89 protein-coding genes, 1 tRNA gene and 1 pseudogene are annotated in these 112,577 nt (G+C 34.0%); 46 read left to right on the top strand and 45 right to left on the bottom strand.

Translation table 11 applies throughout. From position 1 onward, the window contains the following. The 3 genes from N3F66_01090 to N3F66_01080 all read right to left on the bottom strand — a co-directional run. Positions 1-702: FAD-binding protein (locus N3F66_01090; protein ID MCX8122742.1), on the bottom strand; the 702-nt coding region annotated here is incomplete at its 3' end. Between the two features lie 11 nt (positions 703-713). Further along, a complete protein-coding gene (locus N3F66_01085; protein MCX8122741.1) occupies positions 714-1,502 on the bottom strand; it encodes an electron transfer flavoprotein subunit beta/FixA family protein in 789 nt (262 codons plus the stop codon). Positions 1,503-1,707: 205 nt separating this feature from the next. Further along, on the bottom strand, positions 1,708-3,702 hold the full coding sequence (locus N3F66_01080) for a tetratricopeptide repeat protein (GenBank protein MCX8122740.1): 1,995 nt from the start codon (positions 3,700-3,702) through the stop codon (positions 1,708-1,710). A 114-nt stretch (positions 3,703-3,816) separates the two neighbouring features. On the opposite strand from N3F66_01080, the gene mltG reads away from it, so the two are divergent. The 4 genes from mltG (at position 3,817) to N3F66_01060 (ending at position 9,667) form a co-directional block, all read left to right on the top strand. Further along, positions 3,817-4,827 (top strand): endolytic transglycosylase MltG, encoded by a 1,011-nt coding sequence (gene mltG, locus N3F66_01075; GenBank protein MCX8122739.1) that lies wholly within the window; start codon positions 3,817-3,819, stop codon positions 4,825-4,827. Next, positions 4,799-6,013: a U32 family peptidase gene (locus N3F66_01070; protein ID MCX8122738.1), complete on the top strand. Its 1,215-nt coding sequence runs from the start codon at positions 4,799-4,801 to the stop codon at positions 6,011-6,013. The genes mltG and N3F66_01070 overlap by 29 nt, the downstream gene beginning before the upstream one ends. 381 nt (positions 6,014-6,394) lie before the next feature. Then, positions 6,395-7,558 carry a histidine--tRNA ligase gene (hisS, locus tag N3F66_01065; GenBank protein ID MCX8122737.1) on the top strand — a complete coding sequence of 388 codons (1,164 nt, stop codon included), beginning with the start codon at positions 6,395-6,397 and terminating at the stop codon, positions 7,556-7,558. Positions 7,559-7,834: 276 nt separating this feature from the next. Continuing rightward, positions 7,835-9,667 carry a hypothetical protein gene (locus tag N3F66_01060; GenBank protein MCX8122736.1) on the top strand — a complete coding sequence of 611 codons (1,833 nt, stop codon included), beginning with the start codon at positions 7,835-7,837 and terminating at the stop codon, positions 9,665-9,667. Here N3F66_01060 and N3F66_01055 read toward each other — a convergent pair whose 3' ends face one another. Continuing rightward, positions 9,668-9,937 (bottom strand): zinc ribbon domain-containing protein, encoded by a 270-nt coding sequence (locus N3F66_01055; protein ID MCX8122735.1) that lies wholly within the window; start codon positions 9,935-9,937, stop codon positions 9,668-9,670. It abuts the gene before it with no gap. Positions 9,938-10,082: 145 nt separating this feature from the next. Beyond that, on the bottom strand, positions 10,083-12,737 hold the full coding sequence (locus N3F66_01050; protein MCX8122734.1) for a methyl-accepting chemotaxis protein: 2,655 nt from the start codon (positions 12,735-12,737) through the stop codon (positions 10,083-10,085). A 241-nt stretch (positions 12,738-12,978) separates the two neighbouring features. Between N3F66_01050 and N3F66_01045 the strand changes: the two genes are divergently transcribed. The 3 genes from N3F66_01045 to rsmG all read left to right on the top strand — a co-directional run bounded on the left by N3F66_01045 (position 12,979) and on the right by rsmG (position 15,649). Then, positions 12,979-13,051: transfer RNA gene (locus tag N3F66_01045), tRNA-Thr, on the top strand. Between the two features lie 212 nt (positions 13,052-13,263). After that, entirely contained in the window at positions 13,264-14,205 is a 942-nt protein-coding gene (locus N3F66_01040) for a M23 family metallopeptidase (GenBank protein MCX8122733.1), read from the top strand. A gap of 10 nt (positions 14,206-14,215) precedes the next feature. Then, entirely contained in the window at positions 14,216-15,649 is a 1,434-nt protein-coding gene (gene rsmG, locus N3F66_01035) for a 16S rRNA (guanine(527)-N(7))-methyltransferase RsmG (GenBank protein ID MCX8122732.1), read from the top strand. Here rsmG and N3F66_01030 read toward each other — a convergent pair whose 3' ends face one another. Both N3F66_01030 and N3F66_01025 read right to left on the bottom strand, forming a co-directional pair. Further along, on the bottom strand, positions 15,650-17,083 hold the full coding sequence (locus N3F66_01030) for an aspartate aminotransferase family protein (protein ID MCX8122731.1): 1,434 nt from the start codon (positions 17,081-17,083) through the stop codon (positions 15,650-15,652). 25 nt (positions 17,084-17,108) lie between these two features. Continuing rightward, entirely contained in the window at positions 17,109-18,263 is a 1,155-nt protein-coding gene (locus N3F66_01025; GenBank protein ID MCX8122730.1) for a DUF819 family protein, read from the bottom strand. A 251-nt stretch (positions 18,264-18,514) separates the two neighbouring features. Between N3F66_01025 and N3F66_01020 the strand changes: the two genes are divergently transcribed. Beyond that, the gene (locus tag N3F66_01020; protein ID MCX8122729.1) at positions 18,515-19,174 is read left to right on the top strand and encodes a TetR/AcrR family transcriptional regulator; all 660 of its coding nucleotides are present in this window, start codon (positions 18,515-18,517) and stop codon (positions 19,172-19,174) included. 65 nt (positions 19,175-19,239) lie between these two features. On the opposite strand, the gene N3F66_01015 is transcribed toward N3F66_01020, so the two are convergent. After that, on the bottom strand, positions 19,240-19,440 hold the full coding sequence (locus tag N3F66_01015; protein ID MCX8122728.1) for a cold-shock protein: 201 nt from the start codon (positions 19,438-19,440) through the stop codon (positions 19,240-19,242). Between the two features lie 217 nt (positions 19,441-19,657). Beyond that, a complete protein-coding gene (locus N3F66_01010) occupies positions 19,658-20,959 on the bottom strand; it encodes an MFS transporter (GenBank protein ID MCX8122727.1) in 1,302 nt (433 codons plus the stop codon). 134 nt (positions 20,960-21,093) lie between these two features. Between N3F66_01010 and N3F66_01005 the strand changes: the two genes are divergently transcribed. Continuing rightward, positions 21,094-21,843 (top strand): ParA family protein, encoded by a 750-nt coding sequence (locus tag N3F66_01005; protein MCX8122726.1) that lies wholly within the window; start codon positions 21,094-21,096, stop codon positions 21,841-21,843. Here the strand turns inward: N3F66_01005 and N3F66_01000 are convergent. Genes N3F66_01000 through N3F66_00985 form a run of 4 tightly spaced genes read right to left on the bottom strand, consistent with a single transcriptional unit; the run spans position 21,840 to position 25,587 of the window. Then, entirely contained in the window at positions 21,840-22,910 is a 1,071-nt protein-coding gene (locus tag N3F66_01000) for a phosphotransferase family protein (protein MCX8122725.1), read from the bottom strand. The genes N3F66_01005 and N3F66_01000 overlap by 4 nt on opposite strands. Before the next feature lie 23 nt (positions 22,911-22,933). Then, positions 22,934-23,659, bottom strand: a complete 726-nt coding sequence (locus N3F66_00995) for a TetR/AcrR family transcriptional regulator (protein ID MCX8122724.1) — start codon at positions 23,657-23,659, stop codon at positions 22,934-22,936. Then, the gene (locus tag N3F66_00990) at positions 23,637-24,845 is read right to left on the bottom strand and encodes an acyl-CoA dehydrogenase family protein (GenBank protein ID MCX8122723.1); all 1,209 of its coding nucleotides are present in this window, start codon (positions 24,843-24,845) and stop codon (positions 23,637-23,639) included. Before N3F66_00990 ends, N3F66_00995 begins: the two co-directional genes overlap by 23 nt. Positions 24,846-24,867: 22 nt before the next feature. Further along, entirely contained in the window at positions 24,868-25,587 is a 720-nt protein-coding gene (locus N3F66_00985) for a histidine phosphatase family protein (GenBank protein ID MCX8122722.1), read from the bottom strand. A 251-nt stretch (positions 25,588-25,838) separates the two neighbouring features. Here N3F66_00985 and N3F66_00980 point away from each other — a divergent pair, with 251 nt between their 5' ends. The 4 genes from N3F66_00980 (at position 25,839) to N3F66_00965 (ending at position 29,567) form a co-directional block, all read left to right on the top strand. Further along, positions 25,839-26,606 carry an electron transfer flavoprotein subunit beta/FixA family protein gene (locus N3F66_00980; protein ID MCX8122721.1) on the top strand — a complete coding sequence of 256 codons (768 nt, stop codon included), beginning with the start codon at positions 25,839-25,841 and terminating at the stop codon, positions 26,604-26,606. Between the two features lie 6 nt (positions 26,607-26,612). Beyond that, positions 26,613-27,566, top strand: coding sequence for an electron transfer flavoprotein subunit alpha/FixB family protein (locus N3F66_00975; protein ID MCX8122720.1), 954 nt, complete (start codon positions 26,613-26,615; stop codon positions 27,564-27,566). A 287-nt stretch (positions 27,567-27,853) separates the two neighbouring features. Then, complete coding sequence (locus N3F66_00970) at positions 27,854-28,636, top strand: 1-acyl-sn-glycerol-3-phosphate acyltransferase (GenBank protein MCX8122719.1); 783 nt, start codon at positions 27,854-27,856, stop codon at positions 28,634-28,636. 79 nt (positions 28,637-28,715) lie between these two features. Continuing rightward, on the top strand, positions 28,716-29,567 hold the full coding sequence (locus N3F66_00965) for a hypothetical protein (protein ID MCX8122718.1): 852 nt from the start codon (positions 28,716-28,718) through the stop codon (positions 29,565-29,567). A gap of 41 nt (positions 29,568-29,608) precedes the next feature. Here N3F66_00965 and hemW read toward each other — a convergent pair whose 3' ends face one another. After that, positions 29,609-30,754 (bottom strand): radical SAM family heme chaperone HemW, encoded by a 1,146-nt coding sequence (hemW, locus tag N3F66_00960; protein ID MCX8122717.1) that lies wholly within the window; start codon positions 30,752-30,754, stop codon positions 29,609-29,611. Next, positions 30,751-32,367, bottom strand: coding sequence for a beta-N-acetylhexosaminidase (gene nagZ / locus N3F66_00955; GenBank protein ID MCX8122716.1), 1,617 nt, complete (start codon positions 32,365-32,367; stop codon positions 30,751-30,753). Before nagZ ends, hemW begins: the two co-directional genes overlap by 4 nt. 349 nt (positions 32,368-32,716) lie before the next feature. On the opposite strand from nagZ, the gene N3F66_00950 reads away from it, so the two are divergent. The 9 genes from N3F66_00950 to N3F66_00910 all read left to right on the top strand — a co-directional run bounded on the left by N3F66_00950 (position 32,717) and on the right by N3F66_00910 (position 41,524). Then, positions 32,717-33,307 carry an ATP-binding protein gene (locus tag N3F66_00950; protein ID MCX8122715.1) on the top strand — a complete coding sequence of 197 codons (591 nt, stop codon included), beginning with the start codon at positions 32,717-32,719 and terminating at the stop codon, positions 33,305-33,307. After that, positions 33,307-34,050 carry a TIGR00730 family Rossman fold protein gene (locus N3F66_00945; protein MCX8122714.1) on the top strand — a complete coding sequence of 248 codons (744 nt, stop codon included), beginning with the start codon at positions 33,307-33,309 and terminating at the stop codon, positions 34,048-34,050. Before N3F66_00950 ends, N3F66_00945 begins: the two co-directional genes overlap by 1 nt. A 41-nt stretch (positions 34,051-34,091) precedes the next feature. Beyond that, positions 34,092-35,288 (top strand): bifunctional glutamate N-acetyltransferase/amino-acid acetyltransferase ArgJ, encoded by a 1,197-nt coding sequence (gene argJ, locus N3F66_00940; protein ID MCX8122713.1) that lies wholly within the window; start codon positions 34,092-34,094, stop codon positions 35,286-35,288. A gap of 1,169 nt (positions 35,289-36,457) precedes the next feature. Then, positions 36,458-36,961 carry a hypothetical protein gene (locus N3F66_00935; protein ID MCX8122712.1) on the top strand — a complete coding sequence of 168 codons (504 nt, stop codon included), beginning with the start codon at positions 36,458-36,460 and terminating at the stop codon, positions 36,959-36,961. Positions 36,962-36,982: 21 nt separating this feature from the next. Then, positions 36,983-37,321, top strand: a complete 339-nt coding sequence (locus tag N3F66_00930) for a phage holin family protein (protein ID MCX8122711.1) — start codon at positions 36,983-36,985, stop codon at positions 37,319-37,321. Between the two features lie 33 nt (positions 37,322-37,354). Then, positions 37,355-38,512, top strand: coding sequence for an ATP-grasp domain-containing protein (locus N3F66_00925; protein ID MCX8122710.1), 1,158 nt, complete (start codon positions 37,355-37,357; stop codon positions 38,510-38,512). Positions 38,513-38,514: 2 nt separating this feature from the next. Continuing rightward, a complete protein-coding gene (locus tag N3F66_00920) occupies positions 38,515-39,150 on the top strand; it encodes a class I SAM-dependent methyltransferase (GenBank protein ID MCX8122709.1) in 636 nt (211 codons plus the stop codon). Between the two features lie 137 nt (positions 39,151-39,287). Next, a complete protein-coding gene (locus tag N3F66_00915) occupies positions 39,288-40,046 on the top strand; it encodes a class I SAM-dependent methyltransferase (GenBank protein ID MCX8122708.1) in 759 nt (252 codons plus the stop codon). A gap of 176 nt (positions 40,047-40,222) precedes the next feature. Further along, positions 40,223-41,524 (top strand): outer membrane protein assembly factor, encoded by a 1,302-nt coding sequence (locus N3F66_00910; protein MCX8122707.1) that lies wholly within the window; start codon positions 40,223-40,225, stop codon positions 41,522-41,524. 48 nt (positions 41,525-41,572) lie between these two features. Here N3F66_00910 and N3F66_00905 read toward each other — a convergent pair whose 3' ends face one another. Next, on the bottom strand, positions 41,573-43,288 hold the full coding sequence (locus N3F66_00905; protein ID MCX8122706.1) for an FAD-binding oxidoreductase: 1,716 nt from the start codon (positions 43,286-43,288) through the stop codon (positions 41,573-41,575). Between the two features lie 298 nt (positions 43,289-43,586). On the opposite strand from N3F66_00905, the gene N3F66_00900 reads away from it, so the two are divergent. The 4 genes from N3F66_00900 to N3F66_00885 are packed head-to-tail and all read left to right on the top strand — an operon-like array spanning position 43,587 to position 45,981. Beyond that, entirely contained in the window at positions 43,587-44,006 is a 420-nt protein-coding gene (locus N3F66_00900; protein ID MCX8122705.1) for a hypothetical protein, read from the top strand. Continuing rightward, positions 43,996-44,616, top strand: coding sequence for a methyltransferase domain-containing protein (locus N3F66_00895; GenBank protein ID MCX8122704.1), 621 nt, complete (start codon positions 43,996-43,998; stop codon positions 44,614-44,616). Before N3F66_00900 ends, N3F66_00895 begins: the two co-directional genes overlap by 11 nt. Further along, complete coding sequence (locus N3F66_00890; protein MCX8122703.1) at positions 44,616-45,272, top strand: hypothetical protein; 657 nt, start codon at positions 44,616-44,618, stop codon at positions 45,270-45,272. Before N3F66_00895 ends, N3F66_00890 begins: the two co-directional genes overlap by 1 nt. A gap of 16 nt (positions 45,273-45,288) precedes the next feature. After that, entirely contained in the window at positions 45,289-45,981 is a 693-nt protein-coding gene (locus N3F66_00885) for an energy-coupling factor ABC transporter ATP-binding protein (protein MCX8122702.1), read from the top strand. 63 nt (positions 45,982-46,044) lie between these two features. Here N3F66_00885 and N3F66_00880 read toward each other — a convergent pair whose 3' ends face one another. Genes N3F66_00880 through N3F66_00865 form a run of 4 tightly spaced genes read right to left on the bottom strand, consistent with a single transcriptional unit; the run spans position 46,045 to position 49,739 of the window. Beyond that, entirely contained in the window at positions 46,045-46,713 is a 669-nt protein-coding gene (locus tag N3F66_00880; GenBank protein MCX8122701.1) for a phosphopantothenoylcysteine decarboxylase, read from the bottom strand. Further along, a complete protein-coding gene (locus N3F66_00875; GenBank protein ID MCX8122700.1) occupies positions 46,697-47,233 on the bottom strand; it encodes a phosphopantothenoylcysteine decarboxylase in 537 nt (178 codons plus the stop codon). The genes N3F66_00880 and N3F66_00875 overlap by 17 nt, the downstream gene beginning before the upstream one ends. After that, the gene (mutL, locus tag N3F66_00870; GenBank protein MCX8122699.1) at positions 47,230-48,984 is read right to left on the bottom strand and encodes a DNA mismatch repair endonuclease MutL; all 1,755 of its coding nucleotides are present in this window, start codon (positions 48,982-48,984) and stop codon (positions 47,230-47,232) included. Before mutL ends, N3F66_00875 begins: the two co-directional genes overlap by 4 nt. Positions 48,985-48,995: 11 nt before the next feature. Then, entirely contained in the window at positions 48,996-49,739 is a 744-nt protein-coding gene (locus N3F66_00865; GenBank protein MCX8122698.1) for an NAD-dependent deacylase, read from the bottom strand. A gap of 274 nt (positions 49,740-50,013) precedes the next feature. Here N3F66_00865 and N3F66_00860 point away from each other — a divergent pair, with 274 nt between their 5' ends. From N3F66_00860 to N3F66_00835, 6 genes are read left to right on the top strand one after another with little or no spacing between them, the layout of a single operon-like run. Next, entirely contained in the window at positions 50,014-50,691 is a 678-nt protein-coding gene (locus tag N3F66_00860; protein MCX8122697.1) for a hypothetical protein, read from the top strand. Continuing rightward, complete coding sequence (locus N3F66_00855) at positions 50,688-51,029, top strand: STAS domain-containing protein (protein MCX8122696.1); 342 nt, start codon at positions 50,688-50,690, stop codon at positions 51,027-51,029. The genes N3F66_00860 and N3F66_00855 overlap by 4 nt, the downstream gene beginning before the upstream one ends. An 11-nt stretch (positions 51,030-51,040) precedes the next feature. After that, complete coding sequence (locus tag N3F66_00850; GenBank protein MCX8122695.1) at positions 51,041-51,343, top strand: STAS domain-containing protein; 303 nt, start codon at positions 51,041-51,043, stop codon at positions 51,341-51,343. Beyond that, the gene (gene gpmI / locus N3F66_00845; GenBank protein MCX8122694.1) at positions 51,344-52,993 is read left to right on the top strand and encodes a 2,3-bisphosphoglycerate-independent phosphoglycerate mutase; all 1,650 of its coding nucleotides are present in this window, start codon (positions 51,344-51,346) and stop codon (positions 52,991-52,993) included. It begins immediately after the preceding gene. Between the two features lies 1 nt (position 52,994). Next, positions 52,995-54,455, top strand: a complete 1,461-nt coding sequence (locus N3F66_00840) for a glycogen synthase (GenBank protein MCX8122693.1) — start codon at positions 52,995-52,997, stop codon at positions 54,453-54,455. After that, positions 54,415-55,080, top strand: coding sequence for a lytic transglycosylase domain-containing protein (locus tag N3F66_00835; GenBank protein ID MCX8122692.1), 666 nt, complete (start codon positions 54,415-54,417; stop codon positions 55,078-55,080). The genes N3F66_00840 and N3F66_00835 overlap by 41 nt, the downstream gene beginning before the upstream one ends. A 67-nt stretch (positions 55,081-55,147) precedes the next feature. Here the strand turns inward: N3F66_00835 and N3F66_00830 are convergent, their stop codons facing one another. From N3F66_00830 to N3F66_00800, 7 genes are all read right to left on the bottom strand, one after another. Further along, positions 55,148-57,370, bottom strand: coding sequence for a SpoIIE family protein phosphatase (locus N3F66_00830; GenBank protein ID MCX8122691.1), 2,223 nt, complete (start codon positions 57,368-57,370; stop codon positions 55,148-55,150). 170 nt (positions 57,371-57,540) lie between these two features. After that, positions 57,541-58,194, bottom strand: coding sequence for a serine/threonine protein phosphatase (locus tag N3F66_00825; GenBank protein ID MCX8122690.1), 654 nt, complete (start codon positions 58,192-58,194; stop codon positions 57,541-57,543). Continuing rightward, positions 58,195-59,088: a hypothetical protein gene (locus tag N3F66_00820; protein ID MCX8122689.1), complete on the bottom strand. Its 894-nt coding sequence runs from the start codon at positions 59,086-59,088 to the stop codon at positions 58,195-58,197. It abuts the gene before it with no gap. Beyond that, on the bottom strand, positions 59,060-60,025 hold the full coding sequence (locus N3F66_00815) for an ABC transporter permease (GenBank protein MCX8122688.1): 966 nt from the start codon (positions 60,023-60,025) through the stop codon (positions 59,060-59,062). Before N3F66_00815 ends, N3F66_00820 begins: the two co-directional genes overlap by 29 nt. Next, positions 60,022-61,023: an ABC transporter permease gene (locus tag N3F66_00810; GenBank protein ID MCX8122687.1), complete on the bottom strand. Its 1,002-nt coding sequence runs from the start codon at positions 61,021-61,023 to the stop codon at positions 60,022-60,024. Before N3F66_00810 ends, N3F66_00815 begins: the two co-directional genes overlap by 4 nt. Next, entirely contained in the window at positions 61,020-62,606 is a 1,587-nt protein-coding gene (locus N3F66_00805) for a peptide-binding protein (GenBank protein ID MCX8122686.1), read from the bottom strand. Before N3F66_00805 ends, N3F66_00810 begins: the two co-directional genes overlap by 4 nt. A gap of 69 nt (positions 62,607-62,675) precedes the next feature. Next, on the bottom strand, positions 62,676-64,013 hold the full coding sequence (locus tag N3F66_00800; GenBank protein MCX8122685.1) for a sodium:alanine symporter family protein: 1,338 nt from the start codon (positions 64,011-64,013) through the stop codon (positions 62,676-62,678). A 190-nt stretch (positions 64,014-64,203) separates the two neighbouring features. Here N3F66_00800 and purB point away from each other — a divergent pair, with 190 nt between their 5' ends. Continuing rightward, positions 64,204-65,499, top strand: coding sequence for an adenylosuccinate lyase (gene purB, locus N3F66_00795; GenBank protein ID MCX8122684.1), 1,296 nt, complete (start codon positions 64,204-64,206; stop codon positions 65,497-65,499). On the opposite strand, the gene N3F66_00790 is transcribed toward purB, so the two are convergent. The 6 genes from N3F66_00790 to N3F66_00765 form a co-directional block, all read right to left on the bottom strand. Further along, positions 65,500-67,626: a methyl-accepting chemotaxis protein gene (locus N3F66_00790; protein MCX8122683.1), complete on the bottom strand. Its 2,127-nt coding sequence runs from the start codon at positions 67,624-67,626 to the stop codon at positions 65,500-65,502. 246 nt (positions 67,627-67,872) lie between these two features. After that, positions 67,873-69,375: a hypothetical protein gene (locus N3F66_00785; protein ID MCX8122682.1), complete on the bottom strand. Its 1,503-nt coding sequence runs from the start codon at positions 69,373-69,375 to the stop codon at positions 67,873-67,875. 45 nt (positions 69,376-69,420) lie between these two features. Further along, positions 69,421-70,047, bottom strand: a complete 627-nt coding sequence (locus tag N3F66_00780; GenBank protein MCX8122681.1) for a hypothetical protein — start codon at positions 70,045-70,047, stop codon at positions 69,421-69,423. 238 nt (positions 70,048-70,285) lie between these two features. After that, positions 70,286-75,499 (bottom strand): carboxypeptidase-like regulatory domain-containing protein, encoded by a 5,214-nt coding sequence (locus tag N3F66_00775; GenBank protein ID MCX8122680.1) that lies wholly within the window; start codon positions 75,497-75,499, stop codon positions 70,286-70,288. A gap of 90 nt (positions 75,500-75,589) precedes the next feature. Further along, on the bottom strand, positions 75,590-80,518 hold the full coding sequence (locus tag N3F66_00770) for an Ig-like domain-containing protein (GenBank protein MCX8122679.1): 4,929 nt from the start codon (positions 80,516-80,518) through the stop codon (positions 75,590-75,592). A 31-nt stretch (positions 80,519-80,549) separates the two neighbouring features. Then, a complete protein-coding gene (locus N3F66_00765) occupies positions 80,550-81,428 on the bottom strand; it encodes a hypothetical protein (GenBank protein MCX8122678.1) in 879 nt (292 codons plus the stop codon). Positions 81,429-81,748: 320 nt separating this feature from the next. Between N3F66_00765 and N3F66_00760 the strand changes: the two genes are divergently transcribed. From N3F66_00760 to mutS, 4 genes are read left to right on the top strand one after another with little or no spacing between them, the layout of a single operon-like run. After that, the gene (locus N3F66_00760) at positions 81,749-82,933 is read left to right on the top strand and encodes a CoA transferase (GenBank protein MCX8122677.1); all 1,185 of its coding nucleotides are present in this window, start codon (positions 81,749-81,751) and stop codon (positions 82,931-82,933) included. Positions 82,934-82,943: 10 nt separating this feature from the next. After that, positions 82,944-84,263, top strand: coding sequence for a tRNA (N6-isopentenyl adenosine(37)-C2)-methylthiotransferase MiaB (miaB, locus tag N3F66_00755; protein MCX8122676.1), 1,320 nt, complete (start codon positions 82,944-82,946; stop codon positions 84,261-84,263). After that, positions 84,244-85,368 carry a hypothetical protein gene (locus N3F66_00750; protein ID MCX8122675.1) on the top strand — a complete coding sequence of 375 codons (1,125 nt, stop codon included), beginning with the start codon at positions 84,244-84,246 and terminating at the stop codon, positions 85,366-85,368. Before miaB ends, N3F66_00750 begins: the two co-directional genes overlap by 20 nt. Continuing rightward, entirely contained in the window at positions 85,340-87,919 is a 2,580-nt protein-coding gene (gene mutS, locus N3F66_00745) for a DNA mismatch repair protein MutS (GenBank protein ID MCX8122674.1), read from the top strand. The genes N3F66_00750 and mutS overlap by 29 nt, the downstream gene beginning before the upstream one ends. A gap of 1 nt (position 87,920) precedes the next feature. Here mutS and N3F66_00740 read toward each other — a convergent pair whose 3' ends face one another. After that, on the bottom strand, positions 87,921-88,682 hold the full coding sequence (locus N3F66_00740; protein ID MCX8122673.1) for a slipin family protein: 762 nt from the start codon (positions 88,680-88,682) through the stop codon (positions 87,921-87,923). A 75-nt stretch (positions 88,683-88,757) separates the two neighbouring features. Then, positions 88,758-90,062, bottom strand: coding sequence for a nodulation protein NfeD (locus tag N3F66_00735; GenBank protein ID MCX8122672.1), 1,305 nt, complete (start codon positions 90,060-90,062; stop codon positions 88,758-88,760). A 211-nt stretch (positions 90,063-90,273) separates the two neighbouring features. On the opposite strand from N3F66_00735, the gene N3F66_00730 reads away from it, so the two are divergent. Both N3F66_00730 and N3F66_00725 read left to right on the top strand, forming a co-directional pair. Next, positions 90,274-91,467 (top strand): HEAT repeat domain-containing protein, encoded by a 1,194-nt coding sequence (locus tag N3F66_00730; GenBank protein ID MCX8122671.1) that lies wholly within the window; start codon positions 90,274-90,276, stop codon positions 91,465-91,467. Positions 91,468-91,867: 400 nt separating this feature from the next. After that, the gene (locus N3F66_00725) at positions 91,868-92,803 is read left to right on the top strand and encodes an acetylxylan esterase (protein MCX8122670.1); all 936 of its coding nucleotides are present in this window, start codon (positions 91,868-91,870) and stop codon (positions 92,801-92,803) included. Between the two features lie 44 nt (positions 92,804-92,847). Here N3F66_00725 and murJ read toward each other — a convergent pair whose 3' ends face one another. Then, the gene (gene murJ / locus N3F66_00720; protein ID MCX8122669.1) at positions 92,848-94,422 is read right to left on the bottom strand and encodes a murein biosynthesis integral membrane protein MurJ; all 1,575 of its coding nucleotides are present in this window, start codon (positions 94,420-94,422) and stop codon (positions 92,848-92,850) included. A gap of 330 nt (positions 94,423-94,752) precedes the next feature. Between murJ and N3F66_00715 the strand changes: the two genes are divergently transcribed. Then, complete coding sequence (locus tag N3F66_00715; protein ID MCX8122668.1) at positions 94,753-96,729, top strand: PQQ-binding-like beta-propeller repeat protein; 1,977 nt, start codon at positions 94,753-94,755, stop codon at positions 96,727-96,729. Here N3F66_00715 and recJ read toward each other — a convergent pair. The 6 genes and pseudogenes from recJ to thiD all read right to left on the bottom strand — a co-directional run bounded on the left by recJ (position 96,714) and on the right by thiD (position 102,348). Next, complete coding sequence (gene recJ / locus N3F66_00710; GenBank protein MCX8122667.1) at positions 96,714-98,711, bottom strand: single-stranded-DNA-specific exonuclease RecJ; 1,998 nt, start codon at positions 98,709-98,711, stop codon at positions 96,714-96,716. The genes N3F66_00715 and recJ overlap by 16 nt on opposite strands. 11 nt (positions 98,712-98,722) lie before the next feature. Next, positions 98,723-99,403: a ribonuclease HI family protein gene (locus N3F66_00705; GenBank protein ID MCX8122666.1), complete on the bottom strand. Its 681-nt coding sequence runs from the start codon at positions 99,401-99,403 to the stop codon at positions 98,723-98,725. Between the two features lie 144 nt (positions 99,404-99,547). Further along, on the bottom strand, positions 99,548-100,246 hold the full coding sequence (locus tag N3F66_00700) for a hypothetical protein (GenBank protein MCX8122665.1): 699 nt from the start codon (positions 100,244-100,246) through the stop codon (positions 99,548-99,550). Next, positions 100,236-101,054 carry a Nif3-like dinuclear metal center hexameric protein gene (locus tag N3F66_00695; GenBank protein ID MCX8122664.1) on the bottom strand — a complete coding sequence of 273 codons (819 nt, stop codon included), beginning with the start codon at positions 101,052-101,054 and terminating at the stop codon, positions 100,236-100,238. The genes N3F66_00700 and N3F66_00695 overlap by 11 nt, the downstream gene beginning before the upstream one ends. Continuing rightward, on the bottom strand, positions 101,038-101,526 hold the full coding sequence (locus N3F66_00690) for a hypothetical protein (GenBank protein ID MCX8122663.1): 489 nt from the start codon (positions 101,524-101,526) through the stop codon (positions 101,038-101,040). The genes N3F66_00695 and N3F66_00690 overlap by 17 nt, the downstream gene beginning before the upstream one ends. A 39-nt stretch (positions 101,527-101,565) precedes the next feature. Beyond that, positions 101,566-102,348, bottom strand: a pseudogene (gene thiD, locus N3F66_00685) (bifunctional hydroxymethylpyrimidine kinase/phosphomethylpyrimidine kinase). 302 nt (positions 102,349-102,650) lie between these two features. Here thiD and N3F66_00680 point away from each other — a divergent pair. The 4 genes from N3F66_00680 to N3F66_00665 all read left to right on the top strand — a co-directional run bounded on the left by N3F66_00680 (position 102,651) and on the right by N3F66_00665 (position 106,107). Then, on the top strand, positions 102,651-103,013 hold the full coding sequence (locus tag N3F66_00680; GenBank protein MCX8122662.1) for a hypothetical protein: 363 nt from the start codon (positions 102,651-102,653) through the stop codon (positions 103,011-103,013). Next, positions 103,010-103,849: a shikimate dehydrogenase gene (gene aroE / locus N3F66_00675; protein ID MCX8122661.1), complete on the top strand. Its 840-nt coding sequence runs from the start codon at positions 103,010-103,012 to the stop codon at positions 103,847-103,849. Before N3F66_00680 ends, aroE begins: the two co-directional genes overlap by 4 nt. A 3-nt stretch (positions 103,850-103,852) precedes the next feature. Continuing rightward, positions 103,853-105,142 (top strand): bifunctional folylpolyglutamate synthase/dihydrofolate synthase, encoded by a 1,290-nt coding sequence (locus tag N3F66_00670; protein ID MCX8122660.1) that lies wholly within the window; start codon positions 103,853-103,855, stop codon positions 105,140-105,142. Positions 105,143-105,291: 149 nt separating this feature from the next. Then, positions 105,292-106,107, top strand: a complete 816-nt coding sequence (locus N3F66_00665) for a PTS sugar transporter subunit IIA (GenBank protein MCX8122659.1) — start codon at positions 105,292-105,294, stop codon at positions 106,105-106,107. 13 nt (positions 106,108-106,120) lie between these two features. Here N3F66_00665 and N3F66_00660 read toward each other — a convergent pair whose 3' ends face one another. The 3 genes from N3F66_00660 to N3F66_00650 are packed head-to-tail and all read right to left on the bottom strand — an operon-like array spanning position 106,121 to position 110,177. Further along, on the bottom strand, positions 106,121-108,586 hold the full coding sequence (locus tag N3F66_00660) for an ATP-dependent Clp protease ATP-binding subunit (GenBank protein MCX8122658.1): 2,466 nt from the start codon (positions 108,584-108,586) through the stop codon (positions 106,121-106,123). Between the two features lie 5 nt (positions 108,587-108,591). After that, the gene (locus N3F66_00655; GenBank protein MCX8122657.1) at positions 108,592-109,641 is read right to left on the bottom strand and encodes an ATP--guanido phosphotransferase; all 1,050 of its coding nucleotides are present in this window, start codon (positions 109,639-109,641) and stop codon (positions 108,592-108,594) included. 11 nt (positions 109,642-109,652) lie between these two features. Then, positions 109,653-110,177, bottom strand: coding sequence for a UvrB/UvrC motif-containing protein (locus N3F66_00650; GenBank protein MCX8122656.1), 525 nt, complete (start codon positions 110,175-110,177; stop codon positions 109,653-109,655). A gap of 241 nt (positions 110,178-110,418) precedes the next feature. Between N3F66_00650 and N3F66_00645 the strand changes: the two genes are divergently transcribed. Both N3F66_00645 and argF read left to right on the top strand, forming a co-directional pair. Then, entirely contained in the window at positions 110,419-111,639 is a 1,221-nt protein-coding gene (locus N3F66_00645; GenBank protein MCX8122655.1) for an aspartate aminotransferase family protein, read from the top strand. After that, positions 111,636-112,577 (top strand): ornithine carbamoyltransferase, encoded by a 942-nt coding sequence (argF, locus tag N3F66_00640; protein MCX8122654.1) that lies wholly within the window; start codon positions 111,636-111,638, stop codon positions 112,575-112,577. Before N3F66_00645 ends, argF begins: the two co-directional genes overlap by 4 nt.

Genomic DNA, 112,577 nt, shown 5'->3' with positions numbered 1-112,577 from the left:
GGAAGCAGCGTACTCGCCACCTAACTTCTTGGCAAAATTGACGATAATATCGTTGTATTTATCCTTTTCTTTTGTTCCTCTACCACCAGCAACAATAATCTTGGCCTGTGTAATGTCCACCGAGCCAGCCATTGTTTCAACAAATTGTTTAAATTTTCTACGAGGTTCTGGAATTGAAGCAGATACTGCTGTAACTGAACCTGCACCACCAGCAGCTTCTTTTTCAAATGCACCTTTTTCAAAGGTTGCTACAAACTTATCAGTTTTTACTGAACGCTGTTCCTGAATCTTGCCATTATACGTATTGCGTGTAAATACAATTGTACCGCCCTGCATTTCAAATTTATTGCAGTTAGTAACTATTCCACAGCCTAGGTTCATTGCCAATTTGGCAGCATAATCAGTTCCATCATAGGTGTGAGGTACTAACACGCCTTTAACATCTTGAGATTCAACAACTGCTTTTGCAGCTGCAACATACGTATCAGCGCTGTACACTTCTAATTTAGGATCTACTACTGCAAATACTTCTGGTATATACTGTGCAACTTCTTTTGCTAAACTATCGTCTTTATAGAATACAGCAGCAGCAGGGGATGCACCCATTGCAGATGCTATCGCTTTTGCGGCTTTACAAAGTTCTAATGTAGCATCGCTTATTTTTCCATTCCTTTGTTCTGCTATTACTAATATACGTGCCATTGTGTACCCCCTTATATCACTTTAGCTTCATTGCGTAATTTTTCAACAAGTTTGGCTGCAGCGGTTTTTGGATCGCCTTCAATAATTTCAGCTTTGTGGTCTGAAACTGGGAAGAACATCTTGACAAATTTTGTCTTTGAACCTGCCTCACCAACAGCAGCAACACCTAAATCAGCAGCTTTCTTAACATCAAGTCTTTTCTTCTTGGCTTTCATAATCCCTGGAAGGGTTGGATACCGTGGCTGGTTAATACCTGACTGAATTGTAAGAACTGCCGGCATTGCCATTTCCAGCACTTCATTCAATCCGCCTTCAAGCTCACGGTTAACTGTCATTGATTTGCCATCACCACCAACTTCAATTTTAACAACGTTTGTACAATGTGGCATACCAAGCATATCAGCTATCATAACACCTGTAACTGCTGCCTGGTCATCCTCTGCCTGAACACCCGTTAGTACCAGGTCAACGCCACCCAGGCTTTCTACAGCCTTGCAGAGGGCAGATGCAACAACGAAATTATCGCCTGCATCAACCTGCTCGTCCTGAATCTGAATACCCCAGTCGCCACCCATTGCAAAAGCCTGACGAATTTCCTTTGATGCTCGCTCAGGGCCTGCTGAAATAATGATAACTTCACCACCAAACTTCTCTTTCAATTGCAGCGCAGCCTCCACAGCATATTCATCAAAATCATTCATTTTGAAAGCAATCTGGGATTCGTCGATCTTACTGTCACCAATAATTTTGAATTTTGATTCCATATCTGGAACCTGCTTAACTAAGACAGCTATCTTCATAGTCCCACTCCCTTTTATAAAATTTTATGCAAAAAAATTAGAATAAGCCCATTTGTGCACAATGGTATAAATTGCTTTTTATATGTCAAGATTTATTAGTATATTTCATTTTATTAATTTTATGTACACTAAATTATATAGTATTTTTAGTAAAAATGATAAGCAATAGTTTATTGAATGATTATGATAAGCCGTACTACAAATATTATTTTATCTTTTTTGCACGGCGCTTTTCAATAGGATATACTTCCTGGCCTTTTGACAGTAAATCAATATCCTTTGAGTTAAGAGGTTTAGCTAAAAGTACTCTTGTGTCTACCTCTTTAACCTGCAATACCACTTTTTTACGTGGTTTTTCTGTATCAATCGTATCATCGTTATCGACAAAGGTTTCAAGCATGCTATCTATTTCAATGCCGTCTATGCTGCCTAAGTTAACTACAACCGTTTCATCGGAATAGGATAAGATTTTACCCCAATACGGTATGGTAGAATATAATTTTTTTGCAATATCTAGTGAAATTGTCTGTAACGAATACTTGCTATTATCTGATGCAGTATATTGAGCAACTACCACCCCAGTTTTTATATCCATAAGTTTTGCATGAACTTCAATATATCTACCTGAAATAGTATATTCTCCATATAAGAGATAGGATATGAAAGGAATTTCGTTTGAATTAATCTTACTATTAAGAGTATCAAGTATATCGTCTAAATTATTAGATGGAAATTTTGCAACAATTTCTTGGCGCTGCGATAAAGGGAAATTTCTATATCTTCCAAATTGTCCCATTGCAAAGTTTATTGAATTAGCAATAACAGTACCTGCATCGGCAAATACCGGCACTGCAACATCTGGGTTAAAATTGAGAACTAACACCATAGGCACATCACGTGGTAATTCTTCTTTATCATAGCCCAGCCGGAAAAATAATTTGTCCCTTCGTTTCATTACTGCAATACTCATCATATCCTGCGTTTTTTGTGTAGGATTCAGAGTGTGCATTTTTTTGATTTCATCATAGTACAGTTCAAAATATCCTAGTNTTTCATAAATGCGCATAAGCTCCTGACGAGCGATGGTATTATTAGGATTCAATGCCAATGACAATCGCACAAAATACTGAGATAAATCAGGGAATCCCTTTTTTCTCAGTTCCTGGGAGGAATTAAAATCATCGTTACTGCTCTGTATACGCACAGGATGGCCTGTTTTTATGTGTTCAAGTAAACTTAGCTGCCGCATCTTCAAACCAATAAGGCTGTTAAGGTTGTCTTTTGCTAACGCTTTTTCGTAATATTTCAGTGCTTGATTGATATCGCCTTTATACTCATACATTAAACCAAGATTATAAAAGATTTCATTGCTGGCAATGTGTGAATAATTAGTAACTATCGCCTCATAGTATGATATTGCATTTTGATAATCCCCCTGAACATACAATAAATATCCCATATCGCGATTTGCCTGAAGATGCGTTTTGTTTATTATTAATGCTTTCTGTAATTCGTCAATGGCCTGATTGAGATAGGCTCTGTCACCAGAATAAAAATATTTGAGATACAATAATTCAGCAAGCTTAACAAAGGCATCAGGATATGTTTCTTTTGCATCAATAGCTTTTTTTACAAAAACCATTGCATCATCAATACGTTTGTCTTTTGCCTTTATTTCAGCATATAATAACAGCGCATCATAATAATACGGATCATTTTGCAAAATGCGATCAAGAAGGCGCTTTGCCCAGAGCATTTTGCCCATTTTGTAATATAGATATGCCATACCAAAGCGTGATTCATTATTTGTGTACGATAGCTCATTTAATGTATCGTACAGTTTCATAGCTTCACGGTAACGACCTAAACCAGTATACGCCTTTGCAATTCCAAGTAGCGCTTGCTCATTATTAGGATAAAGTTTTAGCACCGCTTCAAATAGTTTCACTGATTCATTGTAGCCTTCAGTTTGCAGGTATGAATATCCTAGCCCTAGCAGTGCTTCTTTATATTTTGGATTTTGTGCAAGGGCATTCTGAAATGCAACTATTGCGGAATATGCATTGCCTGATTGCAGGCTTTCCCAGCCCTTTTTATTATAATAAATAGCATTTTTCTGCTGTTGTTTTACCGGTTCCTGTCCATAAAGAAAAACCGTACAGAAAAGAAAAAGTAGTATAGCGATATTTTTTCTGCTCATTTGTTTTTTTATTGATAAAATTATAGTATTGAAAGCCAAAGTTATTACATAGCAGCCTTGTGTGTAAAGTCAACAAAATATTTTTATCAGTACATGTAAAGAAATAGTTCTACAATGAAAGAAATCAAATCAATAATAGTATCAGTATTTACACTTTTTGTAATTTTTGCAATAGTTTTCTGGTTTTTCAACAGTGCCCCACGGCATATGCAGGGTGATACAATCACCATACGAACAGGTATGAATCTTTACCAGACAGCATATTTTCTTAAATCTAAAAATTTTATTACGAGCGCATCGTTTTTTTACATAATGGGAAGAATACTCAATGCTACAGATGTAAAAGCGGGTAACTATCGTATATATAATGGAGAATCAAGCTTTTCAATATTGATGAAAATAACTAGAGGTAAATTTATAACTAAAAAAATTACTATCCCTGAAGGTTTTACCATATACGACATTGCAAAAGTACTTGAGGAAAATGAAATATGCTCAGAAGGTGAATTCCTTTATTGGGCTCAATCACCATCGTTTTTATCTACTATAGGAATACACGCGGCAAGTGCCGAAGGTTATTTATTCCCTGATACATATATAATGCCTGTTAATACTGATCCTCGTGATATTCTTGTCAGGCTTGTCAACCAGACAAAAAAGGTAGTACATGATATTCAGGAATCAATAGAGGTTCAATACTCTAATCTTCATCAAATACTGACAATTGCTTCTTTAGTTGAAAAAGAGGCAAAGATTCATACCGAACGACCTCTCATTGCTGCAGTATTTTACAACAGATTAAAATTAAAAATGAAATTAGATTGTGATTCCACAATACAGTACGGCCTCAAAAAATTTGGCAAACGGCTCACGTATGATGATTTGGACTCGGATACTCCGTACAATACATACAAATATACTGGCTTGCCACCAACACCAATATGTAATCCTGGAAAACGTTCCATACTTGCAGCTTGTAACCCTGCAAATGTTGCATACCTTTTTTTTGTTTCACGCAATGATGGTTCACATTATTTCTCAAAAACATTGAGTGAACATAACAAAGCTGTTGATTATTATCAAAAAGGGATTCAAAATGGCTTTAAGGATAGACAAAAAAATTGAACTGGTTGCCCCTGCCGGCAATCTTGAAAAATTACAGGCAGCTGTTCACTATGGAGCTGATGCAGTATATTTTGGTGGACAACAATTTAACCTGCGGGCAACCACAAAAAATTTTAATATAGAAGAAATACATAAAGCAGTAGAGTATGCCCATAATCACAATGTTAAAGTAATTTTTCTTTTAAATGCATTTTTGCATGAAAGTGATATTCAGCCAGCAAAAGACTACATACAACAAATCAAGCATATACCATTTGATGCAATAATGATATCTGATCCTGGGATGGCTCTTCTTTTGGAGAAAGTTGATGTACCGCTTCACCTTTCAACACAGATGTCAACACTCAATCATTTGGCTGTTAAATTTTGGTCCAACAATGGGATATCACGGATTGTTCTTGCACGTGAAACAACACTACAAGAAATCAAAAAAATTCGTGAACACACCAACATTGAGCTAGAAATATTCTGCCACGGTGCACTGTGCATTTCGTATTCCGGAAGGTGTTTACTCAGCCGCTATCTCACAGGTCGTGACGCAAACCAGGGGAATTGCTCTCATCCCTGCCGATGGAAATATTCACTCATTGAAGAAAAACGCCCGGGCAATCATCTTGACATTGTTGAATATGCTCACGGCACCGAGATACTTTCTTCAAAGGATTTATGTTTAATTAACAAAATTCCTGATTATATTAACGCAGGAGTCAATGCGTTTAAAATCGAAGGAAGGATGAAATCATTATATTATACCGCCAACGTAACTCGTATCTATCGCCACGCAATTGATACATTTTTAAATGGTGGCGATAGTAACCTGTATAATGACTTCTGGAAAAAGGAACTTGACCTTGTAAGCCACAGGCCCTATACTGATGACCTTTTCAATGAGTTTGCTGAACAATCGTTTAATGGCGTACCATACATCAAAAAAGCATTATTTATGGGATACTGTGTTGACACTGAAAATAAACTAATTAAAGTATTCAATCCCATATACAGGGGCGACACTTTAGATGTAATTTATCCTATAGTTAATAATCAGATATATGATAGTACGGTAACTGTGACAAATATATTAGTTGAAGGTACTGACGTTGAAATGGCACAGCCCAATTCAACTGCAACAATTATATTAGACAAGCCCATACAGAAATGGGCAATCTTACGCAAGAAACTTGAATAAATTATACTTAAATCAAAAAGAATTGTTTTTTGTAGCAAAGAATATGAATGTCTGAATAAAAGAAGAGATTTTTTAATGAATATTTATCGATGCAGATAATATTCTGTTAAATTCACTCATCCTAAAGTTTTGTGATGAATTAAAAGGACAGGTTGAAAGTTATAAAGATAACGATACAAAGTTTTGCCTTGCATGGTTGCAAGGCAAATTGAGATGCGGACGAGGACCTGAACTGATGCTATTCCGCAGCCCGCAGTGGAATGATTGATCTTTTTTAAAAGGTAAAAGATATTTTTCTTTGGCACTTTCTTTTGTTGCAGTATTTGCAAAAGAAATTGCAATAAGATTTCTTGCAAAAATTTATTTTCAATGGAGGAACTGATGATTCAAAAGCCACCTGGAGTTGAAGACATATTCCCTGATAGATCTCCAAAATTTAATTATATCATTAATACGGCCAAACAAGTCTTTAAATTATACAATTATCGAGAGGTCATTCTTCCAATAATGGAATATACAGAAGTATTTGCTCGTGGAATTGGTGATTCATCAGATATTGTGACCAAAGAAATGTTCACTTTTGAAGACCGCGGTGGCAGGAGCTTAACGCTGAGGCCCGAAGGTACTGCCTCAATGGTGCGTGCTTATGTTGAAAATGGTGAATACAACAGATTGGCATTATGCAAGTTTTTCTACTGTGGACCAATGTTTAGAGCTGAACGGCCTCAAAAGGGACGATTACGCCAATTTAATCAGTTTGGGGCAGAAACATTTGGCAGTGATGATCCCTGGTATGATTTTGAAATCATATCAATAATGAATGAAATAGCAATTCGTTTGAAAATTACAGATTATAATTTGTTGATAAATTCTATTGGTTGCCCTGATTGTCGCAAACCGTATATTGGACAATTGTTTAACTATTATTCACAGCACCAAAAAGAGCTTTGTGAAGACTGCCAAAAGCGGTTGTATACAAATCCTCTAAGGTTACTTGATTGTAAGGTAGAAAGCTGTATAGCATTGAAACAAAATGCGCCAAAAATTAATCACTTTCTTTGTTCATCATGTAGCCAACATTTTATGCAAACAAAAGATTTACTGGAAAAACATGCTATTATGTATCACCATGACCCATTGTTGGTTCGTGGCCTTGATTATTACACTAAAACAACATTTGAATTTGTTACTGCTAAATTGGGTGGACAAAATGCGTTTGCTGCTGGAGGAAGATATAATAATCTTGTTGAACTTTTTGGTGGCAAGCCTACCCCCGCCATTGGTTTTGCAGCGGGGGTTGAACGAATAGAATTGTTATTGGAACAGATATCAATAGAAGAATATCTTGATGTATATATTGTGTATTCTAGTGAAAATGCATTGCCTGTTGTTTTTAAAATTGCAGAAGAGCTACGTAATAATAATATTTCATGTGATTTTGAACCGGGATCAAAGGGTTTTAAAACACAATTTAAACGAGCTGATCGAGAAAAAGCAAAGTTTTCATTGATTTTTGGAAATGATGAAATTACACACAATCTGTAACAGTAAAAGATATGGTTTCTGGAAATCAGGTAAATATCCCAATGGACACAATTATTAATTATTTAAAAGAAAAACTGACATATTGACATAAATTCAAAAGAAGGTAAAAGACATTAACTCTATTAAATAATAGGTTTTAAATCTATTATTTATTAAATTAAATTTATGGACAATTATTAATAATAAAATACTTTACTTAATTTATTATATAATCTATTTTTAGATAGCATTTTCTATCAACTATTATTTTAACATAAGGCTGTAAAAAGATGTATCATGAGTATTGAAAATAAAACACAGCGTTTCCCTTTTGTTCAGGGGTTATTGGCTAAAGAATCATATGTATATGATATTTTAGCTGAAATAGTGCGTATGCAAGAGCTATCGCTACCCGATGGCAAAAGAGAAATGGCTACCCTACCCTCATTACAAGCTTCACGAAATATACCAATTCCTTTTACTACGTCACGTAATAACCAAATTAATTATTTGATTACACAGTTGTTGAACTCTTATCCCGATCATGTAAAAAAACTCATAACATTTAGTTTTACAGTTGATGAAAAAACAAAAAAATTAGATATCTATGAAAAAGAAGAATATTGTGTAGATATTCATGAAGAGGAATTTAACAGAATACAATTAATGCGTGATGAGATATCAAAACAAAATTTGTTAACGCTATTGAAACAATATCGCTTATTTAATCTTTCAAAGCTGATAAAAAAATCAATAAATAAAAATGACTTAAACAGGATAATTAAATCTGAACTGGGAAATACAATTTTTACATTCAAACATTTCACAATAGACAAAAATCACATTGAACTGGCAGAAGATTATTGTTTTCATGCCGACAATTACCAGGCAGTAAAATCAACAATAAATTTTAAGGCATTAAAAAACATTATTACACAGCACGCTGATATGATTTTACGCAGATTAAAAAAATTTGGTATTATATCGTACGATTTCAGCGATTATAGAGATGCTAAATTGGATTATATTTTTACTGTTCTTCTTGATGATATGGCGTCGTTATTGCCAGAAAGTGATTTGGCCGAAGTAAAAAATTTACAGGCCTTCAGAAATTGTCTTCTGAAAGTTGATTCATTGCTTGATCCTGTAGATGCTTATAATAATGATATTGTATCATTTATACGGGAACACAAATTGTGCTCGCAAGATGACATTATAAATACAATACCTGAAATAGATGAATCGCTTATGGAAAAATGGCGTGAATCTAACTATAAAAAAAATGCTAAAATTTTAGTGTTTAATGATTCTGAAAATAATAAATGGTATTATATAGATGGGCCTGTTTTTATTAATTATATTTCTGATTGCAACCAATTGCTTTTTTATCAAAATGAAAGATATGAAAAACTAAGCTATATAGAAAAAGAAAAGCTAAAGAATAATTATGAAATTCTTATAAAAATTGCTGAAACATTAATTACCGAAAATAATGACGAATTTGCTTTAAATCATGAACAAAAAGAAATTTTACAGAAAATACTTGACGATTATAACTTAAAAAAGAAACCAGAAAAATCTGCTGCTCAAATACCAGCAAGTAAGGAAATAAAACAAAAAAAATCTTTGCTTGCCCGCATAATAGAAGTCATATTTTCGTTATTCAAACGAAAAAAGATTATAAAGCCAATTACTCAAACTCATGTCTATTCATCACCGGTTCATCAGCTAAGTAAGCAAGCCCGAAATCTATATGATACTATCAGTTCTATTAACAAGAATATTATTGCACTTTCGGAAGTTATGGACATTACTGATGAGAATGAATCAGAAGTAAGTGAAATAATTGATGAACTAAGGGATACTGGTCTAAAAATAGTTATACCAATTTACAATGCGCGAAAAGTTCTGTATCCACGTCGCAGTCAGAAGTTGTTGATACCAGATATTGAATATATTTTAGTTTCACCGGTAGTCATTCGGTCATATGATGCTATTAAAGAATTTTGCGATTCATTGATTGGAAAAAAATTAAATGGTGAGATTATACCCTCATCAGGGATTATTGCGATAGAGAAGTATCTGCATACTCTCTATCGCCAAAAAAGAAATATAATGATGAAAAAGTAATTAATCTAATTCTGCACTGCATGAATCTGATGTACATGAGGCACACGAAGGTTCTTTTGTAGAAGAATTTCCTTTTTTGCCATTCCCATTATTCTTATAGTCTGTTACATAAAATCCAGAGCCTTTAAATATTATACCTGCACCAGATCCTATTAAACGTTTGACTTCACTACCACATTTTGAACAGGTTTTTAATGGCTCATCTTTTATAGACTGGAAAATTTCAAATTTATTATCACAAGAGGTACAAACATACTCATAGGTAGGCATTGTTATCCTCCTTACTTCTATCCATTTTAAAGTGCTGAATTTATATAATTTTTGAAAATTATATATTTGATATTAAATATAATGAATTTTTATTATTTTAGCAACATCCCAAATATTTTTCTGTAAAAATTTATATAGATTTTTGTTAATCTTTTTCTACATCAGAAGCTTTTATCCCATTTGTTGCATATCCAATACTTTCACTTAGTTCCTTGGCACTTAAGTCAAGAATACGTGAAAATCCCTGAACAAATTCTGCACTTTCTAACGCTTGTTGACTGATTTCAATTATTGAATTAACAGCTTTTGTCAATTCCTCAAGGGTAACCTTCTGTTCCATAGAAAAATTATATACTGTACCTGATAATTCTTTAAATGACTCCAACTTTGATTTGATGTCTTTATTTTTTGTATTAAGTTCATTGGTAAAATCAATAGTGTCTTTTAATACATTAAAGGTTTCAGTTATACCTTTTCGTATGGCTTTAATTGCTTCAGTAGCTTTACTAATATATTGAATTTCATTAGTTATCATTCTTGCCTGTTCTGCAATTGTTGAATGTATACCTTTCACAATATCTGCTGTCTGGTCAGCTAATTTGTTAACCTCATCTGCAACAACGGAAAATCCTTTACCTGATTCACCTGCACGCGCAGCTTCTATTGCAGCATTTAGAGCCAGTAAATTAATTTTATCAGCTATTTCATTAATATTTACTATTGTCTGCTCTACCTCTTTTAAATATTCTGCAATGGATTCTATTGCATTAATTGATTTTGTAATTGTTACTTCGCCATCTTCAGATTGTTTTACAGCCTGTTCAATAGAATGTGATAATCGTGTTATTCGTTGTGAGATCTGAATACTGCTTGCATCTATCCCCTCAATATCATTTTTGATTACATCCATACTGTCAGCTTGTTGCTTAATAGCATTAAGATTTGATTCAAATGAGGAAGACATCTCTTCATAGGCACTTGATGTCTCTTCAACTATTGTCGACAGCTCCCGCGCTATATCATATAATTTGGTGGCTGACACATTAAGGTCCGAACTAAGACGTTTAACCTCTTCTGATTTTGTGTGAGTTGATTGAAATAGATTTCGAAGAGATTCAACCATTTTATTAAAAGCTGAGGTAATGTACCCAAATTCATCACCGGATTGAACAGGTATATGAACATTTAAATTGCCCTTATCTACTTCTCGTAATCCTTCAGTAAGTGTTCGTATTGGTTTTATAAGAATTCCTGCAAAAAACAGACGTAAAACAAAACGAACAAAAACATATACAACGAAAACTATTAAAAGTAACCTTAAAACAGTCTCATGCATATATTTACGATATTCAATATAAGGAAAACCAACTTCATATATAATATTATCTTTTATATAACGATATGCAAAGACATGAGTTGATGAATCATTTGATGTATGATATACTCGTGAACCGATAAATTGAATTGGTATGAGATATTGATTTAATGCAGATTTTAATTCTTTACCTTGTAATGTTGTAGTATTTAAAAAATCTGTCAAAACCTTCTTAAAACCAGATAAAATAGGATCTTGTTTTGATAATAATATTTTTAATTTATTTTTATAATCTAAATCATGTAACTGTAAAATTTTATTATGTAGATAGTATACTTTAGCATCCAATTTTTTACAAAAATCTATGAAGTCTTCCTTTTTGTTTATTCTATTTTTTTGAATAAATTCAAGAAGAGTTACCCTGTACCCTTCAAATGACTTAGGCGAATTATTTATTATATTAATAACTTGATCATCAAATGATTGATCTAAAACAGTAAATAAATTTAGCCATATATAAGCATGTTGAAGTTCCAGAGCTATACTTTCCTGATTAAAATTTGTAGGTATAGTGTTTACCCATGAATTACTCTTAATATCATACGATGATATATATGCATATTTATTCAAATGGATATCATCTGACTCAGATAATAATGCAGATCGGTAATATATATCATCAAAATTTTTCTCATTGCTTTTGATAACAATGAATCCAATAATTTGAAGTAAACAAAGGACCGTAACTAAAATTATACCAATAAGTTTGCCTAAGAAGGAAAATCTATCTTTAGAATTATTTATATATACTATAAAAATCAGGAAAAAGCCTAAAAGATTGAAAAGTGTCCATGAAGTATGAAATACTTCTCTATCAATGACGCCCTGCCTGCTTAAAGTATTGGTAACAGAAGGTACAATTGTCCCAATGACTGTAAATATAAATAATAATACAATGGTTTTTTTGTCCTCTTTATCGCTAGTAAAAAACCTCCACCACTGTAATATGTATGTGAATAAAATCCCAATCATTATAACTATGCCTATCTTGGCACTTATTTCCTCAGCATCAAAGTCATAATAATGTCCTCTGAATAAATATACTATATCAGATTTTAGTGTGGTAATTGCAAAAACGATAAAACATAAAAATGCTATTACTAAACCCGAGATAAGATAAAATTTAGAAAATTTTTGAGCTTTTGGATAAGGGAAAAAGAAATATAAATAACCCATATATGTAATTGTAACTAATATAGTTGATACTGTAATCCACCGATGATATGCTGCTAAAGGGTGATAAATACTTGACGAAATAAAATATCCTATATTAAAAATACCTTCAATAATATAACCTATAGATATTGCAGTAGTTGCTTGAGATCTGTCTTTAGTGTTATATAAAAAAATGCCAGTAGTAAAAAAAAATATTGCAGGTATAAATGACCCCAATGAAAAAGAATTAAACAGTATTATTGAACCCATAGAAACCAGACCCCTTGAAAAATGTTTTTTTATATAATTAATGTTTACATATTATAAATCGGCTAAAATAATCAAGAATATTTTATTAATTATTAATCTATTTAGACTGATAGTTATAGTGAATTTATTGCTTATTTAAAACCAATACAGAACAAAGAGCAAAACTCCTGGAATAATGAATTTATTCTTTTTTTGAATTGACAGGCAGCAGTAGCTATAAATATACATATCAGGAACAAAAGCCAGCGTAGCTCAGTTGGCAGAGCGGCGCACTCGTAATGCGCAGGTCACCAGTTCGATCCTGGTCGCTGGCTCTTATAAATACCCATTAAAAAATACAGCCTAAAATATAAAAAGTTATTGACTAACAAAAACAATCCAATCAGACTAAATTTCAATATAATTATTTTTCATACCATATATTTCGATAATGATACTAAGAAATAAATGTTCGTATTTGTAGTGCTAACTTTTGGGTTCTGAAACATTTATTATAAATATATTTTTATCTTCAGGTAGGTTACTGATGAATAAAAAAAGATTGTTATTTAGTATTGTGGTAGTATCGCTAGTACTGATTCTTAGTCTTTCATTGTATGCTTTAAAAATTATCACCAATCATGTTTCTGATTATACTATATTAAAACCAGCAGATATATTTTCAAGTGAGGATGAATATATTGCATATATTCAATCATTGAATATACCTGGCATCACATTTACTGTTATACAAATTGAAAAAGGCGATAATTTTTGGAAAATTGCAAAAGAATATAATATTGATATTGATACCCTCATCGGTGCAAATCCCTTATGGGAAAGTATTGTTGCAAAAGTAGACCAAAAAATTGTTATCCCTTCACAAAAAGGTGTTATACATTTTGTAAATAATTTAAGTGAAATTAATGAACTGCACAAACTCTATGAAGTGGACATAAAAAATGTTCTTACTCCACCGCTTTTTCTCTACAGACTCCAATCATTAGTCTTAAAAAAAGATAAACCTATTGCAGTTTTTATAAAAGATGCAAGGCCAATTACTAATGTGATGACACCGCAACTGGCAAAGCAATTTGCATTGCGTGAAATGTTTCGCTCCCCATTAGGTGGAAGATTAACTTCGTTTTTTGGTGGAAGAGTTCATCCTATTTTCAGGCAATGGGGATTTCATAATGGGCTTGATATCGCAGCACCTTATGGTACTCCAGTTGGTGCTGCCCGTGCTGGAGTTGTTATTGGAGCAGGATGGATGGGAGGATATGGTAAAGCAGTAATTATACAGCATGACGAAGGTTTTAAAACGTTATACGGACATTTGTCTTCAATCCATGTAAGGCTAGGACAACATGTTAAAGCGGGACAGTTTCTTGGCAGGGTTGGTTCAACAGGATGGTCAACAGGTCCCCATCTTCATTTTACGTTATGGCAATATAATAAGCTTATAAACCCCATGAAGGTGCTATGGTAAAAATAGCATCATGTATGAAGATAAAATCAGAAAATATTTACAAAAGTCTTCTCTTTATTTAAATGAACTGAGTATTACTCAATTATCTCTTTATTTAAAACTACTTACTGAATATAATGCTTCACATGACCTTACTCGTATCAAAAACATTGATGAAATTATTTTAAAACATTTTATAGATTCATTATACATCACATCAATAATCCACATACCTTCACCTCTTCTTGACATTGGCACCGGTGCGGGTTTTCCCGGAATTCCTTTGGCGATAGCTCAACCAGAAAGCCATATCATATTAGCAGAGAGCAGGCACAAAAGAGTTGAATTTCTTTCTATAGTTAAAAATGAGCTTAATCTGGATAATGTTGAGATTTATTCTCACCTTGTGACAGAAAGATCCTTTTTTGAAGTTAATGGCGTAATAACACGTGCTGTAGAATCAATTAAAGAAACGATGCAGCGATGCAGTCACTTTTTAAAAAAAGAAAACCAGATTATTTTCATGAAAGGTCCATCAGTTGATGAAGAAATAATTGATAATGACGAACACTATAGGCTAATTTTAAATCAGCAGTATGTTTTACCTGATACATCCTATCAAAGACGATTAATAGTATATGAAAAATTAACTAATACAATCAAAAAGATATATTATATTTCAAAACAAGGAACGTCACAAGATGGAACTGCTATTACATCCAATGAAAATAAACGGTTTAAAGAATTTAAAAGAATAGCATCAGACCCAAAAAAATACAACAGCACATTTGTGCCAGGAAAAAAAATAATCCAAGAATTGATAATCTCAAAGCCTGAACTATGTAAATATTTAATTCTTTATGATGAATATATTGAATTAGATTCTAATTTTATGCAGTGTATTGCACAATTTGGTCCAGAAAGGACAATAATTCTTAAGAAATCCCTCTTTAATGAAATAGACATAACAGAAGCAAATCAACCAATGATGCTTGTACAGGTACCCCCAATCAACCAGTGGGAAGGAACCTGTCAGGAGCTATCGCTCATGTTACCATTTCAAGATCCTGTTAATATGGGAGCAGCAATAAGAAGTGCAGTGGCATTTGGAGTAAGACATATTATTGTTTGTCAGAATGCGGTGTATCCTTTTCATCCAAAATCTATAAGGGCTTCTGCAGGTGCAGTCTTCTATTGTATTATAGAAAAAGGACCTTCATTGGACATACTTAATTCCAAAGAAATCCCCTGCCCTTTAATAACTCTTGATATGAAAGGTGAAGATATTCATAATTTCAATTTTCCACAAAAGGCTGTACTATTGGCAGGAATAGAAGGTCCTGGATTGCCTGATATCAAAAAATCATTAAAAGTGCGTATTCCAATCAATACAGTGGAATCACTCAACGCTACTGTTGCTGTATCAATTGCACTGTATGAATGGCATAAACAGAAAAAGAAATAATTATTTCTTCAGTTTATCTCTCAATTTAAGGTACCATTTACCTGCTTTCATTGCAAAATCTTCTTTGGCATCTTCTTCAAGGCTAAGATCTGGTATCTGACCTGTTGGGCCATACATGCCTTCCATCATCTTTAAAATATTGTTTCTGACCATTTTACGCATGGGTATATGCGCTATCATCCCATACATTGCTGCACTTCCTTCATACGCTAAATGCGGATTTTTTTTGACATATTCAAATGCATTTTTTACATCGGTGATGAATTGTTGTGCCACTTTAGCATGTATAGGTGTTATCATTGCATGAAGGGCATCGGGACGTTGCAATCTGTCAACATGCCAGCCTTTTTTTTCAAGGATATCACCTATTGCAAATGTGTTTACATCAGGATCAACTGAACGATATGCAAATACACTCATATTTGGAGTACCTAAAATTTCCATCCCTTCTATTGATTGTATTCCCTGTTGGATTTTTTTTGTGGTTTGCATAATGACTTTTGCATTATGTAAGTAACCTTCCATGCCCTGTGCAACCATTGCAGCCCAGGCTGCAGCTATAGTACCCCCTGGGCGAGTACCAAGCAATGCTGGCGAAGCAAAAACACCACCACACCAGTCTTCATATATAAAGAATTGATGTCGCAGATAGTGAATGTTTTTGTAAATAATTACCGAAGCACCCTTTGCACTAAAACCATATTTATGTACATCTGCAGACATGGATGTAACACCTTCAAGACGAAAATCAAAAGGTGGAATTTCATAACCTAGCTTTTCAACAAACGGCAACAAAAAACCACCAAGGCAGGCATCCACATGAAGGGGGAGTTTTTTCTTAACAGCTATTTGGCTTAATGCATCAATTGGGTCAATTACTCCATAAGGATAACATGGTGCTGAACCAACAATAAGAATAGTATTTCGATTAATGAGTTTTTCAACAGCGTTTACATCTACTTTAAAATCTTTATCCAGTGGAGCATGTACAATTTTAACATCAAAATATTCTGCTCCTTTTTCAAAGGCAACATGTATACTTTCTGGAACAATCATCTCTGGTTTTTTAATCCATGGTCGTTGGGTGCGTGCCATGTCACGATATGTTTTTACTGCCAACAAGCAACTTTCAGTGCCTCCTGAAGTCATTGTGCCACAAGCTTCATTCCCTGCATTGAGTATATGTGCAGTCATTTTTACTACTTCATGTTCAAACCGCTTAAGGCTTTTAAACGCCATGGGATTGAGCCCATTTTCATCAAAATATAATTCAAATGCTTTTTGTAAAAATTTAGTATGATAGTCATCCCTATGATATACCAGGCTAAATGTTTTTCCTTTTTTCCAGTTGGCATCATCATCACCATACTGTCTCATAAGAGACAGCACTCTTGTATGTGGTAAACCTTTATCCGGTAACTTATTAAAAGTCATTTGCATCCTCCTAAATAAATATAAATTACATAGTGCTCATCAAATACCCCAGCGTAATTCCTAAATAGTTGCCAATTGCATAACCTATGACGCCTGTTGTAATACCCGAAAGCAGTATATATTTATTATGCAGCGCATCTGCTACTACCGGGACAAATGGTGGTGAACATATACCTGCAACTGATGTAATGATGTATGTATCAGTATCAATTGAGAATATTTTACAAAAAATACCGTGTAAAAGCAGGCTCCCAAAAATGGCAATGAATACATACATTAGCAGGTAAATATTAATATGAATTAGATTATCAATATTAACCATTGAACCAACTATTGTGCAAAATATATAAATTAGGTACATGCCAAGTTGAAATGACCTTTTAAGATTATGAACATATGAACTTAACGAAAAAAGAATAGCAATGGTAGTAAGAGCCAATATAACAATCATAGTCTGATAGTGTTGTGGGAATAACATTGATATTCCTATTGAAATAGCAACTACAGCTATCGATAATAATAATCCAAGTATGAGGTGTGGAAAATTTGATCTTGTAAAAATATCACCGTATAGTTTTATATCTTCATCTGTTTTTGCATTTTTTTCTTCTTCATTTATGACTGAAAAGGCTGGCAAAAATTTTAAAAATATTCTCTGTGCAATTGATACAAGGAAAATTATGTAGAGCATGGAAAAAACCGTATCATAAGTATGTACAATAACAAATGTTGTAGAATCAACCTGCAAAGCTTCTTTGATTGCAGCTAAATTTGGTGTACCACCGGTATATACACCAATAAGCATGCCAGCAATTTTCCATGCATCCGGTATAAAATGCTTCAAGGTAATATATCCAATAAATACTATTATTATAACGGCCACACTTCCAAGAGTAAATGACAGCAATGCTTTTCCTGCAAGAGAAAACCATGTTTTAATATTTATAGTAAAAAGTAGTAGTGGTATACCCAAAATAATAGCAATATTAGATCCTATTTCCTGAATAGCTTTTGCATTTGGGCTAATAAATCCTGAATTGCCCAAAATTATACCAGCAATGTAACATAAAAGTACGGGACCTATTTTGTTTATAAATGGGAATTTGTAGCAATAATATATAATTACCACAGGCATCAATATATAAAAACTAATTAATGCTACAGAACTTATTATATCCATAGAACCTCCTAAATTTCACTATGATGTAATATATTTCACTATAGTGTATTTTATTTCATTATAGTGATATTATGTCAATACAATTTTTATTTGACTTTGATTAGACAGTTATTAATAAATTGTTGAAATTACGTAATTATTATATTGAATGTGTGTTAACATACTTTTATAAGTGGTCGCAAAACACATTTGACAGTATTGAGCGCACTTTTATGTTACGATTGCACAGTCTAACAGAGAATAAGAATACCATGAAGAAAACAGAACGAATACAGTGGGAAAGAGAACAAAAGTTAATCAGGTTTATTGAAATAGCACAGGAAATATTTTTTCAGAAGGGTTATGACGCAACAACAATTGATGAAGTTGCATACCGTGCAGGGTATAATAAACGAACATTGTATCACTACTTTAAAGATAAAGAGGAGCTGTTTTTAGCAGTTGTTTTAAAAGGTTTGAAGTTATTCAATGAAAAATTGCAGGAAGCCTTTAATAATCCTATTGAGGGTCATACAATACTCTATAGTATTGGCAAAGCATTCTTTTCGTTTTTTCTTGAACATCCACAGTATTTTAATATGATAATGACATATGAAGCACGCAATTGCATATACTACCCTATTCAACATTACCAGGATATTGGATTCTATAAAAACGAATGCCAGAAGATAGCTGATAAGAATACTGAAATAATTTTGAATGCTATAGAAATTGGTATAAAAGAAGGAAGCATTAATACTACATTAACTCCCCGTCAGCTAATGGTTATTTTGTGGGGGCAGGTTTTTGGAATTACTCAAATAATAATGATTAGACAAACTTATTTTAAGGAAGCATTTGGGATTGATCATACTGAGCTCTTTGAACGATTCTTAGTACATACCGAAGAGTCTTTAAAAAATAAAATATAACAAAATTTATACAATTAAAAAAAGCCGCTTTGAAGGCGGCTTTTTTTAAGTGGTTTTAATTTGTATTATATCGCTCTAACGGAAACAGCTCGCGGACCTTTATCGCTGCTTTCGATCTCAAATTCAACCCTTTGTCCTTCTTTTAATGTCCTGAAACCGTTACCAATAATACCGGTATAATGTACAAATACATCACTACCGTCTTCTTTGGAAATGAATCCAAAACCTTTTTTTTCGTTGAACCACTTGATTGTACCTTTAGGCATGTGAAAAACTCCTTAAATAAATAAAATACGGCTAAAAGCCTTTCCAGTAAGATTTTTCTAAGTTTTATTTTTTTTAATTCCGGTAGGAAATTTTAAAAAAATAAAACATTATATGTAAACCTTACTGTTTGTAACATATATACTAATATTTCGCAATGTTGTCAACATTTTATTACAATTTATTTAATTTTTTATTAAGTATGAAAGGTAAATTTCTTTATATTTCTACAAGACGCATTTCTTTTAGTCTTCTGGCAAAGAATAGCGTTATAATAAGTCGCATAACTCCTGATACAATTAGTATTGTATAAATGCTATTACCCTTGGTGGAGGGCAAAATATTAATTAAATATCCACCCAACAAAGCTCCTGCACTGATCATGATACCATTAATCAGATTGAAATATGAAATATATCGAACACGCTTTGAACTCGCAGAGGCATCAAACATATAGTTAAAAGAACTAATCGTAAATCCCGACCATACAATTCCAGAAAATATTTGAACTATAAGCAGATAAACAATATTTGCATGAATAACCCATAAAACAGGAACTATCGCAATAAATGGTGAGGTGATAATCAAAACTTTTGCATTGCCAATTTTATCAGCAATAGTTCCCCAAGAATGCATTGTAAGGTACATAACCAAGGGTGCACATACCGTCACCACTGAATATTCCAGGTATGAAAATGATAAATGTTGCAGCATTAATACTGCAAAAAATGGTGCAGATAAATATACCGCAAAGTTCATAAGAGATACAAACGCAATAAACAGTATAAAATCATTATTTTTAATACTTTGAAATAGGTTTGGTGGGAAAATACTTCTTGATTCAATGGCAAACGGAGGTTCATGCATTTTTGTGAGATAGTAAAATGATATGAATCTGCTGATAGAAGCCACTAAAAAAATGACAACAAATGTATGCATAATATAATTTGCATCAGAAAATCGTAGTATGATACCAACTGCCAGTGACACGCATACCAATAATACCCCCAACACGCTGTTTCTAAACCCAAAATATTTGCCGCGTTTATGTTCGGGAATAAGGTCACTCATCAGGCTTGCCCATGCAGGGTTACCAATAGAACCAAAAACAGTATATAGTGTTACAATAATAATGAATAGTTCAATCTGATAATATGTGAGAAATGTAATACAATGATTTTGTGTAACAGTATCTATCGTATATAAAATATAAAAAACGAGAGCACATAATAGCAAGGTTGATGCCTGTAAAAAAACAAAAATGCAGAATACAGTTTTTCGAGATTTAAATAACTGAACAAGTTTATTTGAAAAAATCTGAAGTATTGAAGCCAAAATATTAGGAACAGCACTTAAAATGCCAACATGCACAACTGTACCCTTAATCAAAAGCAAAAAAGGTGTAAAATAATCCTGTACACAGCCAAACATGATGCTAGCAAATACGCCATCTAAAAATGACGCTTTTAACGTATGGCGCAATTTTGATTTTTTTACTTGTATTTTATTGTCATCTGTCATATATGGAAGCACAATTGAAATATATGCTACTATGCAATACTTTTTATGATTGTTAAAATAATTTTTTTATTATCTTTATGTTAAACTATGTACGATAGTAACCATAAAAAAAATACTATTACAGGATTAATCCAGTGAGAATTATTGCCATTTCAAACAACAAAGGTGGCGTTGGCAAAACAACTAGCACTGTAAACATTGCCGCTGCTTTGCACATTCTTGGAAAAAAAGTCCTGGTCATTGATATTGATCATCAGGCGCAATCGACATATCATTTTGGGTATAATCCCAATAACCTAACATATTCAATATATAATGTACTAAAAGGAGAAATAGCATATAAAGATGTTATTATTAACAGGGATGGTCTGCATATACTTCCATCTAAAAACGAACTTAAAGACATTGAGTTTATTCCACTACCAGCCAAAGAATTTCTTTTAAAAGAAGCACTAGAAGGAATATCTGGATACGACTTTATCTTAATAGATTGCCCCCCATCATTGGGGATACTAACGTTAAACGCATTAACTTTTGCAAGAGAGATTCTTGTTCCTCTTCAAGTCCAGTTTTTGCCATTCCATGGAATGTACAACTTGTTTGAAGCTGTACAAATGGTTAAACGAAGGCTTAACAAAGATGTAGAAATTACCGGCATAATTGGAACAATGTTCAATCCAAAAAAGCAGATCAACATTGAAGTAATTGAAGAAACCAAAAAACGTTTACCCGGAAAACTTTTTGAAACACTAATACGCGAAAATGTCTTACTACAGGAAGCACCAAGCTGGGGTAAAACCATTTTTGAATACAAGCCTAACAGCAATGGTGCTATCGATTACATGAATCTTACAAACGAAATTTTAGAAAAAGATATAAATTAAAGTTTTGAGTTGTCTATCACACTTTTGGCCTGCCTTTCCAATATCTGTACAGCTGCAATCAACATTGCAAATCGTTTATCTTTGGTTTGCCCATGATAATACCTGTAATATATTTGCTGAGCAATTACAGCTAAACGGAATAATCCAAAGCAAAAATAATAATCAAAATCACTCATGTCAATTCCGCTCTTCTCTTGATAACGCTGTACAAGTTCTTTTCGTGTAAGCGCACCATCAAGGTGTGTAGGCATTAGTCGAATCAACTGGACTTCCTGTGGATCATCTTTTTCAACCCAGTATGCTAACGAATTGCCCAAATCCATAACTGGGTCGCCTATTGTTGCCATTTCCCAATCCAGAACACCAATAATTTTTTTTGGATTATTACTATCAAGAACTACATTATCAAATTTATAGTCATTATGAATAACAGCTGCACGCGTAGGTGTTTTTGGCATTTTTTCCTTTAGCCACTGTATAACTTCTGTATATAACGGAGCATCCGGGGTAAGAGCATCATTATATCGCGCAATCCAGCCATTGACCTGTCTTTCAATATAGCCTTCTGGCTTGCCAAAATTTTCCAGACCAATTTCTTTGTAATTAAGTGAATGCAACTGACACTGAATATCAAGCAACTGCTGGCATAAGTATCTAAATTCTTCGGGAGTGAACGATAACCCTTGTGGAAGTTCTTTCCGCAATATGATACCTTTTATACGTTCCATAACATAAAATTTTGCACCAATTACTGATTCATCATCACAGTACACAAGTGGTGTTGGACAATAAGGAAAAACTGGCTTTAATGCTTTCAAAATAGAATACTCGCGATGCATGTCATGTGCTGTTTTTGCCTTTTTACCAAATGGAGGCCTGCGTAATACCATTTCTTTATTGCCTACTTTAATAAAATAAGTAAGATTTGAAAATCCACTGGGAAATTGCTTAATTTCGATTGGGCCTTTTATATCAGGAATATTTTTAATAAGATAATCATGAATTATATGTTCATCAATTTTTTCACCTTCTCGTATATCAGTGGGCGTATCAATATAATTATTCATGATATATATCCTCCAAAAAAAATTTAATTTTTTATATAATTATATATAATCGAAAAACACTCCTGAGCATATTCATCAGGAGTTACATCCCTTTTACGATATTTCCATCGTTTGAGATACCAGTCCTGCAACATAGCTTTGCTTATGGAAGCTATCAGAGATGTGTTAATTTCTTGGCTGAACTCATTATGTTCCATACCTGATTCAATAATATCTTTAACAATAGATTCTGTTATTAATTCTGCTTCAATTGTTTTGTTATATTCAGTTCCTGTGAAGTAACGCGTTTCCATATATGAAAAATAAAACCAGTCTTTCAATACCTCGCTTATAAAAATGTGTGCTCGTATGAAATTTTGCAATTTTTCTTTTGCAGTTACTGAATTAAGTAATGATTCAGATAATACCTTTTCAACTGATGAGCGACCATACTGCTGAATGATATGCAACAATTCATCTTTTGATGGAAAATATGCATATAATGCACCAATACTTAAGGATGATGCTGCTGATAATTCGCGCATGCTCATGGCAGCATATCCTTTTTTATTGCTTATAGCAATTGCGGTGTGAATAATTCTTTTTAAATTATCAACTGATTGTGGTGTTTTTTTTACTCTTATAAGCTGTCTGTTGTCATCATACAGTTTACTTGCAATATCATCAAGAATAAACCGGATGCTTTTTTTAAAATTGTTATAGTTTTCAAGTTCAACTGTATGATTTTTATCTAACTTCTCTGCCTTCATAACCTGATAAAATCCTTTTTGCAACAACTGTCTTATGAACCTCATCGGCACCGTCATAGATCCGTGCAGCTCGTTCATGACGGTAAAAGAATGCTAAAATAGTGTCATCGGTCATTCCAAGTCCACCATGTACTTGCAATGCTCTATCTATTACTTTTTGCATAACATTTGCTACATAGAATTTTATCAGTGAAACATCTATTCGAGCTTCTTTCTGTCCTAAATGTTCAATCTTCCATGCAGCATGTAATGTCATCAGGCGAGCAGCTTGTATTTCAGCAGCACATTCAGCTACCCATTCCTGAATGATCTGCCTGGTTGCTAGTGTTTTCCCATCAGGAGAAATGATGCGCTTGTTGGCGCGGGCACACATCAAATCAAAAGCTCGTTTACAAATACCAAGCCATCGCATACAGTGATGGATTCTTCCAGGTCCCAAACGTTCCTGAGCTATTACAAACCCCTGCCCTTCTGGGCCAAGTAAATTCTTAATAGGCACTCTACAATTTTGTAACAGTATTTCGCCATGACTGAAGTAGTCACTTCCTTCATGACCCATTACAGGTATATTGCGGACAAGATTAAAACCAGGCGTATCAGTAGGAACTATAATCATACTTGCCCTAAGGTATGTAGGTGCATCAGGATTTGTAACAGCCATAACAATTGAAAATTTTGAACCATCCGCTGCAGTTGAATACCACTTGTGGCCATTTATAACATAATAATCACCATCCTTTACTGCAGTAGTATCTAACAATACTGGATTAGATCCAGGAAGATCAACTTCAGTCATTGAAAAACAACTTCGTATTTCGCCCCTAATGAGTGGAAAGAGATACTTTTCACGCTGCTCGTCGTTTGCATATTTTATTAAAATTTCTATGTTGCCGGCATCTGGTGCTTGGCACCCAAATACATAGTGACCCAGCGGTGTTCTTCCTAATGATTCAGAAACTAGTCCATGCTCAACTAGATTAAGACCCATTCCTCCATATTCCTTTGGAACCTGAGGAGCCCATAACTCCATCTTTTTTACCATTTTCCTTTTTTCTTCAAGAACAGGAAGCATTGTTTTGATATCATTACGCGCAAATTCAGGTTCAAGAGGTATAAGCTCTTTCTCTACAAATTCATCGACAAGTTCTAAAATGGCTTTCATTTTATCAGATATTTCAAAATCCATAAAACCCTCCTTAAATATTGTTTTACCTGTATGTCTTCAGCGATGGATCATTAGCTATTTCTATATGTGGAAAATAATTGAATGATGCAAGAATTAACTCCTTTTCATTATATCGCAAATGAGTCATTGAAGTGTTAACAATCTGCCATGTTAAGCGCATTGTTGTTTCATCGTCAAAGCCCAACACCATCTGAACAATAGCGCCAATAATACCCCCTGATGAAACAATAATAATATTTTTGCCTCTACCGTTTTCCTGGATTATTTCATTTATAATGGATTTAACTCTTTGTTTTACATCTGCAAAAGTCTCTATACCTTCATAATTTTCTTTAGATTGTACCCAAAACCGCATGACTCTTTCAAATACCCTCTGGAATGCCTTTTTATCAGTATAAATTTGTTTTATTTCTTCTTCTAATGAGGGCTCATCATTTAATAAAACAGGAAATATTGTTTTTATAATATGTATAGAGTCATACTCATTTAACCGCATATCACATTTTGGATTGGGCAGCTGTACATTGTTTTGGTTAAAATATTTGATGATAGTTTCTACGGTCTGTTGCTGTCGTTTTAATGTTCCGCAATATATTGCATCTATATGTTTATTTTTATAGCGATAGTTATAAAGATATTCAGCCAAAAGCTGTGATTGATAATATCCTTTTTGGGACAGATTGTCATAGTCACCCTGCCCAAAAGAACCTTGACCATGGCGAATAACCAGTATCTCACTCATGCTAAAATCCTGTTTATAGTGTATTTAAATAATTCAGCCAAACAATATATTTGTCACAATAATTACGCCAGTAAAAAAGTCAAGAAAAATCTAACGAACGTTCGTTATTTTTTTATTGATTTTTTTTACATCTTTATTTAAATGGATACTATAGTAGTACTGAGTAAAACGTATTTGGAAGATATATTCATAAAACAATTTTGGTAAATTACTATAAAAGTACTAATAGGTTTCATTTTAAGGTATTTACAATGGGAAATAAATATAAAATACTTGTATGCATAAAGCAGGTACCTGATACCAATGCAATTTTACGGTTAGAAAATGGCATACCTGTTTATGATGAAAAAACTGTATATGTAATAAATCGTTATGATGAATATGCACTTGAAGAGGCGCTACAATTAAAAGATCATGGTTTAGCTTTGTGTATTCATACAATTTCTATTGGTCCCCAACGAATTCAAAAAGCATTACGTCGCTCTTTGGAAATGGGAGCTGATGAAGCTTTTCATATTATTGTCCCAGAGGATATTACACATACTCCTGCAATTGTTTCACAGGCAATAGTACAATTTGCACAACAAAACTATGACATAATATTTACAGGAGTAATGTCAGAAGATGCAATGAATCAGCAGACCGGGCAGCTAATTGCAGCACTGTTACACTACAATTACGCAACTGGGGTAACTGAGCTATCGCCTCATAATAATGTGATAAAAATAACCCGTGAATTGAATACTATGGAATCAATGCGCTACGAATTGCAGCTCCCCTGTGTTATTGCAGTACAATCCAGTCTTCATAAACCACGATATCCCTCATTATCTAACGTTTTACGTGCCCGAAAACAGGAAATTAATATTATCACACTTGATCAAATCACACCAAACGTTACACTAAACTGTTATTTTAGTATGCCACATAAAATAACACAGTGCCATTTCATAGAAGGCAATACCACAAAGAAGGTGACTGAATTATATACTATCTTACATAAAAATGCTGTATTGTGAGGTATCATGAGCGTTGTAGTCATTGCAGATATTAAAAACAAAAAAATCAACCCGGCTACAGCAGAAATTATTTCCGCAGCAAAAAGTATTGCTGCAACAAGCAATATACCTGTATATATAATTGTTCCATTTGGTAATGTATGGGGAGATAGTTACTGTGCAAGTGAGTTTGAAACATATATAATAGATATGGATATTGAAGAATACAGTGCTCATACACTGGTTAAATACATTGCAACAGTAATTAAAAAATTGAATGGACAATTTATCATTGGTCTTCATACACCTTTTACGATCGATTTTTTACCGGCACTTTCATTTAAATTGAATGCACAGTGTTATACGCAAATCCATTCTATAAGTGTTGATAACAATATTTTGCTAACAAGAGGTAACTATTCTGGTAAATTGAATCAAAATATTATAGTAAATTCAACTCCAGTTGTATTTAGTGTTCTGCCTGGCAGTTTTGAACCATATATTAATTCAGAAACACCAAAAAAAGACTTTATTTCTATACACATTTCTGACAAAGACAAACTTCATAAATGCGATTTCATTACACAGGATAGCAAAGATACATCAATGGATGATGCAGAGGTAATCATAGGTGCAGGAAAAGGTGTGGGCTCAAAGGAAAATTTAAGTTTACTCTATGAGTTTGCAAAAATTTTTCCACACAGCGCAGTTGGTGGCTCACGTATAGTATGTGATTTAGGTTGGCTACCTTATAGCAAACAGATAGGTATAACAGGAAAAAGTATTACGCCAAAGGTATATATTGCATGTGCAATTTCAGGATCTTCACAACATACAGCTGGTATCAAAGGGGCCAAGACGGTCATAGCTATAAATAAAGATCCATATGCACCAATTTTTAATGTTTCCCATTATGGAATTGTAGCCGATATATTTGAATTTATTCCAAAATTTATTGATTATGTAAAAAATAATACATAAATTCTCCATAAAATTAAAAATTAAATTCATAATACATCTTTGGGTCACAGAAGAAGATTTTATATACAAAAACATTTAATAAAATGTTGATTATTGATAAGCCATGTTATATATTGTTACTTTAAGATATTTTAATATCTTCATTGACTATCACCGGTAAAATGCAAAACACCGCAGTACAATTTTTCCATCTCATTAAAGATAAAAGAAAAAAATAATATCTAAAATCTTTAATAGAGATGGGCTATTATACTATGAATTTTTAAGTTGTTGCAGGAGTAACATTTATGAAGGGAAAAATAATCACAGCACTGTTTTTCACATTTGTTGCCGTTACTTCAATAATTTTATTTATTTTTGCAGTGTTAATAAGAATTTTCACCTACCCATTTGACAAGAGATTACGTTTGCTTCATCAATTGACATGCTTCTGGGGTTCACTATACACCTATATAATGCCACCATGGAAGATAACAGTAGAAGGAAGAAATAAAATACGAAAAAATGTCCCATATGTATTTGTTTCAAATCATCAATCCCAACTGGATATACTTGTAGCATTCAGACTGTACACTCATTATAAGTGGGTATCAAAGGCTGAAATTTTTAAGGTGCCTGTAATTGGATGGAATATGTTTTTAAATAGATATGTAAGATTGTTCCGGGGCATTAAAGAAAGCAGCATGCAGATGATGCAGGATTGTGAAATGCATTTGAAGGAAGGAAGCCCGGTTTTTATCTTCCCAGAAGGTACTAGATCACCTGATGGACATCTCAAGGAATTTAAACTGGGAGCATTTATTTTAGCCAAAAAAATGAATGTCCCTATTATGCCAATTATCATTGAAGGCACACGATTTGCTTTACCTAAGTACAGTATTGATTATCATGGTAAGCACCCAATCACTTTACGGGTATTGGATGAAATAACAACCGAAACCTTTAAAAATATGACTGTTGAAGAATTGGCCAAATATACATGGAACTATATGAATAATGAATTGAGCAAATTGAGAATACAAATGTACGGTTATGATAATGTAAAAAATAATAATGGTAAAAGATCTTGAAAAAATTGTATAGAATAATTATCTTTGTTAACAGATATATTTTTCAATCTCTATATACTATATAAAGAGGTTTGCTGTAATGTCAGAAATTGATGATTTTTCTTTTGATGATGATCTTTTTAAATTAGATGACGAAATAGATGACAAAAAATCAAAAGCTCCTACTACCCACAGATTGTTGGATGAAGACATAGAAGATATCAGAACTGTGAAAGAAAGCACTGAGATATCCCGTAAGCGTTCATCCAGAGATTTTCAGCCTGATATGGATGCGCTTCTTATAACTGCGCAGTCATCTATGATTATAGAAGGAATGAAAAAATACAGTGAAAGAGATTTTTCGGCTGCAAATCTTCCAATATATTTAGAAGCGTTAAATGGCGTAAATCTTTATATAAAAATATTAGACAGAAATCCAAAGAATTACCATAAACTCAAAGCAGTTATTAATGCCGATCCTGATTGCCAGGAAGTTGAAAAAATTGCATTTAACCTTTATAAAAAAATGTTTGGAACCGAACCCGAAACAGATCAGGAAAAATTAGTGGCATTTGAAAAGTTTTCGGCGTTATTCAAAGATGCAGTGAATCGTGCAACTATTGCTACTTCAATGAAGGAAATAAAGAAATACTTTCTACTATCAGGTGGATTGGATGAAATTAAAGTAACGCAATTGGTAGCCCAGAACGATGAGGAATTACGAAAAGACATATCAAATCTGCAGCGCTACATTGCAATGGGTTTGGCATATATAGAAAAAGGCAATATTGAAATTATCAAAGGTTTAAAAGGCAGGGACTTAAATAACTTTGTTGTACGGGGTTCCCAATTGCTTGCATATTATTTTAAATTAATTCATAATGAACGGCTTGCAGATTACTATGCTAGGATAAATTCAATTTATAGTAAATACTTTGTAATAAAAGAATAAGCTTAACCACTATTTAATTGATGATAAAAATAATTTAGCATTTACAATTTACTCATTAGTTCAAAAAGAATTGAATCTAACATAAACATCCCTTCATGGGTACATCGCAATCTTTGATGACCATCCATCATAAAAATTTCCAGTAATTTTTTTGATATTAATTGTTCCAAAGCTTTTTTAAAATTATCTGAAGGTATATAGCTAGTTTTTAAGTAAAGCTCATTAATAATAAAACCATCAGTTAAACGTAATTTATTCATTAAGAATTCAATGGCCACATCCTTGGGTTGTCGCACATCTTCAAAGCGGCTTGTAATTGGGTTTTGTAAATATTCAAAAAGGGTGCTGTTATAATACCTTTTATTTTTATAAAATGAATGTGCTCCCGAACCTAACCCTATGTATTCATCAAAATTCCAGTATTTGCAATTATGCCGTGATTCAAAGTGTGGTAATGCAAAATTTGAAATTTCATAATGTAAATAACCTGAATCAGTCAGTGTTTTAATAGTTTTCTCAAAAATTTTACGCTGAAAGTTTGAAAATTTGTTTGAATATGGAACTCGAATGCTTAACGGGGTATTTTTTTCAAAGGTTAGAATGTATGCTGAAATATGTTTGGGCTTATATTGAATTAAGGTATTCAGTGACGAAATAAAGCTACTTACGGTTTGTTCGGGTATTCCAACCAAAATATCTATACATGAAATAATATCAGGGATAGTACAAAATTCCTTAATGCTTTCAGCATCTACAAGCTGTGGTTTCCTTCCAATATAGTTGTGTGCTTTTTTATCAAGGGTTTGAACTCCCAATACAAATCTGTTTATTCCAATTTCCTTCAATTCCGTAATATAATGAATTGAGTAGTTATCAGGGTTACACTCAATAGTAATTTCAATTTCAGGAGCTATCGCATAATAATTTTTTATTGTATTTAAAAGTATACTATAATGATGGCTATTAAGTAATGATGGCGTTCCACCTCCAATATATATTGTATCAACGATATAATCGGAAAATTCTGTTGAATAATATGCAATTTCAGAGCAAAGCGATTTGATATAATTATCAATCAACTTACTCCAATGAGTATTATCTGTTTGTACCGGGATTGAATAGAAATCACAATAATCACATTTTTCTTTGTGACAAAACGGGATGTGTATATATATTCCTAAATTCATTTTCTATTAACAGTTAAACATGGATGCGATAGTTTTGGTGAAAATTCACCTTTCAAACATTGGGCAAGTTGTCGTAGTGATTCATCAGTATCTGAAAAAGACATGAGCATCGGGTAGCTAGAAAAATGTTTAAGGTATGGATATGGATTGCCAGTGATGAGTAATACAATATTATTTTCAGAATTGTGTATTGATGCTACTAACCTTTTAAGCTCTTCCAATGAATATGATGAGCTATCGACTAATAAAATTGTTTTAACATGGTTACTGAAGGGCTCATTACAAATAATATTTTCTTTTTTGAAAATATTTATAAGATTGATGTTTTTTGAAAATACTTTTGAACATGTATGTAAATTATCAATGATGTAATTCTCAATAGTACAATTATAAGAATGAAATACAATTGAGCTTCGCGATAGCTCAACGTTAAGAGCATCTGCTTGGTGCAATAGTTTAATATCGTTGGGAAGAGGTTCATAACGTTTTGCTGTTATTATTCCATTGTTAATTTGCATTATGTTATATCGCAGTTTAAGTTCAAGAATCTTTGTTACTTTGGCTTTTAATTGTTCTTTAGTGATATCGCCCTTTTTGATTGCCTGATGTAAAGAGTTTATAATCTCTTGAACATGATTTTCATACGAGCTGATGAGCAAAATATCTGCACCAGCCTTAAAACTATTTATAGCTGCATTACCATGTGATTGTTTACCGGTGATTCCTTTCATTTCAAGATCATCTGTAATTATTAACCCTTCAAATTTCATTGATTTCCGCAGTATATCATTTAAAAAATAGTGTGACATTGTTGCAGGGGTATTTATTCCTAATTGAGGAAAAGCAATATGTGCTGTCATAATACATTCAACCCCTGCGTCTACAGCTCTTGCAAAAGGAAGCAGTTCAACTTTTTCTAGCTCAGGCAATGTCTTATATATAATTGGCAATGTATAGTGTGAATCCTGATGGGTATCGCCATGACCGGGAAAATGTTTGGCAACAGCAATGCATTGTGCTTTTTGCAAACCTTTGATATATGCTTCGCCCAATTCAGCACATAGAGCTGGCTCACATCCAAAAGATCTTACATTTATTACAGGATTATCTGGATTGTTATTTACATCCAAAACAGGAGCAAAATTCATATTTATGCCAGCCAATCGTAATTGAATACCTATTATTTGTGCCATGGTATATGTTTTTGAAGGGTCATTAACTACCCCTAAAGCAAAATTACCGGGAAATTGGGTCACATCGCTTTGAATTCTTTTAACTCTACCCCCTTCCTGATCAATAGATATAAATAAAGGGATTTTAATATATTCTAGAGCTAGGTTCTGAAGATCGCGTGTAAGAGCTGCACAGGAACCATTGTTCAAATTATAACCAAATAATATTACTCCACCTGGCTTATATTGTTTTAAAATAGATATGGTTGTATCATTGATTGTAGTAGATGGCATGGCAATAATGAGCGTTTGCCCTATCAATGAGAGTGTATCTAAGTCCTCTGTAATTTGTCTTGCTTCTGAATAATATTTAGACTGAGTACATCCATACAATGGAATTATTAATAAAATTAATAAAATAACTGAAAATATAACTTTCATACAGTACTATATCCTTTTTAAAATCATCTGTATATATTCATAATACAATACACTATCGCATATATCATTTGCAAATCAACTTTTTTAGCCAACTATATTTAAGAAAACACTTTTTAAATTTATAATTGGATAATTATAAAGTGTGTCCTTTTAAAAAGCTGAAATATAATTGAAATTAATATATATGAAAAATATATATGTCATTATACAATACAAAAATAAAATGTAAATAGAAAAAACATGTTACTTCCGATGAAATAGTATAATGTGATGTGATTAAATATAATTGACATTTTTACTAAAAGAACATTGTTTTAAAGAACACTGTGCTATTTTAATAGTAGGAACTATGGGTAATTACAAAGAACATAATGTTAATGTAAAAAAATATATCGATAGTTATAGTGCTACCAGTGGGACTGTTCCTCAGGTGATTGACAGGCTTTTAACTGACCTTAAGGATATGAACTACCCAAAAGAAGAAATTGAGGAAATAATACTTTCAATGGATGAAGCCCTTACCAATGCAATTCAGGAAACCATCAGAAAAGAACATAATCTAAATATTCCTTATGATCCTGATATGCGTGAAATAACTGTTATGTATATTGTAATGCCCGATGAGTTTGAAGCTGTTATTATTGATCATGGGAAAGGGCTAGACTTACAAGAATCAATCAAGAAAACCCCTGATAAACATTCTCTTGATTACTTTGAACAAATTACACGATATTCCTTTGACAAAGAATTAGGATTGCATGTAAGAGTGAATGGCCAACAAATATCATTAAAAGGAATAGGTGCAGGCTTAAAAATTATGTGTGCATTCATGGATTCAATTACTATCGACTTGATTGATAAGGAAAAAATTGTTTCAGACACAGTAACCCCAGTAACAGATGGTACTATACTGACAATGCGCAGGAAAAGGAGATATTAATGCGCCCGGAAAAAGCATATAAAAACTTAGAGTTCTTAAATTCAAGAGATGCACGCATTATACGTATAATGTGTGAATATATTGAACCAGAAAAAAGGTTCAAGCATTATAACATCAAACATACAGTAGTTTTTTTTGGTTCTGCCAGGTCAAAGCCAGATGATCCCTTAAATGGAAAATACTATCATGATGCAAACAAATTAGCATTTTTACTTGCACAATATGGAAAACAATTAGAATCAGAGCATGATGGTTTTGTAATCTGCACCGGAGGTGGCCCTGGTATCATGGAGGCTGCTAACAAGGGGGCAAAAGAAGCAGGAGCATATTCAATTGGGTTGAATATTTCGCTTCCATTTGAACAAATGCCAAATCCGTATATCTCACCAGAATTAAATTTTGAATTTCACTATTTCTTTATGCGTAAATTGTGGTTTTTATATCATGCCAAAGCTATTATTGTTTTTCCTGGTGGCTTTGGCACATTGGATGAGCTATTTGAGACTTTAACATTAGTACAAACCAATAAACTTCAAAAGCATGACATACCAATACTTCTGTATGATAAATCTTTTTGGGATAAATTTATCAATTTTCAAATGCTATTTGATTATGGTTATATCGATAAAAATGATCTGGATCTCATACATTATTGTAATTCTCCAGAAGAAGGGTTTGAATATCTCAAACCCAGATTGAAACAACTTATTGAAAGAGTTAACCATACTATCGAAAATCAATGACCTAATTAAAATCCATTATACTCTTTACTTAGAGGAATCATATGAATGAGATCAAAGAATTATCTGGTGGATTGGAAAATATTTCTTTATTTAAATATGCTGCTATTGAATGCGGAATTCGGTATCCAAATCGTCTTGATCTGTCATTAATATATTCTAAACAACCATGCTGGGCTGCAGGTGCATTCACAACAAATAAATTATGCGCTGCGCCTGTTATACTGTGCAGAGAAAGAATACACAATAAAATACATGCAATACTTATCAATGCCACAAATGCTAATGCTGCAACTGGGAACAGGGGTTTGGAAAATGCAAAATTGCTTACAAAAGAGCTTGGGCAATTACTTTCAATTGATGAAAATTCAGTTTTAATGGCATCAACTGGAATTATTGGGGTACAGTTGCCAGTTGAAAAAATAAAAAAAAGCCTACCAACTCTTGTTAACAATTTAAGTATTGAGGCAGGTTCTCTTTTGCCAAAAGCAATTATGACAACTGACACTTTCCCCAAACAATATGCTGTTTCTTTCAAAACCTCAACAGGATCTTATTCAATGGCAGGTATAGCAAAAGGTGCCGGTATGATAGCTCCTAATATGGCTACCCTTCTATGTTTTGTACTAACTGATTTCCCTGTGGAGCAAAAACTACTACAAAAATTATTTTATGAAAGTGTAAATATTTCTTTAAATGCGATTACAATTGATGGGGATATGTCAACCAATGATACTGCTATTATACTATCACCTGCAATTCCATCAAATCACAGCAATGATGATATTGAAACTTTTCAAACTGCATTGAATATAATGATGAAAAAGTTAGCATATCTGATTGTAAGTGATGCTGAAGGAGCTACTAAATGTGTTACTATTAAAGTAATACATGCGGCAAACGATGCCGACGCAAAAAAAGCTGCAAAGTCTATTGCGGAATCATTGCTGGTCAAAACTGCAATGTTTGGCAATGATCCAAATTGGGGGCGAATTGCATGTGCAGCAGGATATTCCGGTGCAGAATTATATGAAGATTCATTATCAATATATTTTGATGATATCCCTCTTTTTAAAAATGGCACCCCAGTAGAATATGATAAAGAATTACTCATTAATATTTTAAAAAAGCGAGAATATACTATTACGGTAGATTTGGGGATTGGTAATTCTCAATTTGAATATTTAACATCTGATTTAAGCTATGATTATGTAAAAATAAATGCAGAATACTCAACTTGACGATTTGGTAATATCCTTGACTTTTATGGAATAAAAAATATATAAAGAATATACAATTTGGATAATAATGGAATCATAAAAATGCAATTAATGAAAAAATTATATATTGCATCATTTTTAGTTTTTATATCGATATCACTTGCAGCACAAACTTCTGATAAGCAAAAAATTATTTTGTATTATTTTAATGATGAAAGCCCTACACAAAACTACAGATATTACTCATACATAATTCCTGACTCATTAGCTACAGAATTAAAAAGCAGGATTGAATACGACATTACCGTTTTACCAGTAACATTTAAGTATATAGCTAAAGATGTTGGAAATGAAGAAAAAGCTAATACCATAGCAATTTTAACAAGTAGAGGTAAAGAGGTTGCAGCAAATTTTTCTGTTATTGGCTCATATGTGGTTGATAAAAATACTATCTCCATAAAAACACAGATTTGCAACATATCAACTGGCCAAATAGTTGATGCTGCCGAAACAAAAGAAAAAATAGGGGCTTTAATTTATGAGATAATCGATAAAATTACTGTAAAAATAAATCAGGAATTACAAAAAACTATAGAAATAGAAAAAGAAAAAATTGCAGTTTCTCCATATAAGAATTTCTATTCCTCATTAAGAGATATCATACTATCGTATTCATACAATTTTTTATTTTTTTCTGGTGATTGGGAAAAGCTTTATAATGATACTAAAATGAGTAAAATATATATAGGGATTCCAGCGTCAAAAGTGGTTACATCCAATGCTACGTTGATACATAAACTATACTTTGCCCCAACCTGGCAATTGTTTTCTACCAATAACCACGATATTACCCACACATATACTACATATCTTACAGTATATATGGGTGGAGTATCCGTTTTGTATTATTATTCATTATCACCCTTAATTGATATAGTTTTTTTCCTNCAGCCAGGTATAGCATATACAGACCTGTACATAGCATTAGTAGAAGAAGCGGGACCCTTTGCACCGCATGTAGTAAAAAGTTCATATGATCCTTATTTATCGATAGGATGTAATGCTTTGTTTAACTTTTACTCTTTTGGATTTACAGGTGGAGTACAGTACAACAGGATTTTATATGAAGGAACAGATCTGGAAGCTTTTGGAATCAGTTTTGGTGTTCAATATAAACTATAGAGGTTGTTATGTCATTAAAACCTACTTTATTGCACTCGCATAACGATTATTGGTGTAAACGTCCATTATGGGATGCTATAGACTATGGCTGCAATATGATTGAAGCTGATATAATCTATCTTAATAAAAAGCTAATGCTATCTCACTCATGGCGCCCCTTTACATGGATGTGCTATGGTGAACTGGAAAAAACGTATTTAAAACCGCTGAGCCAATATTGTCAGCAAAACCCGGATAAAGAAATGTGGATGTATGTTGAGTATAAAGATTCAGATGAAAATATTAATGATCTTCTGTATCATTTGTTTAAAAATTATTCAATAGCAAATTTACACTACACCATCTCAGCTCAGAACGAAAAATGGTATCAAAAAGGCCGGTATAAAACTGCAATGAAATTTTATAACATGTATAAAGAAGAATTACAGTTAAAATGGAAAACAACTGAACTTGCTCAGGAATATGAAATAAAAAAGGTGGATCTTTTCCCGGATTCTATATGGCATTTTTAATATAATCAATAATTAAAATTTATGAAAGAAATTATTAAAAAATGGTTTATTTTATCACTGGCAATTTATTTTGCATCTTCAATGGTATCGGGTTTTTCAGCTGATACAGCTACATCTATTATTATTGCTTCAGCTTTATTAGGAATATTGAATGTAGTTATTAAACCAATACTAATTTTAATTACATTACCAATTAATTTGCTTACGTTAGGTTTATTCACGTTTGTTATTAATGCTGTACTGTTATATCTTGTTTCATTTATGGTTAAAGGAATTTTTATTGACTCGTTTTTATCAGCATTACTATCATCTATAATAATTAGTATAATTTCAATGGTCGTAGAATGGCTATTTGAATAATATATAAAAAATAATAATAATCATAATTTAATCATGTTTATAGTATCAATTGGAGCAGGGAAAAATCAAATACCGCTAATAGTATCATGTAAAGATTTAGGATATAAAGTAATCGGTATTGATAAAAATCCTTTGGCGGAAGGTTTCAAATATTGCGATATTAAAATTATAGAGTCAATCTACAATTATCATGAAATATATCTGTTATTAAAGGATGTGCTGGTATTTGATGATGTAGCTGCAGTTGTAAGCAGAACATACGGCGAAGCATTAAAAACAGTAGCCTACCTTTGCCAGCAATTTAAATTACCATATATAGATTTTCATACTATTGATACTATTATCAATAAAGCTGATTTTAGAGCTATCGCCATAAAGAATACTATACCAATGCCGTATGGATTGCTTCTGTATAAAAAAGATCTTAGCAAATACAAAAATGTATCATTCCCCTGTATTGTAAAACCTTTAAAAGGGCATGCTAAACAAAGTGTAAAGCTCATTGATAGTTACCATGAATTGCGTTTGTTCATGATGAATAACCCACAAGATACTGTGCTCACTGAAGAATACATTGATGGCGATGAAATTATTGTGATTGGATTTGTCCACAATGGAATATATTATATAAGTGATATCAGTGATAAGATATTGAATGCAAAACCATATTTTGTTGATAGAATGCATATATTGCCGTCACGCTATTTTACAATGTATAACGATATCAAACTACTTGGCCAAAAAATAGCAAATGTATTTTCATTACAGTCAACTCCACTCTTAATGGAATGCATTATTAAAAATAACTCTATTTATTTGATAGAAGCTGCATGTGAATTTGGTGGTGAATATTTAGCTGATTATGCTATCCCTGCTCGTTTACAGTACAATATATTCAAATCATTTGTACAAGCAATTACAACTGGACATATACATACTCCCGGGCAAACGTCAAAAGCCGCAATTGTTAAATATATTATGGGAACTAATGGAAAGCTTGTGTCATATACAATACCTAACAATAAAAATTGTATTCATGCCGAAATTTTTAAACAAATTGGTGACACAATAACGTACCCAAAAACTAACCACCAACGCGTAGGAGTGATAGTTACCAAAGGAAAAACAGTTGAAAAAGCCATGCAAACAGCCGACACAATACTTGAACAGATGCACATCATTATTGAATGACAATGGATACTACAACAAAGCGTTGGAATACACACTATACTCGTGATGCTTCAGTGCTTCTATATCCTGACGAACAGCTTGTACGGATGCTTTCAAAACATGCAGCCAATAAAGCCAGGGCAATTGATGTGGGATGTGGCACGGGAAGGCATATTAAGCTTCTGTATGAATTTGGATGCAATTACGTAGTTGGCATTGACATCAGCTTTAATGCACTTGTACAGAGCAAAAAAGTTTTACATGCAGATTTTGTGCAGGCTGAAATCCAAAATCTTCCATTTGGCGATAGCTCATTTGATATTGCTGTTGCCTGGGGATCACTGCATTACGCAAAAAAAGACATGCTTCCAGTGATGTTGCATGAAATTAAACGTATTCTTGCACCTCATGGAGTATTGTTTGGCACACTGCGAAGTGAAAATGATACCTATATAGCAAGGGGTAAACACCTTGGAAACAATATTTGGGAAACAGATCTTACTGATATTAAAGGTGCAGTTGTTTCACTATATTCCTTAGAAGAAGTTAAGACATACCTCAACGTATTTAGCGAATATCATATTGGACTAATGGAACGTACACTATTGGATGATCTTACAAAAAAATTATCACACTGGTACTTCTACGCACAAGTATGAAAAAAGAATTTCATTTTGAACCACTGCTCCACAAATGCCCATTATGTAAAAGTCATTCAATTTCTTTTTTATATTCGATAGCTCATTGTAATCCACCATTTACCGTTTATAAGTGCACATCTTGCAAGTTTATTTTTATGAACCCACCACTTTCAAAGGAAAGTATCTCTAAACTGTATCAAGAAGGATACTACACCGGTAAGGCAGATTATACATATTATGATGAAAGAAAGGCTGAACAGTATGCAAAGTTTGTATGGGATGCACGGTTAAAAACTATACGTAAATATGTTGCAGCTGGAAATTTTCTTGATGTAGGATGTTCGTTTGGAGGCTTTTTAAATGCTGCCTCAAAGTATTACACGGTATACGGTATAGAACCATCGCACTATTCCGCAAAATATGCACAACGTCGTTTTGGCAAAGATTATATTCATTGCGGTACACTTTCAGATCACCCATTTGCTCATAATACTTTTTCTGTGATAACGATGATCGAAGTACTTGAGCATATTCAAAATCCTCTGGAGGCATTAATTGAATGCTACCAACTATGTATTACTGGAGGATTACTGGTGATACAAACAGCTAATATGGATGGGTTACAGGCAGTATTGCAAAAAGAACAATATGGATATTTTTTACCGGGACATTTTTCTTACTTTACTAAAAAAAATCTCACTGAAACCTTACAAAAGGTTGGTTTTAAAAGAATAAAAGTATATCAGCCAGTTGATTTTGGATTATTACCAAAATTGTTAAAATCACGAATGAATTTTTCAAAAATGAAAGATTATAAAAGCTGGCTTCGTATAGCAGGATATCATTACCTGAGCAAACTACACGTTAGTAACTTTGCCGCTACCAGTTCAATGGTAGTGTATGCCTTTAAATAAAAAATGATCATCCAAATTGGATGGACAATATAAATAGGAAGAGGGCGAAATTTTTTAATAATATATATCGATATCGATAAATAAAACAAAATCTACTTGACTTTTACATAACTAATATTGTAGCTTAATCATAAATTTAAATAATATTTTTAAAATCTAAATAAAGGAGTGCGCCAATGAAAAAAAGCGTTTTATTGAGTTTTATTTTGCTTCTGTCACTGGCAATATCTATGCCTTCTTTTGCTGCAAAGCTTTCTGATGAAGACCTGGCAAAGAAAAAAGAAGGCTGGTATCCAACTGGATTACCTCTACTTAACTATGACAGCGACAATGGTTTTGGATATGGGGTGCGGGCGTATCTGTATAACAATGGAACAAGGGATGAGGAGTACTTTGCGTATGCTCCCTATAAAATGCAGTTATATGCTCAGTTTTATCAGACAACTAATGGATATCAGTACCATGAAGTAAATCTTGATATGCCCTATATAATGGGAACAAAATTCAGGATCATCACTTCAGTAGCCTATGATAAAAAGATCAATGCCAACTTCTTTGGTATAGGTGCTGACACAGCAAAGGAAAAATTAACATTATTTGACGGAGTTACTTATCATCAATTTGACACCTACAAAGATTATTTAGATTATGCTGATGGTAATGAACAATTCAAGAAATATTACAATTATCAGTACACTAAACCAAGTTACTTCCTTAATATCTATCGTGACCTTACTCAGAATTTAAAGATGCTTGTTGGTTTTGAGGTAAAAAAGGTTACTATTGATACATGGGATGGCAAAAAATTTGATGGCGACGTTCAAGGGCCAACACTATTAGAACAGTGGAAACCAGTTGGATACAAAGGGGGCTGGTCCAACTTTGCGCGTATAGGCGTGTACTACGACACCCGCGATTATGAGCCGGATCCCAAATCTGGATACTTTATTGATTATGCATTTGAAATAGCTGATAATGTGCTTGGCTCGGATTATGATTTTAAACGCAATACTGTACAGTTGCAGTACTATGTACCACTTTTGTCATCTTTAACATTGGCACTGCGTGCTGGTTATACTGACACAAATATGAATGCGCCATTCTTTGAAATGGGATATTTTGGATTTTCACTTAACCGAAGAACAGGAAATGGCAGTAACCGTACCATTCATGGCTACAAAGAACAGCGCTTTGTTGCACCTACCATGACTGTTGCAAATACTGAATTGCGCTGGAAATTTGCCGAAGCAAATCCATGGAAACAAAATTTCCAGTTTAAGCTGACTGCGTTCTATGATGTTGGTAATGTCTATGACAAAGCTGCAGATCCATTTACCGAACCACGATGGGGTGATTATCACCATGGTTATGGCGGTGGTTTGGTTATTGCTTGGAATATGGCTACAATTATACACTTCTACTATGGTATGAGTAAAGAGGATACATCAATATCTGTAAACTTTAACCATACGTTCTAATAAACTGTTTAGGGGCGAAGGATATTCGCCCCTATAATATTTCATTTTCTATTTAATATTCCTCCAATTCTTATCTTTTAAATCCAGTCCCAACTGTCCGCCAGGATTCATTATATTGTTAGGATCAAAATGTCTTTTAAGTGCACGAAGCACTGCCATCTGTTCTTTGCCAATATGTTCTTCCATCCATGGCGCTAACATTCGCCCTACACCATGATGATGGCTCAATGAACCGCCACTTTTTGCAATTGTATCAATAATGCCATCCTGGAATTTAATATACTCATTGATGTCGTCAGTTTTCATAATATAGATAAAATATAGATTTGTACCCTGTGGATAAAAATGTGATGCATGTGTCATGCATACAGTCTGAGGTCTTGCTTTTATGAATTGTCGCACTGCTTTATGCACATCATGAATGTTATCCCATTTTACACTAGTCTCAAGAGTATCAATTACAATGCCATAATCATTTAAGTCTTCACGTATATAAGGATCCTTATACCTCCCCGGCTCCCACATACGTGTTGGTAAACCTGTTATATACAGGCCACCATATTTTTTGCATATTTTCTTTACCTGCTTTTTAATATTCTTTGTAAAATTCTTTTGTCCTTCGGCTGAGCCTATAAACAGGCAGCGCTGCATTGGTTTATAGCCTCGCAGTTGCATCAGTTTATCTAATATTGTACCATCTATTCCATACAATTTTAATCCAATATGTGTTTCTTCTTCGTCTGAGATTCTGAATACTGCTGGCATACCAAATTCACCCTGCGAAATTTCACGAGAAGCGTTTACAGCATCTTCAAATGTTTTAAATATAAATCCAAACCTCTTTCGGTTTTTTGGCATATACCGGTAAATTTTCCATGTCACTTCAACAAGAACTCCAAAGGTGCCTTCACAACCTTTCATAATATCATTTACTTTTGGGCCCGTTGCTGTGGCTGCGTAGTCTTTTGTAGTAAAAGTACCGACAGGAGTTACCCATTTCATGCTGATAACAAGGTCGTAGGCATCGCCGTAATAGCTTGATGCCTGACCCGAACCAAGAGTCACAATCCAACCGCCAATTGAAGAATATTCAAACGATTGCGGAAAATGGCCGCAGGTGTAATTATATTTTGTGCCGTAAAGTTTTTTTGCATTGTTTAATGCTTCTTCAAGTGCAGGCCCTAAAATACCAGCCTGTACAGTAACTGTTTGGTTTGTTTCATTAAGTTGCAATATTTTATTCATATGTGTTGATAAGACAAGTGTAACACCACCCTTAGCTGGACGTAATCCAAAATTTACTGACGAACCACCGCCATACACATATACTGGGATTTTATGTTTATTGCAATATGATACAACTTTTTCCACATCTTCAGTATCTCGAGGGTGCACAACACAATCAGCTACACGTTCTACAATACCTTGTCGTAGTTTCAATGCTTCTTCTAATGTTTTACCAGTGGCAAATTTTAGCCTATCATATTCTTTGGTACTTACGTTTTCATAGCCTACAATTTTTGCCAAAGCCTCAATATGTTTTTTACTTAATTTAACCGGTTTTGAATACTTAACTTCTTCTCGTCCCTCATTTTTCTTACTGGCAAAATAACTATCATCAAGTTTAAATATTTCTTTTAATTCTTGATATAACTTTGGATTAGGATGTTTAAATGTTTGCGGATTACCCCATTTGAAAATTGAACGATATGAATACGGCTCTGGTGCTTTTTCGGACCAGTCAGGTATAAATTTTTTTGCCATAAACATTCTCCTTGTTTTGGTGGTTCAGTGGTTCAACCACTTATTACAAACATATCTATTATATTGTGCAGTTCAAGAAAAAAATTATATAAAAAAGAAAAAACTTCTTGATAAAAATTATGATAATCAACGTATTACAAAAGCTGATTTATTAAACTAAAAATAGTATAATAATAATATTAGTATGCATGATGAGTTTCACATAAATCAAATAATTATCACTGCTATATCTGCAGCTTGTGCTGTCCTATTACCTATTCTATTCCACATGTTAGGACTGGGGTCAATCTTTTTACCAATGTTTATTCCACTGTCGATTGGAGCATATTTTCTTACACCGGGTTATGCTGTTTTAGCAGGAGCTATCGCACCCATAACATCAACTATTGTAACAGGCATGCCTCCTCTCTATCCCCCAATTACGTTTATTATGGTTGTTGAATTGTCAATTTTTTGTTGTGTTATATCAGCGTTAAAGCACAAATTCAATTTAAACAATTATTTAGTTATAATAACTGCTATTATTATAGATAGAATTGTTCTCTATATATTATATGCATTTCTGCTACCTTACTTTAAAATATCAGTGGCAGTGTTCAGTATATACGACCTTTTTAAAAGTTTTCCGGGTATCATATTACTAATTATAATAACACCACCAGCTGTTATTAGTATTACTTCATTATTACAAAAAATAGGCGATAGTTATGGTAAATAGCAATTATGATGATAAAATACTATACTTCAATAATTTAAGTAAAAATTGGGACGAAGTTGTTGGTAATGATGCAGTTAGATTACAAAAAATTAAAAAAATTTTTGAAATGATGCACATTAAAAATGGCGATTGCGTACTGGATGTTGGTTGCGGTACAGGGGTGCTTTTCCCGATTATTCAAGAATACATTGGGCCTAACGGTTCTTTGATTGCTGTTGATGCATCTGACAAGATGATTGAAGTAGCTAAAGAACGGCATAAGCGTTTTTTTAATATTCAATATATCGTTTCACCCCTTGAAGATATTTCTTTACCCCATAACAGTATTGATGTTATACTGTGTTTTGCTGTTTTCCCTCATATTGAGGATAAATTACAGGCATTAAAAAAATGTCATGAATGTTTAAAGCAGAATGGCCTGCTGTATATCTTTCACCTATCAGATACAAAAACGCTCAATGATTTCCATCATAATCTCAATGCACCGGTAAGCAGAGATTATATGCCATACCGTGAAGAAATACAAAACATGCTCCACCAAACAGGATTTATAATGAAACAGTATATAGACCAACCTGAGTTGAACTTCATACATGCGGAAGTATCATAATGCCTTTATTTGAATGGGTTAAAATTATTATAACTATTAGTGTGCTTATATTTATCACTGTATTCACCGAAATGTCTTTATTATGGTTTGTGTCGTGTATTATATTTGCTTTTATTTATTATAGTAATATTCCAGCATATATGCGTTATACATTAATAATTATTATTCCTCTGGTAATAACTATTATAATAATGCAAATAGTAAGTGGATTAATTTTTTCACAATATAATGTTTTTTTGATAATACAAACTACATTTAAAATAGTATGTGCCACAATAATCATTATAGGCTCTCGCTTTTTTATTGGCAGCAATGGATTCAAAGCATTTATTAATGTTTTTCCTGATACAATAAAACTTTTTTTCCTGGTGTTTACACGTATTCTGTATAAATTATTACGATTGAATACAATGATAGTATATCAGATTCAGTCACGCATCAACATGAAAAGCAATGAGAAATATTATATACCAAAATATTATTCTGTAGCATTTGTTTCAAATCAGTTTTATTCACTTGCACATTACAGAAATGGAATTATTTCACGTACTGCTGATACAATACCAGAAATAATTATTTACCATAACTATTCAATGAAAGAATATATTGTTACTGTACTAATAATAATACTTCTCATTATAAATATTATTTTTTGATGGTATAATTACAGTCATGAAAATAATTAGCGTAGAAAACGTGTCATATAGATATCCAAATGGAACTGAAGCTTTAAAGGATATATCCTTTTCGCTAATGTATAATCAAAAAGTAGCTGTTATTGGGCACAATGGATCGGGCAAGTCAACCTTACTTTTATTATTATCAGCATTGCAATTGCCAACAAGTGGTAAAATTACTATTTTTGATATTCCACTAACTAATAGCAATAAATCAACAATAAGAAAAAACGTTGGCATGCTGTTTTCACAGGTTGAATATCAGTTCATAATGCCTGACCTTTTAAATGATGTAATGCTCAGCATCAAGGAAGGCTCAAAGGAAGATAAAAAGTTACAGGCACAAATGTGGCTTGAAAAAGTTCAGCTTGGAGATAGCATCTTTCATAATCCATTAGCCCTTTCAAGTGGACAGATGAAACGGGCAGCATTGGCTGCCGTACTTGCAAAAAAACCAAAAATACTTTTACTTGATGAACCATTAGCCAATTTAGATAAACCGTCAGCAGATGCTGTTTTAAATATATTAAAAGGAATTTCAGTACCTGTGATATTTTCCACACATTCAGCATATGCTGTTCAACAATTAGCCAATAGGATCATTGTACTTGAAAAAGGTAGAATTGTGTGCAACGATATTTTCAATAAAAGGATTTTAGCAAAATATAAAAATACAATATTATTATAAGTATTGTTATTATCAGTACGGCATAGTCTTACCCAGTGAGTAAATAAATATATTTGTGAAAAATTATAATTCATTAATTATAATATTGATTATCCCTTCAGCTACTTCCTTTTTAGTCATCTTATGAAGATCAAATACACTGCCATTTGCAAGCATCACGGTAACTTCATTATAATCACTTCCAAACCCAGTATCATTACGACTTACATCATTGATGCAAATCATCGACAGCTCTTTTTCAATAAGCTTTGCTTTGCCATAGGCTATCACATCAGTAGTTTCAGCAGCAAAACCAATCAGAACAACATCTTTGAATTCACTTTTATCTTTCTTTAGTTTTGCTATTGTTTTTAAAATATCAGGATTTCGTTGTAATTCAATAGTAAGATTTTCATTTGTTTTTTTAATTTTAACAGGAGATTTTGTTACCGGTTTATAATCAGCAGGTGCAGCAGCCATTATTAAAATGCAACCTGGCGACAGCTCATTCTGTACAGCCTCAAGCATATCAACAGTGCTTTCCACACCTATACACCGGTAAGTTTTTGCAGCAATCAATGATGCATCAATAGGCCCATGGATGAAGATAAGTTCCTTGCATTTTTTATATGCAGCATCAGCTATTGCTATGCCCATCTTGCCACTGGAAGCATTGGATATATACCGTACCGGGTCGATCCATTCTCGAGTGGGACCGCCGGTAACTATCACCTTTTTATCGTTTAATTGCATAAATAGCTGCCTCATAGATGGATTCTATAGATGCAAGCCTGCCCTTGCCTTCATCACCGCACGCAACAAGGCCAGTTTCAGGCTCAACAAATATACAGCCCCATTCCTTCAATTTTTTTATGTTTTCCTGTACCGCCTTATGTTTCCACATATTTGGATTCATGGCAGGAGCTATCACAACCGGACAATCAACTGCTAAAAAAGTAGTACTTAAAAGATCATCAGCAATGCCATTTGCAAATTTCCCTATAATGTTAGCTGTTGCAGGTGCAACCAGCAATAATGCAGCATTTTCCTTTAACTCAATATGTCCCATCTGGCGCCATTGTAGTGCAAAACTAGTTGTATACACTGGGTTCCCAGTGAGCGTCTGCAATGTAAGCGGAGCAACCAGGTGCGTGGCATTTTCCGTGAGTACGCAGAACACATCATACCCATCTTTTGTGAGCATTCGTGCCAGATCACATGCCTTATATGCAGCAATAGATGATGATATTCCTAAAATTATTTTTTGTTTCATGATCGCTTGAAAAACCTCTCTAATTCAGTTTTTGATAGTACATATACAAATGGCCTTCCATGTGGGCAGCGATAATCATTTGTTGAAAATGTATAATCAGCAATTGCAATTATATCATCGTGATTAATTGTATCGTGTGCTCGTTTTGCAGAATGGCAAGCAATTTTTTCAATTATTTTAATTTTAATATCGTGTATTGAATTTTTGTTTTCATGGATACTATCGATAATATCCCTTACCAATCCTTCAATATCATTAGTAGAGCAAAAATCAGGGACAGCATTGACAATAATAGAATGATCATCAAATTGGTCTATAATAATTCCATACTGTGCAAGGATATCATGATAATTACTAACATCAATGAGTAAATCAGGCGAAAGCTCCATGACAACAGGCATAAGCAACTGTTGGCTTCCCACGGTAGAATCTATACGCATAAGATAATCAAATATTTTTTTTTCATGAGCAGCGTGAAAATCTATTATGTAAAGGTTATCTTGTTTTTGAATCAAAATGTAGGTACCAAATACAGTACCCAGTACTTCATAATCTCTATGCTTAAGATCTGTATATAAGCGTTGCACCTCTTTTATTACAGTATTCTTGTTTACAGCAGTCTGGTTTAAATACACTAAAGGTGGTGCTTCAAAAATATTAGAGGAATTATCAGTAATTTGCGTTGTAGTATGGGTTTCTTGGTGTAGGATATTTTCATTATCCTTATCTTTGATTGGAAATGTGAACACAGTTTGGCTAATCACCTTATTTACAAAATTGTAAATCATCGCATGGATGTAATTGCTATCAAAAAACCTGATCTCTTTTTTTGCAGGATGTACATTCACATCAATTAATTCGGGATTTATTGTGCAAAAAATAAAAGCAGCTGGATATTGACCTTTGTGTAAAATAGATTGATATACCTGCTGTAATATAAAACTAAAATATTGAAACTGAACAGGCCTGCGATTAACAAACAAAAACTGCATTGACCTGTTGGAACGGTAATAGTGAGGATTAGAGCAATAGCCCTCCATTGTACACTGCAAATCTGTAAGTGAACCATATATCATATTGCTTGCCACTTCACTGCCATAAATCTGCCCAATGCGTTGCAAAGTATCAGCTGGTTCAAATAAAAATGTAGTTTTGTTATCGATAGTTACTTTGAATTGTATATGCGGATTTGCCAACGCTATTGAAAATATAATATCCTTAATGCGATTGAGTTCGGCCTTTAATCCTTTGATGAATTTTTTCCGTGCAGGTGTGTTATAAAAAAGATTTTCTATAATAACTGTAGTTCCATGTGGACCTGCCCAATCATACATTTCTTTTTTACCGTCAGAAACAACAAGCTTGCCACCGATATCTTCATCCTGTGTATGTGACAAAATTGTGCATTTTGATACTTCTGCAATACTTGACAGCGCTTCGCCTCTAAACCCCATGGTTATAATTGAAAAAATGTCTTCAATATTTCTGATTTTACTGGTAGCATGTTCTTCAACCGCTAATGGCAGGTCTTCCCTGTATATGCCAATACCGTTATCTTTAACAACAATTCGCTTTAGCCCACTTTCCTCAATTTCAATTTCAATTTGGCTGGCTTGGGCATCTATGGCATTTTCCACAAGTTCTTTAATTACGGAATAAGGGCCATCAATAACTTCGCCCGCAGCTATTTTTCTTTTTACAGCATCGGGTAATATCTGTATTCTTTGTTTTATGTTGGGCGATAGCTCCATGAACCACAAGCCTACAACGCTTTTATGGCTTCAATAAATTTTGGTAATGTTTCGCCAACCTTGCCCTGTATAAAAATATCAGTTATAGTAGGTGTGATAACAGTTTTTTCCAGATTGAATTCAATAATATATGCACCATTACCCTTTGCAATATGTGGAATACTGCTTGCAGGATACACAACTGCGGATGTACCAATTACAAGAACCACCCTTGCATCGCTGGCTAAATTTTGTGATTCCATTAATGCATTGTAAGGTATCATTTCGCCAAAAAATACTACGCTAGGCTTTAATATCTCGCCACACTTTTTACATTGCGGTGGTTCATTTTCTATAACAAACTCTTCTGCCGGATATTCTGCTCCACAATATATACACTGTAATCGCTCTGAATTTCCGTGGAATTCGATCACATTTCTGCTGCCAGCTCTCTGATGTAAATTATCAATATTCTGTGTAATAACAGCTTTCAGCAAACCCATTTCTTCTAGCTGTGCAAGAGCAATATGAGCGGGATTTGGCATAGCATTTTTAGTCATGTCCATAAGTTCAAATATCATATTCCATATTTTCTTCGGATTTCTTCTAAAGCCATCAATATGTGCATATTCTTCGGGATTGTATCGTGTCCACAGGCCTCCCGCACTACGGAAATCAGGAATACCACTTTCAACAGAAATACCAGCGCCAGTTAACGCTATGGTAGAAATGGATTCCTTTACAATTTTTGCGGCTGTTTTAATTAAATCATCCATAGCATACCTTTATGTAATTTTAAAATGATAGTAATTATACTACATTGTTTTTAAGAAAAACTATATCTATTTAATATTGGCAAGTAATTTTTTATAAAGATTAATTGGTCAGCGTAAAACATAAAAAAAATATATACTACTTGTTAAAGCGTTTTTGATGTATAAAATATTTGACAAATAATAAGTTATTAAATTAAAATGTATAGAACAATGAAAAGTGTTAAAATGTATTTTGTTTATATATACAATGATACAATTTAGAAAAAATCAATACTTGATAGTTAAAAACAAATTATTCTTTATTTTGATGATTTCTTTTATATGTCTTTTTACCAGTATTCCATCTTATTCTATTGAACTATTTGATACATATAACCAGATTAAAACAACATTTGAAGGGTTGTCACGTTTCTTAGATACTATCTATTCTTTTATATCAGCAATCTCAAACTTTTTAGGGTTCAGGGCAATTGCATTATTTTTTGCTATTGCCTTCACTTCTGCAGGTTTATCAGCAATTGGCTTTCCAAAAGGCAAAATATCATTTTTTTTATCAATGGTAATTATTAATATTTTATGGTTTACATGGAATACAAGTTTTGAAATAGATTGGATATATACAATTGCTACAATGTTAAAAACAAATGGAATATTATTATTTCCATATATTGCATTTCTTGTAATAAAACATTATAAGGATACTATAATAAAATCCGCATCGAAAATCTTTCATTTTATATTCCCTTTCCTAAAAAAAGAGGGTATTCAAAAACATTCGTTTATTGAATTAATTAAATCGATTAATGTACTATATACTGGTGTAGTGAATTCATTGATAAATGATTACTTCAAAAGTGATACTACAATAAAACTTTCAGATGATTCTATAAAAACTATTGAACAATTAGAAAAATTACTACAAAAGCTAAAAGAATCAAGGGGAAAAGGATGAATTTTACACACAATAGTTATGCTGATGTAATCATACTCACAATCACGGGTATTGGTGAATATGGAGATGATGTTAAATTAATAAAATATATTGAAAAATTACTACCTGAAAAAATATCAACAGTGGCAATTAATTTTTCTCAGGTTGATACTATTAATTCTGCCGCTGTTGCAGCAATAATTAATCTTTTAAAATTTGGAGATAATCATAATTTTGATGTTGTTTTTTTTGGTGCAAATGATAAAATTTACATGATCCTTGAACGGGCATTGCCTAAATATGCAATTAATATTTTTACTGAAGATGAATTATATAAACGATACAATATAAATATTTAAAGAGGTGAGCCATGATATTTACTAAAAAAGAAGAAAAAAACAGATGTATATTTACTATTAATGAGCAGTTAAATCCAAGGACATTAAAAGAGTTGGTTGAAGAAATGCATAATTTTTTACAAAATGATAGCCGTGATGCTATAATTGATATGACGAATGTAGAAGTTGTTGACTCTACAATTCTTGCTGGATTTATGACATTGTACAACAATTTTAACAACAACCGTAGAAAATTTAGAATCATTAATGCAAATAATTATGTAAAGCGTGTTATTGAATTGGCATCACTTGAAACATTTCTTCTGGAGGAGTAGATGAAATTATTGCCAAACGGTTTTAACAGAAGAAAAGGACTTGTACTAATTATTATGGATGGTATTGGAATAGGTCCAAACGATGAAGGTAATGCTTTTTTTTTGGCTCGCACTCCTGTATTAGACAGATTGATGCAAACCTGTCCTTACACCACCCTTAAAGCACATGGCACTGCTGTAGGCCTTCCCTCAGACGCTGATATGGGCAATTCAGAAGTTGGCCACAATGCACTTGGCGCTGGAAGAATATTTGACCAAGGTGCCAAACTTGTAGATAAAGCAATAGAATCAAAACAAATATTTTCAACTGAAATCTGGAAAAAATTACTGGCAAAGCCACTTAACGTGGGCACAACATTGCACTTTATTGGCCTTCTGTCTGATGGTAATGTGCATTCACATATCAATCACCTCTTTAAAATTATAGAACAAGCAGCCAAAGAAGGAGTAAAAAAAATTCGTGTTCATATATTGTTAGATGGAAGAGATGTTCCAGAAACATCTGCATTGCAATACGTTGAAAGCCTTGAACAATTTCTTCATGCTTTTAACCAACAAGGTTTTGATTTCTGCATAGCTTCAGGTGGCGGAAGAATGGTAACTACAATGGACCGCTATGAAGCTGACTGGAATATTGTAAAACGTGGATGGGATGCGCATGTTTTAGGAAAAGGTAGAGCATTTACTCAAGCTACAGAAGCAATTGAAACATACCGACAAGAACAGCCTGGCATAACTGACCAATATTTACCTCCATTTGTTATTGCTAAAGATGGGAAGCCTGTAGGCCCCATTCTTGATGGTGATTCGGTCATTCTTTTTAATTTTCGTGGCGACAGAGCAATTGAGATCTCACGTGCGTTTGAAGAAAAAGATTTCAATAAATTTGACAGAGAACGATTCCCTGATGTAGTTTTTGCTGGTATGATGGAATACGATGGCGATCTTCATATTCCAAAAAATTATCTAGTATTACCCCCTTCCATTGATAAAACCATAAGTGAATATTTAGTACATAATGGATGTCGCCAATTTGCAATTTCCGAAACACAAAAATTTGGCCATGTCACCTATTTCTGGAATGGCAATCGCAGCGGAATGTTTGATCCTAGTCTTGAAACATATCAGGAAATTCCCTCTGATAAGGTGCAATTTAATGAACGCCCCTGGATGAAAGCAGCTGAAATCACAGATGCTGTAATAGAGGCAATTTACAGTCAAAAATATGATTTTATCAGATTAAACTACGCAAATGGCGATATGGTTGGACATACTGGTATACTGGAAGCTGCTATAATCGCAGCTGAAACGGTGGACCTTTGTATAGGCCGTTTGCTACAAGCAATTGATAATACAGGAGCTATCGCCATAATTACTGCTGATCATGGCAACCTTGACGAGATGTTTGAAAAAGATGCCAAGTCAGGAACAATTAAAATTGATAAGAAGACGGGCAAACCTCAGCCAAAAACTTCACATACATTAAATCCGGTGCCTTTCATAATCTATGATCCTCACTTTAATGGTGAATATCAGCTAACCACACATAAAGAGCAGGGCCTTGCAAATGTTGCCGCAACACTTTGTACTTTATTAGGATTTCATCATCCTGAAGGCTATTGCCCATCATTAGTAACACTTGTAAAATAACATGAATATTGTATTTTGTACAAGTGAGGCATACCCCTTTGCCAAAACAGGAGGCCTTGCCGATTATTCATACTCTTTACCAAAGGCTCTTGCAAAACGTGGCCACAATGTATATCTTTTTTTACCCCGCTATTACTGTGTGGATAAAAATAAATTCCAATGTAAACTAACCGGGATGCCTTTACCAGTGCCAATCGGGAATGGCATACGATGGGCAGGCATATACTATACCAACTATCTTGAAGGTATTCATACTTATTTTATTGAACACGATGATTATTATGGACGTGATGGTTTGTATGATTATAATGGAACACCGTATAATGATAATGCGGAAAGGTTTATTTATTTTTGTCGCGCATGCATTGAAGCTTTAAAACAGTTGGCGATAGCTCCTGAAATAATTCATTGTAATGATTGGCAAACTGCATGCATCCCGCTATTCTTAAAAACACATTATGCACATGATAATGTGTTGAAAAATGCAAAATCAATACTTACTGTTCATAACGTTGGTTATCAGGGTGTATTTGGTAAAGATGTTTTGTGGCTGATGCAGCTTACAGAAGAATTCTTTACACCTGAAAATGTTGAATTTTTTGGTAATGTTAATTTATTGAAAGCTGGTGTAGTGAATGCAGATTGCCTGGTTACTGTAAGTAAAAAATATGCTCAAGAGATACAAGAACCTGAATATGGCTGGGACCTTGCTCCAATTTTTAAAAAACATGCAAATAAACTTTTTGGTATCCTAAACGGCGTCGATTATGAACACTGGAATCCTGAAAAAGATAAATATATACCATACCAGTATTCAATTAATAATCATAATAGTGGTAAAAAGAAATGTAAAAAAGAATTGCAGAAATTTATGAAGTTAAAAGTAAACGAGGTGCCAGTTTTGGGTTGTATATCACGTTTGACATATCAGAAGGGTATTGATATTCTCATTGATACATTAGATTGGCTTTTTTTTGATGAACAGGAAGTGCAATTTGTAATTCTTGGAAGTGGCGAACAATGGATTATTGATAGATTTGAGTGGTTACATGCCATGTATCCTGAAAGGGTTGGTATATGGTGGGGATACAATGAACAACTGGCACATTTGATAGAAGCAGGCAGTGATTTTTATATAATGCCATCTCGCTATGAACCTTCAGGGCTCAATCAGATGTACAGCCTGGCATATGGAACAATACCTATAGTGCGTGCAACAGGTGGACTTGATGATTCCATTAAACACTTTGATGTTCAATCAAAAACAGGAAATGGTTTTAAATATCAGCACAACGATATTGGTGAATTATATACAATTATACGATATGCATTAAGAATATACAAAAACCAATCAATGATGAAGATATTAATTCACAATGCAATGTCATTTAAAAGAAGTTGGGATGATACGGCCAGAGAGTATGAAGAATTATACAATAACATTACAAAATGTGATGATTAGAATAATAAAAAGCCTTATATTTAATTGTATTATATTTACTATACTGTCTTTGATAGCAGTACACGCACAGATTAAATCAAGAAAAGCACACGATGGCACAGTTGAATATTATAATACAAGCCCCTCTAGTAAAACAAATTCCATATTAAGTGATCTTTCAAAAAATCCGTATGATTCAATAATTATTAATGTTTGTAAAATTGAAAATATTGACCCACAACTCATACGCTGTATTATAAAAGTTGAATCCAACTTCAACAAAGATGCGGTTTCAGTTGCTGGTGCAATGGGCCTGATGCAACTTATGCAGGAAACTGCACAGGCGTATGGGGTACAGGATCCTTTTGATCCGGAACAAAATATAAAAGCTGGTGTAAAACATTTTAAATCATTACTGTCATTCTTTAAAAATGATGTAATTTTGGCTTTGGCTGCATATCATGCAGGGTTGGGAGTGGTTAAAAAAAACATGGCAGTACCAAATATAAAGTCAACTATTACGTACGTGAATGATGTAATGAAATTGTACCAGCCAGGTGAAACACACAATTATTCAGCTAAAGTTGAAAAATTATATATGAATATTTTACCCGATGGGACAATAAATATAACCAATATTAAATAATACAATCAACAAATAATAATTATTATCGATAATTGTTGATAGTGTTATCTATCAAATTTTAATTGGTTTAGGTCAGCCCCTTGCGTATTTCATTTATTTCAAATAATGCCATTTTATTATCCGGATCTATATTGGCAACTCGTTCAAAAATTTGCAATGCATCCTGGTACATTCCTATCTTTTTATAGGACATGCCCAATGCAAATAAGGCATTTGTAAAGTTAGGGTCCAAACTTTGTGCTTTTTCCAATAATTGTATGGCTTTTTCATAATTCATCATCTGATAATAAGCCGCACCTCCAACGTAGTACGCATATTTATTCCGTTTATCCATTTGTAAATACTGTTCAATAAGTTCAGAAGCTTTGCCAAAATTATTTACCCTGAAATAATTTTTTGCCAGATTATAGATAAGCTTACGGTTGTTTGGATATAGTGCTAAGCTCCTCTCTAAATACTCAATTGCTTCATAATATTTATGCTCATCTATGAGCTTTTTTGCCTGCTTAATAATATCAACGGCTTCATCTCGTGCAAGCTCAATAACTAGCAAAGTAATATCATCTTCAACAGGAGCTTTCCCTTTAAATCGCTGTACATCCTCAATAATATAGCTTGCATAATCCTCAAGCGGGAGGTGTCGGTTTTTGAGTGCAACTTCAATGAGTCGTTCAACTGAATATTCTTCACGTTCAACATTTGCTGCTTCAGGGATTCCGTCTGTATAGAGCAATATTCTGTCACCATATTTTAATTTTGTTTCTTTTTCTTCATACGTTTCACGAGCTTCCTCTATTGCTCCAATAAATAATCCGTTAGTATCCAGAAGCTCCGTTCTGCCTTCATCGGACCGTACCAGAATGGCTTTTTGATGGCTTGCATTTGCATACACAACATTGTAATCGTCATCAATTACAACAAAAAAGGCAGTCATGTAATCCTGTGTTTTGATATGTTCAAGAATACTCTGGTTTACTTCCTGAAAAACTCTTTTTGGGGAATCATATTGCTGGGTAGCAGAGCTAAACGAAATTTTTGCCATAGAAGTAATGAGAGCTGCAGGAATACCATGACCTGATACGTCTGCAATTAAGATACCCAATTTATCGCCTTTCATCTGATATACATCATAGAAGTCACCACCAATTTTCTCCATAGCAATGTATCGTACTGAAAATTTAAGTTCATTCCAGTCGTCAATACGCCCGGGCAATATACTTCGTTGTATATTGCTTGCTATCTCTAACTGTTTTTGAATCATATCATCTTTTTCTTTAAGGCTTGCCAGTGCTTCACGAAGTTCTTCTGTACGTTGTTCAACTTTTAATTCAAGATTTTTCCTATGCTCTTCAATTTCTTTTGCCATTTCAAGAATAGAATATTCTATTTCGGCAAATTCACGTTCATACGACATGACCCTGAACCATGCATCCTGACCAGACGAAATTCTTTTAGTAACAATCCCCATTTCATCAAGAATACGCATAACCGAGTCAGAATTAATGTACATGAGAAAAACACCAGCAACAATTGATATAAAGAAATACGTTAAAATATTGATATACCGTGATTCTTCGTATAAACGATGCTGTTCCATCATTGCAGCAAATGTTAATAGTGTAATAACCATAAGTATGATGAAAAAGCTGAATTTAATACGCAAGCCAATCAATCCACGAGGGTAGATATTAATATTTCTTTGGCGCAATTCTTGATATACAAAAGCCCTGTGTGGATTAGTAATAATTTCAGTTAACAGATATGTTGACATTCCATATAATACAACAACCACTAATACGCCAATTGTTACAATCTTAATTCCAATTTTCATTTTTACAACGGTCAATGTACCATGGCTTAGCATATCATAGTATCCAAACCCCATTAAGAAAAATCCGCATAGTGTGCCAAATAACGCAGCAGCTACCATGTTGTACATCGGAAGATGTGACAATTGAATATACAATACCTGCAGATTTTCATTGCTTAAAGACCTATCAATGGTGCCCCCTTTAAATGCATTATTAATGTCACGTAAGGGCTTAAAAAAAGCTGGGATCCCAATTGGTGTTAAAAAACCAAAAGTCAGGTAATGCAGCAAGGTTGGGATAACAACCGAAAGTGGAAGCCATTTTAATGCTAGTGAATGCATTTCAGTATATTCGGAAAGAATAAATGAAGTACCAAGATAGTAACCAAAAACGGCACTCATCCATCCCCCAAAGATTGTTAGAAAACAGAGTGCAAATGTATATGAAAATTTTTTGTTTAACCATTCAAATATATTCATATTACAATATCCTTAATACTTATAATTACATCCGTCAAACCTTAGTATATTATTAATAATCGGTCAAATAGCTAAAGTTTACAAATAGTAAAATGAGATATATATTTACTGATAGTTTATTGTTAAAAAATATCAAGAACTTTTTGTAGCCTTTGGCTTTTGATTTTATATCAGTATGACTGAAAAATCTTTTTATCTGGAAGGCGTAAGCAGGTTAAAGGGCCACCATACGCTGCACCGGTATCAATGCCAATTATGTTTCTGTATGTATCATCATATATTTCATATATTGGTAGACCTGTTATATTAACTGTGGTGGTATGGCCAAATACAATAAGCTTAGGCCACCGGTACAATTTTAGGAAGAATTCCTCCCTGATCCACATCATATCATAACTTGATTGCAATTCAAGTGGCACGCCGGGTTTTAATCCGGCATGCAATGCTATAAAATCATCAGTTTCAAAATATAATTTCAAACTATTAAAAAAAATCTTATGATCTTCAGGCAATTGCAATGAGCCCATATTGTTTTCATAGGAGTCGATTGTTGCCTGACCGCCGTTATACATATAGAGTGAAATATCTTTACCAGCAAGATAATTTAAAAACATGGATTCATGATTGCCTTTAAGGCATACAGTAGTATATTTTTCTTTTAAATCTATTAAAAAATCAATAACTTCAAAAGATTGAGGGCCGCGGTCTATATAATCGCCTAAAAAGATGATAGTATCATTATTGGTGAGATACTTTTTTATCTTTTCAAAAAGCGAAAGGAGCTTATTATAATATCCGTGTATGTCGCCTATTATGTAGAACATTCATGGAGTACTCAATTCTTTGTAAAGGGTATACGTATATTGTTTACCAATGTTATAATCTGTTATGTCATATACGCCAAAAATCCATTCATTATATTGAGCTATATAACAGTAACTATCGCCAAACTTTTTAAATGCTAATTTGATTTTACCTGATTCCACTAACATCAACGTATTGTCAATTGTTACCATCATATCAAAATTTTGAGATGCTTCAAGATTAGTAGTATATATCTTGTAATATGCGGTTATTTCCTTAGATTCGATGAGCTTTTTGCAAACAATTATTTTTTTTATATACGGTATTGGCGGAATGCCTTCATTGAATATAATAACATTATCAAGTGCACAATATTTGGCTATAGTATTAATGCTGTCGGGAAGAGCCTGCTTTAGTTGTATTTTTTCAAGTATTAATTCAATCATATTTTTCTGAGTTTTTATATAATCTGTATCATTTGTTTCTAGTTTGATTAACATATTTCCCTTGAATGCAATACTTCTGTTTTTCCAGTAAATGCTGTAATTATTTTTTAGATTAGATTTTTCATTATTTACTCGTTCACGGGTAAAAAGTCCATATGCATCATCTATCGTTGTAGTTTTGGCGATAGTAACTGTTATATAAACTGCTGGGTTGTTTATTGATTGATATTCACCTTTCACAATTTCGGTAACAGCATAATATTGGTAGTAATGTGGAGAGACGCTCAATATTTCATTTTTATTATTTATACTTGTTATTTTTATTAGTTTCCAGGTATAAAGTTCTGTTTCACTAGGTAGCAGGTCTTTCGTTTCCTGCTTTTCTTCAAAAAAAGAAAGACACGAAATGAAAATTGATACAACAAACACAAATGAAATTTTAACGATATTGCTTTGGATCAAGCGCATCCTGCAATCCTTCGCCAACTAAATTATATGATGTTATGGTTATAAATATAGCAAAGCCAGGTATCAATGTCAACCACCATGCAAAGTCGATAAAATCACGTGATTGTGATAAAATGTCGCCCCAACTTGGTGTTGGTGGCTGAACTCCAAAACCCAAAAAACTCAGTGATGATTCAATAAGTATAGTAGAAGCAATTCCAAATGTTGCCGAAACCATAACAGGAGCCATGGCATTGGGCAGTATATGCCTGAAAATAATCCAGTAGTCTCTGGCTCCCAGTGCTTTAGATGCAATAACAAAATCTTGTTCACGTAATTTGAGGAATTCTCCACGAACAATTCGTGCAATTCCTGTCCAACCTGTTATTCCTATCACTATCATTACATTTAAAAGGCTCTGTCCCCAAAGTGCCAGAATGGTAAGAATAAGAAAAAATGTTGGGAAACACATAACAATTTCAATTATTCGTGATATCAGTATATCAACCCAGCCACCATAATATCCTGCCAATGCACCAATTATGATGCCAATAGTTACATAAATAAAAACCGCAACAAATCCTACAAATATGGAAACTCTTGTACCATAAATCATTCGTGCTGCAAGGTCCCTACCCTGTTCGTCTGTTCCTAAAATATGTTTGGAAGTGGGTGGGAGAACAATAGCATTAAGATCATATTCTGAATATGAGTATGGAATTGGTGGGAATATTTTATATCCTTCTAGTTTTTTAAAATCCACTCCTGAAAATTCTTTATAATCAAAAAAAAGTGGGAAATATGTTTTACCCTTATAAATTAAAATATATGGTTTATTATTGGCTATTAGTGGCGCACATAAGGCTATAATAAATAATACTATTACAATGCAAAGACCTGTAACAGCAAGCTTGTTTTGAGCAAATCGCTTCCATACGATTGACCAGTAGCCTTTCATTGTTTTGCCTCCAACCGTATGCGAGGATCAGCAACAGCATACAAGATATCTGCTAAAAATATCCCAATTAGTGTAAGAAAAGCCGAAATGGAGGTTATAGCCATTATAATGGGTATATCCCTTGACAGTATCGATTCAAATGCCAGCATACCCATTCCAGGTATTGAAAAAATAGATTCTACTATAACACTGCCTCCAAGTAACCCTGGAAGCATGGTTGCCATAAGGGTAAGCAATGGTATTAATGAATTGCGAAATGCATGAACAAATAAAACCTTTTTTTCAGATAATCCCTTAGCTCGTGCGGTTATAATATATTGTTGATTGATGACATCAAGCATGGTTGCACGTGTGTATCGCGATAAAAATGCAAATCCACCATAGGTTAAAGTCACCACGGGTAAAATTAAATGCCATATAATATCAGCAAACTTCTGCAAAGGATTTAATTGGACATACCAGTCGGAGTACAATCCACCTAATGGAAATAAATTAAGGTAATCACCACCACTTAAGTATTTAAGCAACAATAAGGCAACCCAGAAAGATGGAAGGGAATAGAGTAAAAATAATGCTAAACTTATAATTCTATCCTGCAATGTATCTTTTTTGACCGAAGAATAGATACCCAATGGGATGGAAATAATATAGACAATTATAATAGAAAGAACATTCAGTGCAAGAGTAATTGGCAACGCATCTGCTATATGCAAAATAACCTTGCGCCCATCTTTACGTGAGGTACCAAAATCTAGTTGTATTGTTTTATAAAACCATTCCGCATACCCCACAATGATGGGTTTATCAAGCCCATAGAGTTTTTTTTCCTGCTCAAATATTTCTTTTGATAGGCTCCCCGCTTTTAATTCGCCTTCCACGCCTGCTCTAAGAGAAGTAAAATCGCCTGGAGCCAATCGTATCATAAGATATGTTATAAACGTTATACCTATTAAAGTAGGTATAATTATAAGTATTCTTTTAAGTATGTAGTACTTCATTGTTGATGCCCAACCTTCCATTCTACATAATTTAATCCACGTTTATGTACAATAACATTGTCAAAACGCTTACTTACTACTACCAATGCAGGAGTGCAATATAAAAATGTATACGGCTGCTCATCATGGATTATCTCATGAAAACGGCGATACATTTTTATTCTTTTTTCAACGTCAAATTCTTTGCGTGCATTTTCAATAATCTTATCAGCTTCTGCATTGATAAAGTAACAAAAATTTGAACCTGCTTTGACCTGTGACGAATGCCACAGCTGGTAAGGATCACCCTCCCATGATAAAGACCAGCCCAAAGTAACCGCATCAAAATCACGTTTATCCACTTTATTCACAAATACAGCCCATTCATAGCGGTTTATATCCATCTGTATGCCAGCTTTTGCAAAGTCTTCTTTTAAAATGGTTGCTAGACGTTCAGCAAATTTGCTTGCAGAAGCTATCGTTAAGGTAAATTTAAAAGGGACGCCATCTTTGTCAAGAATACCATCGCCGTTGCTATCTGTCCAGCCAGATTGATGTAATAACATTTTGGCTTTTACAGGATCATACGGTAAAGGTTGTATATCATGATTGTAATACTTGTCATGAATATAAAAAGGACCTGTAACAACTACCCCCAATCCAAAAAGCAAGCTGTCTAATATTGCCTGACGATTGACAAGCATGGTAAGCGCTTTTCTGACATTTTTATCTTTAAACAGTGGATTGCGGGCATTCCACCCAATGTAATTGTAATATGGCTGATAATACATAAATTTATAAAAGGATTCTTGAAAGTGTTGTGAATTTGTCTGCCGTACCCATTGGATTGGGCGCAGAGCCATAACATCAAGTTCACCTTTTTTTAACATCTGAAGCGCCACATTAGGTTCGGGAATGACTTTATACACAATGCGCTGTATCTCAGGTTTTTTTCCCCAGTAACTATCGTTTACCGCTAATTCTATGGTTTTACCGGTATTCCATTTGACAAATTTATATGGGCCAGTACCAACAGGATGTCTGTTATGTTTGTGTGTATTAAAATCAGTGCCATCATCAAAAATATGCTTTGGTACTATCGGAATGCTTCCACAAATTTCTAAAGCCAGGAAATACGGCTTTGAATACGTAAACTCAACAATGTAGGGAGATATTTTTTTTACACTCTTAACATCGATATAGTACACCTTTAATGGAGCATTTGCAACCTTTGGGTCTTTAATCACTTTGAAAGAATACACAATATCATCAGCAGTAAAAGGCTTGCCATCGCTCCAAAAAATATTTTTTTTAAGATAAAAACGATAATGTAATTTATCATGAGATATTTCCCATTTTTCGGCAAGCTGCGGTTTTAATTCAAGGCTATCAAAATCCCTGTCAAGGAGCGTTTCGTAGATATAGGTGTTTATTGACGATGCAATAGCTTCGTTTGAGGTAATGGGGTTTAGGTGCCCAGGTTCAGCCGAAATATGTACATATAATGTATAGGGATCACGCACTGTCTCAAAGCGTGTACACGAAATAAAATTTATTACTGCAAAAATTACAAACTGTATTTTACATTTGATTAAGAATTTCATAGTTAATTATTATTTTCCCCCAAACGCAGAAATAGTATTGTGGCGATAGCTCATTGTAAAAACATTTAGCTATACAGAATTATGTTTGCTGAAGAAATGATTTGTTTCATTTTTTATGACAAACGAAAGCCCTAATAAGGCAACAAGGTTGGGGAATGCCATAAGGCCATTCATGATATCCGTAATTGTCCACACTACTTCTAATTTGCCGACAGCTCCAACAAAAACGACGATCACCCAGAGTAGCCTATATGGTTTTATTGCTTTTTCACCAACTATATACTCAACCGATTTTTCGCCATAATATGCCCATCCCAATATTGTAGAATATGCAAAGAATATAAGACTTAATGATACTACAATACCACCCCATGTGCCAGGTAATCCTAACGAGAATGCATGTTCTGTCAACGCTGCAGCAGTTTTACCCGTTTTCCATGCGTCTGTAACCAGAATAACAAGTCCTGTAAAAGTACATACTACTATTGTATCAATAAATGTCTGTGTCATGGACACAAGCGCCTGACGTACCGGTTCATCAGTCTTTGCTGCAGCAGCCGCTATAGGTGAACTACCTAACCCGGATTCATTGGATAATAATCCTCGTGAAACTCCCATCTGCATGGCCATCTTAACAGTAGCACCAGCAAAGCCACCAGCTGCAGCCACAGGCGTAAATGCATGCACAAGTATCAGTTCAAATGCATATAAAATTTTGTCACTGTATATCACCAACACTACTGTGCCAGCTATCATATAAAATAAAATCATTACAGGTACTATTGCCGAAGCAGCGCGAGCAATACTTTTTATTCCACCCATTATAACCAAAAATGTAAGAATAAAAAGAACAATGCCGGTAATCCAGTGGTCAATATTAAATGTTGCTTTCATGGCTTCGGCAACTGAGTTTGACTGTATCATATTGCCGGTGCCAAACGCTGCACATGCTGCAAATACGGCAAATATCATTGCAAGCCAGCTATTCTTTAAACCTTTTTCTATATAGTACATGGGCCCACCTGACATAGTACCCAGTGCATCAACTTCACGGTACTTTACTGCCAAAACAGCCTCACTGTATTTTGTAGCCATGCCAAACAAACCTGTGAGCCACATCCAGAACATTGCACCGGGCCCACCAATGGCGATTGCAGAAGCTACTCCAGCAATGTTGCCAGTACCAACGGTAGCAGCCAACGCTGTCATCAGCGCCTGAAAATGTGAGATATCTCCTGGATGAGCACCATGCTCTTTGCGCTTAACTAATGCCAGATATAATGAAGAAAACAATGTCCTAAACTGTAATCCCTTAAGCAAAATTGTGAGATAAATGCCCGTGCCCAATAACAAAATGATAAGCGGCGTACCCCATACAAAATCACGTATCTGGTTAAGATATTCCATATCATTTCCTTTATAAAAATTATGGTATTTTTGAACATTGATGCTATACTTTAAGCCTATCCGTCAAGCAGTAATTTGATCACATTATTATTAATTTATTGTTTTTTACTTGATAATTTTGATAGCTATATCAAGATTTAGCTTTTTCATAAATAAATATTATAACGCTATATTGGTGCATGAGGTTTATATGATTGATAGATATTCTCGAAAGCACATTGCAGATATATGGTCCTTAGAAAATAAATTTAGAATATGGCTTGATATTGAAATAGCTGCCTGTGAAGCTAATGCGCAGTTAGGTATTATACCCCCTGAAGATTTAGCTATAATTAAAGAAAAAGCTCGATTTGATGTTGCACGTATTGAAGAGATTGAAAATCAAGTGCATCATGACGTGATAGCATTTTTAACCTGTGTTGCCGAATATGTGGGCCCATCCAGCAGATATATTCATTATGGTCTTACATCAAGCGACATAGTTGATACTGCATTATCAATTCAGATGAAACAGGCTGGACAGATAATACTCAATGATATTGATCAACTTTTAGAAGTTTTAAAAAAGTTAGCACTGAAATACAAACATACACCGTGCATGGGCCGTTCTCATGGCGTTCATGCTGAGCCAACCACATTTGGCACAAAGATGGCATTATATTATCATGAGTTTTTACGTAACCGTAAAAGAATGCAGGATGCTATCGACGAAATATCTTATGGAAAACTTTCAGGTGCTGTTGGCACTTTTAGCAATATTGATCCACAGGTTGAGGTAATAGTGTGCCAAAAGCTTGGACTTAAACCTGACCCAATTTCAACACAGATAATCCAGAGGGACAGGCACGCTCACTATATGTCTGCAATTGCAATTTGCGCAGGCACATTAGATAAGTTAGCTACAGAGATACGACACCTGCAGCGTACCGAAGTACGTGAAGTTGAAGAGCCTTTCCAAAAAGGGCAAAAAGGTTCTTCCGCAATGCCGCATAAACGAAACCCTATTTTGTGTGAAAGGATATCAGGATTATCACGTGTAATAAAGGCCAATCTAATGGTTGCATTGGATAATATGACATTATGGCATGAACGTGATATTTCCCATTCATCTGCTGAGCGCGTTATCTTACCCGACAGTACAATCGCATTGGATTATCTGTTATCAAGAATGATTTTTATACTAGAAAATCTTCATGTATATCCTGAAGCCATGATGAAAACCATTGAAAAAACAGGCGGGTTATTCTATTCACAAGGGTTACTGCTAAAATTAGTAGAAAAAGGCTATACACGAGAAGAAGCATACCAGATAGTGCAGGACAATGCCATGAAAGTTTGGAATGAAGGGGGCTCATTAAAAGAGCTATCGCTTAACGATACAAGAATACAAACAAAACTTTCACGCGAAGAAATAGAAGAAATATTTACACTTGATAATTTCCTGCATAATATTGACTATGTTTTTAAGAAAGCTGGTTTAGAATAATTATATCTTGAATCGTTCTATTACCTTTTTAAGTTCTGCTGCCATAGCTTCAAGTTCTGAAGAAGTAGTAGTTAAATTTTCAGACAGTGAAACAAACTGGCCTGCAACTGCATTCACACTTTCAATAGACTGTACTATCTTTTTGGTATTATCACTTAATTCGGCCATTGATAGCGATAGCCCCTTTGAAAACTCACTTGCACTGGCAATGCCTTCATGGATCCTTGCAAAATCCATTACCCGCTGATTGATTGTTTCAATGAAACCAGTGATTAAATTTACACTGCGTTCAATATCCTGAATAATAGAAAGCAGTACATGACGCATTGTGCTCATCATATTCATATTACTGTTCATCGCGGTGTTACCTTCATTTACGATCTTAGTGATCTCCTTTAGATTTTGTGCAGTTCTGTCTGCAAGCCGCGATATTTCTTCTGCAACAACGGCAAACCCCCTTCCATGCTCACCAGCGCGTGCAGCTTCTATGGATGCGTTAAGCGATAGCAGGTTAACCTGTTCGGCAATATCTGATATTAGGCCAATAACATTCATGATGTTTTCAAAAAATGTTGCAATTTGTTTTGAAGATTCTGCAGTACTTGTTACCAGCGTTTCACTATCACGAGCACTTTTTTGTACCCCTTGAATTGCAACTATAACCTGTTTAGCATCGTTATTGAGCCTATTCATTGCCTCATTGAGATTATTTATAATATCTTCAAGGTTTTTTAAGATTTCACTTTGTTTGTTGGCATCAGAAGCTATTGTGTAAAAAGCACCTGATACTTCTGCAATTATTGAGGTCACCTCTTCAATATTTTGAGCCTGTTGAGCAGCTTCTTCCTTTATTGATTTTCCTGAAAATGCCAGAGCTTCAGATGACAGCAATACCTTTTCGCTGAGTTCATTTGATTTGCGTATAAAATCAATTATCTGCTCCCTGAAGCCAATAAAACTGCGAATAAAATCTTCCATTATGTCGCGGGATTTTATAAGTTTAATTTCGCCGGTTAGATCACCACGAGTAGCTTTCTGTAATGAAGGCATAGCAATATCCAATGCTAAAGACAAATTCATCAAACGACGGTTAATTATATATCTGATTGCTAAATTAATAATAATCATTCCTAATGTGATATAAAAGATGCTCTTATATACCGAAGAATATAATATTTTTTCTATGAATGCAACAAGTATTATTTTATTGCTATCAGGTACTGAATAAGTAAATAAAACCGCCTGTTCACCTTCAAATACACCTTCAGTACTTGAAAAGTTTTTATTCTTTATATTTTTTAAAAAATTGATTGTCTTGTTATATAGAAATTGTGGTTGTTTGCCTTTATTTATAATTTTATGGATGTTTTGTGAAATAAATTCTTCCTTGTTACATTGAACAATTTGTTCATCCTCACAAACCAATACTACACCATTATATTCATTAACTATAGATGGTATTGATTTAATAAATGAGTCTTTTGAATCAATCTGTATTTGTTGTAAAACATCAAATATCCTAGAAGCAGTTAATGATTCAACATTGGATTTATCAATTTTATAAAATAGCACCAACATAAACACAGATGTTAGTAATGTTATAGGCAATACTATACTAACTATCTTGCTTCGCAATCGTTGCACAGCAATTGGTATACCAAATCTTCCAAGGGGATATGTACGAGTATACCAAACTAACATCGAATTAAATCCCAAAAACAAGAATACAAATGCTAAAATAAAAAAAACATAAAAGTGATAATATACATTATTGTATCCATACAGGAAATACATAAAAAAGAATAGCGGAATATAAACTAAAACCAAATAACCAATGTTCAAAAGCATCGTTTGCTTAGCACTTACTTTAAATTTATTAAAAATTTTGTATTCTTTTTGCTCATCATCCGATTCAATAATTTTAATTATACTTTTAACCATCCACATATAATAAATAAATAATGAGGTAAACGAAATAACCCATAAGATTAAAAATGTAATTAATAATCTTGTATCCTGAAATAGTGGGAATGAAAGCTGTAATATAATGATAAATATAATCGCATTGAATAAAATAACACCTGTACCATATTTCTGGAATTGCCTTATTATATTTTTTGCTTCCATCACAACCCCCATATCACCTTATATCTGAATATATAAATAATATAAATTAACATAATTGCAAGATATTTATTTATAAAAATTTAATTAATGCTGAAATATTTACTATGTTTTCAATAGACGATAAATATATTACAATAGTATGAAATAATATTTGTTACTTTTATGTAATAGTGACACGTTGACAAACTGTTAAAAAGAAAACCCCTGGATAATTCAGGGGTCTTCTTTTTTAAAATAACAGTTAGATTATTCACTACTTTTGGTTTCAAAATTATAAGTAATTGCAAATGCAAAAGCCAAAGGATTTTCATTATTAGCCGTCCAGGACTTACCTGAAATAATGTATGGACCAACCGTAAATAATTCAACATTCATCAGCCAATCAAAAGTAAAATTATTTAATTTATAGGATAGCCCTGTATATAATGTAGAAGATGAAGATGATATTTCATCAATGGTGGTAGGAATCTTATTTGCACCTTGATTAATTATATTGGTACCATCATACGACAATGGTTTGTATATCTTTTGCACAAGCCCTAAGCGTCCTTTCCAATTTTCACTTACATTAGCTTCAAGGCCAATTATTACGGGTACTTCTATTGCCTTGTAATTTAACGTATACGTATCTACGTTATTTGCGGGAGTTATGGCATCCACTCCGTAGTAATTATTTTTAAAGAATTCTATATTAGTTAAAAATCCAATGAACACTATCATATTCTTATCAATACTTATCTCATCTGAAACACCAGCACTTATTTTCTGACCTTTACGTTCAAAGGTATCAGTAGCATTTACATTATTAATGGGTTTTGAATCAGATATAAGCATCTCACCTTTTGTACTTCTGTTTAACATCCAGTAACTTACATAAAAATGCACTTTTTGATTATTAGTCATTGCATAATTAACTCTTAGATTTGATCCAAAATCCATTGCACCGTCCGATTTGTATGACATATCAAAATCAATACCAGGCTTTCTTTGCATATAATTATTGTCTAATGCATACATGAAAAAGAATCCTGATATATCAAAGCTTACCTTATTATTTATTATATATGAAACTCCTAATTTGGCAGAATACTCAGCATTGATTAGATTATATTCTTCATGTGAATTTGTTGCCGAAGTGCTGTCACGGTAATGTTTCCATGAAGTGGCGTAGCCTGCATAAAAACCAACACTAAATTTATTTAACTTATAGCCAAATAATGCACTGAAGTTTCGCTGATTAAGCTTTTCACGTAATTGAGGCGATGTAGTGTTGGTACCAACAAGCTCACTTGCATCATAGGGATCTTTTATATCTAAAATTGTTTCATCAAGCAATTCAACCTGATATGCTTTCATTGACTGTGATGTAATAATAGAATGGTTGTAGTGTGATTTACATTTTGCTGAATAAACATCTACATTAAATAAGCTATCTACAGCATTAGTATTCCATAGGCTTGTATCAACTGGAGATCCCAAATCTACTCCAATAAACAAATTATTTTTTATATTATAAATGACACCACCTTTATTTTCCCCATTTATAATTCCAATTCGCTCAGCATATATCTTGTCACCGTAATTGCTGATATATGCAGGGTTTTCATAGATATACGACTGCAACCCATCAATAAACCAGGGGTATTCAAATAATCCAAGTCCCATATCTCTGGTAGTAGTAGCAGATAACCTGAATGCAAAAAAAACAAAATTCAACATTAATACCATTACTGTGACAATTCTTTTCATTTTATTCCTCCGATAATTAATTTTATTATGCCATTACTCCAAAAATTACCATCTATATCCAATATAGGAATAATAACTTAACGATGATGAAGCATGTATCTGAAAGTAATAATGATACATGTTTTCAATACCCCATATAAATTGCTGACTTATAATTATAAATAATCCTGCACCAGCTGCTAATGTCATTGATAGTGAGCTTTCATTTAAGTCATTTAAATGTGAATGTAGTACTGTAAAGCCTGGTCCGGCTTTTAGTATTACCATTAAATTCTTGTACAATGGAAATACTGCTGTTGCATTTGGTATAAATGTTACATACATTATATAACCATCATACTTTTTATCCTGAAGTTTTGTGTAAAGCAAATCGCCACCTATTCCAAAAAGGGTATTTTCAATATTATTTTGCTGAATAAACGATTTAATCATCCAGCTACCATTTAACATCACAGACTCGGTTCCTAAAGGGGAAAAATATCCACCAGACATTGCAAAAATAATATTACTATATTGTTTTGTATCATTTGTTTTTTGTATTTCAATAGCAGGCTTGGTTGGTTCAAACTTTTGTTTTTTTATATCGGCCTGTTTTTGCTGAGCATACAGCTTTAATGAAAACATAAATAGGATATAAACAGTAATGACCAATTGCACTTTTTTTTGCATCATTTCTTTAACTCTTAATTTATATTTAACTTCTTTATTTTATATAATTTTTTTAAACAAATTCTAAAATTTCCCCATTAATTTCATTCAGCTCTATTTGTAAAATCTATTAAATTATGTAAAGAAGTCTCACTGTCACCATTATCAACACAACTTTTAAAGTAAAGTTTTTTGCTGCTTGAAATCTTCACTGCAGCAAAGAGTAGATTTTCATTTTCAATGCTGCAGTGTATAACAGATTTTACCAGTCAAAACCAGCCTTGTTTCTATCCACACCGGCATTGAAAAATACTCCTTGCGTTGGCACATAAATAATACGTTTTGAACGCGTATTCCCCTGTATATTGATTTTTACCGCTTTCCAATCTCGGGTTGTATTTCCAGGGTCAGTTGCTCCCTGCGGCATTAATATCTGCTGTACCATACCTTGTGAATCATATATCCTTACTATGACATCTCTTCCGCCAGCATACCAATCAGTTCCTGACCAATTCCTGACAGTATAAGTGAAAATACCTCTGGCATACTGAACTCCTCCGTAGCGCCATAAATTAATTGCCTCAGGACCATAACCGGAACCTGTAATGGTATTTCCAGGATATACATCCTGTACTAATGCAGTGGTTGATTTTGTACCTGTTCTATCGGGAACTGTAGTTGAGCTTTTATCATCACCTCTTTCGTATGCACCAGTGAGTTCATTATAATTATATTGCCATTTATAATTTGTATATCCAATATAGCCCACATGGAATCTGTTTTGAGGATTATTATAGGCAGTATCGGCTTCGACAACTGTTTGTGATGTTGGACCAACAACGTGCAGGTCAAGATCCTGAGGGTTTTGTCCCCATAACACTATTACACGTACCATTGGCTCAACAAGATATGCACAAATTGCCTGGCGTCCTATATCTCTGTTGCCATTGACTACGATATTATCTACTAAAAGATCATAATAGTTAGTCCTTTTAAACAATACAGAATATACACCGGGACTTAACGTTGTTGTTGTAAATGTACCTCCTGATGCAGTCACTGTAGATGCTACTAAAATATTTTGCCAGTTATATACCTCAACGGTTACTCCCGCTAATTTACTTGCATCATTGGCATCAATGACTGTACCGGTAATGGTACCGCTTGATGCAGAGGTTGGCACAAGATATATTGTTCCTGCGCTTAATTGTACACCTAATGTAATGGTAATATTATTTTTTGTTGCGGTATAATAACCTGTAAGAGAAGCAACAAGTTTATATTTATTGCTGCCTATTGGTACTCCAGTAAAAGTAAATCCACCGTTGGTGTCGGTTGTGGTGGTATCTATTAATGAATTATCAATCATTTTTCTTAACTCAATAGTTACATTACTCAATGCTGCAAATCCTACTGCATTTTTAACAACACCACTTACTGAACCCACCATAGCAATTCCATTACTTGCCTGTCCCCATGGTTTCCAGCTTGGATCATTTAAAGGCTTACCAGGTTGATCATTGACAGCCACACGCGCATAATAACGTTCTATTTCGGTACTTTGCGCTACAAATGTATAGCTGTCTACGTTGCCAACTACACTTTCAAAAACAACATTGCTGAAATTGGTATCAGACGCTATTTGTATTTTTACATCTGCTGTACCATACGGGCGCACCCAACTGAACATTAGTGCAGCAGATGTACTGTATTCACCAATATCCACTGTTGCTGGTGACACAAGAGGAGGAGGATTTATTGTCCATACGTAGCTTGTTGGTATGATTTGCCAGTTACCAGCTAAATCACGAGCAACAACATCAATTTGATAGTTACCCGGGGTAAGACCGCTCAAGACAATAGGGAATTCTTTGATGATTTCAGATGTAACAGGTATCCATGCTCCATTATTAATTCTGTATCGATATGCCACAACCTGCAAACCTCCTACTGTAATACTTATTGAAGTATTGGTAGTTGGATTTGATGGCAGGTTGCTTAATACAGCAGTTGGTGCAACGGTATCTACTTCCCATGTATACGTTGTTGCATCCTGTTCTGCCTGTTCAAAATAAGGTGGATTGGAACTTTTTCGTCCGCACACAGAAATTGTATGTATTCCATCAGGTAGATTATTTAAAATTATATGCTGATTGACATCAACCCAATCACTCCACAACCCATTATCTATTTTATATTTATATTGCACAATCCCTGTGCCCGCTATTATGAATTCAGCCCAGTTTTGGTTTGATGGATTATCAGGTCTGTTTGTAATAGCTGCAATTGGACTGGTATAATCAACACGCCATGAGTATGTTTTTGCATTACTTTCACTTGTCCAATTTCCAGCTTCATCCTTTGCTATCACATAAAGATTGTATGTATTTTCAATTAATCCAGAACGTACAATATTAGTACCCAGTAGAATAGGATCACTCCAGTTTTCTTCATTTAGTTTATATCTGTAATGTGTTATTCCTGTTCCATTGACAATAATATTAATACTTGTTTCATTGGTTAAATTATTTGGAAGGTTTTGTAAAAGTATTTCTGGCGGAGCTGGTGGAGTTATATCAATTATCCAGCTGTATTCAGTTGCATTGCTTTCTGATTGCCAGGTTCCTGCTTCATTTTTACCTATAACTTTGACTATATGCGTTCCTTCCGCTAATCCCAATCGCATAATAGGGTCATTAACATCAATTTCACCGCTCCATGGTAATGTATCCAATTTATATTTATATTTAACAATATTGCTACCCATTACTTTAATATTAATACCTGTTTGATTGGTTATATTTTTTGGCAATGTAGCTGCATCAAACATAGCTGTTGGTGTACTGGTATCAATTGTCCAAATATATGTTGTAGGGTGATTATAATCCTGCCAGTTTCCAGCTTCATCTCGGGCTATAACATACAATGTGTGTTGACCACCTAGTATATTATCAATATTAATTGTATCATCAGTATCAATTAAAAATTCCTGACTGCCGCGCGGATCAGGATCATCCAGAGAATATTTATATGCATACACTCCCACTCCATATACTTTAATTGCTATGGACTGGTTGTTTGTTGGGCTTTGTGGTGTATTTGTAAGCTGCGCAACTGGAGGAACTGTATCAATTATCCATTCAAAAGTAGTAGCTGCTTCAACAGATTGCCATTGATTCAAACTGTTTTTCCCTATTACTTTGATGATATGGTACCCTTCGGATAAATTAGATATTACTATAGGATTTGAAACATCAATTTCTGCGCTCCATGATTGATTATCAATTTTATATCTATATGCTATAATCCCTGCACCACCAACAGTAATATTTATATTATTTACGTTAGAATAGTATGATGGGGTACCACTTAAAATAGCAGTTGGTAATGAAACATTGATTGACCATGTATACTGTGTTGGAATGATTTGCCAGTTTCCAGCTTTATCACATCCTATTACCTGGATGGTATGGGAACCTTCATATAGATTATCGAGTACAATATTTGGATATTGAATCCGGTCATATTCCTGACTCCATTCTCCACCGTTATATTTATATCTGTATTTAACTACTCCTACTCCGCCTATTACAAAATCGGCACTCTGTAAATTTGTTACTTCAGGAGGTTTATTAAGTAACACAGCAGTAGGTGGGGTTGTATCAATTTCCCAAATATGCTGAGTTGGAGTTTGAAAACTCTGCCAGTTCCCTGCAAGATCTTTACCTATTACCGATAGTGTATAGATGCCATCTGACAGGTTTGCTCTGGTTATGTTAATAGATCTATTTATTTCCTGTGACCAGGTTACTGTATTTAGACAATATTTATATGAAACCACATCAGGTGGTCCAACTGCTATATCAATAGAATTTATTTTGGAATCTCTTGCCGGCAAATTATAAAGACTTACTTGTGGTGGTGTTAAATCTATTGTCCAGGTATATTCGGTTGCACTTGATTCGCTTTGTATATTGCCCGCTTTGTCTATTCCCATAACTTTAAGAGTATATGATGCTTCAGACAGATTGCTCAACTCCAATGGTTGTGTTACACTACATACACCACTTTCTTCATGAAGATATCCGTTTCTGAAAAGTTTATATTTATAGGCCACCACTTCACCATCGGTAGATGAAACAACCATCGTAACTCGTTGCTTATTGGTAAAATTTGCTGGTAAGTTGCTGAGTGTACATACTGGAGGTTTAGTATCAACAGTCCAAGTGTATTCAATTTCATCGGTTTCGGATGGAGTATCGCCTGGGATGACAGCTCCTATCACACGTATTGTGTAATCACCATCCTGCAAGTTTCGTAAAACTATTGGCTGATCTATAGAAATATACCCGCTCCATATATTATTGTTGATGCTATACTTATAAAAATATATATTTTCACCACCAAGTGTTACATCAACATTTCGTAAACGAGTATAACGTTCTGGTTTACTGACAAAGTAGATGCTATTGCCTGATGTTACTCTCCATTGATATGCTGTGGCAATATTTTGCTCATTACCTGCGCTATCAATTCCTTTTACTTCAAGGCGATAGTTACCGCCAAGTAATTTTTTTCTGATAATAGGTGTGTTTACGGATATAACGTTGCTCCACGGTTCGTTATTGAGCCTAAATCGATACATCACTACATCCAATCCGCCAACTACTACCGCGATTTCAGTGTTATTTGTTACGCTTTCAGGTAACTTTGATAATGTTGCAACAGGTGGTGTAGTATCAACAATAAATGAAACTGAAGATGGCTGGTTTAAATCTTGCAGTTTCCCCTGACTATCCTTTCCTATTACTTGTAGAGTATGCACACCATCAGAAAGATTAGATAAAATTAATTTATCAGTACACGGGATTTCGCTGCTGTAAGGTAAATCATCTATCGAATAAGAATAGTAACCATTTGTATCATCATTTACTTTAATTATAAATTCAATATTTTTAGAATTAAAATATATATAATCTAGATCATCGCTAAACTGGCGCAAATCATTATTTTTATCATAAAACCATATAGATGCAACAATTTGACCCTTACCAGTAAATTGGGAAATGCCATTCAGTAATATATTCCCAGAAATATCTTTAATATTTTGAGCTAATAGTGTGTATTGTTTACCGTGGTGCATTCCATACTCAAGGCCAGTTGAAACGTTGAGAATTACAGCATTGCTGCCATCCATGCTTGGTGCAGGGTTAGACAATACATTTACTCTATTGATGCCTTGAATATAATAATTAGCATAGTTTAGTGCTGTTGCTGGATCAATTTGTTCATCAAAAATAACTTTTATGGTATTACTTGTTAATGCCTTTACCTCTACAATGTGGGGAGGAGTAGTATCTGGCGTATAGGGAATACTCATTGTATCGCGTTCTTTTTTATAATTGTGAAAAACATCACCGCTGCATACAATATTTGAAATAGCCAGTAATAAAATTAACCAAATCAATCGTCTCATACTATTACTCCACCCCTTTTTGGGTTAGCAGTTGTATTAATAATATGTTTCATGTAACAAAACATGCGTTGTTAACCAGTTCATAAAACACTAATATTTCAGCAATCTAACATCATCTACAATGATATTTTGTCCCATTTCACCTGCTGAGTAAGCTCGTAATTTTATCCATACGGAATTATACCCCGGACCTGAAAAGGCAGAAAGATCAACATAGTGTGTTTGCCACACTGGATTATCGTTGCCTAATGACCAGTCATAGCGGTATACCTGACCCATTGCTCCAGTATCTATGGGATTAAAGTTAATTCCATCAGTACTTAATAACACTTCTATTCTGTCTGGGGCATTGTAAATCCTTTCATGATACATCTGGAATGTTAATATATAACTTCCCAGCGTAGACATATTAATTGAATTTATGTTCACTATATCTGAATATGTGCCAGGATCATATTCAAAGCTTGCTGCTTTGGCAAAGTAACTGCCCTGCGGAGGTGACAGAGTAGAACCATTACCTGAGCGTTCGGTCGTAATTCTAATCCAATCGGTGTTATCGGTACTTATATTTTTAAAGTTAGAAAAATATGGTTGGGAATAATTTTCAAAGCTTTCTGAAAGTTGTGTGGATGAACCAGTGGTAGTCCCGGTTGTAAAAGTACAGATAACCTGTCCAGAAGCTGCAGCATTATTCCCTGCCAGATCCTGAAAACTGTTTGTTCCTGAATTAAGTGTTACTGAATATGTAGTGTTGGCTGCAAGTTGCCCAATTGTAAATATAACTGTCCTGCCACCTTCAATCCATCCCTGACGTGTAGCAGTTATTGCTGGGGATAGTGTTATGCGTGAATCCCTGGATTGATTCATCATTTCGTTAAATTGTATGATAATAAAACCAATATCTCTTCCTACATTTGTAGCGCTATTATAAGGTATTGTAGCAATAACAAGTGGTGCAATACTATCAGCGGCAGTGGTAAAATTTAAAATACCATCACCAACATAGGCTGTTCTGCTCACTCTGTTCCCATCAGTATCTTCAAAACTACCACCCCAACCAAACAGTTTAAACTGATATTGTGTTCCTCCTTTGCATCGACCTTTTAATATATACGTTATTCTGGTATTGTTTGAATCCCAGAAGTAATTAAAAGGTGTTAACGGTGCTGGAGTTGTAGAGCCCGAAGCCCCTTCATAAATCTGTAACCATTGTTTTTCGGTATTCATTGAACGGTTAAAGGTTATACGAACATGAGTTAATAATGAATTAACATTTGTTGCAGCATCTGTAATTGCTGAATAGCTTGAGCCACCATTATTTGATACTTCAATATTGGTAATTTGAGGCAAGCTATATGTGGTAAATGTCCATGTAGTTGTTGATAATGAATTATTGTACCTGTCGCGTATTCCGTTGGTTAAAGTTACTGTATATGTAGTGTTGTTGCTTAATTCAGTTCCTGGGGTAAGCGTAGCTGTCCGTGTAGCATCATCATAAACAACATAAAATGTCCCAACGCCGCTTCCGCTTAATGTAAAGGTAGAAGTGGTAACATTTACAACCGGTTCACTGAATGTAACTGTTATAACAGGCTTCAATTGTACATTGACTGCCCCCGGCACCGGATATCGTGAAATAATTGATGGTGGGGTTGTATCAAGTTCTGTAGTAAATTGCCATGTATCAGTTGATGCAAGCCTGTTGTCGGCCAAGTCCATGATTACAATACCAGTGGAACCACCAGGTACTGTAACAGTATACACTGTATTCTGTTCTAAATTATCAATTGGGTCAAGTGTCACTGTAAAAGTTGCTGGATTATACGAAATTTCAACTGGTATAGTAATGGTACCTTTTTTCAAAGTGATTTTTTCAATATTTTTTACAGCTTCTGAAAACTGTAATCTGATATTGGAATTCAGTGGTACGTTAACTGTGCCAGGAGCGGGGAAACGGCTTCCAGCAACTATTGTAGGTGGTGTGGTATCCGGTACATATTGCGTGGTAAAACGCCATATATAATCGTTAAGCAGCGAATTGGGAATATTAGCTCTGTCTTTTATAGCTGTGGTAATACGTACTGTATACTGTGTTTGACCCTGCATGTTGGACTGAGGAATCAAAGTCAGGGTTTTTGTTTGCTCATCATACACTATTGTGGCACTTACAGGGGGATCTAGATAAAATGATGAACTGCTATATCCTTGAATTGGTTCAGAAAATTTTGCCCAAATGCTACCATTAACCGGATATCCGGTTGTACCATCTGGAGGATATACAGTTGACACAAAAGGTGGTATGCTATCCTGTGGAGTGCTAAAAGACCATGATATTGGTGATAGTGTATTATTTGCTTTATCCTTAATAGCATTGGTTAAATATGCAGTAAAGGTTTTTTCATATTCAAGATCCTGTAGAACCTCTAATTCTGCAGTAAGCAAACCTGGATAATAAGTGACGGTAGCAGGGATTGTAGTATTATACTGATCTTTTATAAAAAATGAACTACCACTTACACCTTTGACATCTTCACTAAAGATAACGGTAACCTTTTTATTATTCCAGTTGGTATTCCCAGCAGCAGGAGATTTAAGCACTACCGTTGGTGCAGTTTCATCAATTGCGGTAATTTCAAATGTCCATTGTACTGCCTGTAAAGGATTTTGTGCAACAGACATGTCGGTTATTGCGCTTGATAATTCTGCTCTATATGTACCAGTCACTGTAATATTGGCAAGAGGTGTCAAAACAGCTTGTGCAATATTATTCTGAGGATTGTAACTATACGTTACATTACAGGATATCTCGGTATTATCGGAAACCCTTCGTAATTTAAATGTATTTGTATTTACATTCATTACCTGTTCGCTGAAAAGCACTCGAACTTCAACAGCATTCCCAGGAATATCGGGAGTCCCCTGTTCCGGTGATTTAAAAGTTACATACGGTGATGTAGTATCAGCAGTTGTTGCAAACGACCAGTTTACAGTTGAAGCAAATCTGTTGCCAGCCACGTCCTTTATGTCGGAGCTATCGCCACCTATTACTACAACAGTATATTGGGATTCATATTCCAGGTTACCGAGTGGAGTTATGTTTACTCGCTGGGATATCGAGTCATAGTTTACCATTACAGGAATAGGTATGCCATTTTGATCGCCTTTTTTTAACTGTATTGTTTGTGGACCTACTCCTGATACAGGTTCGCTGAATTGTATTTGAATAGTGGATGATATGGGTATATTTGTTTGTCCAGAAGATGGATAACGTGATACAATTGAAGGTGGTGTTGTATCGGGTTCAATACCGGTTTGAAATGACCATTCTGTATAATTCAAACTATTATCACTTGCATCTTTTATATCGTTTGTGAGGACAACAGTAAATGTTGTTTCAAACGGCAATGGATCATCAGGATCAAATGTGGCAGTTTTTGTTGCATCATTATAGGTCACATTTCCTGCAATATATTGTCCTGTTGTTTCATTGCGGATCTTAAACGATTGTACAGAAACATTATTAACCCTTTCACTAAAAGTCACAACTATATTAACATTATTTCCCACATTTCCCATTCCGTTTGATGGATACCGATATGTTATATCAGGCTTAGTGGTGTCCTGAGTTTTAAATTGCCAGCTCACTGGCACAAGCATATTATTTGCTGTATCATGAATATTTGATGACAATTCAACTTTATACCAAACACCCTCTGCAAGAGTAAATACAGGCGTAAAGGTTGCCTGATACATGTTATGATTATATATAACTGTACCCTGAACTGCTTCATTAGTATCAGCACGCTTCACCACAAACGATGTAGAATCAACCCCTAAAACATTTTCATTGAAGGTTATAGTGATAACTGTATCAGTTGGAACATTTGTTTGATTATCATTAGGAACTTTTGAAGATAGCTGAGGAGGTGTGGTATCCGGTTCATTTTTAGTGGTAAATTGCCAAGTGGTTTCCTGATTTAATGGATTATGTGCCTGATCGCGAATATCTTTTTTCAATGTTACTTTATACTCTGTATTGGGTTCCAATCCACTCTGAGAGTAACATATTGCTGTTTTAGTATTATCGTTATAGGTAATTATTCTCTCAACATTTTCCCATGTAGCACCTGTCCATTTTTCTAATTTAAAATTATTTACATTTGTTATAGTATAACTTTTAATCGATTCACTGAATGTGACAGAGATCAGCGAATTAGTAGGAATTTCATCACCCTCAGGGTATTTGCTGATTACAGAGGGATAGGTTGTGTCATCAGTACGGAAGGTATATTGATACGCATCAAGCGAATTTCCTGACAAATCAGTTATACTATCGGTCAAAACTATAGTATAACGTGTCCATTCCTCAAGCGGTTGTGATGGAGTTATCTCTGCTTTTCTGGTGGTTTCATTATAAGCAACACTTGCCTGGAGTATATCATTCCCTTTCTTAATAAAAACAGTAGTTGAATTTACATTGATGACAGGTTCACTAAATACAATATATATTGGTGTACTTAAATTAACGTAATATTCATAAGCAGGGCTTTTTTCAATAATTGTTGGTTTTTGCGTATCAGCCTGAATTCCTGTAATAAATGCCCAGGCTTCAGGTATCAGAGCCACCCCCGAACGGCTTCTTATTTCACTGGTTAGGGTAACATAATATATCGAATTATAATCTAAATTTTCCAACAACTGCAATACGGCAGTTCTTGTACTATCATTGTACATTATACTGGCAGCTATTTTCCCACCGCTCAACTTTTCTATATAAAATGTATTTGAATTTATATTAATAACGCTTTTGCTGAATGTAACAACTATTTGCGTGTTTATTGGCACATCTGTCTGACCACGGTGCGGAGTAAAACTTATCACAACTGGTGGTTCGGTATCTGCGGAATTACCTCCTCCAACACAACCATTAATAAATACAATAAAAATAATGAAAAATATTGTTATATATCTATTATTTGTGAATGTTCTATTGTGTGTATTTTTTGTTATTATGTTCATTGAAACCTCATACAATAACCTTATGATAGTATCACTCTAAAAAAGGCGAATAATATAAAACATACTTAACATTTGATTGTGGAATCACTATTTTGCCTTTTACAGTTAATATTTCTAACATTTTACCTCGTGCAACAGCTATTCCAATATATTCATTCCCACTTTTTGTTATAACCTTTTTTAATTTACCTTCCCTTTTTTCCAAAAGTGCTAGCATAATTGTTTCTTTTATATCTTTGTTGCCCAAAGCGATAAGTTTTTGATGCATAAAATTCTCTTCTAAATTGTTGTGCATTAAACCCTTTTTAAATATTTCGGCGTTGTTTCTAAGTTCATCATAAATGTTTGTATCCATTTCTAAATATACAACATCCTGATCGGCCTGAATAAATTGATGTTTATTATCAATAAATTTAACTATATTATCCTTTGTATTTTTCAGCGTCCCCTTAGCTTCTAGACTCCATAATAACAAAGCATCATCTTTGGTCATTATTTGAATATTTTTTATATCGCCATTGTATTCATATATTGGAGTGGTTACGGTTATATTTTTTATAATTTTATCGGATATTAAAATTATGTTTCCTCTATTTATTTGTATATTAATGCTTTTTTTTGTATTATCAATGTCAAAATCAATTGCGCTGTTTCCAGTTATAAAAATATACGTAGTATCATTACCTATTACACAATATGATGAAGAATTGGTTTCTATTGTGTTATTATTTACTGTTTGATGTAATTGGGCTTTATTGCTATCTATATATATTTCTCCGTGTAATTTATACACTCTAAAATCTTTTAATACTGGAGTACAATGTAAATGGTAACATACTATGAAAGGCATTATTATAAAAATAATAACGAAATCACTGGATATAAGATATTTTTTAGTTATAAAATGCATTTTCCGTCCAGTGATATTAATAATATAATTAAAACCGTCCAGTCATAATAATCACTTATATATTAATACTTTTTATCGAAAAAAGTCAATAAAAAAACAAAAAAATAATGAAAAAATATAACATTTTTCAATAAATGTATTTTTTTACATATAATTATTATTATACATATATTCAAAATATTATTATGTCGCATATGCTCTATAAGCTAGGTATGTAAATTGTTTTATATTTTGAAAAAAATTATATAACTCAACTTTTACTTGACGTACCACAATTAACTATTGTAACCATTACATTATACTATTACCAAGAGGATTCTATGACCCCGCCACTGCAAAATCTTAAAATACTTGATTTTACTTACCTTTTGCCAGGTCCTTATGGTACTATGATGCTTGCTGACCTTGGTGCCAATATTATAAAAGTAGAAAACCCCAATAATCCTGATATGCTTAGAATGCTGCCCCCTTTTGTCAATGGGATTTCAGCCGTCTATGCACATATTAACCGTGGGAAAAAATCTCTGGCACTTGATTTAAAATCACCTGAATCAAAAGATATTATCTATTCACTTGTAAAAGAATATGATATCATTATAGAGCAATTCAGGCCAGGTGTACTTGAAAAATTAGGTTTTGGATATAACGATTTAAAAAACATTAACCCTTCAATAATTTATTGTTCACTCACCGGTTACGGCCAAACAGGAAGCTATGCTCAACGTGCAGGACATGATATAAACTATATGGCACTGTCAGGTGTTGATTCATTCTCAGGCAAAAAAGATACAGGCCCTGCCCTTCATGGTATACAGATTGCCGATATTGCAAGTGGTGCTAAAAATATGGTTATTGCAGTGCTTGCAGCCTATATTAAGCGCCAATCTACAGGTAAAGGCGACTATATAGACATATCAATCACCGATGGTGTGTTTGCAATGACAGCATTTACTACGGGAGCTTACCTAGAAGGTGAACCGCTGCCAAAGCCGGAAACTCAGATGCTCAATGGTGGTGGAATTTACGACTATTACGCAACTTCTGATGGACGTTTTTTATCCGTAGGTCCAATTGAACCAAAATTTTTTCAAACATTTTGTGAAGCAATAGGATATACCGAAATATTACAAAATGTGGATTTTTCACCTGAAAGTGTACAAAACCATAAAAAAAAGATTGCAGCAATAATTGCTTCACAACCTCTTTCATATTGGATTACTGTTTTTTCAAAAATTGATGCCTGTGTGGAACCCGTACGCACACTGGAAGAAGCAATTCATAATCCCCCACTTTCTGAACGCGATATGATTGTAACAATACGATCAAACAGTGGGACTACTTTTTCACAAATAGGAAATCCTATCAAGTTTTCATCTGATACATATATTGCCTCATTTGCAGGTGTGCCGTTAGGTTACAATAATGATGAAATTTTGATGTCAATTGGCTATAATGATGATACAATTAAACAGCTTTACAATAACAAAGTAATAGTCAAAAGTTAGTTTTTAAAATATGAAGAAAAATCCTCAAACATTTACAATTATCACATTTGGCTGCCAGATGAACAAGAGTGACTCCGAACTTATGGAGGTGTCGCTACAACAAGAAGGATTTATAAAAAGCGATAGCTCATGGGATATAATCATTTTCAACACCTGTTCAGTGCGAAAACATGCTGAAGACAGAGCTCTATCTCATATTGTTGAGGCACGGAATACATACAAGCAATCCATTCTGGTAGTTGCCGGGTGTATGGCTCAGCGCTTGAAACAACAATTACGCACACAATATGGTGTGGATCTTGTTGTTGGCCCTTACCATTCTCCTGCTATTGGCTCAATAATAAAAAATTACATACATAATCAAAATGTATGTGAGTACACCTCACAAGATATAAACGATTTTGTATCGCGAATACATCCTTCACTGGTTACCCATAAAGACGAATTGCCATGGCATAAATGGGTTACTATATCGCATGGTTGTGATAATTACTGTGCCTACTGTATTGTGCCCTATGTCCGAGGTAAACTCATTTCATTCCCTTCACAGCAGATTATTGAATACTGTAAACTTTTGATAGATAATGGTATTACCGAAATCACTCTTTTAGGTCAAAATGTCAACCAGTATGGTCAGGATTTAGACGATATCCCTTTTTACAAGCTTCTTGAAATTGTTGCTGCATTGCCGGGTTTATACAAGTTGAATTTTATTACTTCACATCCTAAAGATTTTAACAAAAATATTTTATATGTTATAAGGGATAATCCTGTTATTGCGCAAAGCATTCACCTACCTTTACAAAGTGGTTCGGACAGCATTTTGCAAGCAATGAATCGACAGTATACAATGAAGCAATATAATTACATTATTGAAGCCATACATACTATACTGCCAATGGCCTCAATATCTACTGACCTTATAGTGGGATTCCCCGGTGAAACCCAAAAAGATTTTGAAGCCACACTTACTGCCGTACAGACAATACAGTTTGACGAGGCTTTTACTTATAAGTATTCACCGCGTGAGGGGACTAAAGCATATTCATTAGCTGATACAGTGCCTGATACCATTAAGCAACAAAGGCTTGATCAGCTCATACATACGGTACGAGATGTTTCCAGAAAACGCCTCATCAATTATCTTAACACAACAACCGATATGATTGTAGAGCGAATAAGCAAAAAGTCAGTTAATGAAGTTATGGGCAAAACTATTTACAATCATCCGGTAATTATCAAAGGCGGCAAAGAAGATATTGGAAAAAAATATACAGTCACTATCGTATCATTAAAAGGTTCAACGCTCTATGCTGAGCGTAGTGCATAAAACAATTCTCATTGTGTTGCTCTATGCCAGCATGGCTGCTGCAAGTGAGCAGTCAGATTTTGAAGCAATACAAAAAGCTTTCAAAATCAATAGTAATAATAAACATGAGCTTACAAAAAAATTTTTTAATCAGTACCCCAATAGCACATTTATTCCCGATATCAGAATGCTTATTGCAGCGTATGCTCCAACTGCTGATGCAAGCATTTCTGAATACCAAAAAATTTTAAGCTTCTATCGGTTTTACAAAAAGCGTGACGTAGCATATCTATCGTTATGCCAGCTGTATTACATGAAAAGCGATTGGGGCAATCTATTATTAACATCTAGTCAGGCAATCAAGGAGTGTAGCGCCAGTAACTATCTCCCAATATTTTTACAATTGCGGGCGATAGCTCATTTTAATCACAGCCACTATGATGATGGTGCTGTAGATTGTGAAAAGATTCCTCACCTCTCACGTGAAATCAATACGTTAGCATACGGATTATTTCTTAAAACCGAAATGGAGAGGCTCATGTATGGATATGCACGTCAATATATAAAGGGGCTGGCCGAACTTTTGCATGGATATTCTGATGCTGCCATATACCCAACATTATTGCTTCAACTGGGGCAATATTATGAGCACCACACCATGTACAATGAGGCATATTCATCGTATAATTTTCTAATTACACGCTACCCTAAATCACCCGAGGCTGCCAAGGCATTAATAAATATTCAAAATTTAAAAAAATATAATCCAAAATCAGTTGCGTTTATTCCCGATGAAAAAATAGTTGCACAAAGTATGGTAATAGACATTAAGCCAGATATTGAAGAAAAGGAAATTCCACAAAAAGCAATGATGTATTACACCATTAGCATTGGTCCTTTGTATAATTTACAAAAAGCAAAAGAATTGCAAAAATTGATTATAAACTATACAACGCCTGTACATATTGTACGAAAATCAAAATCTTTTGAAATTTATGCAGGTCATTTTTCAACTCTTGATGAAAGCATGAATATTAAAATACAGTTGGCTGAAGAATTGGGCATTAACGGTTTTATTATTGAAATCTTTGAACAGGATGGCAGTCAGTATATCTATGGGCAATGATAAAGAACTCACTCCAATGATGCGGCAGTATCTTGAAATTAAACAGAATTATAAGGATGAGATTCTTTTTTTTAGGCTTGGTGATTTTTACGAAATGTTCTTTGATGATGCTAAGATTGCTTCAAAAATTTTAGACATTGCACTGACCTCTCGTCAAAACGACATCCCTATGTGTGGCGTTCCCTATCATGCTGCAGAAAGTTACATTGCCCGACTTATTAAAGCAGGATATAAAGTTGCAATATGCGAACAGATGGAACCACCCGGTTCTAGTACAATTGTAAAACGTGAAGTTATTAGAGTTATTACTCCTGGCACTGTGATTGAAAGTAATCTTATACCCTCAGATGAAAATATTTTCCTTGGTTCAGTAGTTATTCATAATAATAGTGCCTGTACCGGATTTGTAGACGTATCGACAGGTGATTTCTTTCTTTCATCTGCTGATTATAGCAGTGAGTTTATTGCAACAGAAATTTCACGATTTTCGCCAAAGGAAATGTTGCTATATGGGCCTAAGCAGGAGATTTTATTTTTAAAGGAGTTATTGCAACAGCAGAATATTGCATTGGCATCCATCAATGAATGGTACTATGATGTTGAATACCTTACAAATATTATTTGCAACATTTATGGATTGAGTAATATTAAAGGTTTGGGGTTATCGCATGCTGCAATTTTAACTGTAGGTTCACTTCTTCACTATTTAAAAGATACGCACAAAAGTACTTTGATTCATCTCAAATATCCAAAGAATGTAAGTAGAACCGAATTTATGGTTCTGGACCATCAAACCATCCATAATCTTGAAATATTGAAAAGTCAGGATGGTTCCAAACAACATTCCCTTTTTGGCGTTCTTAATCATACCCACACTGCAATGGGAAAACGGACACTGGAAAGGGCTCTTTTGTATCCTCTTGTTGATAAATCTGCCATTGAAAGCCGATACGATATTATATCGTACCTAATAAAAAACATAACCCTTCTGAAAGAAATTCAAGATAGGCTATCTCAAATTCATGATATTGAACGGCTGGTATCACGATTTTCATTGAAAAAACATTACAACAGGGATTTTATTGCCCTGCAGCAATCAATAGAAGCTGCATATCAGATATATGTACTTTTGCAGCAACATCCTGATGAATTGTTCAACATGCTTGGCACTATAAGCGATTCATTACATGAGCTATCGAACAAAATTAAAAACACCATTGTTGAAAATCCACCGCTTTCCTCTGAACAGGGTCGTGTCATCAAGGAAGGTGTCAATGCAGAATTGGACAGACTTTATACATTAAAAACCGATGCCAGGCAGTGGCTGCTTAATTATCAGGAAGAAGAAAAAAAGCGTTTAGATATACCAACGCTAAAAGTGCGGTATAATAAAGTAATTGGCTATTATATTGAAGTTAGTAAAGGTCAGACAGCAAAAGTCCCACAAGATTATTTCAGAAAACAAACATTAATTAATGCTGAACGATATACCACTCAGACTTTGCAAAAATTTGAAACTGATGTGCTCCAGTCAACTGATAGAATTATCGAAATTGAAAATGAAATATTAGATAGCATAGTAAATACCATAATAGAAAATAAACTTCAAATTCAGGAACTTGCATATAATATTGGAATACTGGATATGTTCTGCTCGCTTGCATCAGCAGCTCATCAGCATAATTATGTACGGCCATTGTTAAATGATGAAGGAATTATTGACATAAAAGCTGGCAGGCATCCGGTTGTAGAAAAATTTTATATAAAAGAACCATTTGTGCCTAATGACATTTTTCTTGATACAGCTAACAATGTTATAGCTATTATTACTGGACCAAACATGTCAGGGAAGTCAACCTATATACGAATGGCTGCAATAATACAGCTTATGGCTCAAATTGGTTCATTTATCCCTGCACAATCAGCAAATGTGTGTATTGTTGATAGGATTTTTACACGCATTGGCGCTTCGGATAACATTGCCCGAGGCGAATCCACTTTTCTTGTAGAAATGAATGAAACTGCAATAATTTTAAACAACGCTACTGATAAAAGTTTAGTAATAATGGATGAAATTGGCCGTGGAACCAGTACTTATGATGGTATGGCAATTGCATGGGCAGTGGTTGAATATATTGCCAATTATATAAAAGCCAAAACGCTGTTTGCAACACATTACCACGAATTGACAAAAATAAATAAGAAAGGTATTGTTAATTATACCGTGATGGTAAAGGAATCAATAAACGGTGTTGAGTTTTTGCATAAAGTTGTTCCAGGTGCAGCGGATAAATCCTATGGCATTCATGTTGCAACACTTGCGGGCATTCCAAAACCTGTAACTGTTAAAGCTAACAAAATCCTGGAAAAATTGGAAAAGTCTTCGCGAATTGACGCAATGACTAAAGCACCTGATAATGAAGATCAATTGGAGATATTTCAGGTTATTCATCACCGCCTTGTGCAGGCACTAAAGGACATAAATATAGAAAACCTGACACCGCTTGAAGCGCTCAATGAAATTGCACGCCTCAAGCGGCTTATTGAGTAATTTATTTTTTACGCCCTGCTAAAAATGGTTCAACTAAATCAATAGGTATTGGGAACAATGTAGTGGAATTCTTTTCAGTTGCCACTTCCCTCAGCGTTTGCAAATACCGTAATTGCAATGCTATGGGATGAGGTTCCATTAATTTTGCAGCATCAACCATTTTTGAGGCTGCCTGAAATTCACCTTCAGCATTTATAACCTTAGCTCTTCGCTCACGTTCTGCTTCAGCCTGTTTTGCCATTGCACGCTGCATCTCCTGTGGCAGGTCAACATGCTTAATCTCAACTGCGGTCACTTTTATGCCCCAGGGATCGGTCTGTTTATCCAGTATTTTCTGAAGTTCATGATTGATACGTTCTCTATCGGCAAGCAAATCATCAAGTTCAACCATTCCAAGGATGCTACGTAATGTTGTTTGAGCTAATTGCGATGTAGCATAGAGATAATCTTCAACTTCAGTAATTGCTTTATTAGGCTCAATAACCCGGAAATACACTACTGCATTAACCTTAACCGAAACATTGTCACGGGTGATGACATCCTGAGGTGGCACATCCATTGCAACCGTTCTTAAACTTACCCTCATCATCTTATCAACAAAGGGAATAATAATTACCAGTCCTGGTCCTTTAGGACCTGTTGGCGGTTGTAGTAAACGACCCAACCTGAATACAACAGCTCGTTCGTATTCCCGTATTATTTTTATTGATGATACGGCTAATAAAATCAAAAGGATTATAAGTGTTGGTAACGCTTCAAACATTGTTTTCCTCCTAAATTAGTTTTATGTTTACTATTAAGACTTTTGGTAAATATTTATTTAAATTATAGTAACATATTATTGCTGTATTTTTTTTACATGCACTACCATTCCTTCCATTTTTACCACTTCAACAGTATCTCCCTTTTGCAAAGGCTCATCCGTAATAGCAGTCCACAGTTCACCATGTACTTCAACAGTTCCTCGGCTAGTAAAATCAGCTGTTGCAATACCCTTTTCTCCAATCATTCCCTCAATTCCGGTAACAGCTTTTTGAGTGTGTACCTTAATCACTGCACGAACTACTACAAAGATAAAAAGCAAAAGTACTGCCAGCACGGTAATAATTGAAGTAAGTGGTATTTGGCCGCCCGGCAATGGCGAATCAAACAGTATCATGGATCCAATAACAAACGATACAATTCCTGCCAATGTCAATAACCCGTAACTTGTAAATTTCAACTCCAGTATAAACAGGATTATAGCAAGAATAATAAAAGTAAGTCCAGCAAAATTTATTGGAAGTACTTTGATAGCCAGCAAAAATAGAAACAATGCAATAGCCCCAATTACACCGGGAACTATCATGCCTGGATTTTTTAGCTCAAAACCAATGCCTACAACAGCAATAATAAATAAAAAGAATACCATCTGCGGGTCAGCAAAATAGTTTAAAATCTTTTCTTTCCAGTCCATTGCATAGAGTTGCTGCTGGATGTTTTTTGTTTTCAACACAACAGTACTGTCTTTGGTTTTAATTTTTTTTCCATCAATTTGTGCCAGAAGGTCGTTTATGTCATTTGCAACTATATCAATAACACCTAATCGCAATGCTTCATTATTGGTGCTTGATATGGCTTCCCTTACTGCCTTTTCTACCCAGTTAATATTACGTTTACGCATTTCTGCTAAACTTTTAGCATAGGCTACAGTATCATTCAGCACTTTTTTTTCCATCACTCCCGACTGCTTCTCATCCGGACTGAAATTTAAAAAAGGGCTTACAGGATGCATTGCACCTATTTCAGTACCCGGTGACATTGCTGCAATATGTGCAGCAATCATTATAAAACCACCAGCTGATGCTGCCTGTGCTCCTTTAGGATAGGTGTATACTATGACCGGAATTTCCGAATCAAGTATTGCCTTAATAATATCACGCATTGAATTGAGTAAACCACCAGGCGTGTCCATCACCATGAGTACAAATTGCATATTATCCTGATTGGCTTTCTTTATTGCATTTACAATATACTCTGCAATCACAGGGTTGACCGAACCATTTAATTCAATCAATGCATATTTATCCGCTGCAAATACCGTTTTATCAGAAAGTAAAATTGTTATTACAATATATAGTATGGTGAGTAATCGTAATTTCATAGCATATTTCCCTTTTTCTGAATTAATTATATACAATATATGTAATAGTATATGATAGTCAAGATAATAAATAAGGAAAATTTTACATCTTTATGTTACAATCTTGATTTTATTATAAATTATTTAATTTTACTGCAAAGAACATAAAATGACTTGAAGTATTAGGCCGATAGTTACTATATAATGATATCTTTTTCATTGAGAGAAGGTGATGAGGAAAATACTTCTATATATTATTATTTTACTTTTTATGAATGCAATAATATATGCCCAGTCTGATCAAAAGAAGAATATAGATATAACTGGTGACAGCTCACAGAAAAAATCTGCAGAAAGTACCATATCATCTACAGAAACAAAATCTTCACAAGAAAAAGATGATAAAGTTAAAACAAATGTGAAGCAGCCTGAACTTAAAAAAACAACAGATGATCAGAAGAAGGATAGTTCCCAGGATAAAAAAGCCGAAGCAGAAAAGAAAAAGACCGAATGGATTAAAAAAACAATTCAATATGGCATTCATGATGACAGGATAGAAGCCATAAAATCAACGTTAACTCTAAAAGATGATACCAATAAAAACGAAGTCATCCTACTTTTGAATGAATTGATGCCACAAGAATCAAACCCAGAAGTTAAACGTACAGCAATTACTGTTGTAAGTGAACTCAAAAGCAGTTCATCAACTACATGGATAGTTGCCTCCTTAAACGATCCCTCAGAAGAAGTTAAAATTGCAGCAGTATATGCCATAGATACCTTGAAAGCAACAGAGGCAATACCACAGTTAATAAAGATTCTGAAAGAACAAAAATTTACTGAAAATTCCAATTTTACCGAAGCACTTATACGCACATTGGGCAAGTTAAAAGCAACTGAATTAAAAGATTTTGCTGTTGAACATATAAAAGATACAAAAACAACAGATAATCTTAGGCAACTGTTTATTTTATTCCTTGGTGATTTAGAAGATATTACTTCCAAAGATTTTCTTCTTGGAATTGTGAAAGATAAAGAGGAAGATATAACCCTGCGTTCCTATGCAGCTGTTGCACTTGCAAAAATAGGTGCAAAGGATACTGCTATGGATTTACTTGAAATAATAAAAGAAATTGACAGTTACCCGGTAAATAAAAGAAAAGATTATTATTCTTTTTCAATGTATTGCACTGCGGCACTGGTTAAAATGGGTGACAGCAACGCAATACCCCGTTTAATGGAATCATTGCGCAGTAACAATCCAGTGGTACGTCTGCGTGCTGTTGAGCTTATGAAAGAATTAAAAGACAAAAGAACTATTGACATTTTAAAATATAAAATGCAATATGATCCAAGTCCCAAAGTACAGAAAGCAGCTAAAGAAGCATTAAAAGAGATGGGTGAACAAATAGATGAGTCAAAATAATGCTCCACTTAAAATAATTGTTTGGCATTCTATAACACTTTGTATTGCTATACTTGCCAGTTTATTAGTAATTATATTAATTTCAAATATTCTTATTTTCCCTATTGTCCTTTTTTCAGAAATAAACCCCAGTATCTTCACCAAAATTGTTGAAATGTGCATGTATACAGGATTGATTGCATTCTTTATCTATTTTATTATTTATAGAATAATATCTTTTAACAAAGTGGGGATTCCAATTAAAATAAGTATCAAAAATACTATTGTAACGCCATTACGATATTTATTGTCTATTTTAATAATAGTCGCAATTATAATAGTTTTAACAATGCTTATATATATTATACTTAAAACAAACTATATTTTTCTGTATAAATTAATACACCAGTGATAAAGTTCAATGGCATTAGTAAGTGATTTTGACAGATATTTTTTACACCTTCCCAGAATATCCCATCCGGAAAATTTTGATACATTCTGGCAAAATGCAATAAATGAATTAAAGAAAATACCCATTGATGTGCAGTATGTACATAACAAACGAAAATCAACAGGTAAATTTTCAGCGTATGATATGACGTATGTTGGATATAATAAAATGCAACTTTTTGCAACACTCTACATTCCAGATAAAATTACAAAACCACGGGTTGTAATATTATTTCATGATTATGATGACATGGAAAGTTACTCTCAGTTTCCAATTGATTTGCCATTTGCTTATTGTTTTGTGGAATTACGTGGGCATCGCAACATTATGCATTTTGATCAAGAAGAAAATAAATATCCTGGATTTATGGCCGAAGGTTTGCTTGATAAAGATGAATATTATGTTAAAGGACTGTACTTAGATGGACTAAGAACAATTGATGCGCTACGATTGCACAATGAACTTGATTGCAGCAAAATAGCAATTATTGGCAAGGGATTGGGCTCAGCAGTGGCGGTCTTCACCGCAGCTAATTCCAACAGAGTTGTAGCGCTTGTTCTGGATACACCCTCATTTTGCTATCTTGAAATGGCTCAGAATATTGCAAAAAGCACTATTGCAAATGAGATAAACTCTTTTATTGAACAACATCGAAGTAAAAAATCTCTTATAAAGAAAAATCTTAGTTATTTTGATACATTGCAATTTGTTAATCAAGTTACCTGCCCTGTTTTGACAATTGTTGGATTTAAGGATATATTATCACCAGCAGAATGTGTGTTTGCATTATTTAATCATTTAAGGTGTGACAAAACAATTGAAGTATATCCTGAAGAAGGGCATAGCGCTGGTGGCATCGAACAACAAAAAAGAATGGTTGAATGGATTAAAGGCATAGTATTATAATAAATAAGAGTTAGCTGGTTTTATACTTTCTCTTTTTAAATTTTTTACTTTTTTAAGCGCATCATTTTCAATATATTATTCATTTCTTCAATCTTTAAAATATACGCACAAATAAAATAAAAAAAACCATACATGGGCAACAATATCATTGCTAGAATTATTGGATGATAATGAACATACAATTTAATTATCAAAACTATTGATACTGCAATGAGCGCACTTGCCCATAGATAAAATAGATAGCGTTTATGTAATCCAACTTTCCCTATTTTTTTAGAAATAGCTGTTTGCAATAATTTATATTCAATCCATCCTGAAAAACCTGAAGCAGCGGTTATCCCCACTGTCCCATATAGTTTGTTTATCCCCAAAAGTGTTGGGCCATACTGTGAAGCAAAAAAACCTAGTAAACTTGCCAGGGCAACACGTATTATAGCAAATTTTAATGGAGTCTTTGTATCGTTCATTGCATAAAATGCAGATGAATATAACCTACTTTGCGTTATTGCTAGCAACCCAACAGTTGACCCTGCAAGTACTAACCATACATATGTAGTATCCTTATTAGTAAATTCACCTGTTTGATAAATTGCCCCTACAATCACATCACCCAGGATAAAAAATGCAACTGTAGATGGAACCACATAAAATGCTATTCTCTTAATTGAGTTGTTTATTCTTTCACGCAGTTTTTTAAATATTTCTTCTTTTTCACCAGTTACTTTTGACATTGCAGGCAATTCAGCTGCTGATACTGACATTCCAAACAAACTAATTGGTAGCATATACAGTGTTTGCGCATAGGACAATGCGGCGACAGCTCCAGTTGGGAGCAAACTGGCAAGCAATGAATCAACGTATGCACTGACCTGCACTACTCCGCGCCCAATAAACACAGGAATAAAATTATTAATGACAGTTTTTACTTCCGTGCTTCTAAATGAGAATTGTAATCGAAGATTTTGTATTATTTTTATTACAAATGGTAATTGTATTATTAACTGCATTAAACTACCTGCAACTGATCCTAATGCAGTGTACATAGCCAAGTTATTTTGTGAGGAGCTATCGCCAAAAAAAACAAGAGTAATAATGATTATGACATTCCATAACACAGGAGCGCTGTAGGATAAAAAAAACTTACCATGGCTATTTAAAATTCCAAGGCACAGAGCTGAAAATACAAGAATGCCTGCACCAGGGAAAAATATGCGAACAAGCAAGATTGTTAACTCCCGCTTGTGACCTTGAAATCCTGGAGCAATGATATCAATGAGAAACGGGGTGACAAGCATGCCAACAAGCACTAAGGATGAAACAAGTATTGAAAGTATTCCCGCAATTGTATGTGCTAGCTTGGTTGCTTCCTTTTGTTTATTTTCTGCTATTAGTTTTGCATAAACCGGAATAAATGAAGCCGATAGCACACCTTCACCAAATAGGTTTTGCAAAAAATTTGGTATGCGAAAGGCAGCTCTAAAGGCATCAGCAGCATCTGAATTTCCAAAATAATGTGCAAACACTCTATCGCGAATAAGACCAGCAATTCTGCTTAAGAAAATACCAGTGGCAACCATTGCTGTATTCAAAAAGCTTTTATCTTTCAATTGGCTTTTCATAATAAGGATTGTTTATTATTCATTTCTGATCAAATTTTTGTATAACCAAAATCAAGTTATAAAATTTGTCAATTTGTAAAATTTTAATTAATTATTTCTTGCAGTAATTTATGCAATAAGGTACATAATCAGTAAATACCAAAATTGATAGATGATAATGACATTTCTCTAACTTTATTCTTTAAAAACAATTTACAATATGTTGCAATAGAGATCTTTTCAACAAATTCTTTATTTTTTAGAAGTTGTATACTCAAGCGGTAAACCGTATACAAAATGTAAAATTAAAAACAAAAATGCTTAAATCCAATTATTGTAAGGAGGAGGGCCATGCATAGAATTATACTATTTACATTTATTTTACTTGCAATTGCTTCAAAAATATTAGCTGGTGATTGGCCAATTTATAAAGGCAATCTTTTTTTTACTGGCAACAACGATGAGATTATCGTTTCAAACAATCAGTTAAAATGGCTCTTTTTAGCAAAGGACAGGGTTTTTAATCCAGTTGTAAGCGATGGCAGGATATACTTTGTAGATAAAAATGCGTTCTTATACTGCATTGATGAAGATTCGGGCAATATTTTATGGCTCAACGATATACGTTCCATTTCTTCTCAATTTAAAGCATATTCAAAATCAGCTGGCAAAATCAAATATCCACTGGTGTATGGCAATACAGTTGTAGTGAGTGACCCAATAGCCATTTACGCGTTTGATAAGAAAACAGGTAAAGTTATCTGGGCAAGAACAGGACTACGTGTTGATGAAACCAAGCCACAAGGGTTAACAGGGATCACATCACAGATTTCGGTGGATGGAATTTATGCAGATCCTATTATTGACCAAGATTTAATTTACTATGGTACACGCAAAATATTTGCATCACGCGATATTAGAAATGGTCATATTGTATGGGAAAATAAAGATATAGCAACCTATAGCGGTTTTCCGGTCTACTATGACCAATATATTATAACACAATCAATGAATTACGAAACAAAAACTTTTACCGTATTTTGTCTGGAACAAAGAACAGGGAAAGTTGTTTGGCAAAGAAACTTTAATCAACCAGTTGCGATACTACCCCCTGTCGTGAATAAAAATGTATATGTACCTTTAAACAATGCAATATATTGCTTGAATATTGCCAATGGCCAAACACTATGGCAAAAGACATATAATGGTACAATTACCTCACCATTAAGTTTCACAGATAGATCAATACTATTTTCACTGGATAATGCTTCAATAGTTGGTATAAATCCCGAAAACGGAAATACAATTACCAGCATATTTGTTGGACAGCAATCATCACCGTATTTTGTAACTATCCGTGATGTCATATATATTGCTTATAATCAACAGAATGATAAAAATCAACCTGTTGCAAAAGTCAAAGCTATCTACATTAGTGGGGGCAATATATGGTGGGAATTTACTGCACCTTTCCCCGGAGGTGTTTCGCAACCAGTTGCATCAGATGGCATCCTGTTTTTACCTGCAGGTAATTATTTATACGCAATTGGTGCAGGATATATTGGCAACAAGGGATTAGCATCGGATTCAACATCTGATAAATCAAATTTGAATGAAACAAAAGAACAATTGAAATTACCCCAGCAGCAATTATCTGAAAAGGAATTAGCTCAAAAAACCAAAACTCCCGAATCACAACCACAGAAAGAAATAGAAGCAGAACAAAAACCAATCCCAACACGAAAATTGCCGGTTGAAATTACAAACGATCAAAATGTGCCTCTAAAATCAAAAATAACTATTCACTACAAAGGTGAAGATGGCAACTATAACCAAAATGAAACTGTAAATGGCAAAGGGGACATTTCTATTCCTGATAAAGATAATGTTGAGCTGATTGTTGAATCGGATGGCCATGTACCAAAAAAGGTAATTATAAATAAAACAGACAAATATTTAAGTGTAAAGCTGGATCAGATACAACCAGGAAAAGCGGTAGTTGTGGACAACATACACTTTGATTTTGACAAATGGTATATCAGGAAAGATTCAATTAATATATTAGATAAACTTGTTGAAATGATGAAAGTAAATCCTCATTTGAAGGTTGAAGTCTGGGGTCATACAGATTCAATTGGCGATGATTTGTATAATCAAAAGCTATCAGAAAAACGTGCAGATGCTGTATGTGAGTACATTATTAAGCATGGAATAAGCCCTGAAAGGATAAGCGCCAAAGGGTTTGGCGAAACAAAACCAATTGCATCAAATGATACTAAAGAAGGCAGGCAGAAGAATAGAAGAACTGAGTTTTACTTTAAAAGCTGAGATCGTGTAATATTTTCTATAATTAGTAATGGCGACATCAACCCATTATATTCATTCAATTTTATAGTGTAAACTATATCCACAGGTATATATTGGCTTAAAATCCGTTTATATTTATCAGCAGCATTCCATGCCATGGCCTCTAATGGGATGCTACCATTAATGATTAGCTTGCAATGTTTTCCATTTATAATGAAAAATTGACTTACTGTACAATTCTTTGATATAAATATAAAAGATTTTTGCCCAATGCCATGAGGTTCAAAGAGCCTTAATTCATCTAACAGTTCAAATGTTATTTGTTCTATAGGCAACTCGTAATCATAGTCCGAAATGCTACTCTCTTCAATTTGGAGCATTATGGTTTTATCTAATTCATTTATAAGTATGGGGATATTATCCTTTTTAATTGAAAATCCAAATGCATGATTGTGCCCACCTAATTTTTCAAAAAGATGTTCAAATTGTGAAACACAAGAAAAAAAGTCAAAGTTGTTCCGTGATCTTCCTGAACCTTTGATAATTTGCGAATCTGATTTGTCTGAAATGACCAGTACTGGTTGTAACAGTTGATCAGCTAGCCTATTTGCAATAATACCTGTTAATCCATCAGGAATTTCCTCGGAACATATAACCCGTAGAGAATTTGTTTCAGTGGCTTCATTTTTTGAAAATTTTGAAACTAAAGTATGGATTATATTTTTCCTTTCCTGATTGAGCTGTACAATTTCTTCTAAAAGCACCCTTGCCTTTGATGATTTCTTTTCCAGTAAAAAATCTGCCGCAAGCTTTGTTTTGCCAAACCTTCCCGGGGTATTGAGTAGAGGTGATATATCCCATCCAATTGTGTCAGTATTCATTGTTTTTGAAAGATATTCTCTGATTACTTTAAGTCCGCAATGGTTGGATTTTTCAAAAAATGATATTCCATTACTTACAAGAATTCTGTTCTCTCCTACCATTGGCATCATATCAGCAATGGTACCGATTGCTACTAGAGGGAGCATATCGTGAATAAATTTTAATATTTTTTTTGATTGCTGGTATTGTAGTTTAGACACAAGCATTGTTGCGTAATCCATCGAAGATGGGAATACATCCTTGACATGCCCTTTAACAATTTCACAATTTGGAGATAGCTCATCTAAAAAGTCATTGATAGTAAAAAAATTACTACGCTTCAAAAAGTTTAATTCTGGTACATCGTAATTGAAGATAATGGTATTGTTATAGTTTTTTTCTAACGTTAGCAGCTCTTCAGCACTGCTGACTGAATCATGAGCTATCGCCACCCCTCTATGAATAACACTGTAACCAATATTGTTATGTGATAATGCAGTAATTATAATATGTGAATCATAATATTTTGTGTAACTTAATAAAACTGCCAAACATAATTTATATGTCACACCAACACCAGCCAGTTCTTTAAATGGGTATCGCGATGACAACAATTTAGGATTAATTATAACAGCATCAGGCAGGTTTCCCGAAGGCTCATGATGGTCGCATACTACCACATCTATCCCTAAATTCCTTGCATAAGCAATTTCATCAATATCACGAGTACCGCTGTCTAAGGTAACAATACAATCAACAGTATTATTTTTAAATTCTTCAATGATGGGTACCGTCAAACCATATAATTCATCACCTACTGGATAGCGGTAAAAATATTGTGCACCAAGCAAATCCAGCAAATGCGTTAACAATGTTAATGATGTAAGTCCATCAATATCCGAATCGGCAAAAATGCCTATTTTTTTCTTATTAGTAATGGCACGTTTAATAATTTGTACCGCCTCATCCATCTCATCCATTAAAAAGGGGCTGTAACATAATGACAGATCGGGATTTAAAAATGCATACGCATTATAAATGGTATCTATACCCCTCAGCAATAATAAATCTGCAACTAATGGCGAAATATTAAAATGAGATAATAATAATTCCTTTAGATGTGAAGATGCACTGGTACACACAAATTCCACCTTTACCGTACTTTGTCTTTTTTATCAGCAGCTTTTTTAGCTAAAAAGTCAGCTTTCTCGTTAAAATTACGCATTACATGTTCTATTTTCACTACAGGTATTTGTTTTTTTAAATCTATTATTTTTTCGTACAATTTTTTTATATTGGTATTAGTAACCTGGTATTCACCAGAAAGCTGACGTACAACAAGTTCTGAATCGCTTCGTATCTTTAATGTTTTTGTTTTAAAGTACAGTGCTAATTCTATTGCTCGCAATAACGCAGTATATTCTGCCTGATTATTAGTTTTTTTCCCTATATATGCTGAAACTTTACCAACAAGCCTGTCATCACCATCATAAATAACGATGCCAATTCCTGCAGGGCCAGGATTTCCTTTTGATGCACCGTCAATATACATTGTCAGGACAGATTCTGTTGGTATGGTTGACAATACTTCAAGGCCATCAAAAATATTATCACCTGGTGGATTAATGTTATTCTTTTCTTGTGTTACGCTGCTCTTCTTTTTAACTATAATTTTACTTTTTGCACGTTGCTTGTCATATTCTAGAATAATTTTTCGTGCCTCTTCTATAATTGATTGTATTTCACTGACATCCATATTAGATAATTCAGCAATTTTTTCCAGGGTTTTACCTTCTGCAAGTAGCTGTAATACTCTATCTATACTCAATAACATTAGTAACTTTCTCCTGAAAATTAAAATTTATATTTATCACTCAACTCAAAAGCTTTTTGTCGGATAATGTTCACTACATATCACTTTATTTTTTGTATTAAATATTTTGAATGACTGTACTGTATTGTTTTTATTATTACTATTTTAATTTTTCAAATATAAAAATCTACCACAATTGGTACAGGTTACAGCTTTTGATTTAGCAACCTCATCCTTTACATATACAGGAACCTGATAATGGCACCCCATACATATACCATTTTCAAGAGGAACAATGCCATTGCCTTTAGTTTCTATAATCTTGATAAAACGAGCTCTTATTTCTGGTGGCAGTTGCACTACTTGTTTGTCAAATTGTGCTGCATTTTCTTCAGCCTGCGTTTGCAATGCTTCAAGTTTTTTCTGTAATTGTTCCACGTCTTTTTCTATCTGGTTTAATTTCTTTGGCATTTCAACCTGCAATGTATCGATTTGACCCTCAATTTCATCAGCATCTTCCATATATTGCAACATACTGCTTTCTATTTCATCTTTTCTTTTATTAAGAGTATCTAATTCCTGCAGCATTGAGTCAAATTCACGCTGTGATTTTAAACTGTGTTTCTTGCTGTCAAGAAATTGGATCCTAGACTCCACATCATGAAGTTCAAGTTCCTTTTGTTTTATATTGCTTTTCAATTGGTTTACCCTTGAACGGAGTTCCGACATTTGGGCTTCCATTGCTTTCATCTCATTACGCCAGAAATCAATTGCATGGCGGGATCTTGAAATTTCATGTTTTGCTGCAAGGACTTTATCCCATATCGATTGTAATTCCAGCATTGTATAAATCTCAGGGCCCATATTCCTTACCACATTGCATAGGATTATATTCTTTTTGGGAAATCATTAAAGGTATATCGTTACAGTTGACTTCATTTGTCAAGTAGTTGTGAAGTATTGAATATAAAAAATCTATCAATGGTTTTTCAGAGGCATAATGTCCCGTATCAATAATTGCTACACCATTATTATTTGCAAATACTGCATCATGATAGCCAACATCTCCCGTAATTATACAATCAACGGAAAAATTAGCTATGATGGTGTTAATCTTTCTTGAACCGGCTCCTTGCAATGCAGCAACTCTTTTTATTTTTTTTGTTGGATTACCATAATAAATTATTGGCTTTGTTCTCAAACATTGGGATGTGTGGTACACTACATCTGTCAACTGCATATAGTTGGAATATTCCCCTATTGCACCATATCCTATATTATTAAACCTCCTATCAGCAAACATCAATTCAATATTGTGAAGCTCTAATGATTTTGCAAGTAAATCCCAGCATACAGCATCTGCATTGGTATGTGCAGCATACACACTAATAGTATTTTTAATACATGAGATAATCATCTCACCAATACAATCATAATCACAAATGTGTTTTACAGGTTTAAATAACATTGGATGATGTGTAATAATGCAATTACAATTGTGTTCAATTGCTTCACTAATAATTGCCGGGGATACATCCATAGAGATGAGAATGCCATTTACAGTTTCGTTTTCAAATGAAATCTGTTTCCCTGAATTATCATAATCTTCCTGAAATTGAAGCGGAAATTGTTTTTCAAGATAATCAAACAGCTCTTTATGAGTAATTTTCATTGGTTTTTAAACCTGCTTTTATTTTCAATATGGTTTCAGCAATATCACAGGGACTGTTGCCAATAATATATAGCATATTTTCATCCTTATTTTCGATAAGCATTATACTATTATTTGTAGAAATATTAATCTTTTGTAAATCATTAGAGTTGTTAGCAGTATATACCGCAAAACCAATTGCCTGAGCAATCGCTTTATATTCTTTTTCATTTTTTATAGTTATAGCTGCGCGATAGCTCATCATAGCAATCGTTGCCATTGTTACTGCCAGTGAATGAGTCACACCAAATGAAGGATCCTTTATCCTGAAAATTGAATCATTATATGTTATGATGCCCCCGGGAAACATCGCAATGTCATTATTATCTATAACATAGGGTAATGTGAATGCAATATTCGAAGATCCACTGATAAACATATTGCCACATTTTGCGGTTTGAAGGATTGAAAAAGCTTTGTTTAGTTCCTCAATTACAATAAATTTTTCTTCATTATTTACTATCCTAACAAGATGATTGGTTGGGCCATGCCCTTTCCCAAGGGGCAGTGAAAAAGTAATTGCTCTGGTAATAAACTCCTTGGCTTTAGTAATTGCTTCTATCGTCTTATAACCTTTAGCTAGATATGTGGCAATTGCTGAAGAAAAAGTGCATCCTGTACCATGTGTATTTTTTGTCTGAATACGTTTATTTTTTAATATCGTGAAATCTTTTCCATCATATATTACATCACTGGGGTCGCTTTCTAAATGTCCACCTTTTACAACAACATATCGTGCACCGTATGAATGTATCTTTTTTGCAGCAATTTTCATATCTTCACAATTTTTTATAGTGATACCGGTTAGCACTTCGGCTTCATATATATTTGGTGTTACAACATACGCAACCGGTATAAGATATTGCATCACTGATTGTACAGCATCATCGGATAATAATTTTGATCCGCCTTTTGCAACCATTACTGGATCAACAACACAGTAATCAATAGAATATTTTTTTATCTTTTCGGCAACTAACTTCACAATATCTGGATTTGCAAGCATACCCGTTTTAGCTGCATGAATAGGTATATCAGATGCCACTGCATCAAACTGCTTTTCAATCATATCAAGAGTTACCGGCATATAGTCAACAACACCTAATGTATTCTGCGCGGTAATTGCAGTAATTACCGTCATGCCAAAGCAGCCAAGCGCTGTTATTGTTTTTAAATCAGCCTGGATGCCTGCCCCACCACCGGAATCCGATCCAGCAATAGTCAATACATTACGGATAATAGAAGTTGTTTGCATTTGTTATCCAGCCCACGCGTACAATATTATTTTTTATGATAAATATTGTTCAAAGTTTCATAATATTAATATATTTTTCAAGGATATTTTGTAATAAGTATTGTTTTTGTATAAAATATCAAAAATTACTTGTTTTTACTATCATGGTGTACATACAGTTGACAATATAATATATTGAATAATGCTTTATTTCATATACGTAAATATTTTGATTTAACAAACAATCTGCGGTATGCATCACAATATTAAGCAAACAAGGTAGTATTTGTTTTAACAATTTCATTTGAATAAAAGCTATTAGCATGGATCACACTAACGCTATAAATGATAAACCTTTTTCTTTACAAACAACTAACCGCTGGACTATTATAGCACAGGATGATAAAAAATGGCGAGTTGGTATTTATCACCCTGAATTTTCCAATCCAGATGATATAGATGTGCTTGAAAAACATTCATGCCCAGAGCTTTTTATATGCTGCAACGCCCCATGCGGATTATTATTAATGGTTGAGGGGCAAGAAGAAATACATATCCTCAACCCCAATGAGGCAATATTTGTAACTCAATATCATAATGGATTTAAAGTTGACGTAAATGGCTACTTTATTGTAGTTGAACAAACAGATTTTACAACAGAATTTATAGAACGAAAATCACGATGATGATAAATGCACATACAAGTGTATACTGTATTATAGGCAACCCTGTGCAACATTCGCTTTCACCTGTTATGCATAATGCTGCCTTTAACTATACGCAAACCAATGCAGTGTATGTAGCCTTTGAACCAGTCAAAGCTCATAATGCTATTGATGCCATAAAAGCATTAGGGATCAAAGGCGCAAGTGTGACGATCCCTTTTAAAGTTGATATAGTGCCACTTTGTGATCAAGTAGATCCATTGGCAATGAAGATTGGTTCAGTCAACACACTTGTAAATGATAATGGAATAATAAAAGGATACAATACCGATGGCTATGGATTAATTCGCGCTCTTGAAACTAATGGAGTGGAATATCATAACAAATATGTTTTAATTATTGGTAATGGTGGATCTGCAAGAGCTATCGCCTATACTTTAGCTGAAAAAAATGCACAGATAACTATTTGTGGACGCAATAAAAATAATGTAAAAATGTTAGCAGATGATTTACGAAAATATTTTAACACAATACATGATATTTTAATTAATGAACTGAATCCTGATATTACATCAAAATATGATATTGTAATAAATACAACACCTGTTGGCATGAAGCCTGATGTCAACAATACTCCAATCGATATACAATTAATCCATCAGCATCATGTTATTGTAGACATTATCTATGCGCCATTACATACATTATTTATAACAAAAGCAAAAGAAAAAGGATGTACCACCATTACCGGTGATTATATGCTTTTACATCAAGCATGCAAACAATTTGAAATCTGGACTGGCAAAACCGCACCTGTTGAGGTTATGCATAAAGCATTAATTAATGCGTTGCAATAAATTATGCTTACTCAGTTTTTACAATCATTATCAAATAATGAATCCAGTACAACGCATTTCACCAATTACACTCCTGATACAATTACTGCCATATTAAAACATTTAGGCAACCCCCATAAAAAATTACAATGCATACATGTAGCAGGCACAAACGGCAAAGGTTCCACAACATACATGATAGCAAAAATTCTTCAAACGGCAGGATATACTGTTGGCCTGTATACATCACCACATCTTATAAGATATAATGAACGCATCACCATTAATGGCAGGGAAATTACTAATGAAGAAATTTCACATTACTCCGATATAGTGGAAACACTTTGTAAAAATCACAAGTACAATCCAACATTCTTTGATGCTTTTACTATTATTGCTTTACTCTACTTCAATAATTCAGTTGATATAGCGGTGATTGAAACCGGGTTGGGTGGCAGACTTGATTCAACAAACGTTATTATGCCACTGGCAAGTGTCATTACTCCAATATCCTATGACCACATGGCAATATTAGGTACAACGCTTGAACAGATTGCGTATCAAAAAGCTGGTATTATAAAAAATGGTATACCAGCAATTAGTGCACCACAAAAACAAGAAGCCATGAATGTCTTAAACAAAGAAGCATCACGTAAGCAGACCAAAATATATTTTGTTGGCAATGAAATATCGTATTCAATAAAATCTACCACTCCCCTTATTTTCGATGTTGCCTGTAATCATCCAATTTTTGGAGATAATCAAAAATTTAATGATATTCACTGTTCTTTAACTGGAGACTTTCAGGCACAAAATGCATCGGTTGCTATCGCCACAACTTTACTTTTAAAAAAATATGGGTGGGCGATAGCTCCTGAGAATATATATCACGCCATGTCATCACTGTACATTCCTGGTAGGTGTGAATTGCTGTGCGATAACCCTGTAGTATTATTTGACTGTGCACATAACCCCCAAGCGTTAGATACCACAATAAAAAATATACACCACAGGTACCCAAATCATAATATGACTTTTTGTGTTAGCTTTATGAAAGACAAGGACATTCACTCAATGCTGACTATATTGCGTCAATACACCTCACATCCAATTTTTTATTTTACGCTACCCGATAATCGCTGTTACATTCCCGATAATGAAACATCACAACAATTTTCACTGTACGTATACGATAGTCCATCATTACTTTACAATGGGATAAAGAAAATTATTGAAAGCAACAGCATCATAATATGTACTGGAACATTCAGATTATACAGCTTTGTCAAAGATATTTGCAAAATATTACAATAGCAACTCTTGTGTATAAATTTTTTTTGAATTTATATTCTTGATTTTGGTTTTAAAAATTATTTATGGTAAAATGTTACTATATCTTTCATTAGTGGATAAAATTAATCATACCAAAAATAAATTATAAACTATAAGGAGCATATAAAAAAATGGATCTATCAGAATTATTACCAAAGGAACATGTAATTACAGTTAAAAGCAATGAAAAACAATTAGTAATTAAAGAGTTGATTCAAAAACTTCAGGATTTAGGAAAGCTTGATAATGCTGATAGATATTACGCTCAGGTAATGCATAGGGAAACACTGGAAAATACCGGTGTTGGCAATGGATTTGCCATCCCTCACGTCAGAACAGATTCGGTTAAAAAGTTGCTTACTATCTTTGGAATATGCAGTGTACCAATTGAGTATGAATCTTTTGATAATAATCCTGTTAAATATGTAATGCTCAGTATTTTCCCCACTTCATTGAGCACAAAATACCTTTACCTTGTTGGAATGATGGCAAGGATTTTTTCTAATCCTGAGAAAAGGGAAAAAATAGACTCTGCTCGCACCCCATCTAAAATATATCCAATTCTAACAAAGGAAGCCAAGTTATATTTTGAATCTATTACCGAAGTCAATAAAGAAGATAACAATATTGAAAGTTTAGCAGGAGTGCCTTCTTCTGATCTTGACCTTTTGATACGCCTTGATCAATTATACCGTCTTTATGATAGTGGCGATACTTCTGAAGCACTTACAAAAAAAATCAATGAGTTACGTCGTTATATAGATAATCGATCATTGTCATACTACGAAAGAATGCGAAAAAAATGCCAGAATCCCTTTGCAATTCTTGAAAAAAATACCTGTGGCGGGTGTCACATGGTTATTCCTCCGGTTGAAATGGCAAAAATAAAAGGCAAAAAATCATTGGCTGTATGTACGTATTGCGGGAGATTTCTGATTGTTGTATAATAATATTTAATTTTTATGATTGATGTACCACTTCTGGTTGGTTAACCTTACCACTATTGCCGTTTTTTTCTGGTTTAAAATAGATAGTATCATATTTAATGCCAGCATACACTTTGTGGCAATCCTTAAATCTACCATTGAGTATTTCAACTGCTAACCTGTCTTCTATTTCATTTTGTACAGTTCTTCGCAAATATCGTGCACCATATTTTTCATTAAATCCACGTTTCACAAGGTATTGCTTTACTTTTGGTGTAACTATCAGTTCTATTCCCTGTTCAGCAAGATGTTCATTTACTTCATCTAACATCAAATCTAATATTTGTCTGATATGATTTTCATTCAATTTGTGGAAATGTACTACCGCATCAATACGATTTAAAAATTCAGGGCTAAATAGCCTTTTAACTTCTTCATCTACATTCTGGAATTGTGCAATGTGTGGATCTATTTCATTAAAACCCAGTTTACCAATCTTTTGAAATTCCCTATTACCAACATTTGATGTCATTATTATCACTGTATCTACAAAACTTGTAGTAGAGCCAAAATTGTCAGTAAGCTCCCCTTCTTCAAGAACCTGCAACAATATATTAAATACATCAGGATGAGCTTTTTCTATTTCATCAAAAAGTATCACTGAATATGGCCTTCTTTTTACTTTTTCTGTCAACTGCCCTCCTTCTTCATATCCCACATATCCCGGCGGTGCTCCTATCAATCGAGAGACAGCATGTTTTTCCATAAACTCAGACATATCAAAACGTATAAGCGCATCCTCATCATCAAATAGAAATTCAGCCAAAGCCTTTGCCAGTTCAGTTTTACCAACACCAGTTGGTCCTAAAAAGATGAATGACCCAATAGGCCTTTTGGCACTTCGTAACCCTGTTCTTGATCTGCGAATTGCTCTGCTAATTACACTAATAGCTTCATCCTGACCAATTATACGCTTATGCAATTCCTGTTCCATTCGTAAAAGTTTCTGCGATTCAGATTCTTCAAGTTTTTCAACAGGGATTTTGGTCCATTGTGCAACCACTGTAGCTATCTGCTTTTCATCAACAATAACTGCATAGTCATTGATACGTTGCTGCCAATCGCTTATCTTTTGCGACAGTAATGCCTTTTTTTCAATAATAGTATCACGTATTGATGCTGCCTGTTCATATTCCTGGGCTTTTACAAGCTCATTCTTTTTATTATTGAGTTCTTCTATTTCGCGCTCTAATAATTCTATATCAACTGGACGTTCACAATTTTCAAGCCTTGCCTTAGAACCTGCCTCATCAATTACATCAATAGCTTTATCCGGTAAAAATCTATCGTGTATATATCTGTCAGCATACAAAACCGCTTTTCTGATAGCTTCATCAGTGTACCGAACTTTGTGGTGTGTTTCATAGCGTTCGCGCAATCCAAAGAGAATTTCTATTGCCTCGTTTACTGATGGTTCATCAACCATAACGGTCTGGAAGCGGCGTTCTAACGCAGCATCTTTCTCAATATACATGCGATACTCATTGAGAGTGGTAGCACCTATACATTGCAATTCACCTCTGGCTAAAGCTGGTTTTAAAATATTAGCCGCATCAATTGCCCCCTCTGCAGCACCAGCACCGATGATTGTATGCAATTCATCAATAAATAAAATTACATTGTCCGAGCCTTTTATCTCTTTCATAATGCGTTTGAGACGCTCTTCAAATTCGCCTCTGTACTTGGTACCTGCTACCACAGAAGCTAAATCAAGCGCCAAAACCCTTTTATTAAAAAGTGGCTCAGGTACGTCATGGTTGACAATACGCTGTGCCAGGCCCTCAACTATTGCTGTTTTACCCACACCAGCTTCGCCAATCAATACAGGATTATTCTTAGTTTTGCGGGATAAGATTCTTATGACTCTTTCAATCTCAGCATTTCTTCCTATGACAGGATCCAATTTGCCCTCGGCTGCAAGGCGGGTAAGCTCTATCGCAAATTCATCTAATGTTGGAGTTTTGGTTTTATCATTAGTTTTTTGCTGAGCATTCCCTTCAGGTGTAACGCCTAATATTTTCTGGACTTCCCCTTTAATAACATTATAATCAATTCCTGCCCTGATAAGAGTATCTATCCCTGAACATGTTCCATCGCGGAATATTGATAAGAGTAAATGCTCGGTACCTACATAATTGTTTTTTAATTTACGAGCTTCATCCTTTGCAATTTCAATTATTCTTGTAAAACGTGCACTCAGTGGAAGATTGCCTAATATTATAGTAGAACCCGACCTTCGGATTGCCTGTTCTATATTTCTTCTGAGTATTTCAAAGTTTACACCCATATTTTTCAAAATACGGGCAGCTACTGAATCATCATCTTTTAAGAGGGCAAGCATTATATGCTCTGGGCCTAATGCATCTGAATTTAAACGCCTCCCCTCAGCCTGTGCTAATACTTCTAAAACTTTACGCGACCTCTTGGTATAATCAAACATATTTGTTACTCCTTATCTTCGAATTTTTTTCGAAGATATGCTGCTCTAAATGCATCCCCTTCTTCACTGCTAGCAAAAATCTTGCCAGCAATTTTTTGAAGATGGGATACCTGTATATGAATCATTAAATCATTAATTACAGAAAGTTCAATATTTTTTATTATCGACAAAACAATACCAAGCCGTATCAATGAAAGATGTTCAATAGCTTCAGCATAACTCATTGAACGAGAGTATGTCATAATACCATACGAACGCCACACCATATCCTCAAGAACATCCTTGTGATGTTGGTAATATTCATCACGAGCTTCGTTTTCAAGATCAATTATGAGGCTTATTACTTTATCAATTTCTTCTATTATATCTATCTCCGACTTTCCCAATGTTGCTTTATTGCTGATAATATACATGCTACCAACAGTTTTAGTTGCATCATGAACTATCCCTTTTAATTGTGCCTGATATTCCCTCACTAACTTTATTACTTCACCCATATTTTTTGCTGCAGTAAGCATTGGCAGATGTAACATAGCAGATACTCTTAACCCCGTACCCACATTTGAAGGACATGTAGTTAAATAACCAAAATCATCAGTAAATGCGTATGAGATATACTTATTTAATTCATCATCAATTTCATCTGCCAGCTTATATGCCTGTAACATCTGCAATCCCGGTTTTATAACCTGAATTCGTATATGATCCTCTTCATTGATCAAAATAGAATAACTTTGCTTTTGATCAAATACTACACTACAAGAATTATTTAATTCCATTTCATGAGTGATAATATCACGTTCTCGTAAAAAACGCCTATCATCCGAACTGCAATCCTTTAAACTTACAAATTGGGCATTCTCAAAATATTTGGAGGACACTATTGCCTGGTGAACAATTGACTCAAGGGTAGCAATATCGGCATCATCCATTTTATTTCCAAAAGGCAGTGAAGGCAAATTCCTTGCTAATCTGACACGGGTGGTCATGACAACGTCAGCTGAAGGTCCTATCTGTGACCAAAACGGTGATTGTGTAAGTAACTGTTCAAACATTACTCACTCTTTCATCCTTTAAGCTTTTTAATTTCATCTCTCAGTTTAGCTGCTTCTTCATAATTTTCGTTTTGTACTGCTATCTCCAGCATCTTTTCAAGATCATGTAACGAGAGTGTTGCAACATTCTTTGAACGCACCACATCTATCATCCCTTTTGATTTTTTGTGCTCAATATATTTAAGTGGCATTTTGCCAATATGATATGTTGCACCATGGTATCCTGCTAAAATAGGCGTTATGGATTCTTTGAAGAAGCTATAGCAATCAGCACATCCCACTTTGCCAGTTCGTTTATAATCAATCAATGTCCATCCACAGGTAGCACAGGTATTGCTATCTACCATATCGGTCATTTCTTTTGCATCCAGAAATGACATCATATCTGAAACGGTAAGTGAAAATCCGCCCCCATGTGAGCTTAATCCCATATCGCGAGCACAATTGTCACACAAATGTATTTCGGTCTTTTCATTCCTGATGATTTCGGTCAAATGAACTGTTGCTTCCCGTTGTTTACATCGTTCACACAACATAGGTCCTCTTAATGGTTACTATCTCATAATATTCCAGCTATCACTTTATATAATACTATAAATTATGTATATATGCAAACCATTTTTAAATCATTTTGCCAAATTTTTGAAATTTTATTGTATTAAGCCAAATATATTAATTTTTATTAAAAAAATCCAAAATGTATTGACATTATACAATTATGCTATAAGTAATGAGTAATCGGGGCAACCCGATTTATTTTTTTTATGGGATATCTTTATGAAGCAATCAAAAAAATTAAACACTTTAATGGAACTGGATAAACAATACCTCTATCAAAATTATGGCACACGGTTACCGGTTTGTTTCACTCACGGCAAAGGTTGCCAACTATACGACCAGGATGGAAAACGGTACATAGATTTTTTTGCAGGTATCGCAGTTAATTCATTGGGGTATGCTCATCCTACATTAAATAAAGCATTACATGCACAGGTCAATAAAATTTTGCATTCTTCCAATTGGTATTTTAATAAAGAACAAATTGAAGCAGCTATGCTAATATCAAAAACTGCATTTGCTGGCAAAACACTTTTTACAAACAGCGGTACTGAAGCTAGTGAAGCAGCAATAAAATTAGCACGCAAATATGGATTATCCCAGTCAAATAAAAAATATTATATTATATCGTTTACTAATTCTTTCCATGGCAGAACATTTGGTGCAATGTCAGCTACAGCACAGGAAAAAATTCATTCAGGTTTTGGACCGATAGTTCCTGGTTTTATCTATGTGCCATTTAATGATACAGCAGCATTTAAAAAAACAATCAAAAAATACAAAGGCAAAATCTGTGCGGTAATCACCGAATTAGTACAGGGCGAAGGTGGAATAAAAATTGCCGACAGCTCATTTGTAAAAGAGATAGATGCTATCACAAAAGAAAATAACATACTTTTTATTATTGATGAAGTCCAAACTGGCATTGCACGTACAGGCAAGATGTTTGCATTTCAACATTACGGTATCACTCCGGATGTCATTACACTTGCAAAAGGTCTTGGTGGAGGTGTGCCCATTGGTGCTATACACACTCGTGATTTTTTGGTAGATTATTTCCCCAAAGGAACACATGGTACTACATTTGGCGGAAATCATCTAGCTACAGCTGCTGCAAAAGTTGTGCTGGAAACATTGAGCAAAGAAACTATGCTCAATAATATCCAAAAAATGGGCGAAATAATTATTAAGGAACTAACGCTCATGAAATCTAAATATCCAAAGCTTATCGTTGATGTCAGAGGCATTGGTCTTCATATAGGAGTAGAATTAACAATTCCTGGGCAACCATTAGTGCTTGAAGCATTACAAAAAGGGCTTGTAATCAATTGTACAGCAGAAAGAGTAATCCGAATAATGCCACCACTCATAATACCTCAAAAGCTTGTAAAAGAAGGATTGAAAATTCTTGATAGCATCTTTGCTGGAGTATCTATATGATGAAAGTTCCCAGAGTCAACACAAAAGATTTGTTATCAGTTACTGATTTTTCAAAAGAAGAAATTATGGCAATATTTGAATTGTCTAAAAAACTGAAAGATGAATTAAAACAAGGGAAAATAAATCATTACCTTAAAGGCAAAACTCTGGGAATGATATTTGAAAAAACCTCAACACGAACACGCGTATCATTTGAAGTAGCAATGTTCCAGTTAGGAGGATATGCCTTATTTTTAAGCAGAGATGACATACAATTAGGAAGAGGTGAAACAGTTGCAGATACAGCAAAAGTTTTATCACGGTATTTAGATGGAATTATGATTAGATGCTATGCTCACTCCACGGCGTTTGAATTAGCCAATAATGCAACTATTCCCGTTATTAATGGGCTTACTGATATGTTCCATCCTTGCCAGGCTCTGTCTGATTTCTTTACCATTTATGAATCAAATAAAAACTTTAAAAATGTTAAATTAGCCTTTGTAGGTGATGGCAATAATGTAGCACAATCATTAATGCTTACCGCTGCCATGTTAGGCGTAGATTTTGCGTTAGCTTGCCCCAAAGGATATTATCCAAAAAAAGAAGTTGTGGAACAGGCATTTTCCATAGCTTCTAAATCAGGAAGTGTTATAACACTCACTAGTGATATTTCATTAGCAGTTGAAAATGCCACTCACCTTTATACCGATGTTTGGGTAAGCATGGGACAAGAAAAAGAAGCTTCACGAAGAAAAAAAGATTTTGCCAAATACAAAATTACACGAAAGATACTGGAAAAATGTGCTACTGATTGCAAAGTAATGCATTGTTTGCCCGCACATAGAGGTGAAGAAATAACCGATGATGTTATTGATTCCCCACAATCAATTGTTCTTGACCAAGCAGAAAACAGATTACATGTGCAAAAAGCTATTTTATGTACGTTAATGCGATAA

The sequence above is a fragment of the Spirochaetota bacterium genome (assembly GCA_026414805.1).
Taxonomy (GTDB): domain Bacteria; phylum Spirochaetota; class UBA4802; order UBA4802; family UB4802; genus UBA4802.
The sequence above is the reverse complement of the archived record's forward strand: the minus strand, read 5'-3'. Positions and strand labels throughout refer to the sequence as shown.

What these genes read in the sequence shown, in the direction of transcription:
- N3F66_01085 (MCX8122741.1), bottom strand. Translation starts at nt 1,502, where the DNA reads ATGAAGATAGCTGTCTTAGTTAAGCAGGTTCCAGATATGGAATCAAAA.
- mltG (MCX8122739.1), top strand. Translation starts at nt 3,817, where the DNA reads ATGAAAGAAATCAAATCAATAATAGTATCAGTATTTACACTTTTTGTA.
- N3F66_01070 (MCX8122738.1), top strand. Translation starts at nt 4,799, where the DNA reads ATGGCTTTAAGGATAGACAAAAAAATTGAACTGGTTGCCCCTGCCGGC.
- hisS (MCX8122737.1), top strand. Translation starts at nt 6,395, where the DNA reads ATGATTCAAAAGCCACCTGGAGTTGAAGACATATTCCCTGATAGATCT.
- N3F66_01060 (MCX8122736.1), top strand. Translation starts at nt 7,835, where the DNA reads ATGAGTATTGAAAATAAAACACAGCGTTTCCCTTTTGTTCAGGGGTTA.
- N3F66_01055 (MCX8122735.1), bottom strand. Translation starts at nt 9,937, where the DNA reads ATGCCTACCTATGAGTATGTTTGTACCTCTTGTGATAATAAATTTGAA.
- N3F66_01050 (MCX8122734.1), bottom strand. Translation starts at nt 12,737, where the DNA reads ATGGGTTCAATAATACTGTTTAATTCTTTTTCATTGGGGTCATTTATA.
- N3F66_01040 (MCX8122733.1), top strand. Translation starts at nt 13,264, where the DNA reads ATGAATAAAAAAAGATTGTTATTTAGTATTGTGGTAGTATCGCTAGTA.
- rsmG (MCX8122732.1), top strand. Translation starts at nt 14,216, where the DNA reads ATGTATGAAGATAAAATCAGAAAATATTTACAAAAGTCTTCTCTTTAT.
- N3F66_01030 (MCX8122731.1), bottom strand. Translation starts at nt 17,083, where the DNA reads ATGACTTTTAATAAGTTACCGGATAAAGGTTTACCACATACAAGAGTG.
- N3F66_01025 (MCX8122730.1), bottom strand. Translation starts at nt 18,263, where the DNA reads ATGGATATAATAAGTTCTGTAGCATTAATTAGTTTTTATATATTGATG.
- N3F66_01020 (MCX8122729.1), top strand. Translation starts at nt 18,515, where the DNA reads ATGAAGAAAACAGAACGAATACAGTGGGAAAGAGAACAAAAGTTAATC.
- N3F66_01015 (MCX8122728.1), bottom strand. Translation starts at nt 19,440, where the DNA reads ATGCCTAAAGGTACAATCAAGTGGTTCAACGAAAAAAAAGGTTTTGGA.
- N3F66_01010 (MCX8122727.1), bottom strand. Translation starts at nt 20,959, where the DNA reads ATGACAGATGACAATAAAATACAAGTAAAAAAATCAAAATTGCGCCAT.
- N3F66_01000 (MCX8122725.1), bottom strand. Translation starts at nt 22,910, where the DNA reads ATGAATAATTATATTGATACGCCCACTGATATACGAGAAGGTGAAAAA.
- N3F66_00995 (MCX8122724.1), bottom strand. Translation starts at nt 23,659, where the DNA reads ATGAAGGCAGAGAAGTTAGATAAAAATCATACAGTTGAACTTGAAAAC.
- N3F66_00990 (MCX8122723.1), bottom strand. Translation starts at nt 24,845, where the DNA reads ATGGATTTTGAAATATCTGATAAAATGAAAGCCATTTTAGAACTTGTC.
- N3F66_00985 (MCX8122722.1), bottom strand. Translation starts at nt 25,587, where the DNA reads ATGAGTGAGATACTGGTTATTCGCCATGGTCAAGGTTCTTTTGGGCAG.
- N3F66_00980 (MCX8122721.1), top strand. Translation starts at nt 25,839, where the DNA reads ATGGGAAATAAATATAAAATACTTGTATGCATAAAGCAGGTACCTGAT.
- N3F66_00975 (MCX8122720.1), top strand. Translation starts at nt 26,613, where the DNA reads ATGAGCGTTGTAGTCATTGCAGATATTAAAAACAAAAAAATCAACCCG.
- N3F66_00970 (MCX8122719.1), top strand. Translation starts at nt 27,854, where the DNA reads ATGAAGGGAAAAATAATCACAGCACTGTTTTTCACATTTGTTGCCGTT.
- N3F66_00965 (MCX8122718.1), top strand. Translation starts at nt 28,716, where the DNA reads ATGTCAGAAATTGATGATTTTTCTTTTGATGATGATCTTTTTAAATTA.
- hemW (MCX8122717.1), bottom strand. Translation starts at nt 30,754, where the DNA reads ATGAATTTAGGAATATATATACACATCCCGTTTTGTCACAAAGAAAAA.
- nagZ (MCX8122716.1), bottom strand. Translation starts at nt 32,367, where the DNA reads ATGAAAGTTATATTTTCAGTTATTTTATTAATTTTATTAATAATTCCA.
- N3F66_00950 (MCX8122715.1), top strand. Translation starts at nt 32,717, where the DNA reads ATGGGTAATTACAAAGAACATAATGTTAATGTAAAAAAATATATCGAT.
- N3F66_00945 (MCX8122714.1), top strand. Translation starts at nt 33,307, where the DNA reads ATGCGCCCGGAAAAAGCATATAAAAACTTAGAGTTCTTAAATTCAAGA.
- argJ (MCX8122713.1), top strand. Translation starts at nt 34,092, where the DNA reads ATGAATGAGATCAAAGAATTATCTGGTGGATTGGAAAATATTTCTTTA.
- N3F66_00935 (MCX8122712.1), top strand. Translation starts at nt 36,458, where the DNA reads ATGTCATTAAAACCTACTTTATTGCACTCGCATAACGATTATTGGTGT.
- N3F66_00930 (MCX8122711.1), top strand. Translation starts at nt 36,983, where the DNA reads ATGAAAGAAATTATTAAAAAATGGTTTATTTTATCACTGGCAATTTAT.
- N3F66_00925 (MCX8122710.1), top strand. Translation starts at nt 37,355, where the DNA reads ATGTTTATAGTATCAATTGGAGCAGGGAAAAATCAAATACCGCTAATA.
- N3F66_00920 (MCX8122709.1), top strand. Translation starts at nt 38,515, where the DNA reads ATGGATACTACAACAAAGCGTTGGAATACACACTATACTCGTGATGCT.
- N3F66_00915 (MCX8122708.1), top strand. Translation starts at nt 39,288, where the DNA reads ATGAACCCACCACTTTCAAAGGAAAGTATCTCTAAACTGTATCAAGAA.
- N3F66_00910 (MCX8122707.1), top strand. Translation starts at nt 40,223, where the DNA reads ATGAAAAAAAGCGTTTTATTGAGTTTTATTTTGCTTCTGTCACTGGCA.
- N3F66_00905 (MCX8122706.1), bottom strand. Translation starts at nt 43,288, where the DNA reads ATGGCAAAAAAATTTATACCTGACTGGTCCGAAAAAGCACCAGAGCCG.
- N3F66_00900 (MCX8122705.1), top strand. Translation starts at nt 43,587, where the DNA reads ATGTTTATTCCACTGTCGATTGGAGCATATTTTCTTACACCGGGTTAT.
- N3F66_00895 (MCX8122704.1), top strand. Translation starts at nt 43,996, where the DNA reads ATGGTAAATAGCAATTATGATGATAAAATACTATACTTCAATAATTTA.
- N3F66_00890 (MCX8122703.1), top strand. Translation starts at nt 44,616, where the DNA reads ATGCCTTTATTTGAATGGGTTAAAATTATTATAACTATTAGTGTGCTT.
- N3F66_00885 (MCX8122702.1), top strand. Translation starts at nt 45,289, where the DNA reads ATGAAAATAATTAGCGTAGAAAACGTGTCATATAGATATCCAAATGGA.
- N3F66_00880 (MCX8122701.1), bottom strand. Translation starts at nt 46,713, where the DNA reads ATGCAATTAAACGATAAAAAGGTGATAGTTACCGGCGGTCCCACTCGA.
- N3F66_00875 (MCX8122700.1), bottom strand. Translation starts at nt 47,233, where the DNA reads ATGAAACAAAAAATAATTTTAGGAATATCATCATCTATTGCTGCATAT.
- mutL (MCX8122699.1), bottom strand. Translation starts at nt 48,984, where the DNA reads ATGGAGCTATCGCCCAACATAAAACAAAGAATACAGATATTACCCGAT.
- N3F66_00865 (MCX8122698.1), bottom strand. Translation starts at nt 49,739, where the DNA reads ATGGATGATTTAATTAAAACAGCCGCAAAAATTGTAAAGGAATCCATT.
- N3F66_00855 (MCX8122696.1), top strand. Translation starts at nt 50,688, where the DNA reads ATGAATTTTACACACAATAGTTATGCTGATGTAATCATACTCACAATC.
- N3F66_00850 (MCX8122695.1), top strand. Translation starts at nt 51,041, where the DNA reads ATGATATTTACTAAAAAAGAAGAAAAAAACAGATGTATATTTACTATT.
- gpmI (MCX8122694.1), top strand. Translation starts at nt 51,344, where the DNA reads ATGAAATTATTGCCAAACGGTTTTAACAGAAGAAAAGGACTTGTACTA.
- N3F66_00840 (MCX8122693.1), top strand. Translation starts at nt 52,995, where the DNA reads ATGAATATTGTATTTTGTACAAGTGAGGCATACCCCTTTGCCAAAACA.
- N3F66_00835 (MCX8122692.1), top strand. Translation starts at nt 54,415, where the DNA reads ATGAAGAATTATACAATAACATTACAAAATGTGATGATTAGAATAATA.
- N3F66_00830 (MCX8122691.1), bottom strand. Translation starts at nt 57,370, where the DNA reads ATGAATATATTTGAATGGTTAAACAAAAAATTTTCATATACATTTGCA.
- N3F66_00825 (MCX8122690.1), bottom strand. Translation starts at nt 58,194, where the DNA reads ATGTTCTACATAATAGGCGACATACACGGATATTATAATAAGCTCCTT.
- N3F66_00820 (MCX8122689.1), bottom strand. Translation starts at nt 59,088, where the DNA reads ATGCGCTTGATCCAAAGCAATATCGTTAAAATTTCATTTGTGTTTGTT.
- N3F66_00815 (MCX8122688.1), bottom strand. Translation starts at nt 60,025, where the DNA reads ATGAAAGGCTACTGGTCAATCGTATGGAAGCGATTTGCTCAAAACAAG.
- N3F66_00810 (MCX8122687.1), bottom strand. Translation starts at nt 61,023, where the DNA reads ATGAAGTACTACATACTTAAAAGAATACTTATAATTATACCTACTTTA.
- N3F66_00805 (MCX8122686.1), bottom strand. Translation starts at nt 62,606, where the DNA reads ATGAAATTCTTAATCAAATGTAAAATACAGTTTGTAATTTTTGCAGTA.
- N3F66_00800 (MCX8122685.1), bottom strand. Translation starts at nt 64,013, where the DNA reads ATGGAATATCTTAACCAGATACGTGATTTTGTATGGGGTACGCCGCTT.
- purB (MCX8122684.1), top strand. Translation starts at nt 64,204, where the DNA reads ATGATTGATAGATATTCTCGAAAGCACATTGCAGATATATGGTCCTTA.
- N3F66_00790 (MCX8122683.1), bottom strand. Translation starts at nt 67,626, where the DNA reads ATGGAAGCAAAAAATATAATAAGGCAATTCCAGAAATATGGTACAGGT.
- N3F66_00785 (MCX8122682.1), bottom strand. Translation starts at nt 69,375, where the DNA reads ATGAAAAGAATTGTCACAGTAATGGTATTAATGTTGAATTTTGTTTTT.
- N3F66_00780 (MCX8122681.1), bottom strand. Translation starts at nt 70,047, where the DNA reads ATGATGCAAAAAAAAGTGCAATTGGTCATTACTGTTTATATCCTATTT.
- N3F66_00775 (MCX8122680.1), bottom strand. Translation starts at nt 75,499, where the DNA reads ATGAGACGATTGATTTGGTTAATTTTATTACTGGCTATTTCAAATATT.
- N3F66_00770 (MCX8122679.1), bottom strand. Translation starts at nt 80,518, where the DNA reads ATGAACATAATAACAAAAAATACACACAATAGAACATTCACAAATAAT.
- N3F66_00765 (MCX8122678.1), bottom strand. Translation starts at nt 81,428, where the DNA reads ATGCATTTTATAACTAAAAAATATCTTATATCCAGTGATTTCGTTATT.
- N3F66_00760 (MCX8122677.1), top strand. Translation starts at nt 81,749, where the DNA reads ATGACCCCGCCACTGCAAAATCTTAAAATACTTGATTTTACTTACCTT.
- miaB (MCX8122676.1), top strand. Translation starts at nt 82,944, where the DNA reads ATGAAGAAAAATCCTCAAACATTTACAATTATCACATTTGGCTGCCAG.
- N3F66_00750 (MCX8122675.1), top strand. Translation starts at nt 84,244, where the DNA reads ATGCTGAGCGTAGTGCATAAAACAATTCTCATTGTGTTGCTCTATGCC.
- mutS (MCX8122674.1), top strand. Translation starts at nt 85,340, where the DNA reads ATGGCAGTCAGTATATCTATGGGCAATGATAAAGAACTCACTCCAATG.
- N3F66_00740 (MCX8122673.1), bottom strand. Translation starts at nt 88,682, where the DNA reads ATGTTTGAAGCGTTACCAACACTTATAATCCTTTTGATTTTATTAGCC.
- N3F66_00735 (MCX8122672.1), bottom strand. Translation starts at nt 90,062, where the DNA reads ATGAAATTACGATTACTCACCATACTATATATTGTAATAACAATTTTA.
- N3F66_00730 (MCX8122671.1), top strand. Translation starts at nt 90,274, where the DNA reads ATGAGGAAAATACTTCTATATATTATTATTTTACTTTTTATGAATGCA.
- N3F66_00725 (MCX8122670.1), top strand. Translation starts at nt 91,868, where the DNA reads ATGGCATTAGTAAGTGATTTTGACAGATATTTTTTACACCTTCCCAGA.
- murJ (MCX8122669.1), bottom strand. Translation starts at nt 94,422, where the DNA reads ATGAAAAGCCAATTGAAAGATAAAAGCTTTTTGAATACAGCAATGGTT.
- N3F66_00715 (MCX8122668.1), top strand. Translation starts at nt 94,753, where the DNA reads ATGCATAGAATTATACTATTTACATTTATTTTACTTGCAATTGCTTCA.
- N3F66_00705 (MCX8122666.1), bottom strand. Translation starts at nt 99,403, where the DNA reads ATGTTATTGAGTATAGATAGAGTATTACAGCTACTTGCAGAAGGTAAA.
- N3F66_00700 (MCX8122665.1), bottom strand. Translation starts at nt 100,246, where the DNA reads ATGGGCCCTGAGATTTATACAATGCTGGAATTACAATCGATATGGGAT.
- N3F66_00695 (MCX8122664.1), bottom strand. Translation starts at nt 101,054, where the DNA reads ATGAAAATTACTCATAAAGAGCTGTTTGATTATCTTGAAAAACAATTT.
- N3F66_00680 (MCX8122662.1), top strand. Translation starts at nt 102,651, where the DNA reads ATGGATCACACTAACGCTATAAATGATAAACCTTTTTCTTTACAAACA.
- aroE (MCX8122661.1), top strand. Translation starts at nt 103,010, where the DNA reads ATGATGATAAATGCACATACAAGTGTATACTGTATTATAGGCAACCCT.
- N3F66_00670 (MCX8122660.1), top strand. Translation starts at nt 103,853, where the DNA reads ATGCTTACTCAGTTTTTACAATCATTATCAAATAATGAATCCAGTACA.
- N3F66_00665 (MCX8122659.1), top strand. Translation starts at nt 105,292, where the DNA reads ATGGATCTATCAGAATTATTACCAAAGGAACATGTAATTACAGTTAAA.
- N3F66_00660 (MCX8122658.1), bottom strand. Translation starts at nt 108,586, where the DNA reads ATGTTTGATTATACCAAGAGGTCGCGTAAAGTTTTAGAAGTATTAGCA.
- N3F66_00655 (MCX8122657.1), bottom strand. Translation starts at nt 109,641, where the DNA reads ATGTTTGAACAGTTACTTACACAATCACCGTTTTGGTCACAGATAGGA.
- N3F66_00650 (MCX8122656.1), bottom strand. Translation starts at nt 110,177, where the DNA reads ATGTTGTGTGAACGATGTAAACAACGGGAAGCAACAGTTCATTTGACC.
- N3F66_00645 (MCX8122655.1), top strand. Translation starts at nt 110,419, where the DNA reads ATGAAGCAATCAAAAAAATTAAACACTTTAATGGAACTGGATAAACAA.
- argF (MCX8122654.1), top strand. Translation starts at nt 111,636, where the DNA reads ATGATGAAAGTTCCCAGAGTCAACACAAAAGATTTGTTATCAGTTACT.